The sequence below is a fragment of the Yinghuangia aomiensis genome, from assembly GCF_039542225.1.
Classification (GTDB): Bacteria; Actinomycetota; Actinomycetes; order Streptomycetales; family Streptomycetaceae; genus Yinghuangia; species Yinghuangia aomiensis.
This window is the reverse complement of the sequence record NZ_BAABHS010000007.1, coordinates 169691-285033: the sequence shown is the minus strand read 5'-3', so window position 1 is coordinate 285033 and position 115343 is coordinate 169691. Positions and strand designations below refer to the sequence as shown.

At 72.5% G+C, this 115343-nt stretch carries 91 protein-coding genes and 1 pseudogene (2 of these 92 running past the window's edge); 59 read left to right on the top strand and 33 right to left on the bottom strand.

Going from position 1 to position 115343, the window contains the following annotated elements; translation table 11 throughout:
* The 3 genes from recA to ABEA93_RS12240 all read left to right on the top strand — a co-directional run.
* Positions 1-923: the 3' portion of a recombinase RecA gene (gene recA / locus ABEA93_RS12250; protein ID WP_345675464.1), read on the top strand. 118 nt of this gene lie to the left of the window's left edge; the window shows 923 of its 1041 coding nt (coding positions 119-1041); its start codon lies beyond the left edge, outside the window; the stop codon is at positions 921-923.
* Positions 924-1122: 199 nt separating this feature from the next.
* The gene (locus tag ABEA93_RS12245; protein ID WP_345675463.1) at positions 1123-2226 is read left to right on the top strand and encodes a regulatory protein RecX; all 1104 of its coding nucleotides are present in this window, start codon (positions 1123-1125) and stop codon (positions 2224-2226) included.
* 290 nt (positions 2227-2516) lie between these two features.
* Entirely contained in the window at positions 2517-3899 is a 1383-nt protein-coding gene (locus tag ABEA93_RS12240; RefSeq protein ID WP_345675462.1) for an L-serine ammonia-lyase, read from the top strand.
* A 297-nt stretch (positions 3900-4196) separates the two neighbouring features.
* Here ABEA93_RS12240 and ABEA93_RS12235 read toward each other — a convergent pair whose 3' ends face one another.
* Positions 4197-4508: a 4a-hydroxytetrahydrobiopterin dehydratase gene (locus ABEA93_RS12235; protein WP_345675461.1), complete on the bottom strand. Its 312-nt coding sequence runs from the start codon at positions 4506-4508 to the stop codon at positions 4197-4199.
* A 21-nt stretch (positions 4509-4529) separates the two neighbouring features.
* Positions 4530-5843: an NsdA family TPR-like regulatory protein gene (locus ABEA93_RS12230; RefSeq protein ID WP_345675460.1), complete on the bottom strand. Its 1314-nt coding sequence runs from the start codon at positions 5841-5843 to the stop codon at positions 4530-4532.
* A gap of 164 nt (positions 5844-6007) precedes the next feature.
* On the opposite strand from ABEA93_RS12230, the gene ABEA93_RS12225 reads away from it, so the two are divergent.
* The 6 genes from ABEA93_RS12225 to ABEA93_RS12200 all read left to right on the top strand — a co-directional run bounded on the left by ABEA93_RS12225 (position 6008) and on the right by ABEA93_RS12200 (position 9872).
* Complete coding sequence (locus ABEA93_RS12225; protein WP_345675459.1) at positions 6008-6211, top strand: hypothetical protein; 204 nt, start codon at positions 6008-6010, stop codon at positions 6209-6211.
* A 67-nt stretch (positions 6212-6278) separates the two neighbouring features.
* Positions 6279-6575 carry a hypothetical protein gene (locus ABEA93_RS12220; protein WP_345675458.1) on the top strand — a complete coding sequence of 99 codons (297 nt, stop codon included), beginning with the start codon at positions 6279-6281 and terminating at the stop codon, positions 6573-6575.
* A 377-nt stretch (positions 6576-6952) separates the two neighbouring features.
* A complete protein-coding gene (locus ABEA93_RS12215) occupies positions 6953-8071 on the top strand; it encodes a methyltransferase domain-containing protein (protein WP_345675457.1) in 1119 nt (372 codons plus the stop codon).
* 188 nt (positions 8072-8259) lie between these two features.
* On the top strand, positions 8260-8781 hold the full coding sequence (locus ABEA93_RS12210; protein ID WP_345675456.1) for a hypothetical protein: 522 nt from the start codon (positions 8260-8262) through the stop codon (positions 8779-8781).
* 326 nt (positions 8782-9107) lie between these two features.
* Positions 9108-9272 (top strand): hypothetical protein, encoded by a 165-nt coding sequence (locus tag ABEA93_RS12205; RefSeq protein WP_345675455.1) that lies wholly within the window; start codon positions 9108-9110, stop codon positions 9270-9272.
* Between the two features lie 261 nt (positions 9273-9533).
* The gene (locus ABEA93_RS12200; protein ID WP_345675454.1) at positions 9534-9872 is read left to right on the top strand and encodes a hypothetical protein; all 339 of its coding nucleotides are present in this window, start codon (positions 9534-9536) and stop codon (positions 9870-9872) included.
* 542 nt (positions 9873-10414) lie between these two features.
* Here the strand turns inward: ABEA93_RS12200 and ABEA93_RS12195 are convergent.
* Positions 10415-10663 (bottom strand): hypothetical protein, encoded by a 249-nt coding sequence (locus ABEA93_RS12195; RefSeq protein ID WP_345675453.1) that lies wholly within the window; start codon positions 10661-10663, stop codon positions 10415-10417.
* A gap of 104 nt (positions 10664-10767) precedes the next feature.
* A complete protein-coding gene (locus tag ABEA93_RS12190; RefSeq protein WP_345675452.1) occupies positions 10768-10956 on the bottom strand; it encodes a hypothetical protein in 189 nt (62 codons plus the stop codon).
* A gap of 485 nt (positions 10957-11441) precedes the next feature.
* Between ABEA93_RS12190 and ABEA93_RS12185 the strand changes: the two genes are divergently transcribed.
* On the top strand, positions 11442-12131 hold the full coding sequence (locus ABEA93_RS12185) for a helix-turn-helix domain-containing protein (protein ID WP_345675451.1): 690 nt from the start codon (positions 11442-11444) through the stop codon (positions 12129-12131).
* A 7-nt stretch (positions 12132-12138) separates the two neighbouring features.
* On the opposite strand, the gene ABEA93_RS12180 is transcribed toward ABEA93_RS12185, so the two are convergent.
* Positions 12139-12528 (bottom strand): VOC family protein, encoded by a 390-nt coding sequence (locus ABEA93_RS12180; protein WP_345675450.1) that lies wholly within the window; start codon positions 12526-12528, stop codon positions 12139-12141.
* A 339-nt stretch (positions 12529-12867) separates the two neighbouring features.
* Between ABEA93_RS12180 and ABEA93_RS12175 the strand changes: the two genes are divergently transcribed.
* A complete protein-coding gene (locus tag ABEA93_RS12175; RefSeq protein ID WP_345675449.1) occupies positions 12868-13704 on the top strand; it encodes an SDR family NAD(P)-dependent oxidoreductase in 837 nt (278 codons plus the stop codon).
* Between the two features lie 106 nt (positions 13705-13810).
* On the opposite strand, the gene ABEA93_RS12170 is transcribed toward ABEA93_RS12175, so the two are convergent.
* Positions 13811-14773 (bottom strand): alpha/beta hydrolase, encoded by a 963-nt coding sequence (locus ABEA93_RS12170; protein ID WP_345675448.1) that lies wholly within the window; start codon positions 14771-14773, stop codon positions 13811-13813.
* A 223-nt stretch (positions 14774-14996) separates the two neighbouring features.
* Here ABEA93_RS12170 and ABEA93_RS12165 point away from each other — a divergent pair, with 223 nt between their 5' ends.
* Both ABEA93_RS12165 and ABEA93_RS12160 read left to right on the top strand, forming a co-directional pair.
* Positions 14997-15644, top strand: coding sequence for a TetR/AcrR family transcriptional regulator (locus tag ABEA93_RS12165; protein ID WP_345675447.1), 648 nt, complete (start codon positions 14997-14999; stop codon positions 15642-15644).
* A 60-nt stretch (positions 15645-15704) separates the two neighbouring features.
* Entirely contained in the window at positions 15705-16814 is a 1110-nt protein-coding gene (locus tag ABEA93_RS12160) for an LLM class flavin-dependent oxidoreductase (RefSeq protein WP_345675446.1), read from the top strand.
* An 81-nt stretch (positions 16815-16895) separates the two neighbouring features.
* Here the strand turns inward: ABEA93_RS12160 and ABEA93_RS12155 are convergent, their stop codons facing one another.
* The 6 genes from ABEA93_RS12155 to ABEA93_RS12130 all read right to left on the bottom strand — a co-directional run bounded on the left by ABEA93_RS12155 (position 16896) and on the right by ABEA93_RS12130 (position 23540).
* Positions 16896-18596 (bottom strand): FAD-dependent monooxygenase, encoded by a 1701-nt coding sequence (locus tag ABEA93_RS12155; RefSeq protein ID WP_345675445.1) that lies wholly within the window; start codon positions 18594-18596, stop codon positions 16896-16898.
* A 255-nt stretch (positions 18597-18851) separates the two neighbouring features.
* Complete coding sequence (locus ABEA93_RS12150) at positions 18852-19799, bottom strand: glutamate ABC transporter substrate-binding protein (protein ID WP_345675444.1); 948 nt, start codon at positions 19797-19799, stop codon at positions 18852-18854.
* 152 nt (positions 19800-19951) lie between these two features.
* Positions 19952-20863, bottom strand: a complete 912-nt coding sequence (locus ABEA93_RS12145; protein WP_345675443.1) for an amino acid ABC transporter permease — start codon at positions 20861-20863, stop codon at positions 19952-19954.
* Positions 20860-21504 (bottom strand): amino acid ABC transporter permease, encoded by a 645-nt coding sequence (locus tag ABEA93_RS12140; protein ID WP_345675442.1) that lies wholly within the window; start codon positions 21502-21504, stop codon positions 20860-20862. Before ABEA93_RS12140 ends, ABEA93_RS12145 begins: the two co-directional genes overlap by 4 nt.
* A gap of 236 nt (positions 21505-21740) precedes the next feature.
* Positions 21741-22643 (bottom strand): glutamate ABC transporter substrate-binding protein, encoded by a 903-nt coding sequence (locus ABEA93_RS12135; protein WP_345675441.1) that lies wholly within the window; start codon positions 22641-22643, stop codon positions 21741-21743.
* Positions 22644-22748: 105 nt separating this feature from the next.
* Complete coding sequence (locus ABEA93_RS12130) at positions 22749-23540, bottom strand: amino acid ABC transporter ATP-binding protein (protein ID WP_345675526.1); 792 nt, start codon at positions 23538-23540, stop codon at positions 22749-22751.
* Positions 23541-23812: 272 nt separating this feature from the next.
* Here ABEA93_RS12130 and ABEA93_RS12125 point away from each other — a divergent pair, with 272 nt between their 5' ends.
* Positions 23813-24589, top strand: a complete 777-nt coding sequence (locus tag ABEA93_RS12125) for a response regulator transcription factor (protein ID WP_345675440.1) — start codon at positions 23813-23815, stop codon at positions 24587-24589.
* Between the two features lie 12 nt (positions 24590-24601).
* Entirely contained in the window at positions 24602-26044 is a 1443-nt protein-coding gene (locus ABEA93_RS12120; protein WP_345675439.1) for a sensor histidine kinase, read from the top strand.
* A gap of 30 nt (positions 26045-26074) precedes the next feature.
* Here the strand turns inward: ABEA93_RS12120 and ABEA93_RS12115 are convergent, their stop codons facing one another.
* A complete protein-coding gene (locus ABEA93_RS12115; RefSeq protein WP_345675438.1) occupies positions 26075-28264 on the bottom strand; it encodes a bifunctional serine/threonine-protein kinase/glutamate ABC transporter substrate-binding protein in 2190 nt (729 codons plus the stop codon).
* A gap of 186 nt (positions 28265-28450) precedes the next feature.
* On the bottom strand, positions 28451-29485 hold the full coding sequence (locus tag ABEA93_RS12110) for a TAXI family TRAP transporter solute-binding subunit (RefSeq protein WP_345675437.1): 1035 nt from the start codon (positions 29483-29485) through the stop codon (positions 28451-28453).
* Between the two features lie 86 nt (positions 29486-29571).
* Between ABEA93_RS12110 and miaB the strand changes: the two genes are divergently transcribed.
* Positions 29572-31056: a tRNA (N6-isopentenyl adenosine(37)-C2)-methylthiotransferase MiaB gene (gene miaB, locus ABEA93_RS12105; RefSeq protein WP_345675436.1), complete on the top strand. Its 1485-nt coding sequence runs from the start codon at positions 29572-29574 to the stop codon at positions 31054-31056.
* An 82-nt stretch (positions 31057-31138) separates the two neighbouring features.
* Here miaB and ABEA93_RS12100 read toward each other — a convergent pair whose 3' ends face one another.
* Positions 31139-31729, bottom strand: a complete 591-nt coding sequence (locus ABEA93_RS12100; protein ID WP_345675435.1) for a histidine phosphatase family protein — start codon at positions 31727-31729, stop codon at positions 31139-31141.
* Positions 31730-31765: 36 nt separating this feature from the next.
* Between ABEA93_RS12100 and ABEA93_RS12095 the strand changes: the two genes are divergently transcribed.
* Positions 31766-32458: a class III extradiol dioxygenase subunit B-like domain-containing protein gene (locus ABEA93_RS12095; RefSeq protein ID WP_345675525.1), complete on the top strand. Its 693-nt coding sequence runs from the start codon at positions 31766-31768 to the stop codon at positions 32456-32458.
* A gap of 154 nt (positions 32459-32612) precedes the next feature.
* Here ABEA93_RS12095 and ABEA93_RS12090 read toward each other — a convergent pair whose 3' ends face one another.
* Positions 32613-33131 (bottom strand): antitoxin, encoded by a 519-nt coding sequence (locus ABEA93_RS12090; RefSeq protein ID WP_345675434.1) that lies wholly within the window; start codon positions 33129-33131, stop codon positions 32613-32615.
* A 232-nt stretch (positions 33132-33363) separates the two neighbouring features.
* On the opposite strand from ABEA93_RS12090, the gene miaA reads away from it, so the two are divergent.
* The 16 genes from miaA to ABEA93_RS12010 all read left to right on the top strand — a co-directional run bounded on the left by miaA (position 33364) and on the right by ABEA93_RS12010 (position 58024).
* A complete protein-coding gene (gene miaA / locus ABEA93_RS12085) occupies positions 33364-34263 on the top strand; it encodes a tRNA (adenosine(37)-N6)-dimethylallyltransferase MiaA (protein ID WP_345675524.1) in 900 nt (299 codons plus the stop codon).
* 544 nt (positions 34264-34807) lie between these two features.
* Positions 34808-36661 carry a gamma-glutamyltransferase gene (gene ggt / locus ABEA93_RS12080; RefSeq protein ID WP_345675433.1) on the top strand — a complete coding sequence of 618 codons (1854 nt, stop codon included), beginning with the start codon at positions 34808-34810 and terminating at the stop codon, positions 36659-36661.
* A 44-nt stretch (positions 36662-36705) separates the two neighbouring features.
* Positions 36706-37563 (top strand): diaminopimelate epimerase, encoded by an 858-nt coding sequence (gene dapF / locus ABEA93_RS12075; RefSeq protein ID WP_345675432.1) that lies wholly within the window; start codon positions 36706-36708, stop codon positions 37561-37563.
* A 125-nt stretch (positions 37564-37688) separates the two neighbouring features.
* Positions 37689-38444: an SCO6745 family protein gene (locus tag ABEA93_RS12070; RefSeq protein ID WP_345675431.1), complete on the top strand. Its 756-nt coding sequence runs from the start codon at positions 37689-37691 to the stop codon at positions 38442-38444.
* 363 nt (positions 38445-38807) lie between these two features.
* Entirely contained in the window at positions 38808-39539 is a 732-nt protein-coding gene (locus ABEA93_RS12065; protein ID WP_345675430.1) for a DUF4097 family beta strand repeat-containing protein, read from the top strand.
* Positions 39540-39774: 235 nt separating this feature from the next.
* Positions 39775-41328: a GTPase HflX gene (hflX, locus tag ABEA93_RS12060; RefSeq protein WP_345675429.1), complete on the top strand. Its 1554-nt coding sequence runs from the start codon at positions 39775-39777 to the stop codon at positions 41326-41328.
* Between the two features lie 312 nt (positions 41329-41640).
* The gene (locus ABEA93_RS12055) at positions 41641-43083 is read left to right on the top strand and encodes a diaminobutyrate--2-oxoglutarate transaminase (protein ID WP_345675428.1); all 1443 of its coding nucleotides are present in this window, start codon (positions 41641-41643) and stop codon (positions 43081-43083) included.
* A complete protein-coding gene (locus ABEA93_RS12050; RefSeq protein ID WP_345675426.1) occupies positions 43080-45620 on the top strand; it encodes a pyridoxal-dependent decarboxylase in 2541 nt (846 codons plus the stop codon). The genes ABEA93_RS12055 and ABEA93_RS12050 overlap by 4 nt, the downstream gene beginning before the upstream one ends.
* A 192-nt stretch (positions 45621-45812) precedes the next feature.
* Positions 45813-47711, top strand: coding sequence for an IucA/IucC family protein (locus tag ABEA93_RS12045; RefSeq protein ID WP_345675425.1), 1899 nt, complete (start codon positions 45813-45815; stop codon positions 47709-47711).
* Positions 47708-48466, top strand: a complete 759-nt coding sequence (locus ABEA93_RS12040; protein WP_345675424.1) for a GNAT family N-acetyltransferase — start codon at positions 47708-47710, stop codon at positions 48464-48466. The genes ABEA93_RS12045 and ABEA93_RS12040 overlap by 4 nt, the downstream gene beginning before the upstream one ends.
* A 2-nt stretch (positions 48467-48468) precedes the next feature.
* Entirely contained in the window at positions 48469-50016 is a 1548-nt protein-coding gene (locus tag ABEA93_RS12035) for a lysine N(6)-hydroxylase/L-ornithine N(5)-oxygenase family protein (protein ID WP_345675423.1), read from the top strand.
* A 193-nt stretch (positions 50017-50209) separates the two neighbouring features.
* Positions 50210-51988 carry an IucA/IucC family protein gene (locus ABEA93_RS12030; RefSeq protein WP_345675523.1) on the top strand — a complete coding sequence of 593 codons (1779 nt, stop codon included), beginning with the start codon at positions 50210-50212 and terminating at the stop codon, positions 51986-51988.
* A 28-nt stretch (positions 51989-52016) separates the two neighbouring features.
* Positions 52017-52847, top strand: a complete 831-nt coding sequence (locus tag ABEA93_RS12025; RefSeq protein WP_345675422.1) for a carbon-nitrogen hydrolase family protein — start codon at positions 52017-52019, stop codon at positions 52845-52847.
* A 159-nt stretch (positions 52848-53006) separates the two neighbouring features.
* A complete protein-coding gene (locus ABEA93_RS12020; RefSeq protein WP_345675421.1) occupies positions 53007-53972 on the top strand; it encodes an SGNH/GDSL hydrolase family protein in 966 nt (321 codons plus the stop codon).
* Between the two features lie 128 nt (positions 53973-54100).
* Positions 54101-56245 carry an ATP-dependent DNA helicase gene (locus ABEA93_RS12015; protein WP_345675420.1) on the top strand — a complete coding sequence of 715 codons (2145 nt, stop codon included), beginning with the start codon at positions 54101-54103 and terminating at the stop codon, positions 56243-56245.
* Positions 56246-56338: 93 nt separating this feature from the next.
* Entirely contained in the window at positions 56339-58024 is a 1686-nt protein-coding gene (locus ABEA93_RS12010) for an outer membrane protein assembly factor BamB family protein (protein ID WP_345675419.1), read from the top strand.
* Positions 58025-58128: 104 nt separating this feature from the next.
* On the opposite strand, the gene lexA is transcribed toward ABEA93_RS12010, so the two are convergent.
* Positions 58129-58806, bottom strand: coding sequence for a transcriptional repressor LexA (gene lexA, locus ABEA93_RS12005; RefSeq protein ID WP_345675418.1), 678 nt, complete (start codon positions 58804-58806; stop codon positions 58129-58131).
* Positions 58807-59608: 802 nt separating this feature from the next.
* Between lexA and nrdR the strand changes: the two genes are divergently transcribed.
* From nrdR to ABEA93_RS11990, 3 genes are all read left to right on the top strand, one after another.
* Entirely contained in the window at positions 59609-60211 is a 603-nt protein-coding gene (nrdR, locus tag ABEA93_RS12000) for a transcriptional regulator NrdR (RefSeq protein ID WP_423535274.1), read from the top strand.
* 117 nt (positions 60212-60328) lie between these two features.
* Positions 60329-63169: a vitamin B12-dependent ribonucleotide reductase gene (locus ABEA93_RS11995; RefSeq protein WP_345675417.1), complete on the top strand. Its 2841-nt coding sequence runs from the start codon at positions 60329-60331 to the stop codon at positions 63167-63169.
* A 387-nt stretch (positions 63170-63556) separates the two neighbouring features.
* Positions 63557-64201: a hypothetical protein gene (locus tag ABEA93_RS11990; protein ID WP_345675416.1), complete on the top strand. Its 645-nt coding sequence runs from the start codon at positions 63557-63559 to the stop codon at positions 64199-64201.
* A gap of 180 nt (positions 64202-64381) precedes the next feature.
* Here the strand turns inward: ABEA93_RS11990 and ABEA93_RS11985 are convergent, their stop codons facing one another.
* The 4 genes from ABEA93_RS11985 to ABEA93_RS11970 form a co-directional block, all read right to left on the bottom strand.
* The gene (locus ABEA93_RS11985; RefSeq protein ID WP_345675415.1) at positions 64382-65263 is read right to left on the bottom strand and encodes an LLM class flavin-dependent oxidoreductase; all 882 of its coding nucleotides are present in this window, start codon (positions 65261-65263) and stop codon (positions 64382-64384) included.
* 139 nt (positions 65264-65402) lie between these two features.
* Positions 65403-66065 (bottom strand): peptide deformylase, encoded by a 663-nt coding sequence (def, locus tag ABEA93_RS11980; RefSeq protein WP_345675414.1) that lies wholly within the window; start codon positions 66063-66065, stop codon positions 65403-65405.
* 170 nt (positions 66066-66235) lie between these two features.
* Positions 66236-67861 (bottom strand): hypothetical protein, encoded by a 1626-nt coding sequence (locus tag ABEA93_RS11975; protein WP_345675413.1) that lies wholly within the window; start codon positions 67859-67861, stop codon positions 66236-66238.
* Positions 67862-68043: 182 nt separating this feature from the next.
* Complete coding sequence (locus ABEA93_RS11970) at positions 68044-68592, bottom strand: hypothetical protein (protein WP_345675412.1); 549 nt, start codon at positions 68590-68592, stop codon at positions 68044-68046.
* A gap of 303 nt (positions 68593-68895) precedes the next feature.
* Here ABEA93_RS11970 and ABEA93_RS11965 point away from each other — a divergent pair, with 303 nt between their 5' ends.
* Entirely contained in the window at positions 68896-69483 is a 588-nt protein-coding gene (locus ABEA93_RS11965) for an LOG family protein (RefSeq protein ID WP_345675411.1), read from the top strand.
* Positions 69484-69537: 54 nt separating this feature from the next.
* Here ABEA93_RS11965 and ABEA93_RS11960 read toward each other — a convergent pair whose 3' ends face one another.
* Positions 69538-71058, bottom strand: a complete 1521-nt coding sequence (locus tag ABEA93_RS11960) for a hypothetical protein (RefSeq protein WP_345675410.1) — start codon at positions 71056-71058, stop codon at positions 69538-69540.
* 313 nt (positions 71059-71371) lie between these two features.
* Positions 71372-72847, bottom strand: a complete 1476-nt coding sequence (locus ABEA93_RS11955; protein ID WP_345675409.1) for an MFS transporter — start codon at positions 72845-72847, stop codon at positions 71372-71374.
* A gap of 166 nt (positions 72848-73013) precedes the next feature.
* Between ABEA93_RS11955 and ABEA93_RS11950 the strand changes: the two genes are divergently transcribed.
* The 7 genes from ABEA93_RS11950 (at position 73014) to ABEA93_RS11920 (ending at position 82510) form a co-directional block, all read left to right on the top strand.
* Positions 73014-73559, top strand: coding sequence for a winged helix-turn-helix transcriptional regulator (locus ABEA93_RS11950; RefSeq protein ID WP_345675408.1), 546 nt, complete (start codon positions 73014-73016; stop codon positions 73557-73559).
* A 179-nt stretch (positions 73560-73738) separates the two neighbouring features.
* Complete coding sequence (locus ABEA93_RS11945) at positions 73739-75379, top strand: hypothetical protein (RefSeq protein ID WP_345675407.1); 1641 nt, start codon at positions 73739-73741, stop codon at positions 75377-75379.
* Between the two features lie 320 nt (positions 75380-75699).
* On the top strand, positions 75700-76344 hold the full coding sequence (locus ABEA93_RS11940) for a ribonuclease HII (RefSeq protein ID WP_345675522.1): 645 nt from the start codon (positions 75700-75702) through the stop codon (positions 76342-76344).
* A 207-nt stretch (positions 76345-76551) separates the two neighbouring features.
* The gene (locus tag ABEA93_RS11935; protein ID WP_345675406.1) at positions 76552-77529 is read left to right on the top strand and encodes a DUF2510 domain-containing protein; all 978 of its coding nucleotides are present in this window, start codon (positions 76552-76554) and stop codon (positions 77527-77529) included.
* A gap of 435 nt (positions 77530-77964) precedes the next feature.
* Complete coding sequence (locus ABEA93_RS11930) at positions 77965-80742, top strand: TerD family protein (RefSeq protein WP_345675405.1); 2778 nt, start codon at positions 77965-77967, stop codon at positions 80740-80742.
* A gap of 272 nt (positions 80743-81014) precedes the next feature.
* The gene (locus tag ABEA93_RS11925; RefSeq protein WP_345675404.1) at positions 81015-81728 is read left to right on the top strand and encodes a hypothetical protein; all 714 of its coding nucleotides are present in this window, start codon (positions 81015-81017) and stop codon (positions 81726-81728) included.
* A gap of 407 nt (positions 81729-82135) precedes the next feature.
* Positions 82136-82510, top strand: a complete 375-nt coding sequence (locus ABEA93_RS11920) for a hypothetical protein (protein WP_345675403.1) — start codon at positions 82136-82138, stop codon at positions 82508-82510.
* 979 nt (positions 82511-83489) lie between these two features.
* Here the strand turns inward: ABEA93_RS11920 and ABEA93_RS11915 are convergent.
* Positions 83490-84131 (bottom strand): annotated as a pseudogene (locus tag ABEA93_RS11915) (hypothetical protein); the annotation flags it as partial.
* 1469 nt (positions 84132-85600) lie between these two features.
* On the opposite strand from ABEA93_RS11915, the gene ABEA93_RS11910 reads away from it, so the two are divergent.
* Both ABEA93_RS11910 and ABEA93_RS11905 read left to right on the top strand, forming a co-directional pair.
* Entirely contained in the window at positions 85601-86020 is a 420-nt protein-coding gene (locus ABEA93_RS11910) for a YciI family protein (RefSeq protein WP_345675401.1), read from the top strand.
* Positions 85993-87357: an RNA polymerase sigma factor gene (locus ABEA93_RS11905; RefSeq protein ID WP_345675400.1), complete on the top strand. Its 1365-nt coding sequence runs from the start codon at positions 85993-85995 to the stop codon at positions 87355-87357. Before ABEA93_RS11910 ends, ABEA93_RS11905 begins: the two co-directional genes overlap by 28 nt.
* A gap of 52 nt (positions 87358-87409) precedes the next feature.
* Here ABEA93_RS11905 and ABEA93_RS11900 read toward each other — a convergent pair whose 3' ends face one another.
* A complete protein-coding gene (locus ABEA93_RS11900; RefSeq protein WP_345675399.1) occupies positions 87410-89617 on the bottom strand; it encodes a RecQ family ATP-dependent DNA helicase in 2208 nt (735 codons plus the stop codon).
* 169 nt (positions 89618-89786) lie between these two features.
* Between ABEA93_RS11900 and ABEA93_RS11895 the strand changes: the two genes are divergently transcribed.
* From ABEA93_RS11895 to ABEA93_RS11885, 3 genes are all read left to right on the top strand, one after another.
* Positions 89787-90770, top strand: coding sequence for an aldo/keto reductase (locus tag ABEA93_RS11895; protein WP_345675398.1), 984 nt, complete (start codon positions 89787-89789; stop codon positions 90768-90770).
* A gap of 82 nt (positions 90771-90852) precedes the next feature.
* Positions 90853-92193, top strand: a complete 1341-nt coding sequence (locus tag ABEA93_RS11890; RefSeq protein ID WP_345675397.1) for a DUF4192 domain-containing protein — start codon at positions 90853-90855, stop codon at positions 92191-92193.
* A 369-nt stretch (positions 92194-92562) separates the two neighbouring features.
* Positions 92563-94557, top strand: a complete 1995-nt coding sequence (locus ABEA93_RS11885; protein ID WP_345675396.1) for a glycogen debranching N-terminal domain-containing protein — start codon at positions 92563-92565, stop codon at positions 94555-94557.
* 132 nt (positions 94558-94689) lie between these two features.
* On the opposite strand, the gene ABEA93_RS11880 is transcribed toward ABEA93_RS11885, so the two are convergent.
* Both ABEA93_RS11880 and ABEA93_RS11875 read right to left on the bottom strand, forming a co-directional pair.
* Positions 94690-95394 (bottom strand): NUDIX hydrolase, encoded by a 705-nt coding sequence (locus tag ABEA93_RS11880; RefSeq protein WP_345675395.1) that lies wholly within the window; start codon positions 95392-95394, stop codon positions 94690-94692.
* 170 nt (positions 95395-95564) lie between these two features.
* On the bottom strand, positions 95565-96026 hold the full coding sequence (locus ABEA93_RS11875; RefSeq protein ID WP_345675394.1) for a hypothetical protein: 462 nt from the start codon (positions 96024-96026) through the stop codon (positions 95565-95567).
* A gap of 207 nt (positions 96027-96233) precedes the next feature.
* Between ABEA93_RS11875 and ABEA93_RS11870 the strand changes: the two genes are divergently transcribed.
* The 6 genes from ABEA93_RS11870 to ABEA93_RS11845 all read left to right on the top strand — a co-directional run bounded on the left by ABEA93_RS11870 (position 96234) and on the right by ABEA93_RS11845 (position 105300).
* Positions 96234-97508, top strand: a complete 1275-nt coding sequence (locus ABEA93_RS11870) for an ABC transporter ATP-binding protein (RefSeq protein ID WP_345675393.1) — start codon at positions 96234-96236, stop codon at positions 97506-97508.
* Between the two features lie 131 nt (positions 97509-97639).
* Positions 97640-98410, top strand: a complete 771-nt coding sequence (locus tag ABEA93_RS11865; protein WP_345675392.1) for an ABC transporter permease — start codon at positions 97640-97642, stop codon at positions 98408-98410.
* A gap of 557 nt (positions 98411-98967) precedes the next feature.
* Entirely contained in the window at positions 98968-99762 is a 795-nt protein-coding gene (locus ABEA93_RS11860; RefSeq protein WP_425584918.1) for a FadR/GntR family transcriptional regulator, read from the top strand.
* Between the two features lie 403 nt (positions 99763-100165).
* Positions 100166-102040 carry a SpoIIE family protein phosphatase gene (locus ABEA93_RS11855; RefSeq protein ID WP_345675390.1) on the top strand — a complete coding sequence of 625 codons (1875 nt, stop codon included), beginning with the start codon at positions 100166-100168 and terminating at the stop codon, positions 102038-102040.
* 351 nt (positions 102041-102391) lie between these two features.
* Entirely contained in the window at positions 102392-103960 is a 1569-nt protein-coding gene (locus ABEA93_RS11850) for an RNA polymerase sigma factor (RefSeq protein WP_345675389.1), read from the top strand.
* A 398-nt stretch (positions 103961-104358) separates the two neighbouring features.
* A complete protein-coding gene (locus ABEA93_RS11845) occupies positions 104359-105300 on the top strand; it encodes a S1 family peptidase (protein WP_345675388.1) in 942 nt (313 codons plus the stop codon).
* A 201-nt stretch (positions 105301-105501) separates the two neighbouring features.
* Here ABEA93_RS11845 and ABEA93_RS11840 read toward each other — a convergent pair whose 3' ends face one another.
* The gene (locus tag ABEA93_RS11840) at positions 105502-105732 is read right to left on the bottom strand and encodes a DUF7455 domain-containing protein (protein WP_345675387.1); all 231 of its coding nucleotides are present in this window, start codon (positions 105730-105732) and stop codon (positions 105502-105504) included.
* 482 nt (positions 105733-106214) lie between these two features.
* Here ABEA93_RS11840 and ABEA93_RS11835 point away from each other — a divergent pair, with 482 nt between their 5' ends.
* From ABEA93_RS11835 to ABEA93_RS11825, 3 genes are all read left to right on the top strand, one after another.
* On the top strand, positions 106215-108326 hold the full coding sequence (locus tag ABEA93_RS11835; protein ID WP_345675386.1) for a DNA gyrase/topoisomerase IV subunit B: 2112 nt from the start codon (positions 106215-106217) through the stop codon (positions 108324-108326).
* A gap of 270 nt (positions 108327-108596) precedes the next feature.
* Positions 108597-109046 carry a DUF485 domain-containing protein gene (locus tag ABEA93_RS11830; protein ID WP_425584911.1) on the top strand — a complete coding sequence of 150 codons (450 nt, stop codon included), beginning with the start codon at positions 108597-108599 and terminating at the stop codon, positions 109044-109046.
* Between the two features lie 2 nt (positions 109047-109048).
* Positions 109049-110686, top strand: a complete 1638-nt coding sequence (locus ABEA93_RS11825) for a solute symporter family protein (RefSeq protein WP_345675520.1) — start codon at positions 109049-109051, stop codon at positions 110684-110686.
* 43 nt (positions 110687-110729) lie between these two features.
* Here ABEA93_RS11825 and ABEA93_RS11820 read toward each other — a convergent pair whose 3' ends face one another.
* Positions 110730-111641, bottom strand: a complete 912-nt coding sequence (locus ABEA93_RS11820; protein ID WP_345675385.1) for a ferredoxin family protein — start codon at positions 111639-111641, stop codon at positions 110730-110732.
* A 185-nt stretch (positions 111642-111826) separates the two neighbouring features.
* On the opposite strand from ABEA93_RS11820, the gene ABEA93_RS11815 reads away from it, so the two are divergent.
* Positions 111827-112303 carry a phosphohydrolase gene (locus tag ABEA93_RS11815; RefSeq protein WP_345675384.1) on the top strand — a complete coding sequence of 159 codons (477 nt, stop codon included), beginning with the start codon at positions 111827-111829 and terminating at the stop codon, positions 112301-112303.
* A gap of 113 nt (positions 112304-112416) precedes the next feature.
* On the opposite strand, the gene ABEA93_RS11810 is transcribed toward ABEA93_RS11815, so the two are convergent.
* From ABEA93_RS11810 to ABEA93_RS11795, 4 genes are all read right to left on the bottom strand, one after another.
* Positions 112417-112854 carry an SRPBCC family protein gene (locus ABEA93_RS11810; RefSeq protein ID WP_345675383.1) on the bottom strand — a complete coding sequence of 146 codons (438 nt, stop codon included), beginning with the start codon at positions 112852-112854 and terminating at the stop codon, positions 112417-112419.
* Positions 112855-112914: 60 nt separating this feature from the next.
* Positions 112915-113280 (bottom strand): ArsR/SmtB family transcription factor, encoded by a 366-nt coding sequence (locus tag ABEA93_RS11805; RefSeq protein WP_345675382.1) that lies wholly within the window; start codon positions 113278-113280, stop codon positions 112915-112917.
* Positions 113277-113738: an SRPBCC domain-containing protein gene (locus ABEA93_RS11800; protein ID WP_345675381.1), complete on the bottom strand. Its 462-nt coding sequence runs from the start codon at positions 113736-113738 to the stop codon at positions 113277-113279. Before ABEA93_RS11800 ends, ABEA93_RS11805 begins: the two co-directional genes overlap by 4 nt.
* A 168-nt stretch (positions 113739-113906) precedes the next feature.
* Positions 113907-115343, bottom strand: partial view of a DNA gyrase/topoisomerase IV subunit A gene (locus tag ABEA93_RS11795; RefSeq protein WP_345675380.1) — the 3' portion only. Its footprint extends 1029 nt past the window's final position; 1437 of the gene's 2466 nt are visible here — the last part of the coding sequence; its start codon lies beyond the right edge, outside the window — the gene reads right to left on this strand; the stop codon is at positions 113907-113909.

The following is a 115343-nucleotide window of genomic DNA, read 5'->3' as shown; positions in this document are numbered from 1 at the left end:
TCCCCACCGGGTCGATCGCGCTCGACGTCGCCCTCGGTATCGGTGGCCTTCCGCGCGGCCGCATCGTCGAGGTCTACGGCCCCGAGTCCTCCGGTAAGACCACCGTCGCGCTCCACGCGATCGCCAACGCGCAGCGGGCCGGCGGCGTCGCCGCGATCGTCGACGCCGAGCACGCCCTCGACCCGGAGTACGCCCGCAAGCTCGGCGTCGACACCGACGCCCTGCTGGTCTCCCAGCCGGACACCGGCGAGCAGGCGCTGGAGATCGCCGACATGCTCATCCGCTCCGGCGCGCTCGACATCATCGTCATCGACTCCGTCGCGGCGCTCGTCCCGCGCGCGGAAATCGAAGGCGAGATGGGCGACTCGCACGTCGGCCTCCAGGCCCGCCTGATGAGCCAGGCGCTGCGCAAGGTCGCCGGTGCGCTGAACCAGACCAAGACCACCGCGATCTTCATCAACCAGCTGCGCGAGAAGATCGGCGTGATGTTCGGTTCGCCGGAGACCACGACCGGTGGCAAGGCGCTGAAGTTCTACTCGTCGATCCGGCTCGACATCCGCCGTATCGAGACGCTGAAGGACGGCACCGAGGCGGTCGGCAACCGCACCCGCGTCAAGGTCGTGAAGAACAAGATGGCCGCGCCGTTCAAGCAGGCCGAGTTCGACATCCTGTACGGCGTGGGCATCAGCCGCGAGGGCGGCCTGATCGACATGGGCGTCGAGCACGGCTTCATCCGCAAGGCCGGCGCCTGGTACACGTACGAGGGCGACCAGCTCGGCCAGGGCAAGGAGAACGCCCGCAACTTCCTCAAGGACAACCCCGACCTCGCCAACGAGATCGAGAAGAAGATCAAGGAAAAGCTCGGTGTCGGCCCGCGCGTCGACGCGGAGGCCACCGAGGAGGAAGCCCCGGCCGAGTCCTGACCGGCCGCGGGCCGGCGGGATCCCGCAGGGGAGCACGCACGAGCCCCGCACGGGGCGGACGAGAGCAGCGGCGCGCGGCGGTCACGTCGACGGCGCGCCGCACGGCTCCGGCAGGAGGACGGGACCGGGCGGCCGCCGCCCGGCTCGGGGGCCTTCCGCCGCGGAGCACGAGGACGCGGAGCACGAGGAGCAGTGCCGCGTGAGCAGCGGAGCAGCGGGCGGCGAGCCCGCCTGGAACGACACGTGGGCGAAGGAACTCACCGACGAGGAGCGCGCACGCGCGCTCGCCTCGCTCGGCGAAGCGCTCGCGGGCGGCACGACGCTGTCCGCGGACGCGGCGAGCACTTGGGCGAAGACGGAACGCCGCACCGGCCCGCGTCGAGGTTCCGCGGCGGGGGACGGCGACGATGCCCCGCGTGGGGGGCGGCAGCGACCCCGGCGTGCGTCGGCGTACGAGGCCGATGCCGACGACCCGTTCGCCGGGGCGTCGACGGTCGGTGGGGGACGGAGGGACGGCGACGGGGCAGGCACGGAAGGCAGCTCCCGCTCTCGCGACGTCGAAGGCCCTGATGACGCCGACTCCTCCGGCGGCTCCGATGACGGTTACGGCGGTGCCGGCACCCGCCGCGGCCGTGGGGGACGCCGCGGACGCGGCCGCTCCGGCCCGCGCTGGTCGAGCAGCACCCGCGACGAAGCGGAGAGCACCGACCCGGACGGCGGCCGCGACCCCCGCTCGGCCGACCGCACCCGCCGCCGCGGCCCGGCGCAGATCGATCCCGACCAGGACCCGGAGGCCGCGGCTCGCGCGATCTGCCTGCGGCTGCTGACCGGCCAGCCGCGCACCCGCGCCCAATTGGCCGACGCGCTGCGGCAGCGCGGCGTGCCGGACGAGGTGGCCGACCACGTCCTCGGCCGGTTCACCGAGGTCAAGCTCATCGACGACGCCGCGTTCGCCCACGCCTGGGTCGACACCCGCCACGTCGGCCGCGGCCTCGCCAAACGCGCCCTCGCCCGCGAACTCCGGCACCGCGGCGTCGCCGCCGAAGTGGTCACCGAGGCCGTCGAACGCCTCGACCCCGAACAGGAGTTGGCCACCGCCCGCGTCCTGGTCGCGAAACGCCTCCCGGCCACCCGCGGCAAGGACCGCCAGGTCCGCATGCGCCGCCTCGCCGGCATGCTCGCCCGCAAGGGCTACCCCGAAGGCCTCGCCCTCCGTATCGTCCGCGAGGCCCTCGACGCCGAGGCCGACCAGGACGAGGGCGACGACGACGTGTGGACGTACGACCCGCAGATCCCGGACTGATCGGGAGGGGCGGAGGGCGAGGCGGCGGTCGGGTGCCTCGGACCGTCCGGCGGGCCCGGGGCAGCCGACCCGGCCCCTGGTCGGTCCCGCGGCCGAAACGCACGCTGTTGTGGCTGTCCCCTGTGGCCGTCCCCGGACCCCCGCACGGCGGCCCGCCCGTCCGTCCGCCGTCCGCTCACCGCGCGCGCCGCCGCCCGCATACCCTGGGAGCATCCGCCCGGGTGCCACAAGCCGTCCCGGGCGGGAGCCCGTTCCCACCCCGACCGGCGACCGCAGGAAAGGCCACCGTCTTGGCGATCAGCGTCTTCGACATGTTCTCGATCGGCATAGGCCCGTCGAGTTCGCACACGGTCGGCCCGATGCGTGCCGCCCGCATGTTCGCCCGACGGCTAAAAGCGCAAGGCCTGCTCACCCAGACCGCGTCCGTCCGCGCCGAACTCTTCGGCTCCCTCGGCGCCACCGGCCACGGCCACGGCACCCCCAAAGCCGTCCTGCTCGGCCTGGAGGGCTACTCCCCGCGCACCGTCGACCCGCTCGGCGTCGAACCCGTCCTCGACCGGATCCGCGGCGCCCGCCGCCTCCGCCTCCTCGGCGACCAGGTCGGGGACGCGCACGAGATCCCGTTCGACCCGGACCGCGACCTGGTGCTGCACCGTCGGCGGTCGCTGCCGTACCACGCCAACGGCATGACCCTGTGCGCGTACGACACCGACGGCGTGCCCGTGCTGGAGAAGACCTACTACTCGGTCGGCGGCGGCTTCGTCGTCGACGAGGACGCCGTCGGTGCGGACCGCGTCAAACCCGACGACACCGAGCTGCGCCACCCCTTCCGCACCGGCGACGAACTCCTGCGCCTGACCCGCGAGACCGGCCTGTCCGTCTCCGCGCTCATGCTCGAGAACGAGAAGGCCTGGCGCACCGAAGCCGAGGTCCGCGCCGGACTCCTGGAAATCTGGGACGTCATGCAGGCATGCGTGACGCGCGGCCTCAAAACCGAAGGGATCCTCCCCGGCGGCCTCAAAGTCCGCCGCCGCGCCGCCCACACCGCCAAGGCCCTGCGTGCCGAGGGCGACCGCGCCAGCCACGCCATGGAGTGGGTGACCCTCTGGGCGATGGCCGTCAACGAGGAGAACGCCGCGGGCGGCCGCGTCGTCACCGCCCCCACCAACGGCGCCGCAGGCATCATCCCCGCGGTCCTGCACCACTACGCCGCGTCCGTCCCCAGCGCCGACGACGACGGCATCGTCCGCTTCCTCCTCGCGGCCGGTGCCATCGGCATGCTCTTCAAGGAGAACGCCTCGATCTCCGGCGCCGAAGTCGGCTGCCAGGGCGAGGTCGGCTCCGCCTGCGCCATGGCCGCCGGCGGCCTCGCCGAAGTCCTCGGCGGCACCCCCGAACAAGTCGAGAACGCCGCCGAAATCGGCATCGAACACAACCTCGGCCTCACCTGCGACCCGGTAGGCGGCCTCGTCCAAATCCCCTGCATCGAACGCAACGGCATGGCCGCCGTCAAAGCCGTCACCGCCGCCCGCATGGCCCTCCGCGGCGATGGCCGCCACCACGTCTCCCTCGACAAGGCCATCAAAACCATGAAGGAGACAGGCGCCGACATGAAGACGAAGTACAAGGAGACCGCCCGCGGCGGCCTCGCGGTCAACATCATCGAATGCTGACAGCGGGGCGCTGACCTGGGGAAACGAGGTTGATCAACGTTCGGCAACGTGTGTCGACGTTGATCAAACTCTCTGTCCCTGAGGCGTCCCTGAGGCGTCCAACCGGGCTGTCTGTCCCTGTGGTGTCCCTGGGAATGATCTTGCTGGGGCGCGTTGGGCGGATGCCGAACAGGAGAGTGGGCTCCGAAGCTTCGCCCGGACACGGCGTGTCTGACACGCCGTGTCCGGGAGCACATGGACGAGGGTTTCTGGTACGGGCACGGGCGGTGACCAGATCCGGCCGCCGCCGGAGCGCCGTTAGACGGGTGTGGCGCCGTGCTTCTCGGCGATGTTGTCGATGTGCGCGGCGAGATCGAAATCGGCGCGAGTGAGACGGTCGCCGGCATCGTGGGTCGTGATGTCGAAACGGATGCGCTGCCAGGTGATGTGGATGTCGGGGTGATGGCCCACCTCGCGCGCCTTCGCCCCCACGTACATCGCCAGGTGCAGGGTCTCGTGATACGTGTGCGCGAACGTCCGCGTGATCGCGTTGCCGTCCCGCGTCCACCCGGGCAACTGGGCGAGGCGTTCGGTGATGGTGTCTTCGCTGAGCGGTTCCGGGACGGCCACGTGCTCCCCCTGGGGTCGACGTCAGGACGGACCGATGCCGATCGTAGTCAGCATCTCCTCAAGGTCCCGGCCGTACCGGTCCTCTGCCCACGGCCGCATCCGGTCGCGCAGGCCGGCAAGCTCACGGCGGGCACGAACCGACCCGGTCGCCGTCGCGGTCGACGCGGCTTCGGCGGCGAGTACGAGGGCCCGGTCCGGCTGCCCGAGCGTGGCGGCGACCGCGGCGTGCCGGATCTGGAAGACGCCGCGGTCGCGCCGCTGTTCCTGCGGCATCGTGGCCAGCACCTGGGACCAGATTCCGTCGGCTTCGCGAGCGGCGGCCTGGTCGTCGACGAGACGGCCATAGCAGGTGGCGCGCTGCACTTCGAGGTAGCCGGGGGTGCGGCGGCATGCGTCGCCCCACGGTAAGTCGTCGTCAACGCGGGTCACGAGCGGCGCGGCTCCGTCGAGGAGGTAGTCGACGGCGCGGCGGTCCCCGACGACGGAGTACCCGTGCGCGGCGTGGACGCGGGCGATCACCTGCACCTTGGGTGCCAGCGACGACGGTTCTTCAAGCGCGGCGTCGGCAAGGTCGACGGCACCGGTCCCGTCGCCGATGTCCACGCACAAGCTGGCCTTGTTCGCCAGCGCGTAGCCGACGAGCTGCGTGTCGCGGGCACGGTGGGCCATGTCGAGGGTGATGTCTCGCCACCGTAGGGAGTGGTCATGCAGGCCGGCGTCTTGGCACAGCCAGCCAAGCATGGCGGCGTACGCGGCACCCACGCGTAGAAGCTCGCGGCGCAGCTCGCCGACGGCCGCGCGGGCAAGGTCGCAGATGAGTTGGTGCTGCGCGGTCACGGATGCGATCAGGTGGTGGGGGCCGAGCAGCATGTCGGCGACGTAGTGGCCTTGAAGCTGGGTGCGGAAGTAGTCGACGAGCTGCGGATCGACGTGCGCGGGGGCGGTTGGTGCGGCGTTCGAGGGTGCGGGGCCGGTGAGTGCGGACACTCCGGCGGCGAGGAATTGGCGGCGGTCCACGGCGGGAACCGTAGGCGTCGGGGTCGGCCGTTCCGATGCCGTTGCGCCGGGGGCGGACGACGGTGCGGCGATGCCGAGTTCGTGTTCTGTGCAGCCGGTCAAGGCGACCAGGAGTCGCCGGTACACCGCGCGCGGCCGACCGGTCTCGCCGTCCTCCCACTTCGCGATCAGCCGGACATCGGCACCGACGTTCTCGCCGAGTTCGGCAGCCTTCGCGGCGAGGGCGTCGGCGAACTCCGCGCGGGACTGCCGGCGCTGCTCGGTGCGGACCGCCCGGAGCCTGTCGTTCGGTGGGTACTTGTACCGGCCGTTGGCCATCGGAACGCCCCCTGACACACGCCGTTTTCAGCCTTCCGTACACGGTATCGGTGGCTCCGGCAAAAACGGCCGGAACGGCATCGGAACGGCATCGACAACGGCATCGGAATGCCACTCACCCCCGGGCCAACCTGAACCCCGCCACCCCAACCGGAGGGACGGAGATGTCCGACGTGACCCCCCCGGCCGACATCGGCCCGAGCGACGACCCGACGCGGCCGGTCGCCATCCGCTTCGCCGCGGACCCCGAGCACACGCACAAGCTCACCCGCGAAGAGGCATGGCACGTGTGGCACCTGCTCCAAGCCGAACTCGTCCGCACCCTGCCGAACCCGCCGTCGTACCGGCCCCAGGTGCTCCACCCGTGAACACCCGCCCGGCTGCGGGGCGGCCGCCGAACCGACGGTGCACCCGCGCCACGCCAAGGACACCCCGATGACCCTCAACAGGACCGTGCACCGCGTCTCCGGGAAGTTCAAGGCCGGCTACTCCGGCGACAAAGAGCAGCCGCTGTTCTTCGAGGTGACGATCGAGGGGCAGTCCAAGCCCCTCCGGTTCCTCGTCACTCCGGAGCAGGCGTACGACCTCGACATCGGGATGTATCTCCTCCGCCCGGAGGTCTCCGGCCGCAACCCGGACGGCAGCCCGGTCACCGACCTTCCCGAGGCGGGGCCATTGCGCGTCCGGCGTAGGACACCCCGCGGCTATCGGCCTGCTGATCGGTCTCGTTGACGCCTGGCCCACCTGAACACCCGCCCGGCGCCGGAGCACCGCCAGATCCACCGGCGCCGGGCGGGGACCAAACCCCAACGCCGTACGGCGTGGGGCTGAGAACCGCATCGGCCCGTTGCTCGAAGGAGGGAACGATGACCGAAGACCGGCACCAAGGCCCGCGCGCCCCCATCGTGGAACCCCCGATTACTCCGCCGCCGCCACCTCCGCCCCCGCCGCCGAACCCGAAGTAGCAAGGCGGGGTACGACGAAACCGGTGCACCACGAAACGGATGGGAGACAACTCATGCCCGAGCAACCGAAGAAGCCCAGCCCGCCGCCCGGGAAGCCCGAGCAGGACGGCACCCCGCCGGCCGGAGGCGGGAGCCACCGCCGCGATGACGACTGACGAGCAGACGAGCGGGGCCGGGGAGAACGTCTCTTTGGCCCTGCTCGGCCGAGACCGCGCACCGTTCATCCCCATGGCCTTCCGCGACGACGGCCAGATGATCGACCGCGCGGCCGATCCGAAACGGTGGCGTGACATCGTGAACGCGGACACGGTCATCGTGACGCAGTGGGACGGCGGCGCCGACATCCCGCCGGATGACGACGGGGTTGCCACCTGCTCGTGCTCGATGCCGACGACCGTGCGGCAGATGCTCGACGCCCTCGACGTCCGACCAGGGCAACGGGTGTTGGAGATCGGCACCGGCACGGGCTACACCTCTGCCCTCCTGCGGGACCGAGTCGGGCCGACCGGGCACGTCGTTTCCGTCGAGGTCGACAAGGCCCTTGCCGACGGCGCGCGGGAGAACCTCGCCGCGGTCGGCGTCGACGTCCAGGTCGTGACCGGCGACGGGCTCGACGGGTGTGAGGACGGCGGCCCGTACGACCGCGTGTTCGTCACCTGCGGCATCCGCACCGTGCCGACCGCCTGGCTCGCCCAAACGGTGACCGGCGGCCGGATCGTCATGCCCTGGGGGACACGGTTCACCCCCTGGCACGATGTGCTGCTCCCCTTGGTCAAAGCCGACGACGGCAGCGCGTCCGGCCAGTTCGGCGAGGGCCTCAGCTACATGAAAGCCCGGTCGCAGCGCAACACATGGCCGGTGTTCCCGGAGGGCTGGCTGACCGCCGGCGCCCGTGCCGAACTCGACGTTCCCGCGTCGACGCTCGACATCGGGACGACGGGGTTCAGACCGCTCGTTGTCGGCTTCGCCCTGCCGGATGTCGTGACAACCGTGCTCGACGACGAGGACGGGGAGAAGACCCGGTACCTGTACCGCGCGGGGGCCGCGGGCGAGTCCTGTGCCGCGGTGACGTACAAGGACAAGGCCCCGACGAGGACGTGCGCCTACGGGCCGGACGACTTGGCGAGCGAGTTCGTCGCCGCGGTCGAGTGGTTCCGGGATCACGGGCGCCCGGAGGCAGAGGGATTCGGCCTCACCGTGACCCCGGACGGGCAACGCGTGTGGTTCGGATCGCCGACAGGGCCGACGCAGCCGAGAGCCTGACGTCCGCCAGCCTGGAAACGGGCCTTCGGCTTCCTTCGCGGGAAGCCGGGGGCCCGTCGGTTCTTGTCGGGGGTCTGTCCCGTGGCAGCGAACGTTGATCGAGTGCCGCGCAAGTTTGGATGCCCCCACAACCTCGACCTGCGGTCAGTAGGGAGCGACTACTCTGGGCTCCCAAGCAGAAGGGGCCGATGGACGCTGCCTGGATCGGTGTGGTGGGAACGGTGGCGGGCGCTGTCATCGCCGGTGGCGTCGGGGTGGCTCTCCAGAGGCGCAGCGCAAAGTCTGAGGCAGACCGAATAGAGGATGCCAAACGAGCTGAGGCTGTCGCCTTGATCGGCGGCGTCCGCGCCGCCGCGCAGGAGTGGCTTACGTATCTGATGTACGTCATGTGGGACGCCTCGTCTGGCCAATTCGCGACGCTTGCGGAGTTTGACGAAAGGTCGACTGAGCTGCGGCAACAGGTCCATCAGGCGATGGCTGGCGTCGGGCAGCTGGGGCCGGAGGACCTGTTCTACAGTCGCTTCGCCGCTTCGATGCGTTCCATCGAAGCTGAGGCGCGAAGCATCATCGCTGGCCGATCACGCGACCAAGCCCGTGACGTCATGGTGCGCACAGACTCATTCGGGGCTCTCTTCTCGATGCGGCAGGCCGTCACGACGCGAATGATCAACGACGTCCTTGACGGACGCTGGATCACCGGCCCTCGCTGAGCTGGAGACACGTCGGACACGTCAAAGACCTGGCCGCCCGAAGTTCGATGGCACACGTCCAAGATTGGCTGTCATGGGGCAGGGGCACGCGTACCGCACGTCCGCACACCCTGTGCCATGATCGAACATATGGGCGAGAATGTGCCTCGGGGCCAGGATGGCATCGCGCCGCCGGGCTGGCCCCATGGGGTGCGCCCGCCGGCGTCGAGGGCTGGGAGGAGACGGCCGTCGCTTGGCTGTGGGACCTCTGCCCACCCGAGTACCGCCGCCATGAGGTCCTCCAACGGCACCCCGTCCTGCTCGCCCGCCCGGCCAGACAGCACGCGATGGCTGCGTTGGCGGCCGCGCGCCACGGCTACGGCACGGCCCGCGCCGAGGTCGAGCCGCGGCTTGGGCCGCAGGTCGTACACGGGCTGGTCCGCATGTACGAGCACGAGGGGCCCGCGTTGCCGCAGTCGAGCATGAGGCCGGGCTGGTCGAGGCGGCCTTGACCGGGCAGCGGTGGAACCCGCGCCTCTAGCCTCGGTGGCGCGTTCTTGACGCTCTTTAAAGATCCTGATCAGAACGAGCTTGCGATTCTTGATCGCCTCGGGTCCTGGCCTGCGGGAAGGTGCCGCGCGGGGAAAAGTCCAATGGCCAGCAAGCGGACGATGGCCACGTCAGTTGAGCCCATGGTTGTGGGACTGAGCAAACGCCGGAATCACCGCGCTCCCGGCCGCTAGCCTTCCGAGAGAGGCCGACGAGGGGGACTCATGGCCGAAGTACCAGACCGCCCTTGGCACCGCGAGTCGACACCGGACGAACCCCGCGCACTGAAGGCGGAGGGGGTCAGGTGGGTGGTGGGGGGCGCCGCACTCCTCATCGCCCTCGCCGTGCTGCTGCCTTTCAACGGGAGAGACACGTCGGACGACGGCGTAAGCCCGAGGCAGTCGGCGTGTGCGGAGGCCAGTCGGCTGGCGGCGGAGATCGACGCGGAAATCTACGCCAACAACGCGTTCCGGGGCTGGAGCGATGAGGACCCGGCCGAGTTCAAGGCGCGGTCGGAGCGACAGGGGAAGCTGGCTCACGACTGCATCGCGCCGAAGTCGTAGTCAAGCAAGAGGGGGCGTGAAGCCCGGCAACTGCTCGTTCACCGGCTGGGGCAACGACGAAAGCCGCCCGCCCCCGGGAGAGGACGGGCGGCGGTTCAGTGGCCAATGGCCTGCCACGCCGTCGCGCCGAGCGCGGCGGCGGCGGTCAGTGCCGAAATGGACGCCACCGGCCAGCGACTGCGTTTCAGGGCTTCGACGTCGGCGCGGAGTTGCGATACGTCGGCCTCGGTGAGGATGCCGCTTTCGACGACACGTAGCCCCCGTGTCTCCTGGTCGGCGAGACTGGGTCGTCGCCGTGTCGAGCTTGGTTGCCAGCCGGGTCAGGACGACGATTAGGTCGACCGTCGTCGGGGTTGTGGGAGCGGTCATTCGCGCCTCGCGTTCCGAGCCGCGGCCTCAGTCACCCGCGCGTACTTCTCATCCGTGGTGTCTCCGTCCCATGGTTCGGTGACGTCTCGGCGCACGTGGGTGAACAGCTCTACGTCGCCCGGCGCGATGTGCCATGTGGCCTGCCTTGTCGGGAGGCGGAGATGCAGCACCTGTCAGTCAGGTTCGGCGGGGTCCGGTTGGATGTGGCACGGGTAGATGCTGGCGAGCAGCGCCAGGAACTGCGCGCGCTCGCGGTATGCCGCGGAACGCACCGGGTCCGGACCGGCGGCGCGCGGCCACGTCGGGAGCAGCCGATCGACGACGGGCAGCGCCATCACGCGCGTAATGCCGAGCGCCAGGCTGACGCCAGGCGCGGCCTGCGGGACCCCGGACGCGGACAACGCCGCCCATTCGGCGCACAAGCCGGAGGTGATTGTCGGCAGCGGCGCGGGTCTCGTGACGGATCTTGCCGGGTGCAGCTGCGGTTCTTCGTCAGGTCCGGTTCTTCTCCCCGGCCGCCTACGCCTCACGCTGGCGCCATCGACTGGGTGAGGCCGCACAGTTGTTCCCGGGTTGCGATGGGTGTCCGCTGCTGGTCGCAGGTGGTCCAGGTGAGGGTCAAGTAGCCGACTCGGCAGACGTCTTCGTCGTTCCAGGACATGGCTGTGGTCCACGCCTCGGCAGCGGTCTCGTTCGGGAACTCGTAGACCGACACCGTGTCGTGGTGATCAGTTGGATGCGGGTGGTGTCGTCCGGGGCTGTCCGGGACGCGCAACTGGGCGTGTTGTCGGTGACGTTGCCGAGGTCGGTGACGTGCGTGGCGCGGGCGAGGGCGGCGGTGATGGAGGCGGCGGTTGCGCGGTTGGGGGTGTCCGGGGCGGGGAGGCGGGACCGAGCGGCTGTGGTGGTGAGGGGCTGTTCGGGCCAGGGGTGGTCGCCGACGCTGTCGTCGCTGCGCCGGATTCGGGGTGGGAGGGTGCATTGTCGCCGCCGCCACCCGGACGTGGTCGGGACTAGGCCGATGACGACGGCGGCTGTAGTGCGGCGCATGAGCATGCCCCCCGCGGTCCGGTGAAGTCCGTCGGGCGGGAAGACTCGACGATGTCGACGGATGGTCGCACGGCGGGCCGGGGAGGGCGCCGATCCGGGGAAAGTCGAACAAGTGAGCGAAGGAATCGCGCATGCGGCAGACTGGATCGCGTGTACCAGGAACGTCCCTCCCGCATCCCCGGCGCCGTCCTCTGGTCGCGGTCGGCGGACGAGCGGCGGGGGCGGACCACGCGGGTGCTGCCCGACGGCTGTATGGATCTGATCTGGCTCGGTGACGCCGGGCTTGTCGTCGCCGGGCCCGATACGCAGGCGCATGTGGTCCCCGGGCCCGCCGGGGCCTACGTCGGGCTGCGGTTCGCGCCCGGGTGGGGGCCTGCGGTGTTCGGGATCCCGGCGTCGGAACTGCGGGATCGCCGGGAGCCGCTCGCCGTGGTGGACGGCGCCCCGGACGCCCGCGCGTTGGCCGAGCGGATCGCCGAAGCGCCCGACCGTGCCGCCGTGTTGGAGGCTTTCGCGGCGCGGCGGCTGCGCGGTGGTTCACCCGATCCGGTGGCCGCCGCTGTCGTGCGGCGGCTCCGGGGCGGTGTCGGTGTGGCCGAACTGGCGCGTGATCTCGGCTTGAGCGACCGGCAGTTGCACCGCCGCAGCGTCGCCGCGTTCGGGTACGGGCCGAAAGTGCTCGCCCGCGTCCTGCGCCTCCGCCGGGCCCTCGATCTCGCGTACGCGGGCAACCCGTTCGCCGACGTCGCGGCCGTCGCCGGCTACGCCGACCAGGCGCACCTGTCGCGCGAGGTCAGAGCCCTGGCCGGGCTGTCGCTCAGCGAACTCGTCGGAGTCTGAGACCCGTTCAGAGCGTCGCCAGCAGGTCCACGTGGTGCCCGTCCGGGTCCAGCACCACCGCGTACCGCTGGCCCCAGAACGCGTCCCACGGCGGCAGGTGCCCGGTGTGCCCGGCCGCGACCAGCTCGGCGTACAGCTTGTCGACCTCCGCCGGGTCGTCGCACCGGAACGCGATCGCGGCGTGGTGGCCGCCCTGGGGCGGTTCCCAGTCCGGCTCGATGGCGCGGGCCACGTCGACGGTGTCGAACACCAGTTGGAGACCGCCCGGCAGATCGACGTCGACGTGCGGCTCGGTGTCGGCGGAGGCGGGGATGTCGAGGCCGAGGCGCCGGTAGAAGGCGAGCGATGCCGCCATGTCCGCGACGACCAGGCCGATGAAGGCGAAACGAGGAGTCATGGCGTCGACGCTACGGGCCCTCCGCCGCCGCGGTCTTGAACGAATCGGACACGGCGTGGCGCCCGGCAGCACGGCAGTCGACCCCGAAGCCATCACCCACCGTGCCAGTCAGAGCTGGCATCCCGCCCCCTGGGAAACCCCGTCGCCAGGGTCTAGGCTCCGCGGCACGCAAGCCCATACGGATTCGTATGGGCAAACGCGGCCACTCCGGGGAACTCCGGCACGCCGCCCGACCCGGCACCGCGAAGCGCCAGGCACCACCCGGGAGAACCCGGCAGAAACAGCAGAACCAGCAAAACCCAGCACCACCAACCAGGCATGGCCGACGGGGAGGGCATCATGCGTGATTTTGCCGGGCGTACGGCCGTGGTCACCGGTGCCGGCAGCGGCATCGGCCGCGCGCTGGCGCTGCGGTTCGCGGCCGAGGGCATGCGGGTGATGGTGGCGGACGTCGAGAAGGACGCTCTCGACGGCACCGTCGACCTGCTGCGGGCCCGCGGCGCCGAGGCGGCCGGCCGGGTCACCGACGTCGGCGACGAGGAACAGGTGTTCGCCCTCGCCGACTTCGCCTACGACACGTTCGATGCTGTGCACGTGCTGTGCAACAACGCGGGCGTCTTCGCGGGCGGTGTCATCTGGGGCCGTCCCGCCGCCGACCTGGAGTGGACGCTGCGGGTCAACCTGTGGGGCGTCGTGCACGGCATCCGGGCGTTCGTGCCGCGCATGATCGCGCAGGACACCGAGGGGCACATCGTGACCACGTCGTCGGCGGCCGGGCTGTTCGTGCCCGCGTACTCGTCGGCCTACACGATCTCGAAGTTCGCGTCGTACGCCGCCGCCGAGTCCCTCGCCCACGATCTCGCCGCGCAGGGTTCCAAGCTCAAGTCGACCGTGCTGTGCCCCGGAAACGTCAACACCAAGCTCCCCGGCTCCGGCCGCAACCGCCCGGCCGCGCTGGCCGCCGAGTCCAGCCCCGACGCGGAGTTTTTGGAAGCCGCGCTCGGCGACACGACCGGCCGCGGCATCGAACCGGCCCTCGCCGCCGAGACCGTGCTCGAGGCGATCCGCGAGGAGCGCTTCCTCGCGTTCACGCACCCGGAGTACGCCGACTACCTCCGCGGACGCCCCGACGAACAGCTCTCCGGCGCGGTCCCGCAAACCCCGCCGCTCGGCTGAGACCGGAGACGGGGGAACGGAGACCGGGGAACGGAGAACGGGGAGCAGGATACGGAGACAGGAAAGCGCCGCACCCCCCGCAAGGGAAGGTGCGGCGCCGCCCCCGTCAGATCTTGTGCACGCCCCGCAGGAAGTCCACGATCGTCTGCCGGAACGCCCGCGCGTCCTCCAGCAGCGCCGTGTACATGCCCGCGCCGTGCGTCAGTCCGTCCCAGCGCTTGACCTCGACCGGCACGCCGGCCTCGGCGAGGCGCTTGGCGTACGCCTCGCCCTCGTCGCGCAGCGGGTCGTACTCGCAGGTCATCACCAGCGCCTGCGGCAGCCCGAGCAGCGACTCGGCGTGCAGCGGGGACGCGTACGGGTCGGTCGCGTCGCCGTGCTTGCCGATGTAGAACTCGACGGCCTGCCGCATGCCTTCCTCGGTCAGCAGGTAGCCCGTGCCGTTCTCCTTCACCGACGGCTGACCGAGCGTCAGGTCGAGGGCGGGAACCTCCAGCACCTGCGCGACGGGCATCGGGATGCGCCGGTCGCGCAGCGCCAGCGTCGCCGCCGCGGCCAGGTTGCCGCCCGCGCTGTCGCCGCCGATGGACACCTTGTCCGGGTTGACGCCCAGGCTGAACGCGCGCTCCTGGACCCACACCCACGCCGCGACGGCGTCCTCGAGCGGCACCGGGTAGGCGAACTCCGGTGCGAGCCGGTAGTCGACGGAGATGACCACGCAGTCGGTCAGCTTGGCGAGGTTCGCGCACTCGGCGTCGAAGTGGTCGAGGGTGCCCAGCCACCACGCGCCGCCGTGGAAGTACACGTGCGCGGGGCGGCCGCCGCGCGGCGCCGGGGTCGGCGGCGTGTAGACGCGCGCCGGGATCGTGCCGTTGTCGGGGATCTTCACGGTGATCGCCACGTCGCGCTTGGCCACGTCGCCCGGCGCGGCCTCGCCGAACGCCAGGATCGCCGACTCCAGCCCCTTGTGGGCGGCGGCACGGCGCTCCTCGAGCGACAGCCCGTCCGGCTGCTTCGGGGCGGCGGCGATGGCGTCGAGTATCGACTGGATCTGAGGTACGACGGGCATGCGGGTCCTCCGGTGGTGCGGACGGTTTTGCGCCGGAAGTGCTCATCGGCAGACCCGGACCGGCCCGACGGCAGGACGGTCCGAGCAGGTCGAACGTGAGGATCTTTATATGCCACTCCATCGGCTGTTGACAGGGCCAACAGCCGATGCCTCTGGACTTCTCGCCTGCACACCTCTACAAGAGTTGTGAAGTTGCGCAGCGGCACGACCGGAGGACGACGTGGTGGAAACGGCACGCGGCGGCACCGCGGAAGACCCGCGCGGTACCGGCGCGGGGACACATCCGGGTGCGGCGCGCGCCGCCGAGACCCGGGACCGGATCATCGAGGCGGCGACCGACTGCATCCGGCGCTGGGGCATCCGCCGGGTGTCCATGAACGACGTCGCCCAGCAGGCGGGCGTGTCCCGCCGCACCGTGTACCTGCACTTCGCGGACCGCGAGGCGCTCGTGCTAGCCGTCCTGACCCGGATCTCGGCGCTCACCGTGGCGGCCGTCGAACCGCTCGTGCGCAGCCGCGACACGCTGGCCGGCCAGGTCGCCGAAGCGGCCGTGCACGTGCACGCGCTGGGTCCCGCGCAACTCCAGCTCGGCCTCGGCTACCGACCCGGCGAATCCGAGGACGCCACGCTCCTGCTCGCGCACAGCGACCAGGTGCTGGCCGCGTGGCACGGGTTCTGGCGGCCGTTCGTCGCCGAGGCCCGGGACCGCGGCGAGGTCCGCCCCGACCTCGACCCGGACCGCGCCACCGAATGGATCATGCGGGTGATCATCTCGCTGGTCACCGTGCCCGCCCGCACGTTCGATCCCGACGACCCCGACCAAGTCCGGGCGTTCGTCTCCGAGTTCATCACCCGGGGTTTCGCGAGCTGAGTGCTTGGCCCTCGGCTCCCGCCCGTGCCCTGCGTTGCCCGCCCGCGTACCGGAGGACCGATGAAATTCGCCCTGTTCTACGAGATCCCCGTCGCCCGCCCGTGGGACGACGAAAGCGAGCACCGCGCCTACAAGAACACCATCGAGCAGGCGGTCCTCGGCGACAAGATGGGCTTCCACTCGTTCTGGACGGTCGAGCACCACTTCCTCGAGGAGTACTCGCACTGTTCGAACCCGGAGGTCCTGTACGGCGCGATCGCCGCGCGCACGCAGAACATCCGCCTCGGCTACGGCGTCCGCCTGCTGCCCAAGCCCTACAACCACCCGATCCGGACCGCCGAGTCCGCCGCCGTGCTCGACCTGATCTCCGACGGCCGCGTGGAGTTCGGCACCGGGCGCAGCTCCACGCGCGCCGAACTCGAAGGCTTCGACATCGACCCGGCGGAGACCCGCGCGATGTGGAACGAGGCCCTCGACCACATCGTCGGCGCCTGGACCGAGGACGAATACCAGGCGCAGGGCAAGTACTGGCAGATGGGCGCGCCGCGCCGCGTCCTGCCCCGCACGCTGCAGAAGCCGCACCCGCCGATGTGGGGCGCCACCTCCAGCCCGGAAGGCCACCGCGAAATAGGCCGCCGCGGCCTCGGCCTGTGCTCGTTCACCGTGGGCGTGCCGCCGGAGGAACTCGCCGACCGCATCGCGCTCTACCGCCAGGGCCTGGACGAGTGCACCAACCCGGCGGGCAAGTTCGTCAACGACCAGGCCGCCACCTTCACGATGGTGCACTGCGCGCCGACGACGCAGCAGGCCGTCGACGAAGCCGCCGAATCGTGCGTCTGGTACGTCGGGCACGGCGGCGGACTCATCGCCTCGGTCGCCGAATGGCAGGAGGAGAAGAAGGAGGAACTGGGCTCGTACAGCTACGCGGCCGGTCCCCTGGAGCACCGCCGCGCGGGCGCGCTCAACCGGCTCGACTTCTCGTACCTGCAGAACTCCGGCTCGGCGATCGTCGGCGACCCCGACCACTGCGTCGAGGTCGCCAAGCGCTACGAAGCCGCCGGGTGCGACCTGCTGCTGTGCCTGGTCAACCCCTACAAGATCGGGCACGAGGAGGTCATGCGCTCCATCGAACTGATGGGCAAGCACGTCCTGCCCGAGTTCCGCGACTGACCCGGGCCGGACGCCCGGCAGTAAACCGAGCCGGACACCGAGCCGCATGTCCCGGGGCGGGCCCGCCCCGGGACTCGGCCGTCAGGCCGCGGCCTCCTCCGGCGCGCGCCGCCCTATCGCCCGCAGCGCGGCCGCGGTCAGATCGTCGTCGGCACCCGGCGGCAGCCACGCCGCGAGGTACCCGTCCGGGCGCACCAGCAGCAGCGTGTGCGCGGCCGCTCCGGGATAGCCGGGCGTCACCACCAACTCGGTGGCCACCGGAAGTTCGGCCAACCGGGCGCGCAGCACGGGCATCACCCCGGCATCGCGCCACCGGGCGCCTTCCCAGACCTCTATGCCGGGCGCGACCAGCAGCACGACCAGGCCGCGGTCGAGGCAGTCGGACAGCTTCGCCCGCGCCCCGTCCGCGCGCACCACCGCGACGTCGTCGGCGACCGCGCCGATCCCCGGCACCCGGCCCGGCGTCAGCAGCGGCGAACCCGCGTACTCCGGCGACGAATCCGCGAACAGCGCCCGCGGATCCAGGCGCCGAAGCGTAGTGCCCTTGCTGCGTGCGCCCATCAGCGTCAGCCGCCGCCCGACCTTCTGCGCGGTGCCCCGCGGGCTCAGGAAATGCAGCGCGTCCTCGCCGTATGCCAACCGCCGCCGCGCCGCACTCCGACGCTCCCCGTGGTAGGTCTCCACCAGCCGCTCCGGGGCCCGCCGGGCCAGCACCAGCGCCAGCTTCCAGGCCAGGTTCCGCACGTCCTGCAGGGCCAGGTCCACCCCGTCCGCGACGTTCGGATGCACCAGGTGCGCGGCGTCGCCCGCCAGCAGCACCCGCCCGGCACGGAACCGGCGGGCCAGCCGCTGGTGCACCTCGAACTCGCCGGTCCACAGCAGGTCGTACGCCGGATCCTCGGCCGCGCCGCCGTCCGGACCCTCGCCGTCCGACCCCATGGACTCCAACGTGCGCAGCACCGCACGCACCCGCTCCGCGGTCCGCCGCGGATCGCCCGGGTCGCCGTGCACCGGGATCAGCGCGGTCGCGTCCGCGGCCTTCGCCACGCCGTGCGCCAGCGGCAACTGCCACGTCAGCCGCCACACATCCGACGCCAGCGGCTGCGCCAGCACCGTCGCGTCCCGCTGGAACGGCGGGTCGACGAACAGCCACGGCTCCATCGGCGACTCGTCCCACGGCTCGCGCGGCAGCGCGACCTTCACATCCGCGCACAGCAGCCGGTCGACCCGCGGGCGCCCCGGGAACCGCACCCCGGCGGCGCGCCGCACCGGCGACCGGTGCCCGTCGCACGCCACCAGCCAGGCGGCCCGCCAGCGGACCGTCCCGCCGGGGCCGCGCGCGGTCAGCGTGACGGTGTCCTCGTCCTGGTCCACCGCGTCGACCTTGTGCCGCCACACCGTGGTGATCAGCGAGTTCGCGCGCACCGCGGCGAGCAGCGCGGCTTCCAGGAGCTGCTGCGACACGCCGTACCGCTCCGCGGGAGCGTCCGCGCCGGCCTGTGCCGGGGGCACCGCGGCCGCGCGGCGGCGGATCCGCAGCGGGGCCCACGGCTGCGCCGCGCCGTCCAGCCGGCCGCCGGTCAGCCCGGCGGCGAACGCGTAGGTCGTCGCGTCGAGACCGCACGAGCGCGATCCCTCGCGCGGAGTGCCGTCGCCCGCGTCGACCAGCAGCGTGCGTACCCCGTGCCGGGCGAGCGCCAGCGCGCAGGAGAGACCGGCCGGCCCGGCGCCGACGACGATCACCGAGTCCCGGTGCGGGTGGGAGCCGGCCGTGCCTGGCATGGAGAGCCTCCCGGGGTTCGTGTTCCGAGAGCAATCATCCGGCACGGAGGCGCGCAGGCGTGACAGCGCCTCGCGCCCTGTCGGAATCACGGGGGGCGCGCACCCGCGTGGCCGGGGGCAGCGGCGCGGGGGAGGGGCGCACGGTGGCACGGCAGTTCGCGCCCGGAACGGGCTTCCGCGGGGCCACGGGCAGGGGCGCGGCGGCGGGTCGGAAATCCACTCCGTCGGGTCGCCGCGCCGGATCCGCCGGGCGGGTCAATCGCGGCGCACGGCCGGGACCGCCGGGGCCGGTTCGCCGGACAGGCCGAGCGTGGCGTCGTAGGCGCGGCGCCATGTGCCGTCGCGTTCGCGCGCCTCCAGCGCGTCGTCGACCGCGTTCCGCAGCACCCGGTCGTCCTTCGGCAGGCCGATGCCGTAGTTCTCGGTGGTGAACGGCTGCCCCACGATCTTCAGATGCCCGGGGTCCTTGGCCGCGTAGCCCTTGAGGATCGCCTCGTCCGTGGACACCGCGTCGACGCCGCCGGTCAGCAGGTGCTCCACGCAGGTGCTGTAGCTGTCGTAGAACAGCGCCTGTGTCTCGGGGAAATCGGTCTGGAGCTTGAGCAGCGCCGTGGACCCCTTCACCGCGCACACTTTCCTGCCCCGGATGGTGTCCTTGCCGGTGATCGCGGCTTCCTGCTTGCGCACCAGCAGGCTCTGCCCGGAGATGTAGTACGGGCCGGCGAAGTCGACCGTCTCCTTGCGCTTGTCGGTGATGCTGTAGGTGCCGACGTACATGTCGACGTCGCCGTTCGCTATCGCCGCCTCCCGGCTGCCCGACGCGATCGTGCGGAACTCGACGGCCTCCGGGTCGAGCCCGAGTTCCGCCGACACCATGCGGGCGATCTCGATGTCGAAGCCGGACCGGCGCAGGGTGGCAGGGTCCTCGTAGCCGAGGAACGGCTGGTCGTCCTTCGCGCCGACGATCAGATGGCCGCGATCACGGGCCTTCGCCCAGGTCGGCGACGCGGACAGGTCCACGCCCTGCCGGGCCTGGTACGGCGCGATCTGCGGTGGCGCCGGCGGTGTCGTGGCCGCACCGGAAGAGCCGTTCGTCGCGCCCGCCTTGCCCGTCTTGCCGCCGCCGTCGTCCGTTCCGCAACCGGCCGCCAGCAGCATCGCGCACAGCGCACCCGCCGCCGCGACCGTCCTTCCCAAGCGCATGCCGCCGCTTCCCCCGTATTTTCGGTCCGTGCGTGCTCGTCCGGGTGCCCATCATCGGGCATCCGGACGACGGTACGGGACCGGACGGGGCAACGCCCCGCGGCGGGGTGGCACCGCGGGGCGTCGGAACCGGGGGTTACGGGGGCTCGGCGTCAGCGGTCGCCGCTCACCGCGCCGGCCGCGGCAAGGGTCTCGCCGGGCAGTGTCTCGATCTTCGCGGGGCGGCCTTGGCGGCTCTTGCCGAGGAATTTCTCCAGCCACACCGCGAACACGGACAGCGCGATGCAGAGCAGGATGTAGATCGCCCCGATCACGATCGCCGCCGGGATGATCGGCAGGCCGTAGTCCTGCACGGCGCCGATCTGGCGGGCGGTGTAGAGGAGTTCGGGGTAGGTGATGATGAAGCCGAGCGACGTGTCCTTCAGCGTCACGACCATCTGGCTGATGATGGTCGGCAGCATCGCGCGGATGCCCTGCGGCACCAGGATCGTCATCATGACCTGCGACTTGCGCATGCCCAGCGCGTACGCCGCCTCGCTCTGGCCGCGCGGCAGGGCCTGGATGCCCGCGCGCATGGTCTCCGCCTGCACGGTGCCGTTGTAGAGCGTCAGGCCGATGACGAGCGGCCACAGCGGGTCGTTCATCCAGTGCAGCCAGCTCGGCCAGCCGGACAGCTTGGCCGGGGCGACGTACAGGAAGTAGATGAGGATCAGCAGCGGCATCGCGCGGAAGAAGGTGACGAACGCGGTCGCCGCCCACCGCACCGGGCGGTGGTCCGACAGCCGGCCCGCGGCCAGGAGCGCGCCGAGGATCAGCGAGAACACCACGGCCAGCGCGAATGCCTTCAGCGTGGACTTGAGGCCGTCGAAGATGAGCTGCTGGATGCCCGAGTACTGGAAGGGATCCCACTTCTTGGCGTCGAACTGCCCGGTCTGGTCGAACCGGTAGACGACCCACGCGAACACGCCGGCCAGGACGGCGACGCCGATGGCGCCGACGATCGCGTTGCGGGTCCTGGCCCGCGGCCCGGGTGCGTCGAACAGCACGGTGGCTTTCTGCGTCATCGGGCCACCGCCAGCTTCTTCTCCAGCGCGGCGAACAGCGCGCTCATGGTCAGGGTGATGAGCAGGTAGCCGATCGCGATCCACAGGAAGATCAGCAGCACGTTCTCGCCGTTCTCCACCATCTCGGCGCTCGTGCCGAACAGATCGTGGACGTTGAACGCGCTCGCGATCGCCGAGTTGCGGACCATCGCGATCAGCAGCGACCCGATCGGCGGCACCACCGCGCGCAGCGCCTGCGGCAGCACGACCAGCGTCAGGACCTGCGTGAACGACATGCCCAGACTGCGGGCCGCTTCGGCCTGCCCGATCGGCACCGTGTTGATGCCGGACCGTACGGCCTCGCAGATGAACGCGGCGGTGTAGCCGCCGACCGCGATCACCGCGAACGTGATGAAGCTGAAGTGGATGTCCAGCTTGGGGAACCCGAGGCCGACGACCAGCATGATCAGCGTCAGCGGCGTGTTGCGGACGACGTTGACGTACGCGGTGCCGAACCAGCGCAGCGGCGGCACCGGCGAGACCCGGCAGGCCGCCAGCAGCGTCCCGCCGACCAGCGCCACCAGGCCGCACAGCACCGTCAGTTCCAGCGTGGTGAAGAAGCCGTCGCGGATGAGGTCCCAGTTGTCCGAGAGCACGTTCACGGCGCACCCGCCTTCCGGCCCGCCGCGTGCGGGCCCGCGAACCGGGCGGCGTCGGAACGTCCGAGGCGGTCAAGGCAGTCGGGGCATATGTTCACGGTGATCCTCGCTGGCCTGGAGCGGACAGGGGGCAGTCGGGACGGTCGGGGGGAAAGGCGGAGCGGGAAAGCGTCGGCCGGTGCGGCCGCCGGCCCGGTGCGTGACGGGCCGGCGGCCACCGCGGCAGCCGAGGCTCCGGATCAGTAGCGCTCGACCGCGGGCGGGTTCGGCGCCGGGCTGCCGGACTTGCCGAGCGTCGCGTCGTAGATCGACTTCCAGGTCCCGTCGGCCATCTTGGCGGTCAGGATGTCGTCGACCTTGTTGCGCAGCCCGGCGTCGCCCTTGGGCAGGCCGATGCCGTACTTCTCGGTGGAGAAGTTGTCGCCGACGACCTTCAGGTGCTCCGGGTCCTTGGCCGCGTAGCCCTTGAGGATCGCCTCGTCGGTGGTGACCGCGTCGACCTGGCCGCTCAGCAGGTTGTCGACGCACAGCGAGTAGTTGTCGTACTCGATCGGGGTGGTCTCGGGGAACTCCGTCTTGATCTTCTGGATCGGCGTCGAACCCTTCGCCGAGCAGACCTTCTTGCCCTTGATCGTGTCCTTGCCGGTGATCGCGGTGTTGTTCTTCTGCACCAGCAGGCTCTGGCCCGAGATGTAGTACGGGCCGGCGAAGTCGACCGACTCCTTGCGCTTGTCGGTGATGCTGTAGGTGCCGACGTAGATGTCGACGTCGCCCTTCTGCAGCGCGGTCTCGCGGTTCACCGACGCGATGGTCTTGAACTCGATCTTCTTCGGGTCCAGGCCGAGCTCCGCGGAGACCAGCCGGGCGATCTCGATGTCGAAGCCGGACCGCTCCTTGGTGGCCGGGTCCATGTAGCCCAGGAACGGCTGGTCTTCCTTCGCGCCGACCACGAGGTAGCCGCGGTCCTTCGCCTTCTTCCAGGTCGGCGACGACGCGGACAGGTCGACGCTGGTGTTCGCCGACTGCTGCGGCGCGGCCGAACCTCCCTTGTCGGAGTCCGGCGTGCCGTCCTTGCCGCAGGCGGTGGCGAGCAGGGCCAGGGTGGAGAAGCCGACGACGGCTATGGTCTTGCGCAGGGTCATGTCCCTCACTCCTCGGGTCGCACGGGATGCTGCAGGGGCTCGTTGGTGGGCCGGGGCGGGCCGGGGGCCGAACGGCGGCCGATCGTGGTGCCGACCGCCGCCGGATCAGTGGTGCAGGATCTTCGACAGGAAGTCGCGGGCGCGGTCGCTGCGCGGGTTGCCGAAGAACTCGTCGGGTGTGTTCTCCTCGACGATCCGGCCGTCCGCCATGAAGATCACCCGGTTCGCCGCGGACCGCGCGAACCCCATCTCGTGGGTGACCACGACCATCGTCATGCCCTCGGCGGCGAGCGAACGCATCACCTCGAGGACCTCGTTGATCATCTCCGGGTCGAGGGCCGAGGTCGGCTCGTCGAAGAGCATGACCTTCGGCCGCATCGCCAGTGCCCGCGCGATCGCCACGCGCTGTTGCTGGCCGCCGGACAACTGCGCCGGGTACTTGTCGGCCTGGGTGCCGACGCCGACCCGGTCGAGCAGGGCACGGGCCCGTTCGGCGGCGGCCTCGCGCTTCTCGCCGCGCACCTTCACCGGGCCGATCATCACGTTCTGCAGCACCGTCTTGTGCGCGAACAGGTTGAACGACTGGAAGACCATGCCGACGTCGGACCGCAGCCGGGCCAGCTCGCGGCCCTCCTGCGGCAGGTCGCGGCCGTCGATGGTGATCGACCCCGCGTCGATGGGCTCCAGCCGGTTGATCGTCCGGCACAGCGTCGACTTGCCCGACCCGGACGGGCCGATGACGACGACGACCTCGCCCTCGTGGATCGTCAGGTCGATGTCCTGGAGCACGTGCAGCGCGCCGAAGTGCTTGTTGACCTTCGACAGGACGACCAGCGGCGCCGCTGCACCGCCGGACTCCCCGGCGGCGGTCTTGTCCAGGGAGGGCGTCTGGTCCATGGCTTCGGTCACGGTGGCGGCTCCTCCGGATCGGGTGGTGCCGCCATGAAAGCGGCCAAGGCCCCGCCGCGGACCCGGATTTGAGCTTCACCTGAGGTCAAGACGAGATAACGGAGGGTCGCGGGCCCGCGTCCGCGGGAAGACAGTCCGCAAGGCGCGGCAACCGTGCGTGCCGGGTCCGGGAGGGGCTGGGCATAACCCTGATCGTCTGCTTTGATGACCCCGCCCGGGCGCTGAGCCGAACCACCGAACCCGACGAGAGGAGGACCGCGATGCGGCTGCTGATGGTCGAGGACGACCTGCGGATCGCCCAGCCCCTGCGCGCCGTGCTGGGCCGGCACGGCATCGACGTGCGGCACGTGTGCACCGGCGAGGAAGCCCTCGACGCGCTCACCGGCGACGTCGACGTGGTGCTCCTCGACCTCAACCTGCCCGACCACGACGGCTTCGAGGTGTGCGCCCGAATACGCCGCCTCAGCGCCGTGCCGGTGATCATGGTCACCGCACGCGCCGACGTCCGGTCCCGCGTGCACGGCCTCAATCTCGGCGCCGACGACTACGTGACCAAGCCGTACGACATCGCCGAGCTGCTCGCCCGCATCCACGCCGTCAGCCGCCGCGCCCGCCCCGAGCCCCGCCCGGACGCCGCCGCCCCCGCGGTCCTCCCGGCCCCCGCGGCAGCCCCCGACGACGCGCCCGACGCCCTGGTCGTCGACCCCGCGGCCCGCCGGGTCACCGTGGCCGGCACCGAGGTGGTGCTCACCCGCAAGGAATTCGACCTGCTGGCGCTGCTCGCCCAGCGCCCCGGCGTGGTCTTCCGCCGCGAGCAGATCATGAGCGAGGTCTGGCAGACGAGCTGGGCCGGCAGCGGCCGCACCCTGGAAGTGCACGTGGCGTCGCTGCGCGCCAAACTCGGGAACCCGCGGCTCGTCGAGACGGTCCGCGGCGTCGGCTACCGGATCGTGCCCGACACCGCGGCCGCGGTGTCCGCCGGAGTGCCCGCACACGTGTCCCCGGGAATGCCCGCCCGAGTATCCGACGCCCCGTAGCCGGGTCCGCACGTGCGTACCCGACTCGTCGCGCTGCTGCTGGCGCTCATGGCCGCCGTCCTGCTCGCCCTGGGCATCCCCCTGGCGATCTCCCGCGCCGCGGGCACCCAGCAGCACGTCGCCCGCGACCGCATCGACGACACCGCCCGGTTCGCCGCCGACTACCAGACCACGATGGTCGCCGACGACAAGGCCGTCACCGCGCCGGAGGCCACCGGCGGCATCGGCACCGACCGCGGCGGCATCGAAATGGGCGCGCTGCAGGCCGAACTGACCCAGTACGACGACGTCTACGGCATCCGCGCGGCCATCTTCGACCGGGCCGGCAACCGCATCGTGGCGTCCCGCGCCGACTACGTGCTGCCCGACGACCCCCGGGCCCGCGCCGCGTTCGCCGCCGCCCGCGCCGGACACCGCAGCGACGACCCCGGCCAGATCTGGCCGTGGCAGGACCGGCGCATGGTCGTCGCCGTCCCGGTCATCCACCGCGGCGACGTCGTCGCCGTCGCGTTCACCGACTCGCCGACCGACAAGATGCGCGGCCGCATCACCGACACCTGGCTGTTCCTCGGCGCCGGCGAAGCCATCGCGCTGCTCGCCGCGCTGCTGGCCGCCAACCGGCTCACCGGCTCCATCCTCAAACCCGTCCAGGTCCTCGACAAGGCGACCCACGAGATCGCCACCGGCCGCCTCGGCGCCCGCGTCGCCGCCGCCCAGGGCCCGCCCGAACTCCGGCGGCTGGCCAAGGCGTTCAACGAAATGGCGGACAACGTCGAGACCGTCGTCGAACAGCAGCGGGCGTTCGCCGCCGACGCCTCCCACCAGCTGCGCAACCCGCTGTCCGCGCTCCTGCTGCGGATCGAAGAACTCGGCCTGTCCCTGCCCGAGGAACACCTCGCGACCCTCGACGGGGTCCGCGACGAGGGCCGCCGCCTCACCCGCGTCCTGGACGAACTGCTCCAGCTCGCGCTCGCCGAGAACGCCGCCAACACCGGCGTCGACCTCGTGCCGCTCGACGTGGCCGCACTGGTCCGCGAACGCCTCGACGCGTGGGAGCCCGTGGCCCGCCGCCGCGGCCAGCACTTCGACCAGCAAGGCCCGCGCGCGCTCACCGGCCACGTGGACCCGATCGCGCTCGGCAGCGCCCTGGACGCGATCCTCGACAACGCGCTCAAATTCAGCCCGGACGGCGCGGAGGTCACCGTCGCCGTCGCGTCCGTCGGCGGACGCCTGGAGATCCGCGTCGCGGACCGCGGCCCCGGCCTGGACGCCGACGAACTCCGCCGGGTCGGCGACCGCTTCTGGCGGGGCGCGCACCACCAGAACATCGACGGATCCGGCCTCGGCCTGTCCATCGCCCGCACCCTGCTGCGGGCCGGCGGCGGCACCCTCGACTTCGCCGCCCGCGACGGCGGGGGACTGGTCGTCACCGCCACCGTCGACCGGGCGGGCTGACCCTTCGCGGCTCCGTGGAAGCCTGCCGGGTCAGGAGTCCGTGTGGACCTCGCACTTGGGCGGGCGCGGCGTCAGCAACCCCAGCGACCCGAGCGTCGCGTCGTACGCGCGCCGCCAGTCGCCGTTGGCGATATGCCGGTTCAGGGCGTTGCACACCGCCCCCGCCAGCGTCACGTCGCCGCGGCTGACCCCGATGCCGTACGGCTCGTCGGAGAACGGGCTGCCCAGCACCCGCAGATCCGCGGGGTGCTGCGCGACGAATCCGGTGAGGATCGTGTCGTCCGTGCTCACCCCGCGCACGTTGCCCTTGAGCAGCTCGTCCACGCACTCGGAGTACTTGCCGCGCTCCTCGACCTGCATCGTCGGGAACTTCTGCCGGACCCGCGCCGCCGACGTCGACTCGCGCACCACGCACACCCGGCTGTCCGCCAGGTCCTCCGGGCGCACCGCGCCCTGGTCGTCGCGCCGCACCAGGAAGTCCTGGCCCGCCACGTAGTACGGGCCCGCGAACGACACCCGCTGCAACCGGTCCGGGTTGATCGTGTAGCTCGCCACCACCAGGTCGACCTGCCCGGACGCTATCCGGTACTCGCGCCCCTGGGTCTCCACGTCCACGAAATGGATCTTGCCGGTGAACCCGAGGTCCGCCGCGACCATCCGGGCGATCTCGTCGTCGAAGCCCGTGTACTGGCCGTCCGGGCCCTTCTGGCTCAGCCCCGGCTGGTCCGGCTTCACCCCGACGATCATGTAGCCGCGCTGCATCATCGCCTGGTACGTCGGCGACTTCTCGCGCAGGTCCGCCAGCGGATCGGCCTTCTTCCCGCCGGTGTCCATCTTCACCAGTGCGACCGACACCGCGATCGCCGCGAGCGCGACGAACGCCGGGATCAGCACCATCGCCCGCCGCCGCTTCCGCGACCGGCCTCGGGCCTTCTTGCCACCCCCGGCACTGCCGCCGCTACCACCGGCGGCGCCCTGCCCACCGCTTTCGTCGCCGTCCTGCCCGTCACCCCGGCCGCTGTCGGCGGCGGGTGCCTCGTCGGCCCACGTCGGGTCCACCGGGCCCTGCAACGGACCAGGGCCGGGGGCGGGGCGCGGCGCCGCGCGGTGCGTCGCGGTGTGGCCCGAGCCGAGACCGGCCCGCAGCGCACCCGTGTCGCCGCCCGCGGGACGCGGCCCGGGCAGCGCCTCGCCGCCCCACGTCGGCGCCAACGCGTCCTGTATGACCGCGGTCAGCAGTTCCTCGGTCTCCTTGGCGTCCAGGCGCTCCGCCGGGTCCTTGCGCAGCAGCCCCAGCACGACAGGCTCCAGAGGGCCCGCGTGCCGCATCGCCGGAGGCGCGTGGTGCACGACCGCCTCGACCACCTCGACCGGCGACGACCGGCTGAACGGGGGACGGCCCTCGACCATCTCGTACATCGTCGCGCCCAGCGACCACAGGTCCGACGCCGGATCCAGCACGACGCCGCCGCTCATCCCGAGCGTCTCCGAACGCCGCACCGCGGCCGTCGGCGCCCCGCCGCCGGCCTCGCCCGCCTCGTCCGCGTCGGCGAGCCCGGACTGCCCGGACGGCCCGGACCGCCCGCTCTGCTTGCCCGGGTCGGACGACGGGTCCGCCGCGGCCGGGCCGCCCGCGAACCGCTCGGCGCGCTCCGGCGCCAGGTAGCCCGGCGTGCCCAGCAGCTCGCCGACATGCGTGACCTGCGGCGCGTCCACGAATGTCGCGATGCCGAAGTCCGTCAGCACCACCCGGCCGTCCAGGCCGAGCAGCACGTTCGCCGGCTTCACATCGCGGTGCAGCACGCCCTTCGCGTGCGCGGCCCGCAGCGCGCGCAGCACCCCCAGGCCGATCCGGGAAGCCTCCGCGTACTCCAGACGCCCCTCACCGCGGATCACCTCGGCCAGCGACCGCGAGATCACCAGTTCCATGACGATCCACGGGCGGCCGTCCTCCTCGAACACGTCGTGGACGGTCACCACGTTCTCGTGCCGGATCCGCGCCGCCGCGCTCGCCTCGCGCTTGCTGCGCTCCAGCCACGACCGCTGCGCCGCCTCGTCCAGCGACGCGGGCAGCAGCAGTTCCTTCACGGCGACCTCGCGCCCCAGCGCGGTGTCCACGGCGAGCCACACCTCGCCCATGCCGCCCCGCCCCAGGCTCCTGCTCAGGCGGTACCGCTGGTTCAGCACTCGGCCGACATCGCCTTCGGACACGGCGGTCACGCCCTCCTCCCAGGTGCTCCAGGTGCTTCTGACAGGGGCTCAGAGTTTATGGACGCCCATCCACCTGTCGACTTGACCCCCCAGCATCTTGCATTTCCCCACTCCCGCGCGACGTCCGGGGCATCACGGTTTAGCGATTCACCCGGCGGCCGCACCCGCCGCGTCCGCCTCGTGGGAGCGCAGATCTCACGGCTTGGCTGATCTGTACCAGAGGCGGGCACCCTCGTGCAGCATCAGGGGGGGATCCGTGAACACGGCCGTCCTCGGATCGACGAGCTGGGCGGCATGCACTTCCGACCCGATGGCCTCCCGGTTCCCCATGACCACACCCGTCACGCGGCGGATCAGCCCGGTGTCCGCGTCGGCCCGCGTCACGAGGAGGTTCGGCACCGCCACCGTCGGCACCTCCCGCCCGCCCGCGTAGGCATCCGCCGGAATCACCGCCTCCCGGTACACCTGGCCGAACTGCTCGCGCAGCCGCTTCGCGGTGTCCCCGAGCGGCACGAACCGGATCTCCGTCGCCGACGTCAGCTCCGACACCGCCCCCGTCGGAAGCCCGCCCGACCAGAAGAACGCGTCCACCTGCCCGTCCCGCAGCTGCGCCGCGGCATCCCCGATCCCCGCCCGCACCGGCGCCAGATCCCGCTCCGGATCCATGCCCACCGTCGCCAGAATCCGCCGCGCGATCAGCTCCACCCCCGAACCCGGCGGCCCGATCACCACCCGCAGGCCGCGCAGGTCCTCCAGCTTCTGCACCGGCGAATTGCGGCGCACCACCAGCTGCACGTAGTCGTCGTACAACCGCGCCACCGCGCGCAGTCCCGACCGCTGCTCCGCGGCCAGGTTCGCCACCGAGTCCGCCGTGGCGATCCCCAACGTGTCGCGGCCGTCGAGCACCCTCTCCAGGTTCTCCACCGAACCGCCGGTCGCGTCGACCGTCACCCGCTCCTGCAGGTTGTTCCGCAACCGCGGCGCGAGGAGCTGCCCGTACCGGTGGTAGACCCCCGTCGGCACGCCGGTCGCTATCGACACCGGCCCGCCGCGGTACTTCGGGGCGTCGTCCGCGTTGATCCACAGGCCGCCGGCCAGCAGCGCCAGCGCGACCGCCGCCACCGCGGCCGCCATCGTCCGCGACCGCCGCCGCGTCCCGGCCTCCGCACGCCGCCGTACCCGCTCCGGCAGATACCGCAGCGCATGCCGCATCCCGGGCAGTTGCCGCATGCCGCCTCCCGCCGTCATCCCGCCCCGCATCCGGGGCCACCGACGTCCCCGCGGCCCCGCGGGACCGCGTAACCTTGCTTCTCGATATGAGCGCGCGATCCTACGAGGTGCGCACCTACGGGTGCCAGATGAACGTCCACGACTCCGAGCGGCTGTCCGGCCTTCTCGAGGACGCGGGCTACGTCCGCGCGTCCGCGGGCGAGGAAGCCGACGTCGTCGTCTTCAACACCTGCGCGGTGCGGGAGAACGCCGACAACCGGCTCTACGGCAATCTCGGCCACCTGGCGCCCAAGAAAGCCAAGCGCCCCGGCATGCAGATCGCCGTCGGAGGCTGCCTGGCGCAGAAAGACCGCGACACCATCGTTGCCAAAGCGCCGTGGGTCGACGTCGTCTTCGGCACCCACAACATCGGCTCCCTGCCCGCGCTCCTCGACCGCGCCCGCGTCCAGGAGGAAGCCCAGGTCGAAATCCTGGAATCCCTCGACGTGTTCCCGTCGACCCTGCCGACCCGCCGGGAGTCCGCGTACGCCGCGTGGGTGTCCATCTCCGTCGGCTGCAACAACACCTGCACGTTCTGCATCGTGCCCGCGCTCCGCGGCAAGGAGAAGGACCGCCGCCCCGGCGACGTCCTCGCCGAGATCGAAGCCCTCGTCGCCGAAGGCGTGATCGAAGTCACCCTGCTCGGCCAGAACGTCAACGCCTACGGCTCCGACATGGGCGACCGCGAAGCGTTCTCCAAGCTGCTGCGCGCCTGCGGCGAGATCGACGGCCTTGAACGCGTCCGCTTCACCTCGCCCCACCCGCGCGACTTCACCGACGACGTCATCGCCGCCATGGCCGAGACGCCCAACGTGATGCACCAGCTCCACATGCCGCTGCAGTCCGGCTCCGACGACGTGCTGCGCACCATGCGCCGCTCGTACCGGCAGGACCGCTACCTCGGCATCATCGACCGCGTCCGGGCCGCCATGCCCGACGCGGCGATCTCCACCGACATCATCGTCGGCTTCCCCGGCGAGACCGACGCCGACTTCGAGCAGACCCTGCACGTCGTCCGCGAAGCCCGCTTCGCCAACGCGTTCACCTTCCAGTACTCCAAGCGCCCCGGCACCCCCGCCGCGACCATGGACGGCCAGATCCCCAAGGGCGTCGTCCAGGAACGCTACGAGCGCCTCGTCGCCCTCCAGGACGAGATCTCCTGGGACGAGAACAAGCGCCAGGTCGGCCGCACCCTCGACGTCCTCGTCGCGGAAGGCGAAGGCCGCAAGGACGAGGCCACCGCCCGCCTCTCCGGCCGCGCCCCCGACAACCGTCTCGTGCACTTCGACCGCCCGGCCGAAGACGTCCGCCCCGGCGACGTGGTCACCGTCGAGGTCACCTACGCCGCCCCGCACCACCTGCTCGCCGAAGGCACACCGCGCGCGGTGCGCCGCACCCGCGCGGGCGACGCCTGGGCCAAGCGCACCGGCGAGGCCGCCGCTCCCGCGCCCGGTGTCCTGCTCGGCATGCCGAAGATCGGCGCTCCGGCCGTCGAGCCGCAGCCCGCGACCGGCGCCTGCTGCGCGGACTGACCCCGCACCCGCGTACGACGCCCCCGCCGTGACCGGCGGGGGCGTCGCGGGTTTTTGCGGGCAGGCGCCGCCGGGCCGCCGGTCAGCCGCCGAGGTTCCAGCCGAGGACCACCGGCACCTCGCGCTCGTGGCCCAACGTCGACACCCCCGCCGTGGCCAGCGCGAACATCCGCCCGTCCACCGGCGGCAGCCCCAGCCACCGGGCGGTCAGAATCCGCAGCACGTGCCCGTGCGCGACCAGCACCACATCCTCGCCCGCCGCCAGCACCGGCCGCACCCGGTCCAGCACCCGGTCGACCCGCACCCCCACATCCCCGACCTGCTCGCCCGGATGCGCCGCATCACCCGGCACGATCGGGTCCTTCCACACCAGCCAGCCCGGCACCGACGCACGGATCTCGTCCGTGCGGCGCCCCTCGTAGCCGCCGTAGTCCCACTCCATCAAGTCCGGCTCGTCCTGCGCCCCGGGCAGCCCCGCCAGCACCGCCGTCTCCCGCGCCCGCCCCAGCGGACTGGTCAGCACCATCCCGAACGTGCGCCCCGCGACCAGCTTGCCCGCCGCCCGCGCCTGCTCCTCGCCCGCCGGAGTCAGCGGAACATCGGTACGCCCGGTATGCCGGCCCGAGCGGCTCCACTCGGTCTCGCCGTGCCTGATGATCGTGAGCTTCGCCATGATGCCCATGAGAACACGGACGGTAGTGTCATGCCCGTGCTCGTTGCTGCCGCCGTGTGCCCTCATCCGCCGTTGCTCGTCCCCGAACTCGCCGCCGGCGCCGCGCCGGAGCTGGACGCCCTGCGCGCGGCGTGCGACGACGCCGTCGCATCGCTCGCCGCCGCCCGCCCCGACCGGATCGTCGTCGTGGGCAGCGCACCGGAGTCCGCCGACCTGCCGCACGGCGGCACCGGATCGTTCGCGCCGTTCGGCGTCGACGTGACGGTCCGCCTCGGCGCCGGCGAAGCCCCCGACCTGCCGCTGTCCCTCACCGTCGCCGCGTGGCTGCTCGCCCGCACCCCCGTCGCCGTCCCGGTCTCCGGCCTCGCCGTCGCCGCCGACGCGGACGCCGCCGACTGCCTCGCCGCCGGCGCCGACCTCGTCCGCGGCGACAGCCGCACCGCCCTGCTCGTCATGGGCGACGGCTCCGCCTGCCGCACCGAGAAGGCCCCCGGCTACCTCGACCCGCGCGCCGAGCCCTACGACGCGGCCGTCGCCCGCGCCCTCGCCGCCGCCGACCCCCTCGCCCTGGCCGGGCTCGACCCCGATCTGTCCGAAGAACTGTGGGTCGCCGGCCGCGCCGCCTGGCAGGTCATGGCCGGCGCCGCCGACGGCGCCGGCCTGGGCGCCCGCCTGACCTACGACGAAGCGCCCTACGGCGTCGGCTACTTCGTCGCCGTCTGGAACTGACGACCCGCACCTCCCGGGGCACCCGGCGACACCCGCGCCCCCCACCGCGCCCACGCATACGGCGGCGGGCACGGAACGCGTTCCGTGACCGCCGCCGCAGGTCTGCCGCCATCCGCCTCGTCGGGCGCGCAATGCCCGGCGCGGCAGGACACCGTCACGTCGGCGGGTTCTCCTCCGGCGGGGCCTGCCCGGCTGCCGGGTCCGCCGGGGGCTGCGCCCCTTCCGGCGTGCCGTCGTCGCCCAGCGCGCTCTTCGCCTGCTCGGCGCCCTTGTCGATCTGACCGCGGTGCTTCCCGCCGGTCTTCTCGTCGATCATGTCAGCGGCCTTGTCGACACCCTGCCCGACCTTGTCGTGGTGCGGAGCGAGCTTCTGCTTGATGGTGTCCATGAGACCCATGTCGTGCTCTCCTTCGGGCTCCCGGTCCGCGCCGGCCGGCTGCGGAACCATGGCGAGGGCCGTCGCGGCGGCACTCTCCGCGGCCTCCACCGGGTGATCGCCTCCGGCGGACTCCTGGGCGGGGACGCGGCACTCGGCCGCGGGCCGCTCCTCGACGATGACTCCGACGCTGGTGGACAGGTGCTCCGGCACGTCCGGCGCCTGCGTTGCCGCTCCGGTGCCCGACGCGCCGCCGGTGCCCTTCACTTGACGCCTGAACCAGTCGAAAACGCCCATTTCGTGCTCCTTGACCCTACGACGCAGGTGGCGGGTGTGCATGTCGTCCGACGGACAACGAGTGCGACCGTGCCCCGGTTATGTGATCCCGCCCGCGCGTACCGCATCGGGTGACGGGCGGTAGCCGCGCGTCCGGCAGACTTGTCCCGTGCGCCCCCATTCCCATGCCGCCGGCCCGGCCGACCACGCCGCGCCGGACGCCGCCCCGCCGAGCCCGACCGCCCGTCCCCGGGTGGTCGCGGTGGTCGGCCCCACCGCCGCGGGCAAGTCCGAACTCGGCGTCGCGCTCGCCCGCGCGCTCGGCGGCGACGTCGTCAACACCGACTCGATGCAGCTGTACCGGGGCATGGACATCGGCACGGCCAAACTCACCGTGGCCGAACGCGGCGGCGTACCGCACCACCTGCTCGACGTGTGGGACGTGACGCGCACCGCCAGCGTCGCCGAATACCAGCACGACGCCCGCGCGGTGGTCGACGACCTGCTCGCCGCCGGGCGGACCCCCGTCCTGGTCGGCGGCTCCGGACTGTACGTGCGGGCGGTCGTCGACGACCTGGAGTTCCCGGGCACCGACCCGGACGTCCGCGCCCGCCTCGAACGCGAGTTGGAGGCCGACGGCACCGGGCCGCTGCACGCCCGCCTCGCGTCCCTCGACCCGGCCGCCGCCGCGGCGATCCTGCCCAGCAACGGGCGGCGCATCGTGCGCGCGCTCGAGGTCATCGAGATCACCGGGCGGCCGTTCACCGCGACGCTGCCGGGCCCGGTGCCGGTCTACGACTGTGTGCAGATCGGCGTCGACGTGCCCCGCCCGGTACTCGACACCCGCATCGACGCCCGTGTGGAACGCATGTGGCGCGACGGACTCGTCGACGAAGTCCGGACGTTGGAGAAGCAGGGACTGCGCGACGGCCTGACCGCGTCCCGGGCCCTCGGATACGCGCAGGTGCTCAAGCAGCTGACCGGAGAACTGGGCGAGGCGGACGCCAAGCAGGAAACCGCCCGCGCCACACGCCGGTTCGCCCGCCGCCAGGACACGTGGTTCCGCCGGGACACGCGGGTGCGGTGGCTGGCGTACGACCGCGAGGACTTGCTGGAAGAGGCGCTGCGGCAGGTGGGGGGAGCGGGGGAGTAGGGCGGAGGGAGGAGCCGCGGGGGAGCAGGGGGCGAGGGCCGGGACCGAAGGCGCACACGCCCGCGCCGCGCTCCGCGCCCGCCCTGCCCCGCACCCGCCTCCGTGCCCGCCTGCGCCGTGTTCCGCGCCCGCGTCCGCCTCGCCGCGCACCCGCCTCACCGTGGCCCCGTCCTGCGTTCGCCCTGGCGTTCCTCGTCCACCCCGTCTCGGTCGCGGGGGCTGCCCCGTCCTGCGCGGGTCGATAGCCGTTCGCCGTTCCCACTTTCGGCTCGCCGCTCTCAGCCCCCGCCCTTGATCCACGTCGATCGGGCCGTGTTCGAACTGCCGTGCGGGTTTGTGGCGTTCGGCTCCGGGCGGGTATCGCCGGGTCGGGTGAACGGTTGTCCTGTGGCCCGAATTCGGCTGTGCGGGGCGTGTCCGGGGTGTCACGGTTGATGCGTCGCCGTCCCACCGGGCGCATCGTGCCATTCGTGCCACCCCGCGTCACAGCAGTGCGTCCGAGGCGACACCGGCACGCCACGAATTCCGTCAGGGGGAGGTTGCCATGGCCGGATCGTCCACACACGCACGGGAGTTCGCGCGCAGCGCGCGCTCTCCCGCGGCGCGCCGCCGCTGGGCCGCCGGAGCCGCCGTCGCCGCACTGCTCGTGACCGCGTCGCCCGCCGCATCCGCGCATCCGGGCGGCGGCACGGTCCCGAAAGTCCCGGTGATGACCGGATACGGCGGTGCCGTCGCGAGCGTCGACGACGACGCCACCCGCATCGGCATCGACGTCCTGCGGCGCGGCGGCAACGCCGTCGACGCGGCCGTCGCCACCGCCGCCGCACTCGGCGTCACCGAGCCCTACTCGGCCGGCATCGGCGGCGGAGGCTACTTCGTCTACTACGACGCCAAGTCCCGCACCGTCCGCACCCTCGACGGGCGCGAGACCGCACCCGGGAAGATGACCGCGACCTCGTTCGTCGACCCGTCGACCGGGCAGCCGCTGCCGTTCGACCAGGGCGTCAACTCCGGTCTGTCGGTGGGCATCCCCGGCACCGCCGCGACCTGGCAGCAGGCGCTGCGTCGCTGGGGGACCCTGTCGCTGCGCCAAGCCCTGGATCCGGCGGCGAAACTCGCGCAGCAAGGCTTCGTCGTGGACGCCACGTTCGAGGCCCAGACCGCGGCGAACCAGGACCGTTTCGCGGACATCGGGCCGACCCGGGACCTGTTCCTACCCGGCGGCAAGCCGCCCGCGGCCGGGACGGTCTTCCGCAATCCCGACCTGGCGCGGACGTACCGCGAGCTCGGCCGCAAGGGCATCGGCTGGCTGTACGACGGCGGTCTCGGCGACGAGGTCGTGCGGACCGTGCAGGCGCCGCCGGTGGTGCCCGGCGCCGACCGGGTGTTCCGGCCGGGGCTGATGGAGCGCGCCGACCTGTCGGCGTACTCGGTCCTCGAGCAGGCCCCGACCAAAGCCGACTACCGCGGGCTGACGGTCTACGGGATGGCGCCGTCGTCGTCCGGCGGCAGCACCGTCGCCGAGGCGCTCAACATCATGGAGTCCGCGAACGTCCCCGGGATGGACGCGGCGACCGCGGCGCACTACTACCTGGAGGCCTCGCGGCTCGCGTTCGCCGACCGGAACCGGTACGTCGGCGATCCGGCGTTGGTGGACGTCCCGCTGAGCGGACTGCTGTCCCAGGGCTTCGCCGACGAGCGGGCCTGCCGGATCGACCCGGCGCACGCCGGGGTGAGCCCGGTCGCGCCCGGCGACCCGACCGCGCCGTACGGGGGCTGCCCGGCGGCCGCCGGCGCGGGGGAGCCGGAGCCGTACGAGGGGCTGTCCACGACGCACCTGGTCGCGTCGGACCGGTGGGGCAACGTCGTCGCGTACAACCTGACGATCGAGCAGACCGGTGGCAGCGCCATCACCGTGCCCGGCCGCGGGTTCCTGCTGAACAACGAGCTGACCGACTTCAGCTTCGCGCCGCTGTACCCCGGCGTCCCGGACCCGAACCTGCCGGCCGCGGGCAAGCGCCCGCGCAGCAGCATGGCGCCGACCATCGTGCTCAAGGACGGCAGGCCGTACATGGCGGTCGGCTCGCCCGGCGGCGCGACGATCATCACCACCGTCCTGCAGATCCTGACCGGCCGCATCGACCGCGGTCTGAACCTGCTCGACGCGGTCGCCGCACCGCGGCTTTCGCAACGCAACGGCGCCGCCACGGAAGCGGAGCCGGGGGTGCCCGCGGACCTGCGTGCGGCCTTGCTGGCGCGCGGCCACGTGCTGAAGGACAACCCGGAGATCGGTGCGGCGACGGCGCTGGAGTTCCTGCCGCGCGGGCAGGTCCGGGCGGTCGCGGAGCCGACCCGGCGCGGCGGCGGATCGGCGAAGGTGGTGTGGCCGACGGGGTAGCCGGGGGCACCGGCCGGCGGCTACCGACCCCGTAGGATCGATCCGTGACCACTCTCCGCTTCCTCAAGGGCCACGGCACCGAGAACGACTTCGTGATCGTTCCCGACCACGACGGCGTGCTCGACCTGTCCGCCCGGCAGGTGGCGGCGCTGTGCGACCGGCGGGCCGGGATCGGCGGCGACGGGCTGCTGCGCGTCGTGCGGTCGGCGAAGGACCCGGCCGCGGCCGGGATGGCCGGTGAGGCCGAGTGGTTCATGGACTACCGCAACTCCGACGGCAGCATCGCGGAGATGTGCGGCAACGGCAGCCGGGTGTTCGCGCGCTACCTCGTCGAGTCCGGCGAGGCGGCGCCCGGCACCATGGCCATCGCGACGCGCGGCGGGGTCAAGACCGTGCACGTGCCCGCGGACGGCGGCGACGTCACCGTCGACGTGGGAGCGGCGACGCTGCCCGACTCGGCCGGTATCGAGGTTGCGCTGCCGAACGGCACACGCCGTCCGGCACGCAACGTGAACATGGGCAACCCGCACGCGGTCGTGTTCGTCGCCGACCTCGACGACGCCGGCGACCTGCGCACCGCCCCGCCGGTGACCCCGCCGACCGCCTACCCGGAGGGCGTCAACGTCGAGTTCGTCGTCGACCGCGGCCCGCGCCACGTCGCGATGCGGGTGCACGAGCGCGGCTCCGGCGAGACCCGGTCGTGCGGTACGGGGGCGTGCGCCGTCATGGTCGCGACCGCGCGGCGCGACGGTGCCGAGCTGCCCGCGACGTACACCGTCGACGTGCCGGGCGGCCGCCTGGTCATCACCGAGCGCGCGGACGGCGGGGTCGAGATGACCGGCCCCGCGCTGATCGTCGCGCAGGGCGACGTCGATCTCGACCGCCTGACCCTCCGCGGCTGACCCCGCGCCCGCGCGCCCGGGGACCGGCCATGGGAACCCCGCGGCGGCTCTGCTAGAAAGCGCTTGACATAGCCAAGCAAGGCCCTGGGGCCTGGGCGCTTGGGCAAGCGATTCGAGGAGTCGTCGTGAGCGGTTCGCGCATGGACACAGCCCGCACCACCAACCTCGCGGTCAAGGCCGCGGTACAGCAGATCGCGCCGAAGTTCTTCTTCGACCCGCTCACCACCGCGCGCGGCGCCGAACTCGGCTACGACGGGCTGCAGTTCTACATCGCCGGCCGCGGCGGCGTGATCGGCGACGCGAGCGACGACATCGTCGTCGACGCGTTCCACTACTTCGAGCCGGGCACGATCGCCGCGATGTGGGCCGCGGCCGCGAAGATCGGCACGGCGTCCGACGCCGCCGCGGCGTACGCCGAGTGCTGCCACGCCTGGGGCCGCGCCAAGCTCGCCGACTTCGACGGCGTCGACCGCCTCGCCGAGATCGCCGGCAAGATCGCCGGTGCCAACGACCTCGGCGCGACCGGGCGCCTGTCCAGCGGCTGGCGCGCCCTCCAGGCCGCCGACGACGCCCCGGCCGCGGCGATGCACCACCTGCAGACGCTCCGCGAGCAGCGCGCCGACCTGCACGCGCTCGCGCTGCGCGCGCACCGCATCGCGCCGCTGGAGGCGCAGGTCGGCGAGCGCAAGAACGAAGGCATGATCAAGTTCTTCGGCTGGACCGAGCCGTTCCCGGAGCTCGACGCCGAACTCGAAGCCCGCCGCGCGGACGCCGAGACCCTCACCGACGACCTGGTCGCCGCCACCTACGCGGTGCTCGACGACGCCGAGTCCGCCGACTTCGCCCGCCTCGCGCCGGCGGCTCTGGCGCACTTGGGCTGACCCGCGCCGGGTCGGCCCCGGGTCCGGGCCCGAACTCCCGGTCGCGGGGCCGACCCTGCCTGCCCGCAGGCAGGAGCGTTTCGGCACGCCGTCTCCTCGTCACGGAGGATCCCGGCCTGGCCCCCGACGGGAACCCGGCAGATCCGGCAGACCGTTACACATCACCCGACTTCGGGCGGCCGGGAGCCTCGTCAACCCTGCGAACGTCGGATCCCTCTCCGGGGAAACCCGGAGAAAGTCGGCGCGAACCGGGCCGCCCTCCCTCGTCAGGAGGAGCGGCGGTGCCGGTCACACGGGCGACGCGGGGCCGCGCGTCTCGGACCTAGCGTGGACATACCGCCGAAACCGCACCTGGAGGCTCCGATGTCCGCGCCCGCGTCCCGCCCGTCCACCCGATCCCGACGGCGCCGACTCGCTTTGCTGATACCGGCGGTGGTCGTCGCCCCGGTCGTGCTCGCCGCGTGCAAGATGGACGTCGACGTGGACACCGAGAACAAGAACACCGCGACCTACGACGTCTCGGGCAAGCCCGCCAAGCTGTCCGTCGCCACCACCGCGGGCAAGGTCACGATCGTCGAGAAGGACGTCGCGTCCGTCCAGGTCACCGAGACCCGGCACTGGGAAGGCGACACCGAGCCCACCACCACGCACAACGTCACCGACGGCACCCTCGAGCTGCGCTACAAGTGCGGCAAGAAGGACTGCTGGGTGTCCTACGACGTGACCGTGCCACGGGGCACCGCCGCCAAGGTGGAGACCGACGCCGGCGCGGTCACGGTGACCGGCCTGTCCGGCGACCTCGACCTGTCCACCAGCGCGGGCAAGATCGACGGCACCGGCCTGACCGCCAAGAACGCCACCGCCCGCACCACCGCCGGGTCCCTCGACCTCTCCTTCGCCGCGGCACCGCACGACGTCGACGCCAAGACCACGGCCGGACGGGCGACGGTCCGGGTGCCGGACACGCAGGGGTACAACGTGGACGTGGAGGCGACCGTCGGCGACACCGACGTGAAGGTCCGCAAGGACGGCGCCGCGGCGAGCAAGATCAAGGTCCGCACCACGGCCGGCCAGGCCCGGGTCATCCCGAGCTGACGCCGCGCGCAGGCGTCCGCGCACCGGAGCGCGGCTCGCCCACCCCGCGATCCGCCCTGCGGAGAACCGTTTCCCCTGTCCTTCGCTCCACCCGTGACCGACTGCACCCCCGCCACGACCGAAACCCACGTGCCACGCCACCGGAGCCCGTGGCACGATCGAGGTGACGGAATCCCCAGGCCGGGGAAAGACCGGGGGGAAGAACCCGGACCCCCGCCGCGTTGAACAGGACCATATGACCTCCGCATACGACCGCTCCCCGCACGACGACGACTCCGCTGTCGAGATCTTCGACGACCTGGAACTGGACGGATTCGACGGCGGGAAGCGTGACGGCGCCGGGTCGCGTTCAGCGCGCACGGGCCGTGGCGCGTCCCAGGGCGACCCCGAAGCATCCGACAACCCCGACTACGACGGCGACCAGTTCGACCTCGCGGAACGCAACGCGCTCCGCCGCGTCGCGGGCCTGTCGACCGAACTCGCCGACGTCACCGAAGTCGAGTACCGGCAGCTCCGCCTGGAGCGCGTGGTGCTCGTCGGCGTCTGGACCGAAGGCACCGTCGAGGACGCCGAGAACTCCCTCGCGGAACTGGCCGCCCTCGCCGAGACCGCAGGCTCCGAGATCCTCGACGGCGTGATCCAGCGCCGCGACAAGCCCGACCCCGCGACGTACATCGGCTCCGGCAAGGCCCGCGAGCTGCGCGACATCGTGGTCGCCACGGGCGCCGACACCGTCGTCTGCGACGGTGAATTGACGCCGGGTCAGCTCATCCACCTGGAAGACGTGGTGAAGGTCAAGGTCGTCGACCGGACCGCGCTCATCCTCGACATCTTCGCCCAGCACGCCAAGTCCCGAGAGGGCAAGGCGCAGGTCGCGCTCGCGCAGATGCAGTACATGCTTCCGCGGCTGCGCGGCTGGGGCCAGTCGCTGTCCCGCCAGATGGGCGGTGGCGGCAGCGGCAGCAGCGGCGGCGGCATGGCGACCCGCGGCCCCGGTGAGACCAAGATCGAGACCGACCGGCGGCGCATTCGCGAGAAGATGGCGAAGGCGCGCCGGGAGATCGCCGAGATGAAGAAGTCGCGCGACACCAAGCGTGCCGAACGGCGCCGCAACAAGGTGCCGTCGGTGGCGATCGCCGGCTACACCAACGCGGGCAAGTCCTCGCTGCTCAACCGGCTGACCGGCGCGGGCGTGCTGGTGGAGAACGCGCTGTTCGCCACCCTCGACCCGACGGTGCGCCGCAGCGAGACGCCGTCCGGCCGGGTGTACACGCTCGCCGACACGGTCGGATTCGTCCGGCATCTTCCGCACCAGCTCGTCGAGGCGTTCCGTTCGACGCTGGAGGAGGTCGGCGACTCCGACCTCGTCCTGCACATCGTGGACGGCTCGCATCCCGAGCCGGAGGCGCAACTCGCCGCGGTGCGCGAGGTCTTCGTCGAGATCGACGCGCAGAACGTGCCGGAGATCGTGGTGGTCAACAAGGCCGACGCCGCCGACCCGCTGGTGCTGGCGCGGCTGCTGCGGCGCGAGCCGCACGCGATCGTCGTGTCCGCGAAGACCGGGCAGGGCATCGACGAGCTGCTGGCCTTGATCGACGACGAACTGCCGCGCCCCGAGGTCGAGGTCGAGGCGCTGGTGCCGTACGACCGCGGCGGCCTGGTCGCCAAGGTGCACGCCACCGGCGAGATCCTGGAGAGCGAGCACCGTGCCGAGGGCACGTGGCTGCGCGCCCGCGTCGGCCAGGTGCTGGCCGCGGAACTCCAGCAGTTCGCGGTGGCCAACCACTAGGCATCCGCACGCAGGCGGCGGGTCTCCCCTTCGGGGGAGGCCCGCCGCCTTTTGCGTTCCCGGCCGGCCCGGCCGGGGCGTCGGGCGAAAAGGGGGCGGGTCTGCCCGTGTTCGCGTCGGCTCCGCGTCGTTGAACACGGCGGGGGTCGCCGCCGCGTGCGCGACTCCGGGTCGACCGCTGCGTCCACCCGAAGGTTGGTCACTCGAAGTAGTGGTGATTGTTGCGGAACGTCACGAAACTAAGGTAAGCCTTACCTAAATCGCTCTGGCGGTGTGCCCCACGCACCCCTTTCGCACCCTGGAGGCCTGACCATGACCGCCGCGCTCACCCGGGCCGACAGCCGGCCGCACCCTCCGGCGGAGCCCCAGGACGGCACCTGCCCGGACACCGCCCGCGACGGCATCCTGCAGCGCCAGGCCCGCCGCGAGTCGTCGGCGCGGACGTACGCCCGGTCGCTGCCGATCGTGCCGGTGCGCGCCAAGGGCATGACCGTGGAAGGCGCGGACGGCCGCCGCTACCTCGACTGCCTGTCCGGCGCGGGCACCCTCGCCCTCGGCCACAACCACCCGGTGGTCCTCGAAGCGATCCGCGCGGTCCTCGACGCCGAGGCGCCCCTGCACGTGCTCGACCTCGCGACACCGGTCAAGGACCGCTTCGTCGACGCGCTGTTCGAGACACTGCCGCCGGAGTTCGCCCGCGACGCACGCATCCAGTTCTGCGGACCGGCGGGCACGGACGGTGTCGAGGCGGCGCTCAAGCTGGTGCGGACCGCGACGGGGCGGCGCGGCGTTCTCGCGTTCACCGGCGCCTACCACGGGATGACGGCGGGGGCGCTCGCGGTCAGCGGCGACACGGCGATCCGGGAGGCGATCGGGCCGGGGGCGGACGAGGTGACGCGGCTGCCGTACCCCTACGCCTACCGCTGCCCGTTCGGCGTCGGCGGCCCGGAAGGCGCCGCACTCGCGGTCCGCTACGCCGAGACCCTCCTCGACGACCCGGCGGGCGGCGTCGCCGCGCCCGCCGCGATGATCGTCGAAGCGGTGCAGGGCGAAGGCGGGGTGATCCCGGCGCCGGACACGTGGCTGCGCGAGATGCGGCGGATCACCGACGAGCGCGGCATCCCGCTGATCCTCGACGAAGTCCAGACCGGCCTCGGCCGGACCGGCGCGTTCTGGGCGGTGGAGCACAGCGGCGTGGTGCCCGACGTCATGGTGATCTCCAAGGCCGTCGGCGGGTCGCTGCCGCTCGCCGTGATCGTCTACCGCGGCGACCTGGACCGCTGGTGGCCGGGCGCGCACGCGGGCACGTTCCGCGGCAACCAGCTCGCGATGGCGGCCGGCACCGCGACGATCGCGCACATTCGCGCGAACCGCCTCGACACCCGCGCGGCGGAACTCGGCGACCGCCTCACCACCGGCCTGCGCGCGCTGATGGCGGGCCGTCCGGAAATCGGCGACGTCCGCGGACGCGGCCTGATGATCGGCGTCGAAATCGTCGACCCGGACGCCGCTCCGGGCGTCGACGGCGCCCGCCCGGCCGCCCCCGAACTCGCCGCCGCCGTCCGCGCGGCGGCCCTGGACCGCGGCCTGATCGTCGAACTCGGCGGCCGCCACGGCGCGGTGGTGCGGCTGCTGCCGCCGCTCACGATGACCGACAGCCAGGCGGCGGCCGTGCTCGACCGCTTGGCCGACGCGATCCCGGCCGCCACGGCGGCAGTCCGCAAGGCGTCGACACGGAGGGGGCGAACAGCGTGAGCGGGGGAGTGGGGCCGGGGGGCGAGGGCACGTCGATGCCGGTCGGGGAAGCGCTGCCGACGGGGAACGCCGTGGAACCGGGGGACGTGACGGCGGCCGTGCCGATCGCGGGTCCGGGGGCGACGGACGGTGCTCTGGCGGGTGCGGCTGTCGGGACTCCGATGACGGCACCGGGGCCGGGCGAGATCGGTGCGGGCGCCGGAGCGGTCGACGTGGCACCCGAGGCGGGCGTTGGCGGCTTCGGATGGCCCGCTGCCGAGGAAATGCCGGGCGGGCCTACGGCGCCGGTCGGCGACGCGACCGCGGACGCGTGGCGGGTGGCCGACGCGGTCGACACCGCCGCAGGCCCGGCACCGGATCGGCAAGCGGTAGCCGAGTCGCCGGCGGCGTCGCCGGAGCCTCCGCCCGTCGTGCCCGCACTGCGGGACTTGTCGGCCGCGGAAGCGCTCGCGGAGCATGCTGCCGCGGCCTCCGCAGGTCCCGGCACGGCCTCCGCTGCGGCTTTCCCGGCGACCGGCGCGGCGGCCACCGCGCCCGGTGGTGCGCGCGATGCGACCCTGCCCGCACCCCCGACCGTGCCGCCCGCAGCACCCCCGGCCGTGCCGCCCGCGCACGCGGACGTCTCCGCCTCGCCCCCGCCCGCCTCGCCCCCACCTGCCGCGGATCTGGCGGCCACCGCCCTTGCCGGTGGCCTGGGCGGTCCCTCCGCCCTCACCCCGCTCCTCGTGACCGCGCTGAGTGCCATGGCCGCCGGGGCCCGGCGCCGCGGCGGGCCGCTGCCGCGCGGGGGGCCGGCGGCGGTGGACGCGGACGTGCGGCGGGCGCTGGGGACGGCCGGAGCCGGCGACCTCTTCCCCCACGGCACCGGGGCGTCGGCGGCCGATGTCACCGCCGCGGCGCGCTTCACCGACGCTTCCGATGCCCTCCGCGTCCAGGGCCCGCACCCGGCCCCGTCGGCCTTGCCCGCGGCGGGAGACGTCCACTTCGGTCAGGCTCACCCCACCGCAGCGACCGAACGCCGGCCCGGCGGGTACCCGACCGGCGGTGCGCCGACTGTCGAGTTCCCGGGTGCCGCCGCACTCGGCCCGCGGCCCGCCGGGCCTTCGGCGGCCGACGCGTCCCACCCGCAAGCGTCCGCAACGGGCCCCCCGCCCACCGTCCCCCACCCTCACGTGGCCCCCGAAACTCCCTCCGCCTCCGCCCAAGCCCGCCCCGCGGCCCGGCACGTCGCCGATCCCCTCCCGGCCCACGGCGTCGGTGCCCACCAAGCCCTCGCCGCCCTCACCGAAGCCCTCGCGCACGGCACCGCCGATCCCGCCGACCCCCTGTGTGCCGGGCATCTGCACTGTCCGCCGCTTGCCGTCGCCGTGGTCGCCGATGCCGTCGCGGCGGCGCTCAACCCGTCCCTCGACTCGTGGGACCAGGCGCCTGCCGCGACCGCGTTGGAGACCGAGGTGGTCGCCGCGTTGGCCGGGCTGGTCGGGTTCGGCCCCGCGGTGGCGTCGGGCACGGTCACGACCGGGGGGACGGAGTCGAACCTGCTCGGGCTGCTGCTCGCCCGGGACCGGTCCGGGCCGGGGGTGGGGCGGCACCGGGTGCTGTGTTCGGACGCCGCGCACTTCTCGGTGCGGCGGTCGGCCGTGCTGCTCGGGCTCGGGGACGATGCCGTGGTGCCGGTGGCGACCGGGCTCGACCACCGGATCGACCCGGGTGCGCTGGACGCCGTCTGCCGGCGGGTCGCCGCGGCGAACGACCTGCCCACCGCGATCGTCGCCACCGCCGGGACCACCGACTTCGGCGCCGTCGACCCGCTCGCCGCGTGTGCGGACGTGGCGCGGGAGCACGGCGCGTGGCTGCACGTCGATGCCGCGTACGGCGGCGGCGCCCTCTTCTCCGACCGCCTCGCCCCCCTCCTGCACGGGCTCGACCGGGCCGACTCGGTCGGCCTCGACCTGCACAAGCTCGGCTGGCAGCCGGTCGCCGCCGGGGTGTTCCTGGTCCGCGACCGGCGGCTCTTCGCGCCGCTGACGCAGCGCGCGAAGTACCTCAACCCGGCGGACGACGAAGACGCCGGGTTCCCGAGCCTCCTCGGCCACTCGCCCCGCACCACCCGCCGCGCCGACGTGTTCAAGATCGCGGTCACGCTGCGCGCCCTCGGCCGGGCCGGGCTCGGTGCGCTCGTCGACCGCTGCCACGAACTCGCCCGGTACGCGGGTGAGCGCATCGACCGCGACCCCGGCCCCGGCGCCCTCGAACTGACCGCCGAGCCCGTCCTCACCACGGTCGTGTTCCGGTACGTGCCCGAGGAGCGCATCGGCGAGTCCCCGGCCGCCCGGTCCGACACGGTCAACGCGGAACTGCGCCGCCGTCTGCTGGCCGAAGGCCGCGCGGTCGTCGGCCGGACCGACGTCGGCCCCGGTCCGGGCGCGGTCCGCCTCAAGCTCACGCTGCTCAACCCGCACGCCGCCGAGCACGACGTGGACGCCGTGCTGCGCGCGGTGATCGACGCGGGCCGCGCCGTGGAGCGCGAACTGTGAACCGCACCCGCCTCGCCGTGCGCACGCACCCCGCGACCGCCCAGGTGCGGATAGCGACCTGACGCACCGTCCGACCGCCTGTTTGTCACGAATTCCGCGAAACACCCACCAAATGGGTCGACTTCGGGTGAATTCGTCAGATCATCGATGGATGTCGGCCCGCCCGGGCCGATCGAACCTCTCGGAGCGCTGATGACCACCGCTGGTGCCCGACATCCGGCCGCGCCGCCCGCGGGGGTCCCCGCGTCCCGCGCCGGAAGCCGCGACGACCACGGGCTGCCGGGCGACCCGCTCGACGACCACGACCCCGACCGGGTCGGCAACACCGCCGCGACCGAAGCACTGCTGCGCTGCTGGGTCCGCGAACGCGCCCTGCCCCGACCCCCGTCCGGCGAACCGCTGCGCATCCCGCTGCCGGCCACCGGCATCGCCCTCGACGTCCCCGTCCGCTACTGGTCGGCGGCCGGCTGGCACCGCTTCGGCGCGCCCCGCCCGGCCGGCAGCGACGGACCCGACCTCGACGCCGTCGCCGTCGCCGCACTGCTGGCCCGCGAAACCCCCGACGCCACGCCCGCCACCCGCACCGACACCGCCGCCCGCGTCGCCGACTCCGCACGCCGCGCCGCCGACCACGTCCGGCACCGCCGCGCCCACCCCGACGACCCGCCCGGCACCACCCCGTTCCTCGCCGCCGAACAAGCCCTCCTGCTCGGCCACCCCCTCCACCCCACCCCCAAGAGCCGGGACGGGCTCACCACCGCCGAAGCCGCCGCCTACGCCCCCGAACTCCGCGGCGGATTCCCCCTGCACTGGTTCGCCGTCCACACCGACCTCGTCACCCAGGACAGCACCCTCGGCACGTCCGCCGCGCAGGTCCTGGAGGAACTCTCCGACGGCCTCGTCGGACCCGCCGACCACGTCCTCGTGCCCGTCCACCCGTGGCAGGCCCGCGACGTCGCGCAGCGGCCCGGCATCCGCGCCCTCCTCGACGTCGCCCTCGTCCGCGACCTCGGCCCCGGCGGCCCCACCTGGCACCCCACCTCGTCCGTGCGCACCGTCTACCGGGCCGGCGCACCCGTCATGCTCAAACTGTCCCTCGGCCTGCGCATCACCAACTCGCGCCGGGAGAACCTCCGCAAGGAACTCCTCCGCGGCATCGAGGTCGACCGCATCCTCCGCGCCGGACTCGCCGCCGAACTCCACGCCGCACACCCCGGATTCGACATCGTCCGGGACCGCGCCTGGCTCGCCGTCGACGCCCCCCGCACCACCGGCCCCGAGCGCGCCGAAAGCGGCCTCGAACTCGTGCTCCGCGAAAACCCGTTCGGCGACACCGACACCGTATGCGTGGCCGGCCTCGTCGCCGAACGCCCCGGACTCGGCCCCTCCCGCCTCGCCGCCCTCGTCCACGGCCTCGCCGCCCGCACCGGCCGCAGCACCGCCGACATCGCCCACGAATGGTTCACCCGCTACCTGGCCGCCGTCGCCGCACCCGTCCTCTGGCTCGACGCACACGCCGGCATCGCTCTCGAAGCCCACCAGCAGAACACCCTCGTCGTCCTCGACCCCGACGGCTGGCCCGCCGGCGGCCGCTACCGCGACAACCAGGGCTACTACTTCCGCGCCTCCCGCACCGCCGACCTGCGCGACCGCCTCCCCGCCGCGGGCGCCGCCAGCGACACCGTCGTCGACGACCACGTCGCCGACGAACGCCTCGCCTACTACCTCGGCGTCAACAACCTCCTCGGCCTCGTCGGCGCATTAGGCGCCCAACACCTCGCCGACGAAACCCCCCTGCTGCGCACCCTCCGCGACACGCTCGCCCCGCACGCCGACCACTGCGGCGCGGCCCGCCTGCTCACCGGACCCCCCACCCTGCGCTGCAAAGCCAACCTCATGACCCGGCTCCACGGCCTGGACGAACTCACCGGCCCCGTCGCCACCCAGTCCGTGTACGTCGACATCCCCAACCCGCTCACCGTCCCGCCCGGCCCGCCGCCCGGCCCGGCCCCCCGCGACCCCGCGTCCGGGACCGCCGCCTCCGCCGACGAACCGACCCGCGCGACACCCGGAGGTGCCCTCCCCGCATGACCGTGTCACCCATGTCCCCGATGTCCCCGCTGTCCAGCCCCGCCGACGCCACCCTCGACGCCGCCGTCGCCGCGGCCGCCGCACTCGGCACCACCGACACCCCGGAACGCACCGGCGTCGAAGACCTCGACGACGACACTCTCCGCCTCACCCACCGGGCCCTCCGCGCCGGCCTCTCCGGCCCGCTCACCGAAGCCAACCGGTGGGGCGCCGTCGCCCTGCCGCCCGGCCGCTTCTCCTTCCACGAACTCCACCTCAAACGCGACCTGCCGCTCCTCCACGAATGGATGAACGACCCCGACGTCGCCCGCTGGTGGGAACTCGGCGGCGACGTCGACGTCACCGCCAACCACCTCGCCGCACACGCCCGCCTCACCCACGCCACCGCCTACGTCGGCTGCCTCGACGACCAGCCCGTCAGCTACTGGGAGCTGTACCGGGCCGACCTCGACCCCCTCGCCCGGCACTACGCCGCCAAACCCCACGACGTCGGCATCCACGTCCTCATCGGCCCCGCCCACCACCGCGGCCAAGGACTCGGCTCGCTGCTCCTCCTCGTCGTCAGCGAACTCATCCTCCGCGCCGCCCCCGACACCCAGCGCGTCGTCGCCGAACCCGACGTCCGCAACGCGGCGTCCATCGGCGCGTTCCGCCGCGCCGGATTCCGCCGCAGCGTCGACCTGACACTCCCCGGCAAAACCGCCGCCCTCATGATCCGCGACCGGCACCGCGACGCCACCGGCCCGGCGGCCTGACCATGACCGCCCGCGAACTCCCCGGGCCGCGCGCCGCCGGCGCGCGGCCCGACCCCGGCACCCCCGTCCACGACCTCGTCGGCATCGGCATCGGCCCGTTCAACCTCGCCCTCGCCGCCCTCGCCGACCGAGTCGGCGGATTACGCACCCTCTTCCTCGACCGCGCCCCCGCCTTCCACTGGCACCCCGGGCTCCTCATCGACGGCACCACCCTCCAAGTGCCGTTCCTCGCCGACCTGGTCTCCCTCGTCGACCCCACCAGCCCGTGGTCGTTCCTCGCCTACCTGCGCGCCCACGACCGGCTCTTCCCGTTCTACTTCGCCGAGCGGTTCCACATGCCGCGCCGCGAATACGACCACTACTGCCGCTGGGTCGCCGACGCCCTCCCGTCCTGCCGCTTCGGCGCCGACGCCACCACCGCCGACTGGGACCCCGACACCGCGACCTACCGCATCGAATTCCGGGACACCGCCACCGGCGAGATCCACCAGGCCGCCGCCCGCCACCTCGTCCTCGGCATCGGCACCGAACCCGTCGTCCCCGCCCCGTTCGCCGACCTCCTCGACCCCCACGGCGAACCCCCGCCCGACAATTCCGGCCACGACCCGTCCGGCAGCCCCGGCCACCCCGACGTCCTGCACAGCGCCGACTACCTCGACCACCGCGACGCCCTCACCCGCGCCCGCGACGTCACCGTCGTCGGCTCCGGCCAATCCGGCGCCGAAGTCTTCCTCGACCTGCTGCGCCGCCGCACCTCCCCACGCCACCGGCTCAGCTGGCTCACCCGCTCCCCGGCGTTCGCCCCCATGGAGTACTCGAAACTCGGCCTCGAACACTTCACCCCCGACTACACGCGCTACTTCCACGCCCTCGACGAACCCGTCCGCGACCGCCTCGTCCCCGCCCAAGCCCAGCTCTACAAAGCGGTCAGCGCCGAAACCCTCGCCGCCATCCACGACGAGCTGTATGAACGCGGCATCGGCGGCCACCGCGTCCGCGCCACCCTCATGCCCGGCGTCAGCGTCGGCGCCGCCGCCCGCACGCGCGACGGACTCGAACTCGGCTGCCACCACGCCCACCAAGGCCGCGCGTTCACCCACCACACCGACATGGCCGTCCTCGCCACCGGCTACGCCCCGCGCCGCCCCGACCTCCTCGCCGCCCTCGACCCGCACATGCGCCGCGACCACGCCGACCGGCCCCGCATCGCCCTCGACCACCGCATCGAACTCGCCCCGCACATCACCGGCGGGCTCTACGTGCAGAACGCCGAACTCCACACCCACGGCGTCGGCACCCCCGACCTCGGACTCGGCGCACACCGCGCCGCCGTCATCCTCAACAGCCTGTGCGGCCGGCCCGTCTACCGGCTCCCGGAACGCACCGCCTACACCACGTTCGGCCTCGCCGCAGGCGACATCGCCGCCGGCCCCGCCGACCACCCCGGCCCGGCAAGCCCCGCCGCCGAACCACCCGAACCACACCCCCACCGGCCCCGGCACGAACGACGCCCCGACGAACGGGAGACCCCGCGTGTCCCTGCCCACTGACGTGAACGACACGACCACCGCCACCGCCACGGCCCCCGGCACCGCCACGGCCCCCGGCACCGCCACGGCCCCCGGCACCGACACGGCGACCGGTCCCGCCACCGCCCTCGACCACGCCCCCGGCTTACCCGCCGCCCGCACCGCCCCCGAACCGCCCCCCGCCGACCACGGCTGGGCCCGCGCCGGACGCGCCATGCTCGGCAAAGCCCTCGCCGAATTCGCCTACGAAGAACTCCTCCTCCCCGTCCACGAACACGACGGCACCTACCGCGTCGACCTCCCCGGCGAAGTCCGCTACCGCTTCCACGCCCGCCGCGGCGCCTACGACAGCTGGCACGTCGACCCCGCCACCATCCGCCGCACCAGCCCCCTCGGCGACGAACCCGGCGACGACATGCTGCGGTTCCTCCTCGACGCGCACTCCGCCCTCGGCCTCACCGGCGACACCGCCGGCCACCTCGTCCGCGAAATCACCGCCACCCTCGCCGCCGACGTCGCCACCAACGCCACCGCCCAACCCGCCGCCGTCCTCGCCGAACTCGACTACGCCGCCCTCGAAGGCCACCAAACCGGCCACCCCTGGCTCGTCGCCAACAAAGGCCGCATCGGCTTCTCCGCCACCGACGCCGCCGCCTACGCCCCCGAATCCCGGCGCCCCCTGCGGCTCCCGTGGATCGCCGTCCACCGCAGCCTCGCCACCTACCGCGGCATCCCCGGCCTCGAAGAACACCGGCTCTACGCCGACGAACTCGACCCCGCCACCGCCGCCCGCTTCCACGACCGCATCACCGCCGCCCTCGGCGAAGACGCCGACCACGCCGCCTACCTGTGGCTGCCCGTCCACCCCTGGCAATGGGACGAAACCATCGCCACCCTCTACGCCCCCGACATCGCCGCCGGCCGCATCATCCGCCTCGGGGAAGCCCCCGACCGCTACCTCGCCCAGCAGTCCGTCCGCACCTTCCTCGACATCGACCAGCCCGCCCGCCGCACCGTCAAACTCCCGCTGTCCGTCCTCAACACCCTCGTCTACCGCGGCCTGCCCACCGAACGCACCCTCGCCGCCCCCGCCGTCACCGCATGGGTCCACGGCATCCGCGACAACGACCCGTTCCTCCGCGACGAATGCCGCGTCATCCTCCTCGGCGAAACCGCCTCCGTCACCGTCCGCCACCCCGTCCTCGAAGACGTCCCCGGCGTGCCCTACCAGTACCGCGAACTCCTCGGCGCGATCTGGCGCGAACCCCTCAGCCCGCACCTCGCCCCCGACGAACACGCCCGCACCCTCGCCTCCCTCCTGCACGTCGACCCCTACGGCCGGCCCTTCGTCGCCGAACTCGTCGACCGCTCCGGCCTCGCCCCCCGCGCCTGGCTCCGCGCCCTCTTCCACACCCTCCTCCCGCCGCTCCTGCACTGCCTCTACCGGCACGGCCTGGTCTTCTCCCCGCACGGCGAAAACACCATCGTCGTCTTCGACGGCGACGACATCCCCGTCCGCCTCGCCGTCAAAGACTTCGTCGACGACGTCAACATCAGCGACCAGCCCCTCCCCGAACTCGACGGCATCCCCGCCGCGGCCGCCCACGTCCTCCTCCGCGAACCCCCGGCATACCTCTGCCAGTTCATCCACGCCGCACTCCTCGTCGGGCACTTCCGCTACCTCGCCGACCTCGCCGACACCCACCTCGGCATCCCGCAACCCGACTTCTGGACCCTGGTCCGCGACGAAATCCTCGACCACCACGCCCGATTCCCCGAACTCGCCGACCGCCACGCCCTGTTCGACCTGCTGACCCCGCGCATCGACCGGCTCTGCCTCAACCGCAACCGGCTCATCCTGGACGGCTACCGCGACCGCGCAAGCCGCCCGCACGTCGCCGCGCACGGCACCGTCCCCAACCCCCTCCACGACCCCGCGGGCACCCTCAGGCACCCGCTCGTCCACGACAAGGCCGCCCGACCCATGGTGTGATTCCGATCACGATGTAACAATGCCGCCCGTGACGTTGGATCGAGCGCCCCTGCGCGTGGCCGCGGCCCAGGCCCACGCCCTGGCCGGGAACGTGGCCGAAAACGTGGCAACCGCCGCCCAGCTCGTCCGCTTCGCCGCGGCCTCGGGCGCCGACATCGTCGTGCTGCCCGAGATGTTCCTGTCCGGGTACGACCTCGACCTCATCCGCAGCGACCCCGCCGCCTGCGACGTCGTCCCCGGCGACCGCCGCCTCGACGACCTCGCCGCCGCCTGCTACGCCAGCCGCACCGTCGCCGTCGTCGGCGCCGCCGTCCGCCGCGGCGGACGCCGCACCATGTCCCTCATCGTCGTCGGCCTCGACGGCGAAGCCCAGATCGCCTACGACGCCCAACACCTCCCGCGCGACGCCCGCACCCTCTTCGAACCCGGCGACCACGGCTGCTCCGTCGAAGTCCGCGGCTGGCGCCTCGGCCTCGGCACCCGCAGCGACATCGGCTTCCCCGAACACGTCCGCGCCGCCACCATGGACGGCTGCGACGCCTACCTGTGCTCCGGACTGTTCACCCGCGGCGACCTCGAATACCGGCGCGGCCTCTTCCTCGCCACCCGCGCCCTCGAAAACACCTGCTACACCGTCCTCGCCAACCACGTCGGCGCCACCGGCGACGGACCCGCGTGCGGCCGCAGCGCCGTCTTCGGCCCCGACGGCCGCGTCGTCACCGAAGCCGACGGCGAACGCGTCGACGTCATCACCGCCACCCTCCAGGACTTCGAAGTCGAAGCCGCCCGGGAAAGCCTCACCATGCTCGCCGAACTGCCGTGCCCCGCAAGCCGCCGCGAACGCATCAAACTCGACTGACCCCAGCCGGAACGCGCGCCCTGCCCACCCCGATCTGGCGCCCCGCACACCCCCGCGCTTAAGCTCGCCCGAGGCCTACCGGCGGGTAACGCGGCACTGCGCCACCGCGCCCCCGCCCGCACCGGCCGCAAACGACCAGCCGACCAGGGGAGCGCCGCAGTGGGCCAGGGACGAATCCTCGCAGCGACCGCCGCCGCCGCGGCCCTCCTGCTCACCGCCTGCTCGTCCTCCTCCGGCAGCGACCCCGCAACCACCGCCGCCGCCCCGGCCCCCACCACCCCGGCCGCCGCACCCACCGCCCCAGGCCCCGCCGCCGGACCCGGCGGCTCCGCCTACGTCGCCCTCGGCGACTCCTACAGCGCCGGCGTCAAAATCTCCGCCACCCTCCCCGGCACCCCCGCCGTCTGCGCCCGCAGCGCCGACAACTACCCCCACATCCTCGCCAAGGCCCTCAACGTGCCGTCCTTCACCGACGTCACCTGCGGCGGCGCCGTCACCGACGACTTCGCCGCCGCCCAAAAAGGCGGCGCCGACGGCAACTCCATCTCTCCGACCCCCCAATACGACGCCCTCGGCCCCGACACGAAACTCGTCACCATCGGCATCGGCGGCAACGACATCGGCTTCGGCGGAATAGTCGCCACCTGCGCCCTCGGCAGCGGCTCCACCACCTCCGCCACGCCCTGCACCGACACGTTCACCAAGAACGGCACCGACACCCTCAAACAACGCATCGACGCCACCGGCACCAAGATCGACAAGGTCCTCGCGACCGTCCACACCAAATCCCCGAACGCCCGCATCCTCCTCGTCGGCTACCCCGCGATCCTCCCCGAGACCGGCGACGGCTGCCGCGACAAACTCCCCGTCGCCCCCGGCGACCTCCCCTACCTGCGCACCACCCTCGGCAACCTCAACAAGATGCTCGCCGACCGCGCCGCCGCCGGAAACGCCGCCTACATCGACACCTACACCCCCGGCCGCGGCCACGACGTCTGCCAGCCCGCAGGCACCCGCTGGATCGAAGGCCTCGCCCCCGAACAGCCCGCCGCCCCCGTCCACCCCAACGCCCTCGGCCAGCAAGGCATGGCCGCCGCCGTCCTCGCCACGGCCAAAACCGCCTGACCCGGACACCGCAGCCCACCACCCGCAACCACCCCCGGGCCACCCCACCGGCCACCCCCGGGCCACCCCACCGGCCACCCCGGGACACCGTCCGGAAACGTCCGCCGCCTGGCCTAGGCTTGGCCCCGATGAGCGACACCGCGGAAACCGCAACCCCCCCGACCGGCACCGCCCCCACCGGCACGCCCACCAGCCCTGGGCCCACCGGACGCCCCGGCGTCGGCGACCTCCTCGACGCCGCCGTCGAAGCCGTCGGAGGCACCCGGCGACCCGGCCAAATCCGCATGGCCGAAGCCGTCGCCGGCGCCATCGCCCGCCGCGAACACCTCCTCGTCGAAGCAGGCACCGGCACCGGCAAATCCCTCGCCTACCTCGTCCCCGCCCTCGCCGGACGCGGCCGCGTCGTCGTCGCCACCGCCACCCTCGCGCTGCAACGCCAACTCGTCGAACGCGACCTCCCCCGCACCGTCGACGCCCTCCACCCCCAACTCCGCCGCCGCCCCACCTTCGCCACCCTCAAGGGCCGCAGCAATTACGTCTGCCTCCACCGCCTCCACGACGGACCCCCCGACGAAGGCGACCAACTCTTCGAACCCTCGCCCACCTCGCAAATCGGCCGCGACATCATCCGCGTCCGCGACTGGGCCGACGACACCGAAACCGGCGACCGCGACGACCTCAGCCCCGGCGTCAACGACCGCGCCTGGGCCCAAGTCTCCGTCTCCTCAAGCGAATGCCTCGGCGCGAACAAATGCCCCTACGGCGAAGACTGCTTCGCCGAACGCGCCCGCGACATCGCCAAACAATCCGACATCGTCGTCACCAACCACGCCCTCCTCGCCATCGACGCCCTCGAAGGCGCCCCCGTCCTCCCCGAACACGAAGTCCTCGTCGTCGACGAAGCCCACGAACTCGCCGCCCGCGTCACCGCCGTCGCCACCGACGACCTCACCATCGGCACCGTCGAACGCGCCGCCCGCCGCGCCGCCAAACTCGCCAACGAAAAAGCCGTCGACGCCCTCCAGACCGCCGCCGAGGCCTACGCCAAAACCATGGGCCCCCGCGAACCCGCCCGCATCAACGAACCCGACGCCGACCTCGGCTGGACCCTCGCCGCCCTCCGCGACGCCTGCCGCGCCGTCATCACCTCCCTCGGCGAAGTCCGCGACAAAACCCTCAGCGACGAAGACGCCTCCCGCCGCCAAGCCATGGCCTCCGCCCAGTCCATCCACGACACCTGCGAACGCATCCTCGGCGGATCCCCCTACGACGTCCTCTGGGTCGAACGCAACGACCGCGTCGGACCCTCGCTGCGCATCGCCCCCCTCGCCGTCGCCGGACTCCTCCGCGACGCCCTCTTCGGCGACCGCACCGTCGTCCTCACCTCCGCCACCCTCAAACTCGGCGGAGACTTCACCGGCGTCGCCCGCACCCTCGGCCTCAACCCCGAAGGACTGCTCCCCGAACCCGGCGCCACCGTCCCGGTCACCGCCATCCCGGCCGCCAAGCCCGCCGCCGACCGCGCCACCACCGACGACGACACCGACGACACCGCCTCCGGCACCTCCGACCAGGACGACGCCGACCCGGACAACGACACCGACCTCGCCGTCTGGCGCTCCCTCGACGTCGGATCCCCCTACGACTACCCCCGCCAAGGCATCCTCTACGCCGCCAAACACCTGCCCCCGCCCGGCCGCGACGGCATGCACGCCGACACCCTCGACGAACTCGCCGAACTCATCGAATGCGCCGGCGGCCGCACCCTCGGCCTCTTCTCCTCCCGACGCGCCGCCGAAGCCGCCACCGAAGCCCTCCGCGAACGCCTCGACCTGCCGATCCTCTGCCAAGGCGACGACTCGCTCCCCGAACTCCTCAAAACGTTCGCCGAAGACACTCGCACCTGCCTCTTCGGCACCCTCTCCCTCTGGCAAGGCGTCGACGTCCCCGGCCCCTCCTGCCAACTCGTCGTCATGGACCGCATCCCCTTCCCCCGCCCGGACGACCCCCTCATGGCCGCCCGCGCCCAAGCCGTCCACCAGGCCGGCGGCAACGGCTTCATGGCCGTCTCCGCCACCCACGCCGCCCTCCTCATGGCCCAAGGCGCCGGACGCCTCATCCGCGCCGGCGAGGACCGCGGCGTCGTCGCCGTCCTCGACTCGCGCCTCGCCACCGCCCGCTACGGCGGCTTCTTCCGCGCCTCCATGCCCGACTTCTGGTACACCACGGACCGCAACCAAGTCCGCAAGTCCCTCGCCGCGATCGACACCTGACGAACCATCCGGCAACCGCACCGTCCGGCCGGAACGTATCCTCGGACCGGCGCGCGCCGACCCACGGCCGCGCCACGCACCCGAGGGGGGAGCATGTCGCAGCCGCCGAACGGCCCCTACGGCCCGCCAGGGAACCCGCCGCCAGGACCACCCGGCCCGCCCGACAACACCCCGCCCTGGCAAGCCATGACCCACGCCGGCGGCCCCTCCGCGGCGGTCCCCCCGCAAAGCAAGCCACCGACCACCCCGCCCGCGGGCCCCACCCCGGCCGCGGTGCCGCCCGGCGCCGAACCCGGACTCTCCCTGCCCGGCGTCCCCCCGCCCCCCGGCACCCCCAGCCCAGCCGGTCCGCCCGGCCCGGCAGCCGCGGCCTACCCCGGCAGCACCCCGGCGCCCGCCACCCCGCCCTACAGCTACGGGACCTCCAGCACCCCGCCGCCGCAGCGCACCCCCGGCCGCGGCCTCATCGCCGGACTCTCCACCATCACCGCACTGGCCGTCATCGCCGCCGGCGCCCTCGGCTACCTCTACGCCACCAAAGACGACGGCGGCACCGGCCCCGGCGGCGGCCTCGCCACCGACGGCAAAACCATGCGCCAAGCCTGGAAAAGCCCCGCCCCCGGCGCCCGCATCGACATGCTCGGCACCTGGACCGCACCCGGCCGCACCATCGCCGGCGACAAAACCGCCCTCGTCGCCTACGACGCCGGCACCGGCGCCGAAATCGGCCGCTTCACCCCGCCCACCGGCGAATTCTGCGGCATGGCCGCACACGGCAGCGACGGCGTAGGCCTCGCCATGTACGGCCCCAAGGACGCCTGCGACACCACCGTCGCCGTCGACCTCGCCACCATGCGCAGCCTCTGGGACAAGAAAACCAAGACCGCGGCCACCGGCGACAAATACCGCAGCGTCGAAACCGACAGCGGACCCGGCACCGCCGTCCTCTCCACCAGCACCGGCGTCGCCGCCTTCGGCCTCAAAGACGGCGTCCAGAAATGGAGCTGGAACTTCGACCGGAGCAGTACCAGCACCACCGACGACCCCGAAGTCGACGCGCTCCGCATCGACGGCGGCACCGTCCTCGTCGAACTCGGCCAGTACACCAAAAACACCCCCGCCCAAGTCGTCGCCCTCGACGCCGCCGACGGCCGCAGAAAATGGCAGACCACCATCCCCGTCACCGACAGCGGATACTCCACGGTCTACCTCGTCAACGCCGAACCCGCCGTCGTCGAAATCCAACGCAACGGCAGCTACTACCTGCAAAGCCTCGGCGACCAAGGCCAACTCCGCGCCGAAATCCCCCTCCGCGGCCCCGACGGCACCCTCCGCGCCTACGACACCCGCAGCGCCGCCTACAGCTCCGACTTCGGCGCCGCACCGCAATACGGCGTCGTCATCACCAAGGACACGCTCTTCGCGACCGCCGTCAAACGCGACCAGCCCGCCGGCCAAGCCGTCCGCCTCGTCGCCTTCGACCTCGCCAGTGGAAAAGCCCGCTGGAGCACCGCCCTCGGCGGCGACCTCTACAACGCCGACGTCGTCGGCACCGACGACACCGCGGTATTCGTCCTCGGCCGCGGACTGCCCGGCACCCCCGGCAAACTCGTCTCCGTGAAACGCCAGGACGGCACCGTCCGCGGCGCCCGCGCCGTCGACGGAAAAGACTTCCTGACCGCCGACGAACGCGCCGGCTGGAGCCTCGCCGACCAGCGCCTCACCGCCTTCGCGTGGACCGCCTATCCGGAAGTCCCCGCCCTCGTCACCCTGGCCTGACCGGCACCCCGGAGGAACACAAAAACGGGCCGCGGAACACCTTCGTGTTCCGCGGCCCGATTCCGTTCGGGGATACGCCGGGAGACGCCCGGCGCGGTTCCCGGTCAGACCCGGCGCATCACCGCGACGACCTTCCCGAGAATCGTCGCGTCGTCACCCGGAATGGGCTCGTACGACGGGTTGTGCGGCATCAGCCAACGGTGCCCGTCGCGATTCCGCAGCCGCTTCACCGTCGCCTCGCCGTCCAGCATCGCGGCCACGATGTCGCCGTTCTCCGCCACCGGCTGACGGCGCACCGCGACATAGTCGCCGTCCATGATCGCCGCCTCGATCATCGAATCACCGCTCACCTTGAGCAGGAAAACCTCGCCGTCGCCCACCAGCTGGCGGGGCAGCGGGAAAACGTCCTCGATCGACTGCTCGGCCAGAATCGGACCACCCGCGGCAATGCGCCCCACCACCGGCACATACGACGCGGCCGGCCGGTCCGCGCCATTGGCCGCGGTGCCGTTCGCGCCCGCCGCACCCGGCGCGCGGGCGCCGTCGGGGGAGCGGACCTCGTACGCCCGCGGACGGTGCGGATCGCGGCGCAAATACCCCTTGCGCTCCAGCGCCATCAGCTGGTGCGCCACCGACGACGTGCTCGACAGGCCCACCGCCTCGCCGATCTCGCGCATGCTCGGCGGATAGCCGCGCGACTCGACCGACGCGCGGATGACCTCCAGGACCCGGCTCTGGCGCGGCGTCAGACCGCCCGCGCCGCGGCGCGGCAGCGCCCGCACCTGACCCGACTCCGACCGTTCCCCCCCGGGTGCGTCCGTTGCGGCTGCGGTGTTCCGGGCGGCACTGGCAAAGGCCGGCGACGGAACGCCTCCGGTGGCTTCTCCGGACACGGGTTTCCCCTCTCGACGGATTACTCGCACACGGAGAACGGTAGCCCGGTTCGAAAGGTTGCGCCAAACACACGTTCGAGTGAATTTGGTCGATTCCGTCGCCGAGCACTCCACTGGCGTAGTATTTAATCGTACAGGTATTCGATCGAAAGTTTGTACAGTGTCCGCCGCTTCCGCGTCGAAACCGTCGATCACGGCGCGTTCGCGCAGCCGCTCCCGGTTCCGCCCGGCCCGCGAATCCGGAGTGTGCGAACCGGGATTCACGAGGCCCCCGCGACACTCCGCACCACCTGGGGCAGACCTGCGGACAAAGTCCGAACTGTCCGACATCTCCCGTAACATGCGGCCACCCGGCTGAATTTTCGCCCCACGGGTTTCCGACTCCGACGCGGTGACCTGCACCGATGACGAGAGGTGGCAACACCCTCTCCGAGCGTCAGTGTGTCGGCTTGCAGCCCCCCGGGCGGAGGCCTACGGTAGCCACTACATCTTGTGGTCCGGTCTTCGAACTAACCCACAAGTTGTGGTCGCCGTATATATCACATCCCGAAGCGCACCCGACGCCAACCTCGCCCGAACGAGGACCGGGGGCGCGGGCGACGACCGACCCGGACAGCATCCCGGCAGCCCCACAGGCCCCCGATGCCGCCCGACACCAGCAGGCAGGCACTCAGGGGAGGACACACCAGTCATGCACTGCCCCTTCTGCCGGCGACCCGACAGCCGCGTCGTCGACAGCCGCACCACCGACGACGGCGCCGCCATCCGCCGCCGCCGCTCCTGCCCCGACTGCGGCCGCCGCTTCACCACCATCGAGTCCGCCTCGCTCACCGTCGTCAAACGCAGCGGCGTCACCGAACCCTTCAGCCGCGACAAAGTCGTCACCGGCGTCCGCAAAGCCTGCCAAGGCCGCCCCGTCACCGAAGACGCCCTCGCGCAACTCGGACAACGCGTCGAAGAAGCCGTCCGCGCCACCGGCTGCGCCGAACTCAGCACCCACGACGTCGGCCTCGCCATCCTCGGACCCCTCCGCGAACTCGACGAAGTCGCCTACATGCGCTTCGCCTCCGTGTACCGCGCCTTCGACTCCCTCGACGACTTCGAAGCCGAAATCGCCCTGCTCCGCACCGGCGCCGCCGACGCCCTCGCCACCCCCGGCGAACCCGGCACCCCGTCCACCGCACCCGCCGAAACTCCCCCCCGAACCGGGGGATTGGATCCGGCCACCGATGGACAACCACACAAACTGCACCCCCCGGAGCCCGCGCCCACGGCCGGGCCCCACCCCGGCTGAGCACCCCCGCAGCCGCACAAAACCGCATTACCCACTGGTGGAACGAACGACGGGCCACCCGATCGGGCACGCCGGAATCCCCGGAACGCCCGCGGCGTTGTTCAGGAGGAGATACGTATGACAGAGACGACGAGCGGCTCAGCACGCGGCACCAGCCGGAAGCCCGGCAAGGGACTGCGCATCGAGCGCGTGTACACGACCCCCGGCAGCCACCCCTACGACGAGGTGGTCTGGGAACGTCGTGACGTCGTCATGACGAACTGGCGCGACGGCTCGATCAACTTCGAGCAACGTGGCGTCGAGTTCCCCGACTTCTGGTCGGTGAACGCGGTCAACATCGTGACGAGCAAGTACTTCCGCGGCGCCGTCGGCACCGAACAGCGCGAGTCCAGCCTCAAGCAGTTGATCGACCGGGTCGTCAAGACCTACCGCAAGGCCGGCGAAGACCACGGCTACTTCGGCTCCCCCGCCGACGCCGAGATCTTCGAGCACGAACTGACCTACGCGCTCCTCCACCAGGTCTTCAGCTTCAACTCCCCGGTGTGGTTCAACGTCGGCACCGCACAGCCCCAGCAGGTCAGCGCCTGCTTCATCCTGTCCGTCGACGACACCATGGAGTCGATCCTCGACTGGTACAAGGAAGAGGGCCTGATCTTCAAGGGCGGCTCCGGCGCCGGCCTCAACCTCTCCCGCATCCGCTCCAGCAAGGAACTCCTCTCCTCCGGCGGCAACGCCTCCGGCCCGGTGTCCTTCATGCGCGGCGCGGACGCCTCCGCCGGCACCATCAAGTCCGGCGGCGCCACCCGCCGCGCGGCCAAGATGGTCGTCCTCGACGTGGACCACCCGGACATCGAGGACTTCATCGCCACCAAGGTGAAGGAAGAGGAGAAGATCCGCGCCCTCCGCGACGCGGGCTTCGACATGGACCTGGGCGGCGACGACATCACGTCCGTCCAGTACCAGAACGCGAACAACTCGGTCCGCGTCTCGGACGAGTTCATGAACGCCGTGGAGTCGGGCTCGGAGTTCGGCCTGCGGGCCCGCATGACCGGCGACGTGATCGAGAACGTCGACGCGCGCGGCCTCTTCCGCAAGATGGCGGAGGCGGCCTGGGCGTGCGCGGACCCGGGTATCCAGTACGACGACACGATCAACCACTGGCACACGTGCCCGGAGTCGGGGCGGATCACCGCATCTAACCCGTGCTCGGAATATCTTCATATCGACAATTCATCGTGTAATCTCGCGTCGCTCAACCTGATGAAGTTCCTGCGCGACGACGACACCTTCGACGCGGTGAAGTTCGCCAAGGTCGTCGAGCTGGTCATCCTCGCGATGGACATCTCGATCTGCTTCGCGGACTTCCCGACGCAGAAGATCGGCGAGAACACCCGCGCGTTCCGCCAGTTGGGCATCGGGTACGCGAACCTGGGCGCGCTGCTGATGGCGACCGGGCACGCGTACGACAGCGACGGCGGCCGCGCGCTGGCCGGCGCGATCACCTCGCTCATGACCGGTACCGCGTACCGCCGCTCGGCGGAGCTGGCGGCGGTCGTCGGCGCGTACGACGGTTACGCGCGGAACGAGACGGCGCACAAGCGCGTCATGCAGCAGCATGCCGACGCGAACGCGGAAGCCACGCGCATGGACGACCTCGACACCCCGGTGTGGGAGGCCGCGACCAAGGCGTGGAAGGACGTGCTGAAGCTCGGCGAGAAGAACGGCTTCCGCAACGCGCAGGCCAGTGTTCTCGCGCCCACCGGAACCATCGGCTTGATGATGGACTGCGACACCACCGGCGTGGAACCGGACTTGGCGTTGGTCAAGTTCAAGAAGCTGGTCGGCGGCGGCTCGATGCAGATCGTGAACAACACGGTCACGCGCGCGCTGCACAAGCTGGGCTACCCGCAGGAGCAGGTCGAGGCGATCGTCGAGTTCATCGCCGAGCACGGACACGTGGTCGGCGCGCCGAGCCTGAAGACCGAGCACTACGAGGTCTTCGACTGCGCGATGGGCGAGCGGGCGATTGCCCCGATGGGCCACGTGCGGATGATGGCGGCGGCGCAGCCGTTCCTCAGCGGGGCCATCTCAAAGACGGTAAACCTGCCGGAGAACGCATCTGTCGAGGACATCGAGCAGATCTACCTCCAGGGGTGGAAGCTCGGTACAAAAGCCTTGGCGGTCTATCGAGACAACTGCAAGGTCGGGCAGCCGCTTTCCGCGAAGAAGGCGGAGGAGACGAAGACCGAGAAGCCGGCTGCGGTCGAGAAGGTCGTCGAGTACCGTCCGGTCCGGAAGCGTCTGCCGAAGAGCCGTCCGGGGATCAGCACCTCGTTCTCGGTGGGTGGCGCCGAGGGCTACATGACGGCGAACTCGTACCCGGACGACGGTCTGGGCGAGGTCTTCCTGAAGATGTCCAAGCAGGGTTCGACCCTCGCGGGCATGATGGACGCCTTCTCGATCGCGGTGTCGGTGGGCCTGCAGTACGGCGTGCCGCTGGAGACGTACGTTTCGAAGTTCACGAACATGCGCTTCGAGCCGGCGGGTCTGACGGACGACCCGGACGTGCGGATGGCGCAGTCGATCGTCGACTACATCTTCCGCCGCCTGGCGCTGGACCACCTGCCGTTCGAGACGCGTTCGGCGCTCGGCATCCACTCGGCCGAGGAGCGTCAGCGCCACCTGGACACGGGTTCGTACGAGCCGGCTGTTGTCGAGGCGGAGGACGCGGACGTCGAGACGGAGACGCTCGCGCAGTCGGCGCCGGTGGAGCAGAAGCCGGCCGCGCCGAAGCTGACGGTGCTTCCGGCGAAGGTGCATTCGTCGACCGAACTGCTGGAGGCCCAGCAGGGCCGCAGCGCGGACGCGCCGCTGTGCTTGTCCTGTGGGATCAAGATGCGCCCGGCGGGCAGCTGCTACGTCTGCGAGGGCTGCGGTTCGACGAGCGGCTGCAGCTAAGCCGCTGACTGAGCCGGACGGGTGAACTAATCGGCGGGATGTCGGCCTTTGGGCCGGTATCCCGCCGATTTTGTCGGTGGCGGTTGCTGCGATCGGCGCATGAGTGTCAACGAAACTCCGCGCCGCGTCGCGAGGCCACCGGCATCGCAGATCAGGCCCGATACGCCGATTTGGTGCCGACACTGCCTCACAGCCCATCCGGCTGCTGAATTCCCCAAGAATGCAAGCAAGTTCAGTGGGCTAGCCACCTACTGCAAGACGGCCACGCGAGAACGTGCACGCACGCCGGAGGGCCGCGTTGCGGCTTCGAAGCGTGCAAAGCGCCGTTGGGAATCTGTCGAGTATCAAGAGAAGTCCCGGGCATGGCAGCAAGCCAGGCGTACGAGGTTGGGTGCCAACCACGACCTGAAGCGTGCACGTGCCCGCCTGAAATCCATCGTCGATGCGTGGAAAGCCTCAGGCTGCGTTGACTGCGGCTACTCGGACGTACGGGCTCTCGACCCGGATCACCTCGACCCGGCGACGAAGCTCGGCAACCTGTCGAGAATGGTCCAGCTATGTGTGTCGGAATCCAGGATCCGGGCTGAACTGGCGAAGTGCGTTGTGCGGTGCGCACGGTGCCACCGCAGACGGACCTTCGAGCGACCTGCCAAGAATCGGCAGGCGAAGCGCCTTCCGCCGTCGTGGGCCCGCACCATAGAAATGCAGGACCGGAGCGACGCGATGAAAATTGCGCGGGGTTGTTCCGACTGCGGGTGGAACACTTGGGCGCGGGGTATGGATTGGGACCACGTCGCGGGCGAGAAGGTGGCGGCCGTTTCCCAGCTGATCGCGCGCAACCGTCCGTGGGGCGAAGTGGAGGCCGAGATCAGACTATGTGAGGTCGTCTGCGTGAACTGCCATCGGATCAGGACCGCGGAACGCCGCGTTGTTGCGCTCCTTGCCGCCGCATCAGTTCCCTCGGCGACCGACGGATGGCAGCGACCGCCCGAGCCGTTCCCTGCCGCTGAGAATCCACCGCTGTTTTTCTAGCTGTTGGGCTCCCGGCAAGTATTCGCGGTGCCTCTGATCGCGGGGCCCGATTGTGTTGTGGACGGGTTCATTCTGGCGGAGCGGCGGTTGGCGGGACGATTTCTCGGGATTTCAGGGGGTGGGATGCCCTCGGCCTGGCGGCCGGGGGCATCCGCACATCAGACGTGTCGGAGGCCCGGGTCAGATCCCCAACGCCTCGCGGGTCCGGTCCAGTTCGGCCGGGTCGGTCGTGGTCGGGACGAGGAAGAGTTCGTCGAAGCCGGCGTCGCGGACGGTGTCGACGGCTTCGCGGAGGGCCTTGGGGGTGTGGATGGTGGCGGAGTCGGCCATGGCGGTGGCGAGTTCGTCGCCGAAGATGCGGAGGTAGTCGAAGGCGTAGGTGTGGAGGCGGGTTTCGGCGTCGGGGCCGAGGGCGTACCAGATGCTCGTCGACAGGTGGGGTTTGTCGGTGCGGCCGGCTTCGGTCCAGGCGGCGCGGACGCGGGTGGCGACGTCGGCGAGGTTGGCGGCGTCGGGGCGGGTGATGGAGGTGCCGTCGTCGATGCCGGCGGCCCAGTGGGCGGCGCGGGCCATGGCTTTGGGGCCGATGGCGCCGGAGACGAGGGGCGGGCCGTCGGGTTGGACGGGCGGGGGGCCGACGGGGTCGAGGTCGGGTTCGGGCGGGGTGCCGGCCCAGGTGGCGCGCATGGTGGCGATCTGGTCGTCGAGGCGCTGCCAGCGGCGGTCGAAGGGGGCGGCGACGGCGCGGTAGTCCTGTTCGCGGCCGCCGACGCCGACGCCGACGGTGAGGCGGCCGTCGGAGAGGCGGTCGACGGAGGCGAGGTCTTTGGCCATGCGGACGGCGTTGTGGGAGGGCAGGACGACGATGGTGGTCCAGAGCCGGACGCGTTCGGTGAGTGCTGCGGCGGCGGCGAGTTGGACGGTCATGGAGTGGCTGGTGTAGGCGACGCGTTCGGGGACGGCGAGGCTGGACCAGGGTCCTTCGTCGATGCCGCGGCACCATTCGAGCACTTCGGTGCGGCCGTGGGGGAGCATGGTCGGGAGGGTCATGGCGATGTCCACGACGGGGGATGCTGCCTCGGGCGCATGCGAGAGCAATGGCCGTGCGGTGTGCTAACGGGTTGGGGTGTCCGGCAAGGGTCGGTGACACCGGCACCGGCTGATGAAACGGCGAACGGCGCAATGGCGAAACGGGAAACGCTCAGCCGGCGAGCTGTGCCGCCTTCTCGTCGCGTCGCGCGAACACGTCGGCCTTCATGGCTTCCATCTTCTTGAGGGCGTCCTTGCGGTCGCGCTTGGAGAGCCGGTCGATGTAGAGGTAGCCGTTGAGGTGGTCGGTTTCGTGCTGGAGGCAGCGGGCGAAGTAGCCGGTGCCTTCGATGACGACCGGGTTGCCGTGCTTGTCGACGCCGCGGGCGATCGCGTGGTCGGGGCGGGCGAGGTCTTTGTGCGGGCCCGGGACGGAGAGGCAGCCTTCGCCGGCTTCGTCGAGGTGGCGGTCGGCGGCGGGGAGTTCGTCGAGCACGGGGTTGAGGATGTGTCCGACGTGCCGGTTGCCGTCTTCGTCGGTGCAGTCGTAGACGAAGAGGCGGATGCCGACGTCGACCTGGTTGGCGGCGAGTCCGACGCCTTCGGCGACGTACATGGTGTGGAACATGTCGTCGAGGAGGGTGTCGAGTTCGGCGGTGCCGAATTCGGTGATCTCGGAGCAGGGGTGGTGGAGCACGTCTTCGCCGACGACGGTGATGCGGAGGGTTTTTCCGCGGGCGGCTTCGGGGGCGAATTCGGGGTAGTCGTCGACGGGCTCGCCCATGACGAAGATCCGGGCACCGGTGGGGCCGGTGTGGCTGTGCTGCTCGGACATCGCGGGCCGGGCCTTTCGGACGGTTGTGGTGGCGGGCGGGCGGGCGCCGCCCGGGAAAACCTAACATCCCGGGGCGTGGCGGGGGACGGGTGCGTGCCGCTGCCGCGGGCCGGGGACCGGGGCCGGGCCCGCGCAAACGCGGGCGGGGTCGGGCGGTGGTTCGGTCGGGGTCAGGGCAGCAGCGCGGAGGCTTTTGCGGTGACGGTGACGCGGCCGGGGGTGGTGACGGTGATGCGGGTCCAGCCGTCGGGTGCGGCGGTGATGCGGGTGCCGGGGTGGTCGGTGGTGAACCATGCGGTGTGGTGGATGCGGATGGTGAAGTCGCCGGGGCGGTCGGCGGTGAAGGTGAAGCTGGAGGGGGTGAGTTCGGTGAGTTGTCCGGGTCCGTCGAGGAGGGGGACGGCGTCGGTGACTTCCCAGATCCGCCAGTGTTTGTCGGCCCAGACGGGTTCGAGCCAGGGTTGTCCGGCGCGGAGGAGTGCGGATTCGCGGTAGGCGGATTCGTCGAGGGGGACGTCGGGGAGGGCGACGTAGCGGACACCGGTGTCGCGGAGCCACTGGTGGTAGCGCTCGGGGGTGAGGTCGGGGTCGTAGAGGGGTTCGTTGCGGGCGCGGTCGAGCTGGCGTTCCCAGCCGCGGGCGAGCGGCATGTGTTCGGCGACGTAGACGGTTTCCCAGTGGCCGCGGGTGAAGGGGATTTCGACGCGGCCGACGGGCTGGTTGTGGGCGGTGAGGTAGCCGAGCATGCCGGTGTAGTACGTGCTGGTGTCGGCGGCGCTGTCGCGGAAGTCGTGGGCGACGGCGAGGCTCGCGGAGGAGAGCTGCCAGGCGAGCAGGGGGACGGCGAGCAGGGCGACGAGGCGGCGTCGGCCGAGGGAGAGCAGGACGACGGCGGCGAGGGGGCCGGCCATGACTTCGCCGAGGCGGGCGACGTTGCCGCCGACGGCGCTGGGGACGAGGTAGAGGACGGTGCCGGAGACGGCGTAGAGCCACAGGAAGCGGCGGGCGGTGCGGTGTCCGGGTGGGAGGAGGGCGAGGCCGACGGCGGCGAAGCCGAGGATGGCGCCGAGCCGCCACAGGGGGTAGCCGAAGTCGCCGCCGCCGGGGAAGGCGAGGGGGGCGACGAGTCCGGCGATGGCGGGGGTGAAGGCGAGGCGGGTGGCCCAGACGCGTTCGTGGGGGACCCAGGCGAGGGCGGCCATGAGGAGGAATGCGGCGGCGAGGGGGCTGGCGAGGCCGGTGAGGAGTGCCGCGGATGCGGTCCACAGGGGGTGTCGGCTGCGGGCGGCGAGGAAGGCGAGGAGGGCTGCGGCGACGCCGAGGACGAAGGGGGTGCGGCCGATGAGGTATTCGACGCTGATGATGGCGGCGAACCAGATGGCGGCGACTCGGCGGGGGAGTCCGGGTTGGCCGACGCGAAGGCGGCTCCAGGCCCAGGCGGCGGCGATGCAGGAGGCGGCGGTGAGGGTGCGGGTGCCGACGCCGCCGGCGAGGGCGGGGGTGACGACGCTGTAGCCGGGGAGGAGATGGCCGCCGTACCACTGGTTGTTCCACAGGAGGGCGCCGTGTTCGCGGGCGAGCCAGGCGCGGAACATCTGGGCGGGCCAGTCGGGTCCGGAGAGTCCGGTGGCGGTGATGAGGGCGACGAGTCCGATGGTGACCAGGTAGGGGCGGTCGCCGACGAAGATCGCGGTGGCGCGCAGGCGGGGCCATCGGGCGCCGGGGAGGCGGGGGGCGTCGTCGAGGGCGGGCGTGGGCCGGGGGATGCGGTGGGGCGGGTCGGCGGTGGTGCTCATGCCGCTGCCCCGGCGTGCGCGTGGAGCGCACCCGTGTCGCCGGTCCGCTTGCTGCGCTTCCGCGCCGCACCGCTGGTTCGCCCGCTGCGCTCCCTCACGGGCGCCGAGTTTTCCAGACGGGACGCCTGTGTGCACATTTGGCACGTGGGGCCCGTGTGTCGCATGCGGGCGGGCGTGCGGGGTCAGCCGGGGTGGTAGCCGTCGACGGCCGCGGCGGTTTCGTCGTCGGGGACGGGTTCGGGCGGGTTGGGTAGGCCGGCGCGGGTGCGGAGGTCGCGCGGGTCGCGGGGGCCGTCGATGCGGCGGATGACGGACAGGGCGGCGGCGTTGAACGCTTCGACGAGGGCTTGGCCGCTGTCGGCGGTCCATTCGGCGCGCTGGACGGCGTGCATGTTGTGGTCGGCTTCGCACCAGCAGGCGACTTCGACGGTCGCGGTGACGCTGACGAGGTGGCCGTTCTGGTGCCACACGTCGAGGCCGAGTTCGAGCCAGTCGCCGTCGGATTCGTAGAGGAGCAGCGCGGTGCCGAGGACGTGGGGCTGGGCGTCGGGCTCGGGCTGGGGGTCGGCGGGGTCGGGCTCGTTCCAGAACCACCGTGCCGGGTCGTCGAGTGACCGGCGCAGGTCGAGGGCTCTCGCGGCGGCGATCAGTCGTTCGCGGCCGGAGTCGTCGAGCTGCGGGAACAGCCGCTCGAACGGGATGTCCGAGGCTGGGCGTTCGGTGGGGGGCACGCGGGCATTCTGCCGTGCGGTGGGGTCGCCCCGTCAATGTCGGGGGAGTGATCGTCCGGTCTTGTGGTGTCTTCTTGACTCGGGGTGACGGTCCGGGGCGGGTCGGGTGGTGGTGGTTCGGGTGCTGCGCCCCGGGCCGCGGTGTTTGTCCGGGGGTTGGGAGAATGCAGGGGCCGCGGTGGGTGTCGTCGTCGGTGTGTGCCGTCCGGAAACGGCCGTTGCGGTGCCTTTGTCGCTGGTGTGCTGTGTCGTCGGTGTGCTGTGTCGTGGTGTGTGTTGTCGTCGGTTCGGAGGGTGTGCGCGGTGCGGATAGCGGTGTTCGCGGGTTCGGCGTCGGGTGAGGGTGCGGGTTTCCGGGCTGCGGCCACGGAGCTGGGCGCGTCGTTGGCGCGTGCGGGTGTCGGGATTGTGTACGGGGGCGGGCATGTCGGTCTGATGGGTGCGGTCGCGGACGGGGCGTTGGCCGCGGGCGGCGAGGTGGTGGGGGTGATGCCGAAGGCGCTGGTGGACCGGGAGGTCGCGCATCTGGGGCTGACCCGGCTGGAGGTCACCGCCGACATGCACGAGCGCAAGGCGCGGATGGCGGAGCTGGCGGACGGTTTCGTGGCGTTGCCGGGTGGTGCGGGCACGTTGGAGGAGCTGTTCGAGGTGTGGACGTGGCAGCACTTGGCGATCCACGCGAAGCCGGTCGGCGTGCTGGACGCGGAGGGCTTCTGGCAGCCGCTGCTGGGTGCGCTGGACGCGATGGTGGCGTCGGGGTTCATCAAGCCGCGGATGCGGGACACGCTGCTGGTGGCGGACGATGCGGCGGGTCTGCTGGCGGCGTTCCGGGCGTGGGAGCCGCCCGCGCCGAAGTGGGAGGGCGGCTTGGACCCGCAGGCCCGGGGCTGACGGGTCCGGGGCTGACGGGTCCGACGGGCTTGACGGGCTCGGGCTACGCCCGGGTCATTTCAGCAGTTTGGTCTGGTCGGCCTTGATGGTGACCGGTCCCGGCGTCTTGACGGTGATCTCGGTCCATTCCTTGTCCTTGTCCGGGGCGATCGTCACGCCGGGCCGGTCGGCGTCGAACCAGAACGTGTTGTGGACCTTGATGCGGAAGGTGCCGGCGGAGTCCGCGATGAAGGTGAATTCGGACGGCGTCATGCTGACGAGCCGGCCGGGGCCTTCGAGGAGCGGTCTGGGGTCCTGGACTTCCCAGACCGTCCAGTGCTTGTTCGACCAGACGGGCTTGAGCCAGGGCACGCCGGACTTGATGAGGTCGACCTCGGGCTTGGCGGACTTGTCGATGGGCACGTCGGGGAGGGCGACGAAGCGGACGCCGAGGTCGTCGATCCACGCCCGGTATTCGGGGGCGGTGAGGATCGGCTTGTAGAGGACTTCGTTGTAGTAGCGGTCGAGCTGGCGTTCCCAGCCGCGGGCGAGGGGTGTCTTGTCGGCGACGTAGACGGTTTCCCAGTGGCCGCGGGTGAACGGGATTTCGACGCGGCCGAGCGGCTGGTTGGCCTGCTTGAGGTAGGCGTTGAGTTCCGTGTAGTACTCGGCTTTTTCGCCCCTGCTGTCCTGCCGGTCGTGGGTGATGGCGATGGCCGCGGACTGGAAGCCCCAGACCAGGAGCGGCACGGCGAGGAGGAGGACGAGGCGGCGGCGTCCCAGGGAGAGCAGGACGACGGCCATGACGGGGCCGGCGATCATCTCGCCGAGGCGGGCGAGGTTGCCGCCGAGGGCGGTCGGGACGAAGAAGAAGACGACGGCGGAGGCCGCGTACAGCCACAGGAAGCGGCGGGCGCTCTTGTGTTCCTTGGGGAGCAGCCACAGGCCGACGGCGGCGAAGCCGATGATGGGCCAGAACCGCCACCAGGGGAACGGGAACATGCCTTCGTTGGGGAAGGCGAGGGAGGCGAGGAGTCCGGCGGCGGCGGGGGCGAAGCAGAAGCGGGTCTTCCACACGTTCTCGCGCGGCACCCAGGCGAGGGCGGCCATGAGGAGGAACGCGGCGGAGAGGGGGCTGGCGAGGCCGCAGACGAGGGAGGCGAGTCCGGTGAGGACTTTGCGGCCGCGGCGGGCGGCGAGGAGGGCGAGGAGTCCGGCGGCGACGCCGAGCGCGAACGGGGTGCGGCCGATCAGGTAGTCGATGCTGGCCATGACGGCGAACCAGACGGCGCCGACGCGGCGGGCGAAGTCGTTGCGGCCGATGTCGAGCCGGGACCAGGCCCAGGCGGAGGCGATGCAGGACAGCGCGGTGAGGGTGTGGGTGCCGATGCCGCTCGACAGGACCGGGGTGAGGACGCTGTAGCCGGGGAGCAGGTGGCCGCCGTACCACTGGTTGTTCCACAGGACGGCGCCGTGTTCGCGGACGAGGCGGGTGCGGAATATCGCGGCGGGCCAGTCGGGTCCGGACAGGTCCAGCAGGATGATCAGGCCGATGAGTGCGGCGGTGATCCAGTACGGCCGGTCGGCTATGCCCATTGCGAGGGTCCGCCAGCGGCTTGTGGACCTCGGCAGAGGCGCACGGCCGGGCAGGTCTGCGGGGGGCGTCGCGGCTTCGGTCGTCACGTGGGTGAAGTCTTCCAGACGGCGGCGTCGGGCACGGTCGCCGGGAGCGACGGGCTGCGTTGGGCGGCTGTTCACCTCCCAGTATCGCGGTGCGGGGACGCCGGGGTCCGACGGAGGTCCCTCGCGTGCGGGTGTTCGGCGGCGTGCGGACGCCCGCCCCGGCCCGGTGTGTCACCGGGTCGGGGCGGGCGCGGGACCGGCCGCGCGGGCGTGCGGCCGGTCCGGATCAGGGCCGGTGCGGGTCGCGGACCGCGGCGGCGGGGGTGTGCGCGGGTTCGCCTCGGACGGTGAAGGTGATGGCGGCGCCGAGGAGGGTGAGGGCGGCGGCGACGAGGATCGCCCGGTCGCCGCCCGCGGCGAGCGCGTCGACGGGGGTGCGGCCGCCGGCGGACTGGACGACGGCGACGACGAGGGCGCCGCCGAGGGAGGCGCCGGTGTAGCGGGCGGCGTTGGCGGCGCCGGCGCCCATCGCGGCCCGGTCGGCGGGGACGCTCTCCACGGCGAGGCGGGTGCCGGACGCGTTGAGGAAGCCGAGGCCGATGCCGGCGACGAACAGGCCGGGCACGACGCGGGTCCAGGAGGTGTGCGGGCCCATGCCGTAGAGGGCGAGGAATCCGACGGCGATGACGGCGAGTCCGAGGGCGACCTGCCGCTGGGCGCGGACTCCGGCGGAGAAGCGGCCGATGAGGACGGCGGCGGCGACGGAGGTGCCGGACCAGGTGGCGAGGAGCGCGGCGGACTGCAGCGGGCTCAGCCCGAGGACGCCTTGGAACAGGGTGGGCAGGTAGGACGCGAGCGAGATGACGGCGATGCCGGTGACGACGGACCCGAATATGGACAGGGCGAACCGCGGGCGGCGCAGGAGCCGCAGGTCGAGCATCGGTTCGCGGCCGCGCAGTGCGGTGGCGGCGTAGGCGGCGAGGAGGAAGGCGGCGGTGCCGAGGAGGACGAAGACGACGGTCTGGGTCCAGCCCTGGCGGCCTTGGACGAGGGCGGCGGTCAGGGTGCCGATGCCGCCGCCGAGGGTGAGGGCGCCGAGGGGGTCGAGGCGGCGGCGCACGGGGGAACGGGAATCGGTGGTGGCGAGGGCGGCGGCTCCGGCGAGGAGGACGGCCGCGGCGGTGCCCGCCCAGTAGGGGGCGGAGTGTCCGGCGGTGCGGGTGAGTCCGGCGGCGGCGAGCGGGCCGGCGGCGATGCCGCCGCCGATGGCCGCGCCGACCGCGGCGGTGGCCCGGACGCGGGCGGCGCCGGCCGGGAAGACCTGGCCGACCAGGCCGAGTCCGGCGGCGAGGACGGCGGCGCCCGCGACGCCTTGCAGGACGCGTCCGGTGACGAACAGGGCGAGGTTTCCGGCGAGTGCGGTGACGGCGGATGCGACGGCGAGTCCGGCGGCTCCGGCGACGAAGACGCGGCGGCGGCCGAGGATGTCGGCGAGGCTGCCGGCGGCGAGCTGGGTCGCGGACAGGCCGAGGCTGATGCTGCTGAGGATCCAGGCCGGCCCGGTGGGCCCGGTATCGAGATAGCGCACGGTGTCGGGGAGGACCGCGAGCGGCGCGGTGTAGGTCATGAGGACCAGGAGGGTGCCCGCGACGACCACGGCGAGGGTCGCGCCGGGCGGGCGGCGGCGCGCGGACGCGGCGGCGGCGGTGGTGGGGCGGGCGGCGGACGCGGTGCGGGCGGCGGGTGCGGCCGTGGTCGGCATCGGGGGTTCCCCTTCGGGAGGCGTCGGCGGCGGTGGCTGCAGGAACGACGTTCGGCGGGTGTGCGGATGTGACGAGCCACCCGTAAGTTCATTCAATGAACCTTTAGTGGGGGTGACCCTAGCAGCTTCGGTTCATTCAGTGAACCCACGCGGTACGCTGGTGCGCATGGCACTCGGCAAGGACTACCTGGGGCAGGAATGCGCGGTCGCCCGCGCGCTCGAACTCGTCGGCGAGCGGTGGACCCTGCTCGTCGTGCGCGACGTCTTCTACGGGGTCCGCAGGTTCAGCGACTTCCAAGCCCACCTGGACATCCCGCGGGCCGTCCTCACCGCCCGGCTCGCCACCCTCGTCGACGCCGGCGTCCTGGAACGCCGCCGCTACCAGGAATCCCCGCCGCGCGACGAATACGTCCTCACCGACATGGGCGTCTCGCTGTGGCCGGCCATCTACGCCCTCGCCCAGTGGGCCATCCAGTACGTGCCCTCCGCGGCCGGCGCAGTCCGCGAATTCGCGCACGTGCCCTGCGACACCGTCGTCGACCGCACCGGCCTGTGCCCCGCATGCGGACGGGTCGCCCCGCCCGGCGAACTCGAAATGCGCCCCGGCCCCGGCATCCACGCCTACAAGCGCACCGACCCGGTCAGCCTCGCCCTGCGCAAGCCGCACCGCCTCCTCGAACCCCTGCACCCGGTGATCGCCGCCGCGGTCTGAAGAGACGTTCCCCCGCCTCGGCACCCCCGGCCCGCCGAGCCAATAGGGTGGTCCCCGGCGGCCTGGCAGGGCTGCCCGGCTGCCGCGGGCAGCGCCGGATGTCGCGGGGGCGGAGGGGCCGTGATCAAGGGAAGCCGCAACAGTGCCGCGGGGGCGGACCACAGCGGCGGAGCGTCCGCATGACGGCCGAGGCCGCGACGGCCGAGCCCGTCGCGACCGAGCCCGCGACCACCGGGGCCGCCGCGGGCAAGCCCACGACCAGCAGCGCCGCCGGCCTGCGCGCGTTCGCCGCCGTCGGCGTCCTCGCCGCCCTCTACGTCGCCATCGCGCTGCCGTTCGTCGTCGCCGCGCTCCTCGTCGGCCTCACCGTGCGCGGCTTCGGCCTGTTCACCAGCGGACAAGCCGTCCTGGTCGCCGAGATCGTCATCGCGCTCACCGCGCTCGTCCTGGAGATAGCCGGACCGCGCCGCCTTCCGTCCGGCATCTCCGTCACCGCCCGCGACCAGCCCCGGCTGTGGGCGCTCGTGCGCGCCACCGCCCGCGAACTCGACGTCCCCGAACCCGACGGGATCGTGCTGACCGGCGGCACCGTCGCCGAACTACGTGCCGTCCGCCGCCCCGGCATCACCCTGCACCACCACCTCGTGCTCGGCGCGTGCGTCCCCGCGTCGCTCACCGAACCCCGACTGCGCGCCGTCGTCGCCACCGCCCTCGCCGCGCGCCGCCGGCGCCGCCCGCCGCTGCCCGACCAACTCGCGCTGCACGGCCTCGACATGGTCACCGGACTTGCCGACGCCGCCCGGCAGCGCGGCGTCCTCGGCGACGCCGCCCGGCAGTTCGCCGCCCGCTACACCCGCCTCTGCGCGCCCGTCCTCGACCTCCAGCAGCGCACCCAGGACCGCTACGCCGCGGGCGTCTACGGCACCGGCGCCGTCGCCGACGGCCTCGACGCGCTCCGCCGCCTGCGCACCGCCTGGCAGTGGTACCGCCGCGGCTACGTGCACGCCGGAATGGCGTCCGGCTGCCTGCCCGCCGACCCGCTCGGCGACTTCCGCGCCCTGCTCGCCGACCCGGTCCGCGCCCGCGACCTCGCCGAACTCCCGGCCGGCGACCCGCCGCACCCGCTCGCCGTCCGCGCCGACCGGCTGCGCGCCCGCCCCCTGGACGCCAAGGTCGCACTCCGCGGCGGCACCGACGGCATCACCCTCGGCTTCGACGAGCCCCGCCGCGTCGCCGCCCACCTGTACGCCTACCTGCTCGCCTGCGACGACGACGGCATCGCCCCCGCGGGCGCGTTCGCCGCGCTCGACCGCCTCACGGCCCTCGACCGCGAGGCGTTCCTGCGCCAGGTCAGCGGCTACCGCGCCGCCTACCGCGCCTCCCGCCTGGCGCCCGCCGCCCGCCACGCGGGCGCCGAAATGCCCGTCACCCTCGGCGGCGTCCTCGGCCTCCTCGTCGAAGGCAAGGGCGAGCGCATCGCCCAGGAGCACCGGCCCCCCGGTGCCACCGCCTCCAGCGCGGACACCGGCCCGGACAGCCCCACCGCCGCCGCGCTCGGCGCGCTCCTCGCCTGCGCCTGGGTCGACGCGGGCCGCGCCCGCTGGAAGACCACCTGGTCCGGCCAGGACGACGTCACCGCCCACGACGGCAGCTCCCTCGACCTCGCCGCCCTCGCCGCGAAAGCCCTCGCCGGCCCCGACGGCGCCCGCACCCTCCGCACCGCCATCCGCGACGCCGGCGTCTCCTCCTACTACGAAGTCCGCATGCCGGTCAGCTTCGCCGCCGCCCAGGAACGCGAGACCGCGGTGGGCCACCGCTGAGCGGCCGGGACGGACCACCCCGCGCCCCGCGATAGCCTGAAGCCGTGACCGTCCCCCCGCAGCCGCGGCAGCCCGCCCCCGCTCCGACTGCCGCCCCCAAGGTCGCGAAACCGCGCACCGGCGACGCCGCGACCCCGGTCGCGGACATCCCGGACGCCCCCGCCGCGCAGGCAGCCGCCAAAGCCCCGGCCAAGAAGGCCCCCGCCAAGCGGACCACCGCCGCCGGCACCCGGAAGACGGCGGCGAAGACAGCCGCCAAGAAGACCGCGAAGAAGCCCGCCAAGCGCCCGTCCGGTCCCACTGACGTCGTCGAGCGCGAACTGATCGCCGCGGGCGCGCGCGTCGTCGCCGGGGTCGACGAAGTAGGCCGCGGCGCATGGGCCGGCCCCGTCGTCGTCGGTGCCGCGGTGTCCGCCGCGACCCCGCCGCCCGCCGGCCTCACCGACTCCAAGCTCCTCACCGCACCGCGCCGCGAAGCCCTCGTCCCCGAACTGGAGGCCTGGGCCACCGCCTACGCGTTCGGCGCCGCGTCCCCCGAGGAAATCGACGAACTCGGCATGACCGCCGCACTGCGCCTCGCCGCCGTCCGCGCCCTCGAAGCACTCCCGGTGCGGCCCGACGCGGTCGTCCTCGACGGCAGCCACGACTTCCTCGGCGAACCGTGGACCGTCCGCACCGTCGTCAAGGGCGACCAGGCCTGCATCGGCGTCGCCGCCGCATCCGTCCTGGCCAAGGTCTACCGCGACGGCCTCATGGCCGAACTCGGCACCGGCCACCCCGCATTCGCGTTCTGCGACAACGCCGGCTACCCCTCGCCGACGCACCGCAGGGCCCTCGAAGAGTTCGGCCCGACACCGTTCCACCGCATGTCGTGGGCCTTCCTCGACGACCTGCCGCAGTGGCGGCACCTCAAGAAGTTCCGCACGCCGCTCGAAGACGCCGGGCAGACCGCGCTCGACTTCTGACGTCGTGCCCCTTCCGCCCGACCGTTTCTGACGTCTCGTCAGTAGCCCGGTATCCGCTGCGCGCCCCCCGCCGGCGCGCCGCGGGTGACGACCGTGTCTCGATCCGCACCGTCATTCCCCCGCAACCACCCCTATATCGGGCACGGTTCGGCGTAGGGTGGAGGGGACCGCTCCCACCGTGTACGAGGCGGGCGGTAGGTTGCCCCGGTGACTGCCTCGATACCTCCCGGCTGGTACGACGATCCCTCCGCGCCCGGAATGGAACGCTGGTGGGACGGGACCCAGTGGACCGAATCCTCCCGCCCGCGGGCCGACGCGCCGGGCGTTCCGCCCGCCCCCGGAGGCCCGTCCTCCGGGCCTGTCGGGCCCGCCGGCCCCATGGGCCAGCCCGGGTTCGGGCCGGCGAACGGGCCGGGCGGCCTGGCCGGGCCCGGGCAGGCGCCGTACCCGCCGCAGTACGGCTCGTACCCGCCCGCCGCCGGCGGGAGCCGCAAGAACCGCAACCTGATCATCGGCCTTGTCGCGCTGCTCGTGGTCGGCGGCTTGGTCGCCGTCCTGGTGTTCACGCTCGGCGGCAAGGACGACAAGTCCAGTGTCGCGACGGACGGCACGCTGACGGACACCACCACCGGCGTCACCATCCCGTTCATCAAGGGCTGGGACAAGGACACCGACAAGGACCGTCCCGCGCACCAGACCAAGGACAAGGTCGCCTGCTCGGACGAGAGCGGCAGCGCGTCGTCCGACCCGTCCGACGGTCCGTCGCCGGACTCCAGCGACAGCGACAGCGACAGCTCCAGCGACTGCTACCTGGGCGAGGCCGAGGTCGCGTACGTCCCGGGCAAGAGCTTCGACGGCGCGGTCAGCCGGATGCAGGGCCAGATCAAGAACGGCGACGACTTCAAGGTCACCAAGACCGTCCGCGAGGACAAGACCAAGATCGACGGCAAGAACGCCCAGGTCCTGGTCTACGAAGTCGAGGAGAACAAGGGCTCGCCGGCGCGTACCGCGACGCTCGAGTTCATCATCATCGACAACAAGTTCGAGTACGACGGCGACGACGCGTACCCGGTCATCTTCGTCGGCGTCGACCACGACCCGAAGGCGCCGAGCAAGGGCGTGCTCGACACCGTGCGCGACGGCATCAAGGTCGGCACCCCGCAGCCGTCCGCCAGCTCGTCCTGACGCGGGTTCCGCACCGCACCGCCAGGTATCCCCCGCATCCCGGAGTCCGGTCCGGCACGGCGCACGCCGCGCCGGACCGGACTCCGTCGCGTCCGCCCCCGGTGCGCTTCCGCGGGCAGACCGCCCCGGGCGGCTTCCTCGATCGGGTGACACGGAAGACCGGCGTCCGGGTGAGAATGCCGTTTCGGTGCGCCCGGCGCCCAGGCCGCCACGGGGATTTCGGCCCGCGGAAAGCCGATCGGCGCGCCGAGGCCCGGCGGGGTGAGGGTGATCCGTCGTACAGTTCGGTTTCACCCGCGCGCCGCCGCCCCGGCGTGCGCACCACCACCGACGGGTAATTCCCCGGGCTGAGGGGTCGATGGGAAACCCGTCCCACGCCGTCCCGAGGCGCGCCGCACCGCCCCGGACCCGGCCGACCAGCATTGGGGGCTGACCGTGCGCCTGGGGGACCGCCTGCAATGCCCGGGCTACGCCGTCGTGGGCGTCGAGACCACGGGCCTTTCGCCGCACCGCCACCGCATCGTCGAGATAGCGGTCGCGCTCTGCGACCCGGACGGTCAGGTCACGGACTTCTTCACCACCCTGCTCAACCCCGACGGCCCGGTTGGCGACTTCCAGACGCACGGGCTGTTCGACGACGACATCGTCGAGGCCCCCGCCTTCTCCGACGTCGCCCCGTGGCTCGCCGGCATGCTGCGCCAACGTGTCGTCGTCGCCCACAACGCGCGCTTCGAGCTGGGCTTTCTGGAACGCGAATTCCAGCGCCGCCGCCACCCGTCCGTACCGCCGCTCACCATGCTGTGCACGATGCGCGAGGCACCCGAGTACGTGCCCGAAGCGCCGCGCTTCACTCTCGTCGCGTGCTGCGAGACGGCCAGCGTCCCGGTCGACTCCGGCTACGGCGCGGGCGCCAAGGCCATGGGCACCGCACGGCTCCTCGCCTACTACCTCGAACAGGGCGCCGGGGAGGCGCGGCACTGGCAGCAGGCCCGCACCGTCGCCGCCTCGCTCAACTGGCCGCGCCGCAAGGCCGACCAGGCCCGCGCGTTCACCCGCGACGACGCGCACGACGCCCGCCGCGCCCGCGAGGAGGCCGAGCAGGCCCGCCGCCGGGTCGCGGTGTCGTACTTGGAGAAAGCCCGCGCGTTCGGCCCGCCGACCGGCGTGGGCGAGGGCCCGGACAGCTACCTGGCGGTCTTGGACGCGGCGCTCGAAGACCGCGTGATCACCCCCGAGGAAGCCGCCGACCTCGCCGAACTCGCGGTCTCGCTCGGCATTTCCGAGGCACAGCGCAAGGACCTCGACCGGCTCTACGTCACGACCCTCGCCGCGTCGATGGTCGCCGCGGGCCCGGTCATCGACCGCGAGGAACGCGCCGACCTCACCCGCGTCGCCGCCCAGCTCGGCATCCCGCGCATCGCCCTCGACGACATCATCGGCATGGCCCGCGACACCGCGACCGAGCACCACGCGGCGCCGATCCTGGCACGCGGCCGCGCGCTGCTGCCCGGCCAGCACGTGCTCTTCCACGGCTACCTGGCGGTGTCCCGCTCGGAACTCGACCAGCGGATGGCGCGGGCCCGGCTGGAGATCGCGTCCGGCATCCACGACCGCGTGGACGTGCTGGTCGTGGCCGACCCCGACGAGTCCGCCGACCGCACCTTCTGGGCCCGGCAGCGCGGCATCCGGGTGCTCATCGAGCCGGTGTTCCTCGCCCTCCTCGCCGACCTGGAACGCGAACGCGGATCGGCCGCGGACGCCGCGTCGCGGGTCGCCGCGGCCGGCGTCCTGGCGGGCGCCGGGGCGGCCGTCGCCGGGGGAGCCCCCGCGCGGCGCACGACCAGCGGCTTCCTCATGCCCCGGCCCGGCAGCACCCCGCCGTCCGGGGCCCTCGGCGGACCCGCGGGCCTCCCGGCCGGCGGCCCCGGCTCGCCCCTGTCGGACGACTCCGGACCGCTGGACTCGACCGGCGACGAGACCGTCGCGGAGACCGCGCCCGGCACCGAGGCCCTCCCGCCGATCCCGCCCCCGCCGCCCCCGGCGGTGACCGCCGCGCTCAGCTCGGTCGGCCCCGGCGGCGCCGACAAGCCCGCGGGGCCGGCGACGCCCCCGGGTGGCGTCCCCGGCGGGAAGGCCGCCCCGGAGCGCGTGGTCGACCGGCATCCCGAGCCGCTCCCGGAACGGCCGACGGTGCCGCCGCCGACCGGGCCGCCGATTCCGGCCAGGCCCACCGAACCGCCGCCGACCACGGGCACCGAAGTACCGCGGGTCGCCGACCGGTCCGGACCGGGCACCGGAACCGTTCCCCCGGTGCCGAAGGACCCGCCCCGCACCTCCGCCACGGAGTTCGGCGTCCCGGCGGCCACGACCGCGCTGCCGGTCCCGTCGGGGACCCTGCCGGTGCCGCCGACCGAGGGCACCACCGTCGTGGCGCCGACCGAAGGCACTGCCGTGATGGCGCCGCCCGTTCCGCAGACACCGCCGCCCACGGAGGCGTTGCCGGCCCCGCAGGTTCCGCCGCGGCCCGCGGATCGGCCCGCACGGCCGGGACGCGACCGGTCCCTCGGCGGTGGGCCCGCAGTCGTCGTGGGCGCCGCGGCCTCGGCTGCCGTTTCCGGTGCCGCCGCCACCCCGGCCGCCGCCCCCGCTTCCGCTCCCGCGGACGAGCCGCGGTCGCTGCAACGCGGCCAGGCCGTCACCATGGACCGGCTCGGCACCTTCACCGGCGCCCTGCGCGTCGAGGCCGCCTGGTGGGGGCCGACCGAAGTCGACGCCGACGTCATCGTGCTCGTGCTCGACGACGACCGGCGCGTGGGCGCCGACGAAGACCTGGTGTTCTACAACCAGCCCGTGCACCCCAGCGGCGCGGTTCGCCTGGCAGGCAAACTGCAGGACGGCAAACCCGGTTCGGATTCCGTCGACATCGACGTCACCCGGCTGCCGGAAGGCCGCGTCCGGGTCGTCGTCGCGCTCGCCCTCGACGCCGGATCCGGCACCGCCTTCGCCCAAGTGCCCGTCGCCGTCGGTATCGTCGACCCTGTCACACGGCGCCGACTGGCCGATTTCCGGCTCACCGGCGGGGAGGAGACCGTGATGATCCTCACCGAGGTGTACCGTCGCGGTGACCAGTGGCGGCTGCGGGCGGTCGGCCAAGGCTACGCGGAAGGCCTCGCCGCGCTGGTGACCGAATACGGAGTGGTGGTGGACGAATGACGCGGTAGCGCCCTGCCGTTCCGGCCGCCACGGCGCGTCCCCGGACCCCGCCGCCGGTGCCCGGCCGGCGTGGATTCCGTTGGCGCGACGGCGAGTTCCCCGCCGAGCGGGGCGACCCGGGCCGGCCGATTCCGGAGACCTCCGGAACGCCGCCCGCCGCCCTCCGGGCCACCGCCCGGGGCTCCGTCCCGGGCCGCTAGCGGACGACCCGCCGACCGTTCATGCCGACCCGGCCTGTGCACGCCCCGGCCGCCTTTGATAAGACTGCGACCATGCCGCGTGTGTTTCCCGGGGAGCCGGACGCCGACCTGTCCGGGGCGTCCCCGCGTATCTCCGCCTCCGGGCACTCCGGGCCCACACCAGACGAACCCAGCGTTCCCCAACTCACGACTGCGAATCCGGTGACGACAGCAAAGTCCGCGGCACCCAAGCCGTCCGCACCCCGTAACCCCGCCCACGCATCGGTCCCGAAGCCCGGACCGCCGCGCCCGGCGGCCCCGAAGCCGGGCCCGCCCCGGCCGGCCCAGCCGGCCGCGGACGCCGAACCGGCGCCCGCCAAGCCCGCCGCGGTCCCCGCCGCGCGCAAGCCGGAGCGGTCCTCCGGACCCGACATCCGCCTGGTCTCCGCCACCCCGGAAACCGCGCTCGACGTCGCCGACGAGACCGTCGACCGGCTGCTCGACGAGGGCACCGCACCCGACACGATCCTGGTGCTCACCACGGGCGAAGCACACCCGTGGCAGCAGCACGAGGAGTCGTTCGGCAGTGAGCCGTACTGGCGCCAGTACACCGAAGGCAACGACGTCTTCTACGCCCGCGCCCTCGGCGACCGCCCGCTGCGCCGCGACACCGTCGTCCTGGTGGTGAACGGCTTCGCGGATCCGGCGCGCTCCACGGACGCGCTCGTCACGGCGATCGGCTCCGGCACCGCCGCGGTCATCGTGTGCGGCGACCTCGACCAGGTCCGGGCGCTCACCGGACTCTGACCCGGACCCCGCCCCGGCCCGACGACGGGCCGAGGCGGGTCCGCGAGGGCGTGCGGTGGCGTGCGCGGCGTTTCTTTCCGCCGTCATGCCGCCGGTGGCGTTCGCGCGCCTTGCCGGCGGTGGCTTCCCCGGCAGGGTGCAACGGGCGTTCCGTCCTGTCTTCGACCGCTCCGTGCGGCGTGCGCCGCCGGCACAGCGTGCGGTTTCCGCGGCTTCGCGATGTCGGGGCCGGCCGGGTCATGCCGTGCTGCCCTCGCGCACGACCACCCGTCGGGGCGGTTCCCTCACGCGACGCACACACGGTCGCCGGAAGTCGGCTACGGTTCGGTCCCATGTCGGAATCGCCTTCGGTAGCCCGGCAACCGGGCTCGTTCTCGGCCGAAGCCAGTGGGCTACGGTTCCCTTCTATGTCCGAATCCCCCTCCATAGCCCAGCTGCTAGACCGTTTCCTCAGCGACCAGGAAGACCGGTTGTCGCTCCAGCAGTACCGCGCGTGCAACACCGTCGTGGACATGCTGGCGAACTACCTCAACCGGTATGCCTTCGCGGTCTTGAACCCCGTCGACCGCAAGGAGTGGGACGCGGCGTACGAGTCCGGCGATTCCGACGCCTATTGCAACCTGTTCGGCGTCCGCAAACTCGTCCTCGGCATCAAGCCGTTCCACGAACAGCATCTCCGGGGCCGCCTGCACGCCCCGGAGATGGTCCAGGAACACGCCCTGAGCGTCACCAGCGACCTCGCGGACTGGCTCGCGTCCCAGGGACACTCCGGACGGCCCTGAGCGCCTCAGGGGGCCGTCAACGACCTTGCGGTGGCGCGGGGTTGGGCGGGGTCCGGGACGGGCGGCAGGGCGGACGGCGTGTGGGGGCGATCGGCGGCAACGGCGGCCGGGGTGCCGGGGCGGTTTCGGTGGCCCCAGGCGCGTGAACGCCGTGGGCCGGCGGGGGGTCTCTGCGGGGCGGTCGGCGGTGGGCCGGGTGGGCGCAGGTTTGCCTTCGCGCCGCGATCTCGTCGGCTGCCTTCCAGGTCCGTGCCGGGGCGCCCGTCGGTGATCCGCACGGCGGTTCTTCGGCCTGGGCTCCATGGCACTGCCGCGATCCGGGACGGTCGATCGGCATCGGCCCGGCGCTGCGTGAGTCACCTTTCGAGTCGGCCTGCCGCGGGTCAGCCGGAAGGTTTCTGCGGTGGCCGGGCCGACAGCCGTCGAACGCTGTGCGTCGCGGGCGGTGTTTGTGGTGCCGGCCATCGGTTTCGCCGTGCATAACTGACGCATAGTCAGATACCGCAGGCGGCAACGAGATTCGGGTCACAACACCGTTCGCGATGCGGATTTCCCGGCGCTGCCGGGTAGCCGGGGCCGAGGTCGCGCACGGCGCTCTGTCTCGTGGCTCGTCGTCTCTTGGCTCGTCGGGCCCGCGTGCGGTCGGCTCGCAGGCTCAGGAGCAGCGCAACCCCGCCCCTGTCGCTCCCGCGTCCGTCAAATACCGCACCGGTGCCGCGTAGTCGCGCTCGCCCGGACCCGGCGGCCCCTCCGCGTACCCTCCGAAAGCCGCTGCCGCCGCCGGAACTTCCGTACGCTCCGGAACTCCGACGCCTCGTCCGGGAGCCGCCACCGGCAACTCCACCGGGACCTCGTGGCCCGCCGACTTCGTCCGCGTCCCCGGCTCGACCTGCGGTTCGGTCCGGGGCTCGATCTTCGGCCCCACCCGTGCCACCGTCCGCTCCGCCGGTTCCGGCGCAACGCGCGGTCGCGGTCGCTGTGCGGTCGCGGCCCGCCGCTTCGGCTTCGTCTCCGTCTTCGCTTTGCCCTTGCCGCCGCTGCGCCGCGTGGGGAGGAGCGCGACCCGCGGCACGGAGGCCGGGGTGCGGCCGGAGCGGCCGTCGCCGACGACCTCCCAGCCGTCCTCGGCGAGCACCACGACGGCGCCGCCGCGCAGCCCGTGGAGCGCGCAAGCGTCGCGCAAGCCCCACATCCACCGGCCGTCGTCCGCTTCCCAGGCGCGGCGGCCGTCGCGGCAGAGCAGCAGCACGGTGGTCCGCACCGGGGCGGGCCGCCGCAGGTCGTCCGGGACGATCAGGCGCAAGGTGGCCAGAATCGTATTGCGGCACTGCCACCCGTCGACCGGTCCCGTGCCGCCGTCCATCGCGAACGACGCGCTGGCGACCGGCCGCCCGGTGGCGTCGAGCACCGCGACGACCGCGGTGCCGGGGGTGGGGCCGTGCAGTTCGTGGAGGCGGGTGACCAAGGCCCGGGGGTCCCGCAGCAGCGGAACGTCGGACGAACGCCACGACTCCGGATCGATCGTCCGGACCGAATCGGCGACCGGTCTCATGGCGGACGTGCGGCGGGTGGGCCGGATCGGGGTGGCTGCGACGGCTGAGGCGATGGCGGCGTTGGTCACGGCGCTCCTTCGGTCCGGGGGCGGGCCGTGGGGAGCAGACCGCCGTCAGCCGGTATTTGACGCGCAGGCAAAAACAGAGGCGGGCGCACCGCGAACTCGCGCGGCACGACCCGCAAAGATCACCAGGGCGCTAAGTCGATTCTTCCGTGTGGGTCCGACGCACGGCAACAGGGAAACGTGATCGGCTCCACACGAAATCTCCCTGTCACCAACCGGACACACCCACGCCATCCAGCCGCCCCCACGCGCCGTGCCGGGCGGCGCGTCGGCGTCTTCTCGGGGCGGACTCGTGCTCACTCACCGCACGCGTGACTTCGCCGGCCATCGCCCGCGCCCGGGGTCGATCCGCGGGTCGGCCCGCGCTGCCGTCCCGGACGCGGCAGCCGCGAACAGCCCCTGCCGGCCGCGATGAGCCCGAAGGACTCAGGCGGCTACGGCCCCAGCGCTCGACGTTCCGCCTGCCAGAGCTCTCCGACCGCAACGCGTCCTCGCCCCGGCTTGCAAGTCCGCCCGCGCTCCGGCTTGCGCACCGGTTGTTCACGCCGTCACGGAGTGCCGGAGATCCGGCGGCAGGCCTCGGGGCGCCGCGCGTTGCTCGTTGCTCGCACAGCGTCAGTCGCCCACGGCTCGCGCCCACGGCAGCTCTGTCGCACTGGTCGTTCACGCCGTCACGGCATGTCGGCTATCCGGTGGCAGGCCTGCGCGCGCTGCGCGTTCCTCGCGCAGCGTCAGCCGCCTACGGCTCGCGCCCGCGGCGGCTCCGGCTCAGGGCGCGATCCTTTTACTTAATGTGACTTCGTGGTTACGTGGTGTGCGTCCCCGGCTCTGGCCGTAGGCACGCAAACGCTTTGGGGCGGCTGCCGGCGCACACGCACGGGGGAGTCCGTCGGTGGGCGGCGAGCGCCCGCCCCGTAATCGCCCGCGGCCAGTCCGTCCTCGGACACTCGAACTGGCCCTGCCTCCGACTTGCGCCCGGCCTGCGAGCCGCCCCGGGCCTGTCCCGGCGTCGGGCGGGCGCCCCCGCGAGGCCGGCGCTCGCGGACGCCTGACCCGCGCTCCGCCCGCAGGGCCTGCGGCCGGCCTGGACCTTCGCCGTCGGCCTGTTCCCGCCCCTTTGTGCGCCGCCGTCGAGCTGCGCGTTGCCCCCGCAGCCGGGCAAGCCCGCTCGCGCGCCTGGTACGCGCGCCCTCGCGCCGGGCGTGCGCTCCCACGCTCAAGTCGTCGCACGCTGCCTGTGCCCCGGACCTCACCTCCGCACCGGGACCGCCTCCAGAACCCCCACAACTCGCCCTCGCCTACCCCCAGACCGCCACCGCGTTCCCGCTCGCCCCTCTGCGACCGGCCTCCACCCCCTCGCCAAAAAAATTTCGAAGAAGTTCCGCGGACCTGTCGATCACGCGCGGCCCCGTTCGACCTATGGGTGAGAGGGTCCGGGAAGACGGGCCCGACGAACCAGGGAGACGAGCCCCATGAAGTTCATGCTGATCATGCGCGCGACCGACGAGGGTTACGCGGCGATGGGCGAGGTCGACTTCGAGACCATGCTCGAGCGGATCGGCCGGTTCAACGACGAGATGATCCGGGCCGGGGTGCTGCTGGCCGCCGAGGGGCTCGACAATGCCGCGGACGGTGTCGTGGTCGATTACGCGTCCGAACCGCCGGTGGTCACGGACGGCCCTTACGGCGAGACCAAGGAGCTGTTCGGCGGGTTCTATATCCTCAACGTCGCCTCCAAGGAAGAAGCCGTGGAGTGGGCGAAGCGGGCCCCCTCGATCGGGGCCGGCTTCAAGGCCGAGATCCGTCGGGTGACCACGATCGACGAGTTTCCGCAGGACAACGAATGGATCAAGAAGGAGCGGGAGTGGCGCGAGGCCACGGGCCAGCTCTGAGCGGGCCGGTCGCGGAGGGGCGCGCCGACCGTGAGGCCGTCGCCGCGGTATGGCGGATCGAATCGGCCCGGATCGTCGGCGCGCTCGCCCGCTACACCGGCGACTTCCCCCTGGCTGAAGACGTCGCCCAGGAGGCGCTCGCCGAGGCCTTGGTGACCTGGCCGCGCGAGGGGGTGCCCCGCAACCCCGCCGGCTGGCTGCTCGCGGTCGGCCGTCGGCGGGCGATCGACGCGTTCCGGCGCCGTGCCACCCGTGACGAGCGGTACGCCGTCCTGGCCCGCGACTTGGGCGAGGGCGGCGCGGCCGCCGGTGCGGCGCCCGGCGATCCGGCGGGCGCCGCCGACGACGTGCTGTGGGATCCGGACCAGATCGACGACGACGTCCTCGCGCTGATGTTCGTGTCCTGCCATCCCGTGCTGCCGCGCGAAGCGCGGGTGGCGCTCACGCTGCGCGTGGTCGGCGGTCTGACCAGCGACGAGATCGCCCGCGGCTTCCTCGTCCCGACGGCCACCGTGCAGGCGCGGATCACCCGTGCCAAGAAGGCGCTGGGCGCGGCCGGTGTGCCGTTCCGGGTGCCCGCCGCCGACGAGCGTGCGGAACGGCTCGGTTCGGTGCTGAGCGTCGTGTACCTGATCTTCACGGAGGGGTCGTCGCCCACGTCGGGCCGCGACCTCATCCGCTTCGACCTGGCCGGTGAAGCCCAGCGTTTGGCGCGGGTGCTGAGCCGGTTGATGCCGGACGAGCCCGAAGTGCATGGCCTGCTCGCGCTGTTGGAGCTGACCGCGGCGCGTTTCCCGGCCCGCACCGGAGCGGACGGCGAGCCCGTCCTGCTCGAACACCAGGACCGGCGCCGCTGGGACCGCGCCGCCATCCGCCGCGGCCGGGCGGCGCTGACCCGGGCCGAGAAGGTCGGCCGCGGACTCGGCGCCTACGGAGTGCAGGCCGCCATCGCCGAATGCCACGCCCTCGCCCCCTCCGTCGACGACACGGACTGGGACCGCATCGTCCTGCTCTACGAAGCCCTCGGCACGTTCGCGCCCTCGCCCGTCGTCGACCTCAACCGCGCCGTGGCGGTTTCGATGGCGCAAGGGCCGGCCGCCGCGCTGCCGCTTGTCGACGCCCTCGTCGAGCGGGACGCCCTGCCGAACTCGCACCTCTTGCCAGGCGTTCGCGGCGAACTGCTCACCCGCCTCGGACGGGCCGACGAAGCCCGCGCCGAACTCGAACGCGCCGTGCTGCTGTGCGGGAACGCCCGCGAACGGTCCGTCCTGCAACGCAAGATCGCCGCGTTGACGGATGCCGACGACAAGCCGGATCCGGATTCCGGCGCGTCGTAGCCGCCGTCGCGCCGCGGGAGGCGGACCGAATCCCGGGCGGCCTGCCCCACATTCAGCCCTCGACGGCCAACACCAACGGCAGCACCTCCCCGGCTCCGGCTTGGCGAAGCAGGCGGGCCGCGACGGTCAACGTCCAGCCGCTGTCCATGCGGTCGTCGACCAGCAGGATCGGGCCGCTCGCCTCGCGCACCGCCGCGGCGGCCTCCGGCGGGAGGACGAACGCGTCGGCGAGGGCGCGGAGACGCTGGGCGCTGTTGCTGCGGGCGGGGGCGCGTTCCGCGTGCGGCGCGTACTCGATGCGGCCCAGCCACGGTAGTCGCCCCACTTCGGCCAGCCGGGCGCCGAGGGAATCGATGAGGGTGCCGTGCGTCCGCGAGGCGATGGTCACCACACCGATCGGGCGTTGCTCCCATCCCCACGCCGCCAGTACCTGGACGACGGCGCCGAAGACGTCGTCCGGCACCGGGGCGTCGGCGGCATCCGCGGCGAGCAGCGGCCGCAGACGGTTGCCCCAGCCGATGTCGGAGAGTCGGCCGAGGGCGCGGCCCGTTGCGGCTTGTTCGTCGGCCTTGATGCGTCCCTTGAGCGGCACGCCCGCGTCCGTCATGCCGGTGGGCCACATGCGGCGCGGCTCGACTTCCACTCCTGGTCGGCCGAGTGCCGCCCGGGCCGCGTCGAGCGATGCGGTGGCGACGTCGTCGCCGTAGCGGGCGCCCGCGCAGGTGTCGCAGCGGCCGCACGGTGCTGCTTGTTCGTCGTCGAGCTGGCGGCGCAGGAATTCCAGACGGCAGCCGTCCGTCGCGATGTAGTCGCGCATGGCCTGTTGTTCGCGGCCGCGGGCCTCGGCGACGCGGGCGTAGCGTTCGGCGTCGTAGCGCCACGGCAGGCCGGTGGAGATCCAGCCGCCTTTGACGCGCTTTGCGGCGCCGTCGACGTCGAGCACTTTGAGCATCAGTTCGAGGCGGTTGCGGCGGAGGTCGACGCGCGGTTCGAGGGCGGCGGTCGACAACGGCCGTCCGGCGTCCGCGAGGACGTCGAGGGTCCGGCGGACCTGGTCTTCGGGCGGGAACCCGAGCGAGGCGAAGTACCGCCAGATGGCTTCGTCTTCGCGGCCGGGCAGGAGCAGGACGTCGGCGCGGTCGACGGCTCGTCCCGCGCGGCCGATCTGCTGGTAGTAGGCGATGGGGGACTGGGGGGAGCCGAGGTGGACGACGAAACCCAGGTCGCCCTTGTCGAAGCCCATGCCGAGGGCCGAGGTCGCGACGAGGGCTTTGACGCGGTTGGCCAGCAGGTCGGCTTCGGCCGCCTGCCGTTCGGCGTCGTCGGTGCGGCCGGAGTACGACGCGACGACGTGGCCGCGCGAGCGGAGGAACGCGGTGACTTCCTCGGCCGCGGCCACCGTCAGCGTGTAGATGATCCCGGAGCCCGGCATCTCCGGGAGATGCGTGTCGAGCCAGGCGAGGCGGTTCGCCGCATCCGGGAGGCGCAGCACGCCCAGGGTGAGGCTTTCGCGGTCGAGCGAGCCGCGGAGCACGAGCGCGTCCTCGTCGTCGGTGCCGGTGCCGAGTTGCTCGGCGACGTCGGCGGTGACGCGGGCGTTGGCGGTCGCGGTGGTCGCGAGGACCGGCACGTCGCGCGGGAGTTCGCCCAGCAGGGTGCGGAGCCTGCGGTAGTCGGGCCGGAAGTCGTGTCCCCAGTCCGACACGCAGTGTGCTTCGTCGACGACGAGGAGCCCGCAGGCGGCGGCGAGCTTGGGCAGCACGGTGTCCCGGAAGTCGGGGTTGTTCAGCCGCTCGGGGCTGACCAGCAGCACGTCGACCGCGCCGTCGGCGACCTCGGCCTGCACGGCGTCCCACTCGTCGACGTTCGCCGAGTTGATGGTCCGGGCGCGGATCCCGGCGCGCGCGGCGGAGTCGATCTGGTTGCGCATCAGCGCGAGCAGCGGGGACACGATCACCGTGGGGCCCGCGCCGCGGGCGCGCAGCAGCGATGTCGCGACGAAGTACACCGCGGACTTTCCCCACCCGGTCCGCTGCACGACCAGCACCCGGCGGCGGTCGGCGACCAGGGCCGCGACCGCCCGCCACTGGTCCTCGCGCAGCCGGGCGGTGTCGCCGGCCAGCCCGCGCAGCACGGCGTCGGCTTCGCCGCGCAGCGCGGCGAGGGGCCCGTCGGCGGCGCCGGACGCGGGGGCACCGGACGGCGGCACCGCAGGGCGGCCGGTCTCGGATTCGGGGTCGGGGGTGGCGGTGGAACTCATGGGGACCTTTGTAGTCGGTTCTCCGGACAGGCGGGCAAACCGCGACACGAATATGTGGAGAAACGATTCTCCATGAGGTTGCCGGGCAAAGTTGTCCACAGCACTTGGCGTGTGGCGCGCCCGGGGGCCAAGGTGGAGGACGGGGCCGCGGGTGCCGGGGAGGCCATGCATGCGCTATCTCGATCTCGACGTCGACGCTCTGCCCAAGATCGGCCGCATCGGGCTCGGCACGTGGCAGTTCGGCTCCCGACCCTGGGGCTACGGCGAGCGCTACGCCGCGGTGACCGCCCGCGCTCTGGTCGGACGCGCCGTGGAGCTGGGCGTCACGCTCTTCGACACCGCCGAGGTCTACGGCGCCGGACGCAGCGAACGGATCCTCGGCGCGGCGCTCGGCGACGACGCGGCCCGGGTCGTCGTCGCCACGAAGTTCGCCCCGGTCCTTCCTCTCGCGCGCGTCGTGCGCACCCGCGCGTACGCGAGCCGCGACCGGCTCGGCGTCGACCGCATCGGCCTCTACCAGGCGCATTTCCCGAATCCGCTGTTCGGCATGGACACGGCGGTGCGGGGGTTCGCCGAACTGCTCGACGACGGGGTGGTCGCGGAGGTCGGCGTCAGCAACTACGACCTGGCCCGGTGGCGCCGCGCCGAGCAGGCGCTCGGCCGCCGCGTGCTGTCCGACCAGGTCGAATTCAGCCTCGCGCACCCCGGACCGCTCGACGACCTCGTGCCGTGGGCCGAACGCAACGGGCGGATGGTCATCGCGTACAGCCCACTCGCCCAAGGCCTGCTCGGCTGCCGCTACGACGCCTACAACCCGCCGTCGGGGTTCCGCGCCCGCGGCGCCCTGTTCCGGCCCGCGAACCTCCGGCGCGCCCGGCCGCTCCTGGAACTCCTGCAGGAAGTCGCCGCCGCGCACGACGCCACGCCGGCCCAGATCGCGCTCGCGTGGGTCCTGCACCGCGGCCCGGTCGTCGCGATCCCCGGCGCCTCCACCGTGGAGCAGCTCGAACGGAACGCGGCCGCGGCCGAGATCGAGCTGGCCGCCGACGAGTACACGGCACTGACCGACCAGGCCCTGGCCTTCCACCCCGAGCACGGCCGACTCGGCCAACTAGCGCCCCGGCCAAGCCGCCACAATCCCCGGATCGAGTGAAACACCTGTCCACAGGCCCGAGTTGTCCACAGTTCGCCGCCGACCGCGAAGTCCTCCGCCCGGATACGTCCACGCTTGCGGCATGCGTGAAACCACTCTCGCCCCGATGCCCGCCGAGACCGTCCTGCGCGTCTCGAACCCCGCCGAACTCCTGGAGGCCATCCCCTACTTGATCGGGACCACGCCCGCCGACAGCCTCGTCGTGTTCGGCGTCCGGCCAGGCCGGCGCGGCCGCGTCGCCCCCGTCCTCCGCCTCGACCTCCCGCCGCCCGAACGCTTCCGCGCCGCGGCCCGCCACCTCGTCGCCACCATCGCCCGGCACGGCTCCGCCGCACTCGGCGTCATCGTCTACATCGACCGACCCGTCGGCGGCGACCAGCGCGGCGTCGACCGCTACCGCCCGCTCTACGAAGCCGCCCTCGACCTGTGCGCGGAACACCGACTGCCGTTGTTCGAAGCCCTCTGCATCGAACGCGGACGCTGGTGGTCCTACACCTGCACCACCGGCTGCTGCGCCTCCGAGGGCCGCGCCCTGCCCGCCGAAACCGCATCGGTCATCGCCGCCACCGCAGTTTCGGCCGGACTCCCGCCGCCGGTCCCGCAGACCGCACTCCTGCACACCGTCCGACCGCCCGAGGGCCTCGCCCGCAAAGCCGCCGACCGCGCCTTCGCCCACGTCCGCCGCGCATTGGCCCACCGCAGCGAGGACTACGGCTCGCTCATCGGACTGCGCACCGAATCCCTCGCGCTCCTGCACGCCGCCCGCGTCCGCTTCCGCAACGGCGACCGCGATCTACGCCACGACGAAGCAGCCCGCCTGGTCCTCGGACTCACCGACATCCACGTCCGCGACCACGCCATGTCCTGGGACGACCCCGACCACCGTCCCCTGCTCGCCCTGTGGACCGCGTTGGCCCGCATGTCGCCGCCGCCCGAATCCGCCGTGCCCCTGACCCTCGCCGCCTGGACCGCCTGGACGGGGGAGGAGCCCGCGATGGCCCGCGTCGCCGTCAACCGCGCCCTCGACGACAACCCCGGCTACACGATGGCCCAACTCCTGCACACCGCCATCAACAGCACCCTCAGCGCCCGTGAATCCCGCCGCGCCCTGTTCCCGGAACGCAGCCCGCGACGGCCACGGCGGGACCCCGCAACGACGACCCGAGCACGCAGCAGCCCGCGCGACAAGCCGTCGGCCGACGCACCGGACGACCGCAACGGCCCGGACCCCGACAGCCCGCCGGACGCCCACGCCCCGGACCCCCACCACACCGACCCCGAAACCGACCCGTGCGGCGACGCCCGCGACGGCGGCCCCACCGGCCGCGGCACGGCCCCCGCCGAAACCCCGCCCCCCGAAGCCCAGCCCACGCTCGACACCCCCGACTTCGCCGGGCCCGCACCCTCCGAGGAGCAGCCGTGACCACCACGACCACACTCCCGCGGTTGACCGTGCCGAGCCCACACCCCCGAGGAACAGCCATGACCACCACGACGAAACCCCCACGGCCGGCCTTCCGCGGCACGGTCACCCCGCCGGCGACGCACCCCCGCACACACCCGGCGAACTCCTCGCCCCGGTCCCGGCCCGCGTCCCCGGAACGGGTGGTGCTGCCCGGGCACGGCCTGGCGAATGGCTCGTGCCGCGCCGACAAGCGTGACTACGCGGCCTCCGGCGCGTTGGCCACGGAAGCGGGCGCGCGACCGCGTGTGCGCCCGGTGGTCGGCACGGGTGCGGTCCTGACCCCTCCGTGCCCGAGGCCGCGAGCGCAGGCCGACGAGGAGCAGCCACGTGACCGGGATCAGAACGCCCCACCCCCTCGCGCACGACGCCCTGATCTGCGTCGACGCCCCGGGCATGGCGATCTGTCCGCGGGACGGGCAGCTCCGTGGCCGGGGCGTCCACGGACTGTTCCACGACGGACGGCGCCTGCTGGCCCGCTCGGTGGTCACCATCGGCGGCGCCGAACCGGAGCCGCTGTCCTCGCACACCGTCGGTGCGGGAACGGCGCGTTTCCTCGCGATGCACCGGTTCGTCGCGGATCCGGTCCCGGACCCGGCGCTGGTCGTCGACCGGACCCGGCAGGCGGACGGCCGCGAACGCGTCGTGATCCGCAACACGACCCGGCGGCGCGTCCGCGTCCCGGTCGAAATGACCCTCGGCACCGACCTCGCGCCGATAGGGGAGCTTCGGGTCGGCCGCCGCGGGCCGGATCTCGCCGCCCGGGTCTGCCCGGGTGGACTGACGTGGAGTTCCGCCGACGGCTGGGTGGTGCGTGCGGTGGCGAGCCCGGCGCCGGAGACGGCGCTGGCGGCCGCCGGGATCCTGCGCTGGGACATCACCCTGCAGCCGGCCGCGTCGTGGACGGTCGAACTGCGCGTGACCGGGGCTCCGGCGCACCAGCGGGCCGGCACGACGACCACGCATGCGATCCCGGCGCCGCGGGCGCCGCTCGGGCCGCCGCCGTGGTCCGAAGCACGCGTCCGCTGCGACGACTTCCGCGTCGCGGAATGGATGCGGCAGAGCCTGGTCGACCTCCGCGGCCTACTGGTCGCCGACCCGGAACACCGCACCGTGCCGATGCCCGCCGCCGGAGCCCCCTGGCAGCTGGTCCCCACCGGCCGGGACTGTCTGTGGACGGCACGCATGCTGCTGCCCCTCGGCACCCGCCTCGCCGCGGGCACGCTGCGCATGCTGGCCGACCGCCAAGGCCGCCGCGCGGACCCGCTCAGCGGCGAAGAGCCCGGCAAGATCCCGCATTCGCTGGGACCCGGGGGACGTGCGCCGCGCTACGACTGCGTCGGTTCCACGGCGCTCTACGTGACGCTGCTGGGCGAAGCCCGCCGCTGGGGGCTCAGCGATTCCGAAACCGAGCCGCTGCTGCCGCACCTGCGCCGGGCGTTGGCCCACCTGGCGGCGACGCTCGACACCCACCCGGACGGGTTCGTCCGGGTGGGCCCGGGCGGCCCGGCACCGTGCGAACTGCAAGGACAGGTCTACGAAGCCGCCGTACACGCCGCCCGGCTGCTGCGCGAATTCGGCGAGGACACGGACGCCGGCGACGCCGCATCGCCCGACGCGTGGCGGAAACGCGCGGCCGATCTCGCGGCGCGCTTCCGCGACCGATTCCGCGTCGAGGACGCCGCGGGACCGTACATCGCCGCGGCCCTGGACGGCGAAGGCCGCCCGGTCGCCGTCCCCAACTCGGCGATGGGGCAACTGCCCGGCACCGGCATCCTCGACGATGCCGCGTGCGCCGATGTGGCACGGCGGCTGCTGAGCCCGGACCTGAACTGCGGGTGGGGACTGCGGGGGATCGGCGCCCGCACCCCCGGCTACCACCCGCTCGCGGTGCGCGGCGGCGTCGTCCGCGCACACGAAACCTGCGTCGCCATCGCCGGCCTGGCCGTCCACGGCCAAGCCGACGCCGCCTACGAACTGCTGTCGGGACTCCTGGAGGCCGTACCGCACTTTGGATACCGCATGCCCGAGATGCATGCCGGAGAACAACGCGTCCCCGGGCACGTGCCCGTCGCGCACCCGCTGGCCTGCCGCCCGCTGGCCCGCTCCGCCGCGGCGATCCTGCCCGTGCTCGTCGCCCTCGCCGGCGTCCGCCCCGACGCTCCACGCCAACGGATCGTGGTACGCCCCCCGGCAGCCCCGGCCATCGGCGAACTGGAACTCGCCGACCTGCGCGTCTCCGGCGACCCCTTCACCGTCCGCATCAACCGCCAGGGCCAGGCGGTCATCGAGGCCGCCCCGGAAGGCATGCAACTGGCGATCTGAGCGGACACGAATGAACAAACCGCAAAACCTGGCGGAGGGGGTGGGGGGAGGGCCCTCAGACGCGGCGGCAAGTTGGCGCGGCGGGGGGCAAGGCGACAACAACCCAGCGCCCCAGCCCAGCCCGGCCCAGCCTCAAGCCTCCGGCCGCAGCATCGGCGGGTTCAGCTTCTCCGCCGACCCCCGTCGGAACAGCTGTGCAGGCCGACCGCCCTGGCGCGTCGTCGTCCCGCCGGTGGGGACGAGGAAGTCCGGGGTCCCCGTCACCTTGCGGTGGAAGTTCCGCGGGTCCAGGGCAACGCCCCAGACCGCTTCGTAGACCCGGCGCAGTTCGCCGACGGTGAATTCCTCGGGGCAGAACGCCGCCGCGAGGGACGAGTATTCGATCTTGGCGCGGGCGCGTTCCACACCGTCTTCGAGGATCTTGGTGTGGTCGAACGCCAACCGTGAGCCGTCCGCCAGGTCGGCGGCCGGTGTCCAGCGCGCGCCCGCGGCGTCGCCGCCCGGGCGGGGTGTGGGGAGGTCGGGGGCGAGGACCAGGTACGCGACGCTCACCACACGCATCCGCGGATCCCGGCCCGGGTCGCCGAACGTGGCCAGCTGCTCGAGGTGCACTTCGAGCTGGTCGAGCCCGGTCTCCTCGGCGAGTTCGCGGGCGGCGGCGGCCTCCAACCCCTCGTCCGGCCGGACGAAGCCGCCCGGCAGCGCCCACTGGCCCTGGAACGGCGGCTCGCCGCGGCGGATCGTCAGCGCGTTGAGCGTGTGGTCCCGGACGGTGAGGACGACGAGGTCCACGGTGACCCCGAACGGGGGATACGGAGAGGCGTCGGAGGGCGACATGTGTCGATCTTAGTCGTCTGCCTGACGATAAACAGCCGTACGACGCAAACGACAAGATGGACTGTTCCCGCAGGTCGGGGGCGACTTCACCGGACCGGAACCGGTACCGCGACCGAGGCCGGAAACACCCCGACAACCCAGCTCAAAAACACCCCGCACCCGCCCCGCCCTCAGTCCTGCCCCCCGATATCCAGCGAGACCGAGTCGTAGGCCAGCTGCGTGTCCCGCCGTCGGTGCGAGCCCCACTGCCGGACCAGGTCGCGGATCCGCGGTCGGGCCGAATTGAGCCAGCCCGGGTCCACCGGCTCGTGGGCGGCGTCGGCGCTCAGTTCGTCGACGATGGCGCTCAGCCGCCCGTGCTCGCGCCGCAGGCGCGTCGCCGTACAGGCCAGGCGGGGATCGCTGCGCCCGACCTCGTCGTAGAGCCCGTCGGGGCCTTCCGTGGCCGCGATGTGCTCGTGGAGATCGGTGCGGAGTTGGCGGAGTCCGGACCGCAGCGTCTCGAGCCAATTGGCGCCGCTCGCCGACGAGAGGCTGTCGCGCAGCAGCGCCAGCGCGTCGGTCTTGCCCGCCGAGGCGGACGGGGTTCCTGGGACACCGGGAAACGTCGGAGCTGGATACATGGGAGACATGCCGGCCTCCGGGCGCTCGTGGTCGGTGTCTCGATGGTCCCTCCGCCCCGCGAGCCGTGTCCAGACTTGGACGTCTCCTTTGCTATTCGGATTCTTCTTCGTATTTGGCGCAGAGTGCGGCATGGTTCCCCAAGAATCCGTATTCATCCATGTACCGTGCGAAATGTCCGCAGGTCCGCGGGCGCCACGGCGGCGAGGGACAGGCCAATGATCGAGGTCCAGGGACTCACCCGGAAGTACGGCGGCGCAGTCGCCGTCGACGCGCTCTCGTTCACCGTCCGCCCCGGGCAGGTCACCGCCCTCATCGGCCCCAACGGCGCCGGGAAGTCCACCGCGCTGCGCCTCATGCTGCAACTCGAACGCGGCCGCGGAAGCACCCTCTTCGCCGGCTGCCGCTACCGCGAGCTGCGCCACCCGGCCCGCGAGGTCGGCGTGTGGCTGGGCGCCGAGCCCGCGGATCCGCGGCGCCGGGCGCGCACCGAGCTGCGGGTGGCCGCCGCCGCGCACGGGATCAAGCGGGCGCGCGTCGACGAGGTCCTCGACCTCGTCGGACTGGCGCCGGTCGCGGGGGTGCGCGTCGGCGCGCTGTCCATGGGCGCCCGCGGCCGCCTCGGGATCGCCACCGCGCTGCTCGGCGACCCGCACACGCTGATCCTCGACGAGCCGTCCGCCGGGCAGGACCCGGAAGGCGCACGCTGGCTCCGCGAGTTCCTGCGCGCGTACGTGTCGCAGGGCCGCACCGTCCTCGTCGCCGGCCACGGCCTGACCGAACTCGCCGACTGCGCCGACCACGTGCTTGCGATGTCCCGCGGCCGCCTGTGGGCCGACGAAGCGGTCGTCGACTACCGCGCGCGCGCCGAGGGACACGAGGTGTTCGTCCGCACGCCGCAGGTCGAACGCCTCGTCGAGCTGCTGCGCGCCGAAGGACTCGCCGTCCACGTGCACGGCGGCACGGTCCTCAGCGTCAGCGCGGACCGCGCCCGGATCGGCGAGATCGCGTTCCGCAACGGCGTGCTGCTGCACGAGCTGGCGCAGCGCGAGACCTCCGTCGCCGACGCGTTCTGCACGGTGGCGGCGCGGAACCGGGCGGCGACCGAGAGCCGGGTGCGCATCGACCAGGCCCGCCATTTCCCCCGGTCCGCGGAACGCGCGGAGCGCCGGGCCGCCCGCGAGGACGTCAAGCTGGCAAAGCGGACCAAGGCCACGGCAGACGCCTACGAACGCCTGTACGACCCGACCGCCGACGTCACCTCGCCCCCCGAAGGCGTCATCCCCGCATCCGCGGCTTCGGGGCCCGCCGACACCGACGCCTCCGTCAGTGCGATCCCCGGCCCCGCCCAGGCATCCCGCTCGTCGGACAACCGTTCGCCGCACCGCCGCCCCAAGCGCCGCCGCTGGCTGGCCCGCAGCTCCGACAACGACGCCACCCCCACCGACGACGACACCCGCAGCCGCACCCGCTCGGACGGCGTCAACGTCTGATCCGCCACCGGGGACGGGCGCACGCAGGCTCCGCGCCCACCCCGGCGGCGGGCACCGCACGTTCCACCCCCGGAAGCCGACCCGGCACACCGAACTCCCAGCCGCACCACCCATCCCGCGAGGTGACCCGCATGACCGCCGTCCGATACGAATGGGCCCGCCTTGCGACCGGCCGCGGTCTGTGGTGGTCGGGTCTCGGCACGCTCGCCGTCGGCGCCGCCACCACATGGGCCGGAGCCCGCGAACTCGACGCCATGCCGGTCCGCGCGGCCGACGCCGCCCAACTCGTCACCGCGGGCACCGTCGGCAGCACCACGCCCCTGGCCGTCCTCGTCGTCGCGTTCGCCGCGGTCCTGGCCTGTGCGCGCGAGCAGCGCGCCGCGGCTCTGCCGGCGCTGCTCATCGCGCTGCCGCACCGCACCCGCACACTTGCCGCGAAGGTCGCGGTCACCGCGCTCCTGGCGGTGACCGTCGCGTGCGTCGGCGTCGTCGTGAACGCGGCCGTCGCCACCGCGCGCTTCGGATCCGGCTTCCGCGCACTCGCCTGGGACCAGGCCCCGGCGCCGCGCATCCTCCTCGGCTACGCGGCATACCTCGGGCTCGCCGCCTGCCTGGGCCTCGCCGTCGGCATCGTGACCCGCGGTTCCGCGATCGCGGCCGTCGGGCTCGCCGTCCTCCCGCTGGCCCTCGAACCGCTCGCCGGCCGCGCCGCCGAACTCGCGCTCGCAGAGCCCTACCGCGACGCGGTCCGCTACCTGCCGTTCCACGCCGCCGACCGCATGCTGGCCGTCGGCGACCCGGCCACCGGCCTCAGCCCCGGAACCGGCGCCCTCACGTTCGCCTGCTGGACCGCAGCCGCGCTCCTCACCGCCGGCCTCGTCTTCGCCCGCCGCGAAGCCTGACGCCGCGAAGCCCGACGCCGCGAAGCCCGTCCGCCGCGAGGCCCCACGCCGCGCGGCGGACAACGCACGCCGCACACCGGATCCGTGGACGGCCCCGGCGGCGCCCGGTTCACCCCCGCGCCCCGTGACGCGCACGAACGCCCGGGACCCCCGCCCCGGCCGCCCCGCTCAACCCGCCACGCCCGCCGGATCACCCGCGCTGCCCCGACACACCGCCCTGTGTCCGCTGCGCGGCTGCGTCCGCCCTCGTACCCAACCCCCACCCCCCTCCCCGGCAACTTTCGCCAATACCCCCATCAATCACCAACACCCACAAAACTCTACAAAAAGCTCCTTTCACCCCAAGGGCCTCCCCCGTGCGGGGGACAACTCCGCAAGGCCGATCACCCTTTCGTGTTTTTTTCAGCCGGGATCGGCGGAACGGCTCAAGACCGGCACGCCGCACGCCGAGATGAAGGAGCGTGAGTATCGCTCCCCATCACTCCCTGCCCGCCGTGGGCACGGCGCCGACCGTGCCGTCGCCCGACGCCTACCGTGTCTCCCCCGCGGACCTGCCGATGCCCGCCTCCGAGGCCGCCGCCCCGCGCTACCCCTGGGACTCCCCGGACATCGACCCGATGCGCGGCGTCCGCAAGCCGGGCGGTCCGCGCGGTCGCGGTCTGCACGGCCAACTCGTCCAGCAGCTCGGCCAGATGATCGTGGCCGGCGAAGTCGGCTACGAACGCCCCCTGGTGCCCGAGGAGATCGGCCAGCGCTTCGAGGTGTCGCGCACCGTCGTCCGCGAGTCGCTGCGCGTTCTGGAAGCCAAGGGCCTGGTCAGCGCCCGTCCGAACGTCGGCACCCGGGTCCGCCCGGTCGCCGACTGGAACCTCCTCGACCCCGACATCATCGAGTGGCGCGCGAGCGGCCCGCAGCGCGACGCGATGCGCCGTGAGCTTTTCGAACTTCGCTGGGGCATCGAGCCGTTGGCCGCGCACATGGCGGCCTGCCGCAACCACCCCGACGTGGTGCGGCGGCTCGCCGAGATCGTCGTGATCATGCAGCACGCCGTCGCCGAGCCCGACCCGGCGAGCTTCACGCGCGCCGACGCCGAGTTCCACGTGCTGCTGCTCCAAGTCGCGGGCAACCGGCTGCTCGAGCACCTGTCCGGTGCCGTGGCCTCCGCGCTCCAGATGTCCGGCGGGCACGCGGCCGGATGCGAACACCTGTCGGAGTCCTCGGTGGCGCTGCACGCCCGGCTCGTCGACGCGGTCGCCGCGGGCGACGGCGACGGCGCCGCGTCCGCGATGCGGTCGCTGCTCGCCGTCCACCCCGAGGTGGAACGCCTGTTCCCGGCGCCGCGCGAAGGCTGACCGCCCGACCGGGCCGCGGCCGTCCGCCCGAGCGGCCGGCCGCGTCGTTCCCGCACCGGAACCGGCGGCCACCACCGACGACCAGGACTGACGGATCGTCAATCGGCAGGCGTCGACGGCACGTTGAGCGGGTACCGGATCAAGTACCCGGCAGCGACGCCGCCGGCGCCGGCCGCCCGACCGGCACCGCAACCCGACGCGCGCACCCCCGACGCCCCGAGGCACTCCCGACACCCATCAGGCGCACGCCCGGCGCGCGCCAGGGGCGCACGGTGGCACGCAGAGAGTCCCGGCAATCACTCCCGGTGAGGCGCCAGACGTGATTACCCTCGATGTCTGACGCGTTTTCGGACCGGTCCACCCCCGGTTGGGCGGGCCGAGGCGACAGGTGGGGAAGACGGCATTGACCGACGACACGGTGCGGGACGGCCCGTCCGCAGCCGCCGAAGTGTTCGACACCGCCGTGCTCGACGCGCTCGGCGGCGAGTCCGCGGTGGCGTTCGCCCTCTACGGCAAAGACCTCCGGTACCTGCGCATCAGCGACGCCCTCGCCCGGCTCAACCGGCGCCCCGCGGCCGAGCATCTCGGCCGCCGCCCCTCCGAGTTGCTGCCACACGGGCTCGCCCGTGAGATCGAGAAGACCGTCGCGCTGGTGTTCGCCCACGGAGCCCCGTACGCGGACACGGACTTCGTGCTGTCCCCGCCCGACTGGTACGACACCCGGCACCACGAAGCCCGCTGGGTCCCGGTCCACGGCCCCGACCGCGACGTGGCCGCCGTCCTCGCGATCGTTTCCGACGTCACCGAGAGCAGGCACCGCGAAGAACTCCTGCGCTCCAGCCAATGGCGCACCTCCCGCCTCCAGTTGATGACCGCGCGCCTCGCCGGCGCGCTCACCGTCGCCGAAGTCGAGGCCGCCGTCGCCGAACTCGGCCGCAGCATCGACGCGCGCCACAGCGAGATCCGCCTGCTCGACGACGCCGCCCCGGTGTTCCCGTGGCCGAACGTGCCCACGCCGCGCTCGTCCCGCCGCCGCCGCGTCCTCCCGCAGGACTGGCCGCCCGCGCTGCTGGCCGCGGTCCGCGACGGCACCCCGCTCTACCTCGGCCGCACACCGGACCTCGGACGCACACCGGCCGCGACACCCCCGGGCGACCCGTTGCCGGCCGCCGCCGAGGACGACGCCGAACCCGACACGGAGCAGCAGGCGTCCGCCGCTCTCCCCGGCATGCGCCCCCGCCCCGACGCCCCGCAGCCAGGCGAAGCCGCGTCCGTCGTGCTGCCCCTGCTCGGCTCCGGTGCCCCGATGGGCGCGCTGCGCTTCACGTTCCGCGATGCGCGGGTCTTCGGCCCGGACGACCGGGTGTTCCTGGAAGCCTTCGCGGGCCAGTGCGCGCTCGCCGTGGAACGCTCGCGGCTGTACGAGCGCGAGCACCGCACCGCCGTCGCCCTCCAGCGCAGCCTCCTCCCGGACCGCCTGCCGGTGGTCCCGGGCGTCGAATTCGACTACCGCTACCTGCCCGGCGCCCCCGATTTCGAGGTCGGCGGCGACTGGTACGACGTCTTCAAGCTCCTGGACGGCCGCATCGCGATCGTCGTCGGCGACGTGATCGGCAAGGGCCTGACCGCGGCCGCCGGCATGGGCCGGGTCCGTGCCGCGCTGCGCGCCCTCGCCTTCACCGACCCCGATCCGGTCGCGGTGCTCGCCGGCCTCGACCGGCTGTTCACCGCCACCGAGGACGACGAATCGCTGACCACGCTCATCTACGGCGTGATCGACCCGGCCACCGGCGTCTTCGACCTCGCGGACGCCGGCCACCTGCCGGTGCTGATCGTCTCGGCGGACGGCAAAGCCAAGCTCGCCGACGCCGGCCCGGCGTCCACCCCCCTGGGCGTCGTCGAGCCGCGCACCAAGCACACGATGCGGCTGGACCCCGGCGACATCCTGGTCGGTTTCTCCGACGGGCTGATCGAGAACCGGTCCCGCGGCATCACCCAGGGCCTCGACCTGCTGCTCGACGTCGCCCGCACGGCGAGTGCCCGGGGCGACACTCGGAGCGACAGCCGGGGAGGCGCGCCGGGAAACCCGCAAAGCGGCACCCGGGCGACGAGGCCGGAGGGGAAACGCGGGGACGACCCGAGGGGAGAGAAGGGCGAGAGGGGGGAAAGGGGTCTGGAAAAACTGCTGTCGAGCATCCTGGAACGCCTGCTCGACGGTCAGGACCGGGACGACGACGTCACGATCCTCGGAGTCCGCATCGCCGAGCCTCCGGGGTGAAGTGCCCGGCGGTGCCGACGCACCGGACGGGGCCCCGGCCGATCCAACCCGATCGGCGGTACGGCTCCGGACGGGCTCCGCGACGGCGGGTGTGACGCCCGCCACCGAGGGGATGCGTAACACTTCTGCGCCCAGTCCGATGAGTACGAAGGTGGCAGCCTTTCAGGAATACCCGCGCGTGCCCGTCTGCTGTGTTGCTATGTAGTTGCTCCGGCGTCTGCCAGGAGCCGGCGTAGTACCGCAGCAGCGCTGCGCGACCGGGCGTCCTGTACCTCTGCCCCCGCCTGTGTGTCGTTTGCCAGGCGGCGAGCGACTCGATCATGTCGAACGCCGTCCAGATCCGTCGAGAGGTTGTTTGTGTCGGCCAGCACATCCCGTTCGCTTCCCCCGGAGATCGCCGATTTCGTCAACGTCAAGGCGTTGATCGAACGGGGTGAGGCTCAGGGGTCCATCGCCAGCGACGAGATTCGCCAGGCGTTCGAGGCCGACCAGATCCCGGCCACCCAGTGGAAGAACGTCCTACGCAGCCTCAACCAGGTCCTTGACCAGGAGGGTGTGGACATCGTGGTAAATGCCGCCGATTCAGCGGCCCCCAAGCGCACCCGTAAGAGCGTGGCGGCGAAGAGCACCGCCAAGCGCACCTCCACGAAGACCGTCGTGTCCGGCACCGCGGCCCGCGCGGCCGCCCCGGCCGCAGCCGCGCCCGCCGCGGCCGAGGCCGAGGCGGCCGAGCAGCCGAAGGCTGCCGCGAAGACGGCGGCCAAGAAGACGGCGGCCAAGTCGGCCGCCGGCGCCCCGGCCAAGAAGGCCGCGGCGAAGAAGACCGCGGCCAAGAAGGCCACCGCGGGCAAGGGCGAGGGCGATCCGGAGCTGGACGCCGAGGAGCTCACGGACGAGCCGGAGATCGCGATCGAGCCCGGCGCCGCCGAGCCCGAGGACGAGAACCAGGGCTTCGTCCTGTCCGACGACGACGAGGACGACGCGCCGGCCCAGCAGGTCGCCGTCGCGGGCGCCACCGCCGACCCGGTCAAGGACTACCTGAAGCAGATCGGCAAGGTCCCGCTGCTCAACGCGGAGCAGGAGGTCGAACTCGCCAAGCGCATCGAGGCCGGCCTGTTCGCCGAGGACAAGCTGAACTCCGGCGAGAAGCTCGCTCCGAAGCTCAAGATCGAGCTGGAGATCATCGCCGAGGACGGGCGCCGCGCCAAGAACCACCTGCTGGAGGCCAACCTCCGTCTCGTGGTCTCGCTGGCCAAGCGCTACACCGGCCGCGGCATGCTCTTCCTGGACCTGATCCAGGAGGGCAACCTCGGTCTGATCCGCGCGGTCGAGAAGTTCGACTACACCAAGGGCTACAAGTTCTCCACGTACGCCACGTGGTGGATCCGGCAGGCCATCACCCGAGCGATGGCCGACCAAGCCCGCACCATCCGCATCCCGGTGCACATGGTCGAGGTCATCAACAAGCTCGCCCGCGTGCAGCGCCAGATGCTCCAGGACCTGGGCCGCGAGCCCACCCCGGAGGAGCTGGCCAAGGAACTCGACATGACCCCCGAGAAGGTCATCGAGGTCCAGAAGTACGGCCGCGAGCCGATTTCGCTGCACACCCCGCTCGGCGAGGACGGCGACAGCGAGTTCGGCGACCTGATCGAGGACTCGGAGGCGGTCGTCCCCGCCGACGCGGTCAGCTTCACGCTCCTCCAGGAGCAGCTGCACTCGGTCCTCGACACGCTGTCCGAGCGCGAAGCGGGCGTCGTGTCGATGCGGTTCGGCCTCACCGACGGCCAGCCGAAGACCCTCGACGAGATCGGCAAGGTGTACGGGGTCACCCGTGAGCGCATCCGCCAGATCGAGTCGAAGACCATGTCGAAGCTGCGTCACCCGTCGCGGTCCCAGGTGCTGCGCGACTACCTGGACTGACCTGCGGCGACCCCGTGGAACCGGCCCGGCTTCCGGGCCGGTTCGGCACACGGCGCATCCCGGAGCCCGGCGGCTGTTGCCGCCGGGCTCCGGCGCGTTCTCCGGCCCGTTCCGGACCCCCGAACGGGGGTTCACTCGTCCGGGCGATGCCGCTCGGCCCCGGTTGCAGGGCCGCTTCGATCGACGTTCCCTGAAGGTAATCGATTCAGGACTGAGCGTAGTCGCTGAGGACGGGCATGGAGGACACGGTGGCGATGACGGGGCTGGGAGCTTGCCCGGAGCCGGGCGGCAGCGGGCGCGACACGGGCGCAAGCGACGTAAACAGCGCAAGCGGCACACACAGCGCAGACGGCGCACGGGAAGCGGCGGCATCGGGTACGGCGGCACCGCGGGAGCGCGTGCGCTACGCGGCGCGCACCGCCCGCGGGAACGACGCGGGTCCGCCGCGGCGGCTGCCCAGCGGCGGTCCGGCCCCGGGCCGAGCGCACGGCACCGCGTGGGGGATGCGCCGGGCGGGGGCCGCGTTCACCGCGGCGCTCCTGGCGGTCGCCGCGACAGCGGCCTGGCACACCTCCGCGGGCGCGGCCGAAGAGGCGCCCCAGGGACCGCCCAGGGTCGTCATCGGGGGTTCTCCCGCGGACGCCACGGACAATCCGTGGATGGTCGCGCTGTCCAGCCGGTCGATGTACGGCTCGTCGAGGTCCGGCCAGTTCTGCGGCGGCACGCTGATCGCGCCGACGAAGGTGCTCACGGCGGCGCACTGCATGGTCGAGCCGGACGGCTCGCTGACCCGGCGCCCCGACCTCAAGGTGATCCAGGGCCGCACCGACCTGCGGACCACGGCGGGCCACGAGGTCGCCGTGACGGACGTGCACGTGAACCCGTCGTTCGACATGGCGCGCGTGGACAAGGACTGGGCGGTGCTCACCCTCGCCGAGCCGCTGGACGCCGCCGCGCTGCCGATGGTCGAGCAGGGGGAGAACGTATACGCCGCGGACACGCCTGCGACGGTGCTCGGCTACGGCGACACGACCGGCAACGGCGACTACTCGCCGGTGCTGCGGACCGTGACCGTCCCGGTCACCTCGGACGCCGCATGCCGCTCCGCCTATCCGGGCGGGGTGTACGGGACGTACGTGGCCGCGGACATGGTCTGTGCCGGCCTCACCCAGGGCGGCAAGGACGCGTGCAGCGCGGACAGTGGCGGCCCCCTGCTGATCGACGGCCGGCTCGCCGGGATCGTGTCGTGGGGCGACGGCTGCGCGCTGCCGAAGAAGCCCGGCGTCTACACCCGGGTGGCCGCCTTTGCGGCGGACATCCGGGCAGCCGCCGGGATGTGATCCATATCACCGTGCGTGTGCCCCTTCCGGGCCCCGCGCGGTGCCCCGTGAGACCCCGGTCGACCCCTGCAGAGCCCCCGGGAAGACCACAGTGGCGGCCACCGTCGGGTGGCCGCCACCGCTGCGATCCTTCGGGGTTCTTCAGGAAACGCACCTACCGGGTCTCGTCGGGTTGTCGAAGGGGTGTGGGTCCGAGCGAACTCAGCGCTCGTCCTCCGACGCGTTGGCCGGAGTTGCCGTCAAGCGGTCGGTCTCGTCCTGTATCTCGACGGCGACCTTGCGCAGTTCGGGCTCGAACTTGCGTGCGTGATGAGCGCAGAACAGCAGCTCTCCACCGCTGGCAAGAACGACCCGGAGGTATGCCTGTGCGCCGCACCGGTCACAACGGTCGGCGGCCGTCAACGGACTGGCGGGAGTCAGAACCGAATTCACGTCGCCTCTTCTCTACTCGACGAGGACTGCCTTCGATGTCCACAACATCAAACCAGCCTCGAACGTTCCCGGGGGTGATCGTGTCATGTTCGACCCCGGTTGGGCACACCCCATTTTCCCAGAGTTCTTGCCCTGATCCTTCCGTGATGTGCGTCTCTGTTGTGTCTCTGTGCATAAGGACGTGCCCAGTGGCCGGGCGGTTCATGCCCTCGGCCGAACGGGTGTCGAACAAAAATTCGAGTCTCGGGTAGTCTGAAGCGGCGAGCCGCCGCCGGAGGGTCACCCCGCACCGGTAGCCTTGCGTCGGCGCCGCGCAGGTGATCACCGCGGAGGGGCTCGCGCCCGCGGCCCGCGGTGAGCGCGTACCGGCCCCACGAGACCACCCGGACCCTGCCGGAACCTTCGGCGCGGCCCGGCGCCCATCCATCGGACCCGTGCGCCGGAATTCCGACGCACCCGACGACCCAGGGGAGTTGCCCCGCGTGACCGCCCAGACGACTGCGCAGTCGACCGCGCTGCTGGCGGGCGAGCCCGACCACTCCAACTACACGGCACGGCACCTGCTGGTCCTCGAAGGACTGGACGCGGTGCGCAAGCGGCCCGGCATGTACATCGGCTCGACCGACAGCCGCGGCCTCATGCACTGCCTGTGGGAGATCATCGACAACTCGGTCGACGAGGCGCTCGCCGGCTACGGGACCCGCATCGACGTGGTCCTTCACGACGACGGATCGGTCGAAGTCATCGACAACGGACGGGGTATCCCGGTCGACGTCGAGCCGAAGACCGGACTCTCCGGCGTCGAGGTCGTGATGACAAAACTGCACGCCGGCGGCAAGTTCGGCGGCGGATCCTATGCGGCTTCCGGCGGCCTTCACGGCGTCGGCGCCTCGGTGGTCAACGCGCTCTCCGCGCGCTTGGACGTCGAGGTGGACCGGGCCGGCTCGACGCATGCCGTGAGCTTCCGCCGGGGCACGCCCGGCGAGTTCGCGGGCGCCGGACCGGATGCGAAATTCGCCCCCGGCGGCGGCCTCCGCAAGACCAAGAAGGTGCCGCGCAGCCGCTCCGGTACGCGCGTGCGCTACTGGGCGGACCGGCAAATCTTCCTCAAGGACGCCCGCCTCGACGTCGAACTGCTGCACAATCGCGCGCGCCAAACGGCTTTTCTGGTGCCCGGACTCACTCTCGTTGTTCGCGATGAGCGTAATCCGGAAGCGGTCGACGAGCAGACATTCCACTTCTCCGGCGGCATCAGCGAGTTCTGTGAATTCCTGGCGCCCGACCGGCCGATTTGCGACGTTATCCGCATCAGCGGCGAGGGCACGTTCAAGGAGACCGTCCCGGTCCTCGACGACCACGGTCACATGGTGCCCACCGAAGTGCAGCGCGAACTCGGCGTCGACGTGGCGATGCGCTGGGGCACCGGGTACGACACGGTGGCCCGGTCGTTCGTCAACATCATCGCCACGCCCAAGGGCGGCACTCACGTCGCCGGCTTCGAACAGGCGCTGCGCAAGACCGTCAACGACGCGCTGCGGAGCGCGAAGCTGCTGCGGGTGTCCGAGGACGACGTCACCAAGGACGACGCACTGGAGGGCCTGACCGCGGTGGTGACCGTGCGTCTGGCCGAGCCGCAGTTCGAGGGGCAGACCAAGGAGGTGCTGGGCACCTCGGCGGCGGCCCGGATCGTGCAGAACGTGGTGTCGCGCGAGCTGAAGGCGTTCCTGGGCGCCGCCAACAAGGCGCACAAGGCGCAGGCGCGTGCGGTGCTGGACAAGGTCGTCTCGGCGGCCCGGACGCGCATCGCGGCGCGCCAGCACAAGGACGCGCAGCGCCGGAAGACCGCGTTGGAGACGTCGGCGCTGCCCGCGAAGCTGGCCGACTGCCGCAGCGACGACGTGGAGCGCAGCGAGCTGTTCATCGTCGAGGGCGACAGCGCGCTCGGCACGGCGAAGCTGGCGCGCGACTCGGAGTACCAGGCGCTGCTGCCGATCCGCGGCAAGATCCTGAACGTCCAGAAGGCCTCGGTCTCGGACATGCTCAAGAACACCGAGTGTGCCGCGATCATCCAGGTCATAGGGGCGGGTTCGGGCCGGACGTTCGACATCGACCAGGCCCGCTACGGCAAGATCATCTTCATGGCGGACGCGGACGTCGACGGTTCGCACATCCGCACGCTGCTGCTGACCCTGTTCCAGCGGTACATGCGGCCGATGATCGAGGCGGGCCGGGTGTTCGCGGCGGTGCCGCCGCTGCACCGGATCGAGTTGTCGAACCCGCGCAAGGGCCAGGAGAAGTACCACTACACCTACTCCGACAACGAGATGAAGCAGACCCTTCTGGAGTTCCAGCGCAAGGGGACCCGCTACAAGGAGCCGATCCAGCGGTACAAGGGTCTCGGCGAGATGGACGCGGACCAGCTGGCGGAGACCACGATGGACCCGCGGCGGCGCATGCTGCGGCGGATCAACCTGGCCGATCTGGAGGCCGCCGAGCGGGTGTTCGACCTGCTCATGGGCAACGAGGTTGCGCCGCGCAAGGAGTTCATCACGAACTCGGCCACGCTGTTGGACCGTTCGCGTATCGACACCTGACGCGGCGGCCGCCGCGGCGGCGTAGGACGTACCAAGGAGGGCCCGGGACCGGTCGGTTCCGGGCCCTCCGGCATGTCCGCGGCTCGAACTTCCCCGTTTCGGCGCGGTTTTCATCCCTTCGTGTGAATAGCCGGAGCGCGTCCCCGTGTGCGGCGGGTCGGCTCACCATGCTGAGACCGGTCCGCCCGTATTTTCCCCGAGTGATCCCCCGCGATCCCGTGCAGTTCGGGAGGCGGATCCGGCGGCGGACACCGGACGAGGAGACTTTTCGTGACCACCAGTTCGCACCGCTTCCGGGCGTTCGGGACGGCCGGGGCGGTTCCTGCCGCGCCCGCCGCGGCACCTGCCGCCGTGCCCGCCGCGCGGCCCGGCGAGGCCGAGGTGCCGCACGAGCCCGCCGGCGACGTGCGCTCGGACGTGTACCTCCAGGTGCAGGCGAGTCCGGAGTTCCAGGAGATCCGCCGCCGCTACCGCGACTTCGTGTTCCCCATGTCGACGCTTTTCCTGGCCTGGTACCTGGCTTATGTGCTCGCGTCGACGATGGCCCGCGGCCTCATGGGGCACCGGATCGTCGGCGAGTTCAACGTGGCGTTCGCGTTCGGGCTGGCGCAGTTCGCCTCGACGTTCGCGGTCACGTGGCTGTACGCGCGGCATGCGAGCCGCAAGCGCGACCGTGCGGCGCTCGACCTGCGCTGGGACACCCAGGAGCGGTTCCGGTGACGATGACCCCCTCCTCCGCTTCCGCCGTCCCGCTCGCCGAGGCGGCGGCCGGCGGCAACCACCGCATGCTGACGATCGGCCTGTTCGTCGGCTTCGTGGCCGTCACGCTGGTCATCACCGTGTGGGCGAGCCGCCACAACCGCACCGCCAACGACTTCTACACCGGCGGGCGTTCGTTCTCCGCGGCGCAGAACGGGTTGGCGATCGCCGGCGACTACATGTCGGCGGCGTCGTTCCTCGGCATCGCGGGGCTGATCTCGCTGGTCGGCTACGACGGGTTCCTGTACTCGATCGGGTTCCTCGTCGCCTGGCTCGTCGTGCTGATGCTGGTCGCCGAACTCGTCCGCAACTGCGGCCGCTACACGATGGCCGACGTGCTCGCCTTCCGGATGAGCCGGCGCCCGGTGCGCACGGCCGCGGGCGCGTCGTCGATCGTCGTGTCGATCCTGTACCTGGTGGCGCAGATGGTCGGCGCGGGTTCGCTGGTGGCGCTGCTGCTGGGCGACGGCCATGGATCGGCGCAGACGGTCACGATCGTCGTGGTCGGGGCGCTGATGATCGTCTACGTGACGTTCGGCGGCATGAAGGGCACGACCTGGATCCAGATCGTCAAGGCCGGGCTGCTGATGGCGGGCGCGGTGCTGCTGACGGTGCTGGTGCTGGTGCGCTTCCACGGCGACGTGAACGCGATGCTGCACACGGCCGCGCAGACCAGCGGCAAGGGCGAGTCCTTCCTGCGCCCGGGCCTGCAGTACGGCACGTCGCTGACCAGCCGGATCGACTTCATCAGCCTGGCGCTCGCGCTGGTGCTGGGCACGGCGGGCCTGCCGCACATCCTGGTGCGGTTCTACACGGTGCCGACGGCGCGGGCCGCGCGCCGGTCGGTGATGTGGGCGATCGGGCTCATCGGCGCGTTCTACCTGATGACGATCGCGCTGGGCTTCGGTGCCGCCGCGGTGCTCGGCTCGGACGAGATCCGCGCGTCCAACGCGGCGGGCAATACGGCGCTTCCCCTGCTGGCACGCGAACTCGGCGGGGGCGGCGACTCGTTGGGCGGCGTGGTGCTGCTGGCGGTGATTGCCGCGGTGGCGTTCGCGACGATCCTGGCGGTGGTGGCGGGGCTGACGCTGGCGTCGTCGGCTTCGGCCGCGCACGACCTGTATGCCTCGGTGATCCACAAGGGCCGTGCCAGTGAGAAGGAGGAGATCGCCGCGGCGCGGCTGTCCGCGATCGTGATCGGTGCGGTCGCGATCGCGCTGAGCCTGAGCGCGCAGAAGCTCAACGTGGCGTTCCTGGTCGCGCTGGCGTTCGCGGTGGCGGCCTCGGCCAACCTGCCGACGATCCTGTTCACGCTGTTCTGGCGGCGGTTCAACACCCGCGGCACGCTGTGGGCGATCTACGGCGGCCTTGTCTCGTCCGTGGTGCTCGTGGTGTTCTCGCCGGTGGTGTCCGGCGGGAAGAACCCGCTGGTCTCCGGGGTGGACTTCCACTGGTTCCCACTGGAGAACCCGGGGATTGTGTCCATCCCCATCGGATTCCTGTGCGGCTGGATCGGCACGATGACCGCGAAGGTGCCCGCGGACCCGTCGAAGTACGCGGAGATGGAGGTCCGTTCCCTGACCGGCGCGGGCGCGTACTGACCGGCCCGGTCGGAGCGCGGCCGGTCGGCGGGCGGGCGGTCGGTCAGTGCGCGGGCGTCACCAGGCGCGGCAGCATGCTGAGCGGATTGCCGAAGCCCTTGCCGCAGCTCTCCGGGCGCGGCGGCTCCTCGGTGCGGCCGGTCACCTCGACCGTCCAGGTGCGGCCGTCGACGTGGTCCACGCGCACGGTCCACACGTGCTCGGCGTCCTCGTGCTCGACGGGCGCCGCGACGCGAAGCACGTCGGCGGCGGTCTCGCCGGTGTCCTCGCGGACCGCCAGTTCCGCGGCCTGCGCGGGGCGCGGCCAGGTGGCCCGGCCGCGGCAGTCGGCGATCCGCATGCCGCCGGCCCGGGCGGCGTCGTAGGCCGCGACGGCGGTGTCCGGGTCGAGGCGGCCGTAGACGTAGCCGTCGGGGAGGACGACCGCGGTCGGGGCGAAGCGGTGCCCGCCCAGGTGGGTGGCTTCCCACACGTGTCCGGGCAGCCGGTGCGCGAGGGCCTCCGCCAGCGGGCGGCCTTCGGTCGCGCAGCAGCGGTCGCGTTTGCCGTTCGTGCACACCAGGACGACCGGGTCGGTGCACGGTTCGCCGATCGCGGGTTCGACGGGGCCGGCGAGCGCGGCGAAGTCGAGGTCGCGCAGCTCCTCGGCGGAGGAGACGGTGAAGCGGCGCATCCACGTGGCGCCGGGTTCGGTCCACGCCAGGATCACCGTCCGCAGCGCGGCGAGGTCGGCGGTGCGGCCGGTGGACCGGATCAGGGTGGCGCGGAACCCGGCCGCGGCGGCGGCGCGTTCCACGGCGCGGCCGATGTCCGGGTCGAGGCCGCGGCTGCCGGTGAGCGCCTTGGCGCCCCACGGGCCCGGGTGTTCGATGAGCAGCCAGCCGCGCGCGGTCGGCGCGGTGCCGGCCATGGGCTCGGCGTACTCGCGGGACAGGACTGAGCAGGTCGTCTCCACGATTGCGTACCGTACATGGTCGACTTTTCGGAAGGATCCGCGTCGGGTGTGCATCTTGCCTGACAGGCGGCGCATAATCCGTGACGAATCCGGGTCTTCCGGGTATTCCGGCGGCGCTCGTCCGGCCCGGATGATCGCCGAGGGCTACGGTGGGAGGACGACCGAGACCGGGGGAGTGCACCGGCATGGATGGAAAGACCGGCGATACCGGCGCGGACTTCACGTTGGCCGATGCGGTGCTGCTTGCGCGGCGCGCGCATGAAGGCCAGCTCGACAAGGGCGGGAAGCCCTATATCGCCCACCCGCTGCGGGTGATGGCCGCGGTGGACGGTGATGCGGCGAAGATGGCGGCGGTGCTGCACGACGTCATCGAGGACACCGAGGTGTCGGCTGTCGACTTGCGCCACGCGGGCTGCCCGGAGCGGGTGGTCGTCGCGGTGGTGGCGTTGTCGAAGGAGCCGCGCGAGCCGCTGGAGTCGAGCATGGCGCGGGCGGCCGCGGACCCGATCGCGCTGGTGGTGAAGCGCGCCGACATCGCCGACAACCGGTCCGAGGTGCGGCTGGGGCAGCTCGACCCCGCCACGCAGGTGCGGCTGCGGGCGAAGTACGAGCGGTCGCTGGACCTGCTGGAGCGGTTCGCGGCCGACTACGCGCACAGCTAAGCCTTGTCTGGTGGATCCCCGGCCACGGCGTGGCCCGAAGGCCGCCGGTCCGGGTCCGAGCGCACGCCGGCGCCGTGCGGGCATGCGGCCCGCGCGGCGCCGGCGGTTGTCGCTCAGTGCCAGTTGCTGACCTGGACGTCGCGCGGGGCCGGTTCGCCGGTGCCGGTCTCGGCGAGCCGCTTGAGGCTCATCAGGAAGGTCGCCCATTTCGTGCTGCAGTGGCTCATGAACTCCACTTCCTCCCGCCAGCCTTCGTGCCGGAACAGCACGATCGTGAAGCCGTCCTCCTGCTTGAGGTCGAAGCGGATGTGGGTGCCGATCCACTCCTCGGGGCCGTCGACGACCTCCCAGACCACCGCTTCGGCGGGCCGGGTCTCCAGCACCTTCATGTCGAAACCGCCCTGGGCGAAGCGGAAGGCGACGACGCCGCCCTCGTCCGCGGAGCCCTTGACGTCCTCGGTCCACCAGTCCGCCAGTCCGTCCAGCGTGGTGAGGGCCGTGTAGACGGTCTCCGGCGAGGCCTTGGCGCCGACCCTGTGCAGAATGTCCATGGCATTGCCTCTTTCTCGTCCGTTGTGTCTTCCGTGCCGTGCATGGTGCGGGTGCGGGGTTCAGCCGTTCTCGGCGGAATCGGTGCCCTGGCTGTTCCTGGTGCGCTGGATGGTCTCGGCGAGGCGCTTGATGCGCTGGAGCCGGGCGTCCCAGGTGGCGCCGACGGCGGACAACTGCGCGACGGCGCGCGCCAGTTGTGCCTCGTCGACGTGGTAGAGCCGTTCCCGGCCGGACGGGGTGCCGTGCACCAGTCCGACCCTGCCGAGCACGCCCAGGTGTTTGGTGACGGCCTGCCGGGTGACCGGCAGTTGCTCGCTGAGGGTGGTCGCCGTTCCGCCGCCGCCGGCGAGCAGCAGGTCGAGCATGCGCCGCCGGATCGGATCGCCGACCGCCGACCAGAGGTCGTCGTCGACGGTGACGCTCATGGCGTCGCCAGCTTCGCGGCGTAGGCGGCCAGGCGGGGGAGGAAGTGGTTCCAGCCCTCGGCGTGTTCGAGGTAGGCCTGTTCCAGCACCGCGGCTTCCCAGCCGCGTTCGCGGAAGCCGTCCTCGCGGAAGCGCAGCAGCGTCCCCGTGCCGGACGGGACCAGGTCGAAGGTCACCAGCAGCGAGTTGTCCGGTGCGGCGGTCGCGTCGTCGTCGTAGACCCAGCGGAAGGAGAACCGCCGCGGCGGGTCGGCTTCCATGACGGTGACGGGGGAGCCCTGGGCGTCGGGGGAGTCCGGGTCGCCGAACCGGATCCGGCCGGTGCCGCCCGGGACGGGGTCGAGTTCGGCGTCGTCCGGCCACCACTCGCGCAGGTGCTCCGGCTTGCTGACCACCTCGTAGACCACCTCGGGGGTGGCGTCGATGTGGATCTCCCGTTCGATGCTGCCGTACTCCATACCGGCCGCCTCCTTTCGCAACCTTTGGTTGCATGTGATCTTAGGCGGTGGTCGGGGAATGCGCAACCTTTGGTTGCGTGAATTCGGATGCGAGGTCGACGACCTGCGGAAACGCCGACGGCCCGGACGGAAAATCCGTCCGGGCCGTCGGCAGGTACTGCTCCGGGGTCAGGCCCCCGCCGGACCGCCGATCACAGCGACCGCCTTGGCCAGCGGCGTGCCGGAGCCGTCCCGGCGCCGGTCGAGTTCGGGCAGCTCCACCGGCATCCCGTTGGCGTTCGAGGCACGCACCGGCGTCGGGCCCGCCCAGGCGACCGACAGCGCCGTCTCGCCCTTGAGGAAGCGCTGGCAGCGCACCCCGCCGGTGGCGCGGCCCTTGCGCGGGTACTCCGCGAACGGCGTGACCTTCGCGGTGCCGTGCTCGGCGCCGAACAGCGCGTCGCCGCTGAACGCCGCCACGGTCACCACGACCGCGTCCACGGCCGGGTCGACCGCGGTGAACGACACGACCTTGCGGCCGTCCGCGACCTTGATACCCGCCATGCCGGCCGCCGGACGGCCTTGCGGGCGCACCAGGGAGGCCGGATAGCGCAGCAGCTGCGCGTCGTCGGTGATGAAGACCAGGTCCTCGTCGCCGGTCCTGAGTTCGACGCCGCCGACGATCCGGTCGCCGTCCTTGAGGGCGATGACCTCCAGCTCGTCCTTGTTCGTCGGGTAGTCGGGGATGACCCGCTTGACCACGCCTTGCAGGGTGCCGAGCGCGAGGCCCGGCGAGTCCGCGGACAGCGTGGTCAGGCAGACGACCTTCTCGTCCGCCTCCAGCGAGGCGAACTCGCTGATCGGCGCGCCGCCCGACAGGTTCGGCGCCACGCTGCTCGGCGGCAGCGCGGGCAGGTCGACGACGTTGACCCGCAGCAGCCGCCCGGTGTCGGTGACCACGCCGATCTCGGCGCGCACCGTCGCGGTGATCGCGGAGACCACCAGATCGTGCTTGTGCCGGCTGCCCTCGACGGGCAGCGGGTCGCCGCCCGCGGTGCGGGCGAGCAGGCCGGTCGACGACAGCAGCACGTGGCACGGGTCGTCGGTGACCTCCAGCGGCACCGCCGTCGCCGGCGCGCCCGCCGATTCCAGCAGCACGGTGCGCCGCGGCGTGCCGTGCTTCTTCGCCACCGCGGCCAGCTCGTCCGAGACGATCTTGCGGAGCCGCTGGTCCGAGTCGAGGATCGCGGTCAGCTCGGCGATCTCCTCCTCCAACCGGTCGCGTTCGCTCTCCAGCTCGATCCGGTCGAACCGGGTCAGTCGGCGCAGCGGCGTGTCGAGGATGTAGGTGGCCTGGATGTCGGAGAGCCCGAAGGTCTCCATCAGGCGTTCCTTGGCCTGGGCGGCGTTGTCGCTGCTGCGGATCAGCTCGATGACGCGGTCGATGTCGACGAGCGCGACGAGCAAACCGAGGACCAGGTGCAGGCGGTCCTGGCGCTTGCGGCGGCGGTGCTCGCTGCGGCGGCGCACCACCTCGAAGCGGTGGTCGAGGTAGACCTCGAGGAGTTCCTTGAGGCCGAGGGTGAGCGGCTGGCCGTCGACGAGGGCGACGTTGTTGATGCCGAA

Excerpts from the sequence above, each read along its gene's own strand:
- ABEA93_RS12230 (WP_345675460.1), bottom strand. The coding sequence starts at position 5,843 with ATGGCCAACGGCCGGTACAAGTACCCACCGAACGACAGGCTCCGGGCG.
- ABEA93_RS12225 (WP_345675459.1), top strand. The coding sequence starts at position 6,008 with ATGTCCGACGTGACCCCCCCGGCCGACATCGGCCCGAGCGACGACCCG.
- ABEA93_RS12220 (WP_345675458.1), top strand. The coding sequence starts at position 6,279 with ATGACCCTCAACAGGACCGTGCACCGCGTCTCCGGGAAGTTCAAGGCC.
- ABEA93_RS12215 (WP_345675457.1), top strand. The coding sequence starts at position 6,953 with ATGACGACTGACGAGCAGACGAGCGGGGCCGGGGAGAACGTCTCTTTG.
- ABEA93_RS12210 (WP_345675456.1), top strand. The coding sequence starts at position 8,260 with ATGGACGCTGCCTGGATCGGTGTGGTGGGAACGGTGGCGGGCGCTGTC.
- ABEA93_RS12205 (WP_345675455.1), top strand. The coding sequence starts at position 9,108 with ATGGCTGCGTTGGCGGCCGCGCGCCACGGCTACGGCACGGCCCGCGCC.
- ABEA93_RS12200 (WP_345675454.1), top strand. The coding sequence starts at position 9,534 with ATGGCCGAAGTACCAGACCGCCCTTGGCACCGCGAGTCGACACCGGAC.
- ABEA93_RS12180 (WP_345675450.1), bottom strand. The coding sequence starts at position 12,528 with ATGACTCCTCGTTTCGCCTTCATCGGCCTGGTCGTCGCGGACATGGCG.
- ABEA93_RS12175 (WP_345675449.1), top strand. The coding sequence starts at position 12,868 with ATGCGTGATTTTGCCGGGCGTACGGCCGTGGTCACCGGTGCCGGCAGC.
- ABEA93_RS12170 (WP_345675448.1), bottom strand. The coding sequence starts at position 14,773 with ATGCCCGTCGTACCTCAGATCCAGTCGATACTCGACGCCATCGCCGCC.
- ABEA93_RS12160 (WP_345675446.1), top strand. The coding sequence starts at position 15,705 with ATGAAATTCGCCCTGTTCTACGAGATCCCCGTCGCCCGCCCGTGGGAC.
- ABEA93_RS12155 (WP_345675445.1), bottom strand. The coding sequence starts at position 18,596 with ATGCCAGGCACGGCCGGCTCCCACCCGCACCGGGACTCGGTGATCGTC.
- ABEA93_RS12150 (WP_345675444.1), bottom strand. The coding sequence starts at position 19,799 with ATGCGCTTGGGAAGGACGGTCGCGGCGGCGGGTGCGCTGTGCGCGATG.
- ABEA93_RS12145 (WP_345675443.1), bottom strand. The coding sequence starts at position 20,863 with ATGACGCAGAAAGCCACCGTGCTGTTCGACGCACCCGGGCCGCGGGCC.
- ABEA93_RS12135 (WP_345675441.1), bottom strand. The coding sequence starts at position 22,643 with ATGACCCTGCGCAAGACCATAGCCGTCGTCGGCTTCTCCACCCTGGCC.
- ABEA93_RS12130 (WP_345675526.1), bottom strand. The coding sequence starts at position 23,540 with ATGGACCAGACGCCCTCCCTGGACAAGACCGCCGCCGGGGAGTCCGGC.
- ABEA93_RS12125 (WP_345675440.1), top strand. The coding sequence starts at position 23,813 with ATGCGGCTGCTGATGGTCGAGGACGACCTGCGGATCGCCCAGCCCCTG.
- ABEA93_RS12110 (WP_345675437.1), bottom strand. The coding sequence starts at position 29,485 with ATGCGGCAACTGCCCGGGATGCGGCATGCGCTGCGGTATCTGCCGGAG.
- miaB (WP_345675436.1), top strand. The coding sequence starts at position 29,572 with ATGAGCGCGCGATCCTACGAGGTGCGCACCTACGGGTGCCAGATGAAC.
- ABEA93_RS12100 (WP_345675435.1), bottom strand. The coding sequence starts at position 31,729 with ATGGCGAAGCTCACGATCATCAGGCACGGCGAGACCGAGTGGAGCCGC.
- ABEA93_RS12090 (WP_345675434.1), bottom strand. The coding sequence starts at position 33,131 with ATGGGCGTTTTCGACTGGTTCAGGCGTCAAGTGAAGGGCACCGGCGGC.
- ggt (WP_345675433.1), top strand. The coding sequence starts at position 34,808 with ATGGCCGGATCGTCCACACACGCACGGGAGTTCGCGCGCAGCGCGCGC.
- ABEA93_RS12065 (WP_345675430.1), top strand. The coding sequence starts at position 38,808 with ATGTCCGCGCCCGCGTCCCGCCCGTCCACCCGATCCCGACGGCGCCGA.
- hflX (WP_345675429.1), top strand. The coding sequence starts at position 39,775 with ATGACCTCCGCATACGACCGCTCCCCGCACGACGACGACTCCGCTGTC.
- ABEA93_RS12055 (WP_345675428.1), top strand. The coding sequence starts at position 41,641 with ATGACCGCCGCGCTCACCCGGGCCGACAGCCGGCCGCACCCTCCGGCG.
- ABEA93_RS12045 (WP_345675425.1), top strand. The coding sequence starts at position 45,813 with ATGACCACCGCTGGTGCCCGACATCCGGCCGCGCCGCCCGCGGGGGTC.
- ABEA93_RS12040 (WP_345675424.1), top strand. The coding sequence starts at position 47,708 with ATGACCGTGTCACCCATGTCCCCGATGTCCCCGCTGTCCAGCCCCGCC.
- ABEA93_RS12035 (WP_345675423.1), top strand. The coding sequence starts at position 48,469 with ATGACCGCCCGCGAACTCCCCGGGCCGCGCGCCGCCGGCGCGCGGCCC.
- ABEA93_RS12030 (WP_345675523.1), top strand. The coding sequence starts at position 50,210 with ATGCTCGGCAAAGCCCTCGCCGAATTCGCCTACGAAGAACTCCTCCTC.
- ABEA93_RS12015 (WP_345675420.1), top strand. The coding sequence starts at position 54,101 with ATGAGCGACACCGCGGAAACCGCAACCCCCCCGACCGGCACCGCCCCC.
- ABEA93_RS12010 (WP_345675419.1), top strand. The coding sequence starts at position 56,339 with ATGTCGCAGCCGCCGAACGGCCCCTACGGCCCGCCAGGGAACCCGCCG.
- nrdR (WP_423535274.1), top strand. The coding sequence starts at position 59,609 with ATGCACTGCCCCTTCTGCCGGCGACCCGACAGCCGCGTCGTCGACAGC.
- ABEA93_RS11995 (WP_345675417.1), top strand. The coding sequence starts at position 60,329 with ATGACAGAGACGACGAGCGGCTCAGCACGCGGCACCAGCCGGAAGCCC.
- def (WP_345675414.1), bottom strand. The coding sequence starts at position 66,065 with ATGTCCGAGCAGCACAGCCACACCGGCCCCACCGGTGCCCGGATCTTC.
- ABEA93_RS11975 (WP_345675413.1), bottom strand. The coding sequence starts at position 67,861 with ATGAGCACCACCGCCGACCCGCCCCACCGCATCCCCCGGCCCACGCCC.
- ABEA93_RS11960 (WP_345675410.1), bottom strand. The coding sequence starts at position 71,058 with ATGGGCATAGCCGACCGGCCGTACTGGATCACCGCCGCACTCATCGGC.
- ABEA93_RS11955 (WP_345675409.1), bottom strand. The coding sequence starts at position 72,847 with ATGCCGACCACGGCCGCACCCGCCGCCCGCACCGCGTCCGCCGCCCGC.
- ABEA93_RS11950 (WP_345675408.1), top strand. The coding sequence starts at position 73,014 with ATGGCACTCGGCAAGGACTACCTGGGGCAGGAATGCGCGGTCGCCCGC.
- ABEA93_RS11945 (WP_345675407.1), top strand. The coding sequence starts at position 73,739 with ATGACGGCCGAGGCCGCGACGGCCGAGCCCGTCGCGACCGAGCCCGCG.
- ABEA93_RS11925 (WP_345675404.1), top strand. The coding sequence starts at position 81,015 with ATGCCGCGTGTGTTTCCCGGGGAGCCGGACGCCGACCTGTCCGGGGCG.
- ABEA93_RS11920 (WP_345675403.1), top strand. The coding sequence starts at position 82,136 with ATGTCCGAATCCCCCTCCATAGCCCAGCTGCTAGACCGTTTCCTCAGC.
- ABEA93_RS11910 (WP_345675401.1), top strand. The coding sequence starts at position 85,601 with ATGAAGTTCATGCTGATCATGCGCGCGACCGACGAGGGTTACGCGGCG.
- ABEA93_RS11900 (WP_345675399.1), bottom strand. The coding sequence starts at position 89,617 with ATGAGTTCCACCGCCACCCCCGACCCCGAATCCGAGACCGGCCGCCCT.
- ABEA93_RS11895 (WP_345675398.1), top strand. The coding sequence starts at position 89,787 with ATGCGCTATCTCGATCTCGACGTCGACGCTCTGCCCAAGATCGGCCGC.
- ABEA93_RS11890 (WP_345675397.1), top strand. The coding sequence starts at position 90,853 with ATGCGTGAAACCACTCTCGCCCCGATGCCCGCCGAGACCGTCCTGCGC.
- ABEA93_RS11880 (WP_345675395.1), bottom strand. The coding sequence starts at position 95,394 with ATGTCGCCCTCCGACGCCTCTCCGTATCCCCCGTTCGGGGTCACCGTG.
- ABEA93_RS11875 (WP_345675394.1), bottom strand. The coding sequence starts at position 96,026 with ATGTCTCCCATGTATCCAGCTCCGACGTTTCCCGGTGTCCCAGGAACC.
- ABEA93_RS11870 (WP_345675393.1), top strand. The coding sequence starts at position 96,234 with ATGATCGAGGTCCAGGGACTCACCCGGAAGTACGGCGGCGCAGTCGCC.
- ABEA93_RS11865 (WP_345675392.1), top strand. The coding sequence starts at position 97,640 with ATGACCGCCGTCCGATACGAATGGGCCCGCCTTGCGACCGGCCGCGGT.
- ABEA93_RS11860 (WP_425584918.1), top strand. The coding sequence starts at position 98,968 with ATGCCCGCCTCCGAGGCCGCCGCCCCGCGCTACCCCTGGGACTCCCCG.
- ABEA93_RS11825 (WP_345675520.1), top strand. The coding sequence starts at position 109,049 with ATGACCCCCTCCTCCGCTTCCGCCGTCCCGCTCGCCGAGGCGGCGGCC.
- ABEA93_RS11815 (WP_345675384.1), top strand. The coding sequence starts at position 111,827 with ATGGATGGAAAGACCGGCGATACCGGCGCGGACTTCACGTTGGCCGAT.
- ABEA93_RS11810 (WP_345675383.1), bottom strand. The coding sequence starts at position 112,854 with ATGGACATTCTGCACAGGGTCGGCGCCAAGGCCTCGCCGGAGACCGTC.
- ABEA93_RS11805 (WP_345675382.1), bottom strand. The coding sequence starts at position 113,280 with ATGAGCGTCACCGTCGACGACGACCTCTGGTCGGCGGTCGGCGATCCG.
- ABEA93_RS11800 (WP_345675381.1), bottom strand. The coding sequence starts at position 113,738 with ATGGAGTACGGCAGCATCGAACGGGAGATCCACATCGACGCCACCCCC.